This window comes from Streptomyces sp. bgisy100 (assembly GCF_057709105.1).
On record NZ_JBYITE010000016.1, the window covers coordinates 1 to 111,165 of the forward strand.

At 71.4% G+C, this 111,165-nt stretch carries 110 protein-coding genes and 2 pseudogenes (1 of these 112 only partly in view); 25 read left to right on the forward strand and 87 right to left on the reverse strand.

The features are described 5' to 3' along the window. Positions 1-155: 155 nt before the first annotated feature. The 7 genes from AC3EQ1_RS13660 to AC3EQ1_RS13690 form a co-directional block, all read right to left on the reverse strand. Entirely contained in the window at positions 156-1,352 is a 1,197-nt protein-coding gene (locus tag AC3EQ1_RS13660) for an acyl-CoA dehydrogenase family protein (protein ID WP_432094592.1), read from the reverse strand. Next, positions 1,349-2,560 carry an acyl-CoA dehydrogenase family protein gene (locus AC3EQ1_RS13665; protein WP_432094593.1) on the reverse strand — a complete coding sequence of 404 codons (1,212 nt, stop codon included), beginning with the start codon at positions 2,558-2,560 and terminating at the stop codon, positions 1,349-1,351. The genes AC3EQ1_RS13660 and AC3EQ1_RS13665 overlap by 4 nt, the downstream gene beginning before the upstream one ends. A gap of 31 nt (positions 2,561-2,591) precedes the next feature. Further along, positions 2,592-3,575 carry an NADPH:quinone oxidoreductase family protein gene (locus tag AC3EQ1_RS13670; protein WP_432094594.1) on the reverse strand — a complete coding sequence of 328 codons (984 nt, stop codon included), beginning with the start codon at positions 3,573-3,575 and terminating at the stop codon, positions 2,592-2,594. 365 nt (positions 3,576-3,940) lie between these two features. Further along, the gene (locus tag AC3EQ1_RS13675) at positions 3,941-4,528 is read right to left on the reverse strand and encodes a helix-turn-helix domain-containing protein (protein ID WP_432094595.1); all 588 of its coding nucleotides are present in this window, start codon (positions 4,526-4,528) and stop codon (positions 3,941-3,943) included. Positions 4,529-4,693: 165 nt separating this feature from the next. Further along, positions 4,694-6,025, reverse strand: coding sequence for a M64 family metallopeptidase (locus tag AC3EQ1_RS13680; RefSeq protein ID WP_432094596.1), 1,332 nt, complete (start codon positions 6,023-6,025; stop codon positions 4,694-4,696). A gap of 340 nt (positions 6,026-6,365) precedes the next feature. Beyond that, positions 6,366-6,620 carry a hypothetical protein gene (locus tag AC3EQ1_RS13685; RefSeq protein WP_432094597.1) on the reverse strand — a complete coding sequence of 85 codons (255 nt, stop codon included), beginning with the start codon at positions 6,618-6,620 and terminating at the stop codon, positions 6,366-6,368. Next, positions 6,572-6,814 carry a hypothetical protein gene (locus AC3EQ1_RS13690; protein ID WP_432094598.1) on the reverse strand — a complete coding sequence of 81 codons (243 nt, stop codon included), beginning with the start codon at positions 6,812-6,814 and terminating at the stop codon, positions 6,572-6,574. The genes AC3EQ1_RS13685 and AC3EQ1_RS13690 overlap by 49 nt, the downstream gene beginning before the upstream one ends. Before the next feature lie 156 nt (positions 6,815-6,970). On the opposite strand from AC3EQ1_RS13690, the gene AC3EQ1_RS13695 reads away from it, so the two are divergent. After that, entirely contained in the window at positions 6,971-8,140 is a 1,170-nt protein-coding gene (locus tag AC3EQ1_RS13695) for a helix-turn-helix domain-containing protein (RefSeq protein ID WP_432094599.1), read from the forward strand. A 105-nt stretch (positions 8,141-8,245) separates the two neighbouring features. Here AC3EQ1_RS13695 and AC3EQ1_RS13700 read toward each other — a convergent pair whose 3' ends face one another. After that, positions 8,246-9,544 (reverse strand): alpha/beta fold hydrolase, encoded by a 1,299-nt coding sequence (locus tag AC3EQ1_RS13700; RefSeq protein WP_432094600.1) that lies wholly within the window; start codon positions 9,542-9,544, stop codon positions 8,246-8,248. Between the two features lie 129 nt (positions 9,545-9,673). Here AC3EQ1_RS13700 and AC3EQ1_RS13705 point away from each other — a divergent pair, with 129 nt between their 5' ends. The 3 genes from AC3EQ1_RS13705 (at position 9,674) to AC3EQ1_RS13715 (ending at position 14,570) form a co-directional block, all read left to right on the forward strand. Further along, positions 9,674-11,050, forward strand: coding sequence for a helix-turn-helix domain-containing protein (locus AC3EQ1_RS13705; protein ID WP_432094601.1), 1,377 nt, complete (start codon positions 9,674-9,676; stop codon positions 11,048-11,050). 478 nt (positions 11,051-11,528) lie between these two features. Continuing rightward, on the forward strand, positions 11,529-12,941 hold the full coding sequence (locus AC3EQ1_RS13710) for a family 2B encapsulin nanocompartment shell protein (protein ID WP_432094602.1): 1,413 nt from the start codon (positions 11,529-11,531) through the stop codon (positions 12,939-12,941). Positions 12,942-13,151: 210 nt separating this feature from the next. After that, on the forward strand, positions 13,152-14,570 hold the full coding sequence (locus AC3EQ1_RS13715) for a family 2B encapsulin nanocompartment shell protein (RefSeq protein WP_432094603.1): 1,419 nt from the start codon (positions 13,152-13,154) through the stop codon (positions 14,568-14,570). A gap of 121 nt (positions 14,571-14,691) precedes the next feature. On the opposite strand, the gene AC3EQ1_RS13720 is transcribed toward AC3EQ1_RS13715, so the two are convergent. From AC3EQ1_RS13720 to AC3EQ1_RS13730, 3 genes are all read right to left on the reverse strand, one after another. After that, positions 14,692-15,603 (reverse strand): ABC transporter substrate-binding protein, encoded by a 912-nt coding sequence (locus AC3EQ1_RS13720; RefSeq protein WP_432094681.1) that lies wholly within the window; start codon positions 15,601-15,603, stop codon positions 14,692-14,694. Positions 15,604-15,686: 83 nt separating this feature from the next. Next, on the reverse strand, positions 15,687-16,361 hold the full coding sequence (locus AC3EQ1_RS13725) for an ABC transporter permease (RefSeq protein WP_432094604.1): 675 nt from the start codon (positions 16,359-16,361) through the stop codon (positions 15,687-15,689). Continuing rightward, entirely contained in the window at positions 16,358-17,041 is a 684-nt protein-coding gene (locus AC3EQ1_RS13730; RefSeq protein ID WP_432094605.1) for an ABC transporter permease, read from the reverse strand. Before AC3EQ1_RS13730 ends, AC3EQ1_RS13725 begins: the two co-directional genes overlap by 4 nt. A gap of 258 nt (positions 17,042-17,299) precedes the next feature. Between AC3EQ1_RS13730 and AC3EQ1_RS13735 the strand changes: the two genes are divergently transcribed. After that, positions 17,300-18,415, forward strand: a complete 1,116-nt coding sequence (locus AC3EQ1_RS13735) for an ABC transporter substrate-binding protein (RefSeq protein WP_432094606.1) — start codon at positions 17,300-17,302, stop codon at positions 18,413-18,415. 367 nt (positions 18,416-18,782) lie between these two features. Here AC3EQ1_RS13735 and AC3EQ1_RS13740 read toward each other — a convergent pair whose 3' ends face one another. After that, the gene (locus AC3EQ1_RS13740; protein WP_432094607.1) at positions 18,783-19,694 is read right to left on the reverse strand and encodes an SDR family oxidoreductase; all 912 of its coding nucleotides are present in this window, start codon (positions 19,692-19,694) and stop codon (positions 18,783-18,785) included. Between the two features lie 189 nt (positions 19,695-19,883). Then, the gene (locus AC3EQ1_RS13745) at positions 19,884-20,696 is read right to left on the reverse strand and encodes an SDR family oxidoreductase (RefSeq protein WP_432094608.1); all 813 of its coding nucleotides are present in this window, start codon (positions 20,694-20,696) and stop codon (positions 19,884-19,886) included. 79 nt (positions 20,697-20,775) lie between these two features. Between AC3EQ1_RS13745 and AC3EQ1_RS13750 the strand changes: the two genes are divergently transcribed. The 4 genes from AC3EQ1_RS13750 to AC3EQ1_RS13765 are packed head-to-tail and all read left to right on the forward strand — an operon-like array spanning position 20,776 to position 24,633. Beyond that, on the forward strand, positions 20,776-21,609 hold the full coding sequence (locus AC3EQ1_RS13750; RefSeq protein WP_432094609.1) for an enoyl-CoA hydratase family protein: 834 nt from the start codon (positions 20,776-20,778) through the stop codon (positions 21,607-21,609). Positions 21,610-21,623: 14 nt separating this feature from the next. After that, positions 21,624-22,472 carry a CoA transferase subunit A gene (locus AC3EQ1_RS13755; RefSeq protein WP_432094682.1) on the forward strand — a complete coding sequence of 283 codons (849 nt, stop codon included), beginning with the start codon at positions 21,624-21,626 and terminating at the stop codon, positions 22,470-22,472. Further along, positions 22,469-23,491 carry a CoA-transferase subunit beta gene (locus tag AC3EQ1_RS13760; RefSeq protein WP_432094610.1) on the forward strand — a complete coding sequence of 341 codons (1,023 nt, stop codon included), beginning with the start codon at positions 22,469-22,471 and terminating at the stop codon, positions 23,489-23,491. The genes AC3EQ1_RS13755 and AC3EQ1_RS13760 overlap by 4 nt, the downstream gene beginning before the upstream one ends. Further along, positions 23,488-24,633 carry an NAD(P)H-dependent flavin oxidoreductase gene (locus AC3EQ1_RS13765; RefSeq protein WP_432094611.1) on the forward strand — a complete coding sequence of 382 codons (1,146 nt, stop codon included), beginning with the start codon at positions 23,488-23,490 and terminating at the stop codon, positions 24,631-24,633. Before AC3EQ1_RS13760 ends, AC3EQ1_RS13765 begins: the two co-directional genes overlap by 4 nt. A gap of 20 nt (positions 24,634-24,653) precedes the next feature. On the opposite strand, the gene AC3EQ1_RS13770 is transcribed toward AC3EQ1_RS13765, so the two are convergent. Then, positions 24,654-25,244, reverse strand: coding sequence for a hypothetical protein (locus AC3EQ1_RS13770; RefSeq protein ID WP_432094612.1), 591 nt, complete (start codon positions 25,242-25,244; stop codon positions 24,654-24,656). A 483-nt stretch (positions 25,245-25,727) separates the two neighbouring features. Between AC3EQ1_RS13770 and AC3EQ1_RS13775 the strand changes: the two genes are divergently transcribed. Beyond that, complete coding sequence (locus AC3EQ1_RS13775; RefSeq protein ID WP_432094683.1) at positions 25,728-26,648, forward strand: aminoglycoside phosphotransferase family protein; 921 nt, start codon at positions 25,728-25,730, stop codon at positions 26,646-26,648. 7 nt (positions 26,649-26,655) lie between these two features. Here the strand turns inward: AC3EQ1_RS13775 and AC3EQ1_RS13780 are convergent, their stop codons facing one another. Further along, positions 26,656-28,029, reverse strand: a complete 1,374-nt coding sequence (locus AC3EQ1_RS13780) for an NsdA family TPR-like regulatory protein (protein WP_432094613.1) — start codon at positions 28,027-28,029, stop codon at positions 26,656-26,658. A 526-nt stretch (positions 28,030-28,555) separates the two neighbouring features. Here AC3EQ1_RS13780 and AC3EQ1_RS13785 point away from each other — a divergent pair. After that, positions 28,556-28,855 carry a hypothetical protein gene (locus AC3EQ1_RS13785; RefSeq protein WP_432094614.1) on the forward strand — a complete coding sequence of 100 codons (300 nt, stop codon included), beginning with the start codon at positions 28,556-28,558 and terminating at the stop codon, positions 28,853-28,855. Positions 28,856-29,085: 230 nt separating this feature from the next. Here the strand turns inward: AC3EQ1_RS13785 and cutA are convergent, their stop codons facing one another. The 4 genes from cutA to AC3EQ1_RS13805 all read right to left on the reverse strand — a co-directional run bounded on the left by cutA (position 29,086) and on the right by AC3EQ1_RS13805 (position 32,367). After that, on the reverse strand, positions 29,086-29,424 hold the full coding sequence (gene cutA / locus AC3EQ1_RS13790; RefSeq protein ID WP_432094615.1) for a divalent-cation tolerance protein CutA: 339 nt from the start codon (positions 29,422-29,424) through the stop codon (positions 29,086-29,088). A gap of 172 nt (positions 29,425-29,596) precedes the next feature. Beyond that, on the reverse strand, positions 29,597-30,754 hold the full coding sequence (locus AC3EQ1_RS13795) for an acetyl-CoA C-acetyltransferase (protein WP_432094616.1): 1,158 nt from the start codon (positions 30,752-30,754) through the stop codon (positions 29,597-29,599). A gap of 50 nt (positions 30,755-30,804) precedes the next feature. Continuing rightward, complete coding sequence (locus AC3EQ1_RS13800; protein ID WP_432094684.1) at positions 30,805-31,404, reverse strand: TetR/AcrR family transcriptional regulator; 600 nt, start codon at positions 31,402-31,404, stop codon at positions 30,805-30,807. Positions 31,405-31,575: 171 nt separating this feature from the next. After that, the gene (locus AC3EQ1_RS13805) at positions 31,576-32,367 is read right to left on the reverse strand and encodes an SDR family oxidoreductase (protein ID WP_432094617.1); all 792 of its coding nucleotides are present in this window, start codon (positions 32,365-32,367) and stop codon (positions 31,576-31,578) included. A gap of 46 nt (positions 32,368-32,413) precedes the next feature. On the opposite strand from AC3EQ1_RS13805, the gene AC3EQ1_RS13810 reads away from it, so the two are divergent. The 3 genes and pseudogenes from AC3EQ1_RS13810 (at position 32,414) to AC3EQ1_RS13820 (ending at position 36,479) form a co-directional block, all read left to right on the forward strand. Beyond that, on the forward strand, positions 32,414-33,583 hold the full coding sequence (locus tag AC3EQ1_RS13810; RefSeq protein ID WP_432094618.1) for an acyl-CoA dehydrogenase family protein: 1,170 nt from the start codon (positions 32,414-32,416) through the stop codon (positions 33,581-33,583). Further along, positions 33,580-34,668: pseudogene (locus AC3EQ1_RS13815) on the forward strand (acyl-CoA dehydrogenase family protein); the annotation flags it as partial. The gene AC3EQ1_RS13810 and the pseudogene AC3EQ1_RS13815, both read left to right, overlap by 4 nt. 776 nt (positions 34,669-35,444) lie before the next feature. Continuing rightward, complete coding sequence (locus AC3EQ1_RS13820) at positions 35,445-36,479, forward strand: isopenicillin N synthase family dioxygenase (protein WP_432094619.1); 1,035 nt, start codon at positions 35,445-35,447, stop codon at positions 36,477-36,479. Positions 36,480-36,777: 298 nt separating this feature from the next. On the opposite strand, the gene AC3EQ1_RS13825 is transcribed toward AC3EQ1_RS13820, so the two are convergent. Next, positions 36,778-37,125 carry a beta/gamma crystallin domain-containing protein gene (locus AC3EQ1_RS13825; RefSeq protein ID WP_432094620.1) on the reverse strand — a complete coding sequence of 116 codons (348 nt, stop codon included), beginning with the start codon at positions 37,123-37,125 and terminating at the stop codon, positions 36,778-36,780. Positions 37,126-37,399: 274 nt separating this feature from the next. Here AC3EQ1_RS13825 and AC3EQ1_RS13830 point away from each other — a divergent pair, with 274 nt between their 5' ends. The 3 genes from AC3EQ1_RS13830 to AC3EQ1_RS13840 all read left to right on the forward strand — a co-directional run bounded on the left by AC3EQ1_RS13830 (position 37,400) and on the right by AC3EQ1_RS13840 (position 41,239). Next, positions 37,400-38,431 carry a helix-turn-helix domain-containing protein gene (locus AC3EQ1_RS13830; RefSeq protein ID WP_432094621.1) on the forward strand — a complete coding sequence of 344 codons (1,032 nt, stop codon included), beginning with the start codon at positions 37,400-37,402 and terminating at the stop codon, positions 38,429-38,431. 73 nt (positions 38,432-38,504) lie between these two features. Further along, positions 38,505-39,959 carry an amidase gene (locus AC3EQ1_RS13835; protein ID WP_432094622.1) on the forward strand — a complete coding sequence of 485 codons (1,455 nt, stop codon included), beginning with the start codon at positions 38,505-38,507 and terminating at the stop codon, positions 39,957-39,959. Positions 39,960-40,540: 581 nt separating this feature from the next. Beyond that, the gene (locus AC3EQ1_RS13840; protein ID WP_432094623.1) at positions 40,541-41,239 is read left to right on the forward strand and encodes an ester cyclase; all 699 of its coding nucleotides are present in this window, start codon (positions 40,541-40,543) and stop codon (positions 41,237-41,239) included. Between the two features lie 72 nt (positions 41,240-41,311). Here the strand turns inward: AC3EQ1_RS13840 and groL are convergent, their stop codons facing one another. The 3 genes from groL to AC3EQ1_RS13855 form a co-directional block, all read right to left on the reverse strand. Next, positions 41,312-42,934 carry a chaperonin GroEL gene (gene groL / locus AC3EQ1_RS13845; protein ID WP_432094624.1) on the reverse strand — a complete coding sequence of 541 codons (1,623 nt, stop codon included), beginning with the start codon at positions 42,932-42,934 and terminating at the stop codon, positions 41,312-41,314. A 91-nt stretch (positions 42,935-43,025) separates the two neighbouring features. Next, entirely contained in the window at positions 43,026-43,334 is a 309-nt protein-coding gene (gene groES / locus AC3EQ1_RS13850; protein ID WP_329175511.1) for a co-chaperone GroES, read from the reverse strand. A gap of 359 nt (positions 43,335-43,693) precedes the next feature. Beyond that, positions 43,694-44,776, reverse strand: coding sequence for a polysaccharide deacetylase family protein (locus AC3EQ1_RS13855; RefSeq protein ID WP_432094625.1), 1,083 nt, complete (start codon positions 44,774-44,776; stop codon positions 43,694-43,696). A gap of 89 nt (positions 44,777-44,865) precedes the next feature. Between AC3EQ1_RS13855 and AC3EQ1_RS13860 the strand changes: the two genes are divergently transcribed. Further along, a complete protein-coding gene (locus tag AC3EQ1_RS13860; protein ID WP_432094626.1) occupies positions 44,866-46,041 on the forward strand; it encodes a THUMP-like domain-containing protein in 1,176 nt (391 codons plus the stop codon). Between the two features lie 68 nt (positions 46,042-46,109). Here the strand turns inward: AC3EQ1_RS13860 and AC3EQ1_RS13865 are convergent, their stop codons facing one another. The 4 genes from AC3EQ1_RS13865 to tsaB are packed head-to-tail and all read right to left on the reverse strand — an operon-like array spanning position 46,110 to position 48,873. Beyond that, positions 46,110-46,388 (reverse strand): hypothetical protein, encoded by a 279-nt coding sequence (locus tag AC3EQ1_RS13865; RefSeq protein ID WP_432094627.1) that lies wholly within the window; start codon positions 46,386-46,388, stop codon positions 46,110-46,112. Between the two features lie 10 nt (positions 46,389-46,398). Beyond that, the gene (gene tsaD / locus AC3EQ1_RS13870; RefSeq protein ID WP_432094628.1) at positions 46,399-47,550 is read right to left on the reverse strand and encodes a tRNA (adenosine(37)-N6)-threonylcarbamoyltransferase complex transferase subunit TsaD; all 1,152 of its coding nucleotides are present in this window, start codon (positions 47,548-47,550) and stop codon (positions 46,399-46,401) included. Then, positions 47,543-48,151, reverse strand: coding sequence for a ribosomal protein S18-alanine N-acetyltransferase (rimI, locus tag AC3EQ1_RS13875; RefSeq protein WP_432094685.1), 609 nt, complete (start codon positions 48,149-48,151; stop codon positions 47,543-47,545). Before rimI ends, tsaD begins: the two co-directional genes overlap by 8 nt. 53 nt (positions 48,152-48,204) lie before the next feature. Beyond that, positions 48,205-48,873 (reverse strand): tRNA (adenosine(37)-N6)-threonylcarbamoyltransferase complex dimerization subunit type 1 TsaB, encoded by a 669-nt coding sequence (gene tsaB / locus AC3EQ1_RS13880; protein ID WP_432094629.1) that lies wholly within the window; start codon positions 48,871-48,873, stop codon positions 48,205-48,207. Between the two features lie 384 nt (positions 48,874-49,257). On the opposite strand from tsaB, the gene AC3EQ1_RS13885 reads away from it, so the two are divergent. Continuing rightward, entirely contained in the window at positions 49,258-49,824 is a 567-nt protein-coding gene (locus AC3EQ1_RS13885) for a hypothetical protein (protein WP_432094630.1), read from the forward strand. Between the two features lie 369 nt (positions 49,825-50,193). Here AC3EQ1_RS13885 and AC3EQ1_RS13890 read toward each other — a convergent pair whose 3' ends face one another. From AC3EQ1_RS13890 to AC3EQ1_RS13940, 11 genes are all read right to left on the reverse strand, one after another. Continuing rightward, complete coding sequence (locus AC3EQ1_RS13890) at positions 50,194-50,424, reverse strand: hypothetical protein (RefSeq protein ID WP_432094631.1); 231 nt, start codon at positions 50,422-50,424, stop codon at positions 50,194-50,196. A gap of 426 nt (positions 50,425-50,850) precedes the next feature. Next, positions 50,851-51,390 (reverse strand): tRNA (adenosine(37)-N6)-threonylcarbamoyltransferase complex ATPase subunit type 1 TsaE, encoded by a 540-nt coding sequence (gene tsaE, locus AC3EQ1_RS13895; protein ID WP_432094632.1) that lies wholly within the window; start codon positions 51,388-51,390, stop codon positions 50,851-50,853. Between the two features lie 314 nt (positions 51,391-51,704). Then, complete coding sequence (locus AC3EQ1_RS13900; protein ID WP_432094633.1) at positions 51,705-52,904, reverse strand: alpha/beta fold hydrolase; 1,200 nt, start codon at positions 52,902-52,904, stop codon at positions 51,705-51,707. Between the two features lie 122 nt (positions 52,905-53,026). After that, a complete protein-coding gene (gene alr / locus AC3EQ1_RS13905; RefSeq protein ID WP_432094634.1) occupies positions 53,027-54,205 on the reverse strand; it encodes an alanine racemase in 1,179 nt (392 codons plus the stop codon). A 199-nt stretch (positions 54,206-54,404) separates the two neighbouring features. After that, complete coding sequence (locus AC3EQ1_RS13910; protein ID WP_432094635.1) at positions 54,405-55,529, reverse strand: L,D-transpeptidase; 1,125 nt, start codon at positions 55,527-55,529, stop codon at positions 54,405-54,407. A gap of 376 nt (positions 55,530-55,905) precedes the next feature. Then, positions 55,906-57,360 (reverse strand): NAD(P)H-hydrate dehydratase, encoded by a 1,455-nt coding sequence (locus AC3EQ1_RS13915; protein WP_432094636.1) that lies wholly within the window; start codon positions 57,358-57,360, stop codon positions 55,906-55,908. Positions 57,361-57,521: 161 nt separating this feature from the next. Then, complete coding sequence (locus AC3EQ1_RS13920; protein ID WP_388849845.1) at positions 57,522-57,890, reverse strand: holo-ACP synthase; 369 nt, start codon at positions 57,888-57,890, stop codon at positions 57,522-57,524. Positions 57,891-58,002: 112 nt separating this feature from the next. Then, on the reverse strand, positions 58,003-59,850 hold the full coding sequence (gene glmS, locus AC3EQ1_RS13925; protein ID WP_432094637.1) for a glutamine--fructose-6-phosphate transaminase (isomerizing): 1,848 nt from the start codon (positions 59,848-59,850) through the stop codon (positions 58,003-58,005). A gap of 253 nt (positions 59,851-60,103) precedes the next feature. Next, positions 60,104-60,406: a hypothetical protein gene (locus AC3EQ1_RS13930; RefSeq protein ID WP_432094638.1), complete on the reverse strand. Its 303-nt coding sequence runs from the start codon at positions 60,404-60,406 to the stop codon at positions 60,104-60,106. Between the two features lie 125 nt (positions 60,407-60,531). Next, complete coding sequence (locus tag AC3EQ1_RS13935) at positions 60,532-61,341, reverse strand: ABC transporter permease (protein ID WP_432094639.1); 810 nt, start codon at positions 61,339-61,341, stop codon at positions 60,532-60,534. Continuing rightward, positions 61,338-62,330: an ATP-binding cassette domain-containing protein gene (locus AC3EQ1_RS13940; RefSeq protein WP_432094640.1), complete on the reverse strand. Its 993-nt coding sequence runs from the start codon at positions 62,328-62,330 to the stop codon at positions 61,338-61,340. Before AC3EQ1_RS13940 ends, AC3EQ1_RS13935 begins: the two co-directional genes overlap by 4 nt. A 162-nt stretch (positions 62,331-62,492) precedes the next feature. Here AC3EQ1_RS13940 and coaA point away from each other — a divergent pair, with 162 nt between their 5' ends. The 3 genes from coaA (at position 62,493) to AC3EQ1_RS13955 (ending at position 67,034) form a co-directional block, all read left to right on the forward strand. Next, a complete protein-coding gene (coaA, locus tag AC3EQ1_RS13945; protein ID WP_351511214.1) occupies positions 62,493-63,491 on the forward strand; it encodes a type I pantothenate kinase in 999 nt (332 codons plus the stop codon). 153 nt (positions 63,492-63,644) lie between these two features. Further along, positions 63,645-64,589, forward strand: coding sequence for a DUF389 domain-containing protein (locus tag AC3EQ1_RS13950; protein ID WP_432094641.1), 945 nt, complete (start codon positions 63,645-63,647; stop codon positions 64,587-64,589). A 225-nt stretch (positions 64,590-64,814) separates the two neighbouring features. Then, positions 64,815-67,034, forward strand: a complete 2,220-nt coding sequence (locus AC3EQ1_RS13955; RefSeq protein ID WP_432094642.1) for an NADP-dependent isocitrate dehydrogenase — start codon at positions 64,815-64,817, stop codon at positions 67,032-67,034. Positions 67,035-67,335: 301 nt separating this feature from the next. Here AC3EQ1_RS13955 and glmM read toward each other — a convergent pair whose 3' ends face one another. The 4 genes from glmM to AC3EQ1_RS13975 form a co-directional block, all read right to left on the reverse strand. After that, the gene (gene glmM, locus AC3EQ1_RS13960) at positions 67,336-68,694 is read right to left on the reverse strand and encodes a phosphoglucosamine mutase (protein WP_432094643.1); all 1,359 of its coding nucleotides are present in this window, start codon (positions 68,692-68,694) and stop codon (positions 67,336-67,338) included. A gap of 153 nt (positions 68,695-68,847) precedes the next feature. Further along, on the reverse strand, positions 68,848-69,342 hold the full coding sequence (gene rpsI, locus AC3EQ1_RS13965; RefSeq protein WP_351511208.1) for a 30S ribosomal protein S9: 495 nt from the start codon (positions 69,340-69,342) through the stop codon (positions 68,848-68,850). A gap of 43 nt (positions 69,343-69,385) precedes the next feature. Next, on the reverse strand, positions 69,386-69,829 hold the full coding sequence (gene rplM, locus AC3EQ1_RS13970) for a 50S ribosomal protein L13 (protein ID WP_432094644.1): 444 nt from the start codon (positions 69,827-69,829) through the stop codon (positions 69,386-69,388). A gap of 442 nt (positions 69,830-70,271) precedes the next feature. Beyond that, on the reverse strand, positions 70,272-71,891 hold the full coding sequence (locus tag AC3EQ1_RS13975; protein ID WP_432094645.1) for an ABC-F family ATP-binding cassette domain-containing protein: 1,620 nt from the start codon (positions 71,889-71,891) through the stop codon (positions 70,272-70,274). Between the two features lie 81 nt (positions 71,892-71,972). Between AC3EQ1_RS13975 and AC3EQ1_RS13980 the strand changes: the two genes are divergently transcribed. Both AC3EQ1_RS13980 and AC3EQ1_RS13985 read left to right on the forward strand, forming a co-directional pair. Then, positions 71,973-72,785 (forward strand): hypothetical protein, encoded by an 813-nt coding sequence (locus AC3EQ1_RS13980; protein WP_432094646.1) that lies wholly within the window; start codon positions 71,973-71,975, stop codon positions 72,783-72,785. Between the two features lie 33 nt (positions 72,786-72,818). Then, positions 72,819-72,950, forward strand: a pseudogene (locus AC3EQ1_RS13985) (site-specific integrase); the annotation flags it as partial. Here the strand turns inward: AC3EQ1_RS13985 and AC3EQ1_RS13990 are convergent. The 3 genes from AC3EQ1_RS13990 to AC3EQ1_RS14000 all read right to left on the reverse strand — a co-directional run bounded on the left by AC3EQ1_RS13990 (position 72,949) and on the right by AC3EQ1_RS14000 (position 75,880). After that, positions 72,949-73,050 (reverse strand): hypothetical protein, encoded by a 102-nt coding sequence (locus AC3EQ1_RS13990; RefSeq protein WP_432094647.1) that lies wholly within the window; start codon positions 73,048-73,050, stop codon positions 72,949-72,951. The pseudogene AC3EQ1_RS13985 and the gene AC3EQ1_RS13990 overlap by 2 nt on opposite strands. A gap of 509 nt (positions 73,051-73,559) precedes the next feature. Continuing rightward, positions 73,560-74,021 carry a hypothetical protein gene (locus AC3EQ1_RS13995; protein ID WP_432094648.1) on the reverse strand — a complete coding sequence of 154 codons (462 nt, stop codon included), beginning with the start codon at positions 74,019-74,021 and terminating at the stop codon, positions 73,560-73,562. Further along, the gene (locus tag AC3EQ1_RS14000; protein WP_432094649.1) at positions 74,018-75,880 is read right to left on the reverse strand and encodes an RHS repeat-associated core domain-containing protein; all 1,863 of its coding nucleotides are present in this window, start codon (positions 75,878-75,880) and stop codon (positions 74,018-74,020) included. Before AC3EQ1_RS14000 ends, AC3EQ1_RS13995 begins: the two co-directional genes overlap by 4 nt. A 500-nt stretch (positions 75,881-76,380) precedes the next feature. On the opposite strand from AC3EQ1_RS14000, the gene AC3EQ1_RS14005 reads away from it, so the two are divergent. After that, on the forward strand, positions 76,381-78,546 hold the full coding sequence (locus tag AC3EQ1_RS14005) for a glycosyltransferase family 2 protein (RefSeq protein ID WP_432094650.1): 2,166 nt from the start codon (positions 76,381-76,383) through the stop codon (positions 78,544-78,546). Positions 78,547-78,861: 315 nt separating this feature from the next. On the opposite strand, the gene truA is transcribed toward AC3EQ1_RS14005, so the two are convergent. From truA to AC3EQ1_RS14215, 42 genes are all read right to left on the reverse strand, one after another. After that, the gene (gene truA / locus AC3EQ1_RS14010; protein ID WP_432094651.1) at positions 78,862-79,761 is read right to left on the reverse strand and encodes a tRNA pseudouridine(38-40) synthase TruA; all 900 of its coding nucleotides are present in this window, start codon (positions 79,759-79,761) and stop codon (positions 78,862-78,864) included. 88 nt (positions 79,762-79,849) lie between these two features. Further along, entirely contained in the window at positions 79,850-80,359 is a 510-nt protein-coding gene (gene rplQ, locus AC3EQ1_RS14015; RefSeq protein ID WP_432094652.1) for a 50S ribosomal protein L17, read from the reverse strand. Positions 80,360-80,532: 173 nt separating this feature from the next. Further along, entirely contained in the window at positions 80,533-81,555 is a 1,023-nt protein-coding gene (locus AC3EQ1_RS14020) for a DNA-directed RNA polymerase subunit alpha (RefSeq protein WP_010473911.1), read from the reverse strand. Positions 81,556-81,685: 130 nt separating this feature from the next. Beyond that, complete coding sequence (gene rpsD / locus AC3EQ1_RS14025) at positions 81,686-82,312, reverse strand: 30S ribosomal protein S4 (RefSeq protein WP_432094653.1); 627 nt, start codon at positions 82,310-82,312, stop codon at positions 81,686-81,688. A gap of 17 nt (positions 82,313-82,329) precedes the next feature. Beyond that, entirely contained in the window at positions 82,330-82,734 is a 405-nt protein-coding gene (rpsK, locus tag AC3EQ1_RS14030; protein WP_009715860.1) for a 30S ribosomal protein S11, read from the reverse strand. Between the two features lie 66 nt (positions 82,735-82,800). Then, positions 82,801-83,181, reverse strand: a complete 381-nt coding sequence (rpsM, locus tag AC3EQ1_RS14035; RefSeq protein ID WP_388849783.1) for a 30S ribosomal protein S13 — start codon at positions 83,179-83,181, stop codon at positions 82,801-82,803. Positions 83,182-83,377: 196 nt separating this feature from the next. Continuing rightward, positions 83,378-83,491, reverse strand: coding sequence for a 50S ribosomal protein L36 (gene rpmJ, locus AC3EQ1_RS14040; RefSeq protein ID WP_003956441.1), 114 nt, complete (start codon positions 83,489-83,491; stop codon positions 83,378-83,380). Positions 83,492-83,550: 59 nt separating this feature from the next. Further along, positions 83,551-83,772 carry a translation initiation factor IF-1 gene (gene infA / locus AC3EQ1_RS14045; RefSeq protein WP_003956442.1) on the reverse strand — a complete coding sequence of 74 codons (222 nt, stop codon included), beginning with the start codon at positions 83,770-83,772 and terminating at the stop codon, positions 83,551-83,553. 140 nt (positions 83,773-83,912) lie between these two features. Continuing rightward, complete coding sequence (map, locus tag AC3EQ1_RS14050) at positions 83,913-84,749, reverse strand: type I methionyl aminopeptidase (protein WP_432094654.1); 837 nt, start codon at positions 84,747-84,749, stop codon at positions 83,913-83,915. A gap of 174 nt (positions 84,750-84,923) precedes the next feature. Further along, entirely contained in the window at positions 84,924-85,580 is a 657-nt protein-coding gene (locus AC3EQ1_RS14055) for an adenylate kinase (RefSeq protein WP_388849777.1), read from the reverse strand. After that, a complete protein-coding gene (gene secY, locus AC3EQ1_RS14060) occupies positions 85,580-86,893 on the reverse strand; it encodes a preprotein translocase subunit SecY (RefSeq protein WP_432094655.1) in 1,314 nt (437 codons plus the stop codon). Before secY ends, AC3EQ1_RS14055 begins: the two co-directional genes overlap by 1 nt. A 226-nt stretch (positions 86,894-87,119) precedes the next feature. After that, on the reverse strand, positions 87,120-87,575 hold the full coding sequence (gene rplO, locus AC3EQ1_RS14065; protein WP_351511181.1) for a 50S ribosomal protein L15: 456 nt from the start codon (positions 87,573-87,575) through the stop codon (positions 87,120-87,122). Between the two features lies 1 nt (position 87,576). Next, entirely contained in the window at positions 87,577-87,759 is a 183-nt protein-coding gene (rpmD, locus tag AC3EQ1_RS14070; protein ID WP_351511179.1) for a 50S ribosomal protein L30, read from the reverse strand. 2 nt (positions 87,760-87,761) lie between these two features. After that, a complete protein-coding gene (gene rpsE / locus AC3EQ1_RS14075; protein WP_351511177.1) occupies positions 87,762-88,367 on the reverse strand; it encodes a 30S ribosomal protein S5 in 606 nt (201 codons plus the stop codon). Between the two features lie 69 nt (positions 88,368-88,436). Then, positions 88,437-88,820 (reverse strand): 50S ribosomal protein L18, encoded by a 384-nt coding sequence (gene rplR, locus AC3EQ1_RS14080; RefSeq protein WP_351511175.1) that lies wholly within the window; start codon positions 88,818-88,820, stop codon positions 88,437-88,439. Between the two features lie 3 nt (positions 88,821-88,823). Next, complete coding sequence (rplF, locus tag AC3EQ1_RS14085; RefSeq protein WP_351511173.1) at positions 88,824-89,363, reverse strand: 50S ribosomal protein L6; 540 nt, start codon at positions 89,361-89,363, stop codon at positions 88,824-88,826. Between the two features lie 21 nt (positions 89,364-89,384). Then, positions 89,385-89,783 (reverse strand): 30S ribosomal protein S8, encoded by a 399-nt coding sequence (rpsH, locus tag AC3EQ1_RS14090; protein ID WP_432094656.1) that lies wholly within the window; start codon positions 89,781-89,783, stop codon positions 89,385-89,387. A 220-nt stretch (positions 89,784-90,003) separates the two neighbouring features. After that, entirely contained in the window at positions 90,004-90,189 is a 186-nt protein-coding gene (locus AC3EQ1_RS14095; protein ID WP_003956452.1) for a type Z 30S ribosomal protein S14, read from the reverse strand. A 2-nt stretch (positions 90,190-90,191) separates the two neighbouring features. Further along, a complete protein-coding gene (gene rplE, locus AC3EQ1_RS14100) occupies positions 90,192-90,752 on the reverse strand; it encodes a 50S ribosomal protein L5 (protein WP_351511170.1) in 561 nt (186 codons plus the stop codon). Next, on the reverse strand, positions 90,752-91,075 hold the full coding sequence (rplX, locus tag AC3EQ1_RS14105; RefSeq protein WP_351511168.1) for a 50S ribosomal protein L24: 324 nt from the start codon (positions 91,073-91,075) through the stop codon (positions 90,752-90,754). The genes rplE and rplX overlap by 1 nt, the downstream gene beginning before the upstream one ends. A 3-nt stretch (positions 91,076-91,078) precedes the next feature. After that, a complete protein-coding gene (rplN, locus tag AC3EQ1_RS14110; protein ID WP_003998823.1) occupies positions 91,079-91,447 on the reverse strand; it encodes a 50S ribosomal protein L14 in 369 nt (122 codons plus the stop codon). A 129-nt stretch (positions 91,448-91,576) separates the two neighbouring features. Continuing rightward, positions 91,577-91,858, reverse strand: a complete 282-nt coding sequence (gene rpsQ / locus AC3EQ1_RS14115) for a 30S ribosomal protein S17 (protein WP_351511166.1) — start codon at positions 91,856-91,858, stop codon at positions 91,577-91,579. Then, positions 91,858-92,082, reverse strand: coding sequence for a 50S ribosomal protein L29 (rpmC, locus tag AC3EQ1_RS14120; protein WP_043264893.1), 225 nt, complete (start codon positions 92,080-92,082; stop codon positions 91,858-91,860). Before rpmC ends, rpsQ begins: the two co-directional genes overlap by 1 nt. Further along, a complete protein-coding gene (rplP, locus tag AC3EQ1_RS14125; protein WP_351511164.1) occupies positions 92,082-92,501 on the reverse strand; it encodes a 50S ribosomal protein L16 in 420 nt (139 codons plus the stop codon). The genes rpmC and rplP overlap by 1 nt, the downstream gene beginning before the upstream one ends. Positions 92,502-92,506: 5 nt before the next feature. Then, entirely contained in the window at positions 92,507-93,343 is an 837-nt protein-coding gene (rpsC, locus tag AC3EQ1_RS14130; protein ID WP_351511162.1) for a 30S ribosomal protein S3, read from the reverse strand. After that, positions 93,343-93,690, reverse strand: a complete 348-nt coding sequence (gene rplV, locus AC3EQ1_RS14135; protein WP_003974262.1) for a 50S ribosomal protein L22 — start codon at positions 93,688-93,690, stop codon at positions 93,343-93,345. The genes rpsC and rplV overlap by 1 nt, the downstream gene beginning before the upstream one ends. A 44-nt stretch (positions 93,691-93,734) precedes the next feature. Further along, positions 93,735-94,016 carry a 30S ribosomal protein S19 gene (gene rpsS / locus AC3EQ1_RS14140; protein WP_351511160.1) on the reverse strand — a complete coding sequence of 94 codons (282 nt, stop codon included), beginning with the start codon at positions 94,014-94,016 and terminating at the stop codon, positions 93,735-93,737. A 12-nt stretch (positions 94,017-94,028) separates the two neighbouring features. Beyond that, entirely contained in the window at positions 94,029-94,865 is an 837-nt protein-coding gene (gene rplB / locus AC3EQ1_RS14145) for a 50S ribosomal protein L2 (protein ID WP_351511158.1), read from the reverse strand. Positions 94,866-94,912: 47 nt separating this feature from the next. Next, the gene (rplW, locus tag AC3EQ1_RS14150) at positions 94,913-95,245 is read right to left on the reverse strand and encodes a 50S ribosomal protein L23 (RefSeq protein WP_432094657.1); all 333 of its coding nucleotides are present in this window, start codon (positions 95,243-95,245) and stop codon (positions 94,913-94,915) included. Further along, positions 95,245-95,919: a 50S ribosomal protein L4 gene (gene rplD, locus AC3EQ1_RS14155; protein WP_432094658.1), complete on the reverse strand. Its 675-nt coding sequence runs from the start codon at positions 95,917-95,919 to the stop codon at positions 95,245-95,247. The genes rplW and rplD overlap by 1 nt, the downstream gene beginning before the upstream one ends. A gap of 8 nt (positions 95,920-95,927) precedes the next feature. Then, on the reverse strand, positions 95,928-96,572 hold the full coding sequence (gene rplC, locus AC3EQ1_RS14160) for a 50S ribosomal protein L3 (protein WP_432094659.1): 645 nt from the start codon (positions 96,570-96,572) through the stop codon (positions 95,928-95,930). A 13-nt stretch (positions 96,573-96,585) separates the two neighbouring features. Then, positions 96,586-96,894: a 30S ribosomal protein S10 gene (gene rpsJ / locus AC3EQ1_RS14165; protein ID WP_003948644.1), complete on the reverse strand. Its 309-nt coding sequence runs from the start codon at positions 96,892-96,894 to the stop codon at positions 96,586-96,588. Between the two features lie 452 nt (positions 96,895-97,346). Beyond that, positions 97,347-98,540, reverse strand: coding sequence for an elongation factor Tu (tuf, locus tag AC3EQ1_RS14170; protein WP_432094660.1), 1,194 nt, complete (start codon positions 98,538-98,540; stop codon positions 97,347-97,349). A gap of 211 nt (positions 98,541-98,751) precedes the next feature. After that, a complete protein-coding gene (fusA, locus tag AC3EQ1_RS14175; RefSeq protein ID WP_432094661.1) occupies positions 98,752-100,872 on the reverse strand; it encodes an elongation factor G in 2,121 nt (706 codons plus the stop codon). Positions 100,873-100,910: 38 nt separating this feature from the next. Further along, on the reverse strand, positions 100,911-101,381 hold the full coding sequence (gene rpsG / locus AC3EQ1_RS14180) for a 30S ribosomal protein S7 (RefSeq protein WP_432094662.1): 471 nt from the start codon (positions 101,379-101,381) through the stop codon (positions 100,911-100,913). Positions 101,382-101,384: 3 nt separating this feature from the next. Beyond that, a complete protein-coding gene (gene rpsL / locus AC3EQ1_RS14185) occupies positions 101,385-101,756 on the reverse strand; it encodes a 30S ribosomal protein S12 (RefSeq protein WP_003948652.1) in 372 nt (123 codons plus the stop codon). A gap of 311 nt (positions 101,757-102,067) precedes the next feature. Further along, positions 102,068-102,727: a LysE family translocator gene (locus AC3EQ1_RS14190; RefSeq protein WP_432094663.1), complete on the reverse strand. Its 660-nt coding sequence runs from the start codon at positions 102,725-102,727 to the stop codon at positions 102,068-102,070. Between the two features lie 186 nt (positions 102,728-102,913). Then, a complete protein-coding gene (locus AC3EQ1_RS14195) occupies positions 102,914-103,471 on the reverse strand; it encodes an NADPH-dependent FMN reductase (RefSeq protein WP_432094664.1) in 558 nt (185 codons plus the stop codon). Further along, a complete protein-coding gene (locus AC3EQ1_RS14200) occupies positions 103,468-104,526 on the reverse strand; it encodes a MupA/Atu3671 family FMN-dependent luciferase-like monooxygenase (RefSeq protein ID WP_432094665.1) in 1,059 nt (352 codons plus the stop codon). Before AC3EQ1_RS14200 ends, AC3EQ1_RS14195 begins: the two co-directional genes overlap by 4 nt. Positions 104,527-104,578: 52 nt before the next feature. Further along, complete coding sequence (locus AC3EQ1_RS14205) at positions 104,579-106,030, reverse strand: MFS transporter (RefSeq protein WP_432094666.1); 1,452 nt, start codon at positions 106,028-106,030, stop codon at positions 104,579-104,581. A gap of 8 nt (positions 106,031-106,038) precedes the next feature. Further along, on the reverse strand, positions 106,039-106,251 hold the full coding sequence (locus tag AC3EQ1_RS14210) for an MbtH family protein (RefSeq protein ID WP_432094667.1): 213 nt from the start codon (positions 106,249-106,251) through the stop codon (positions 106,039-106,041). Positions 106,252-106,275: 24 nt separating this feature from the next. Further along, a protein-coding gene (locus AC3EQ1_RS14215; protein ID WP_432094668.1) for an amino acid adenylation domain-containing protein crosses the window boundary here: on the reverse strand, positions 106,276-111,165 show its 3' portion. The gene runs 4,113 nt beyond the window's last position; the window shows 4,890 of its 9,003 coding nt (coding positions 4,114-9,003); the start codon falls outside the window, past its right edge — the gene reads right to left on this strand; its stop codon occupies positions 106,276-106,278.

The following is a 111,165-nucleotide window of genomic DNA, read 5'->3' on the forward strand; positions in this document are numbered from 1 at the left end:
CCCCCCCCCCCCCCCCCCCCCCCCCCCCCCCCCCCCCTTCCCCCCCCCCCTCCCCCCCCCCCCCCCCCCCCCCCCCCCCCCCCCCCCCGCGTCCCTCGTCCCGCCGCGTCCCTCGCCCCGCCGCGTCCCTCATCCCGTCGCGTCCCTCGTCCGCCTCAGTCCGTACCGGCCGGCGGGGCCAGATCGACCAGCCGGGCCAGGGCGTCCCGGTGGTGCCCCGGCGTGCCGAAGGCGATCTCGTCCGCCTTGGCGCGCTTCAGATAGAGGTGGGCCGGGTGCTCCCAGGTCATGCCGATGCCGCCGTGCAGCTGTACGCACTCCTCGGCGGCCCGGACGGCGACCCGGGAGCAGGAGGCCTGCGCGACGGCCACCGCGACCTGCCGGTCGGGGCTCCGGGTCGCCAGGGCGTCGGCGGCGTTCCGTGCGGCGGCGCGGGCCGAGACGATCTCCAGCCAGAGCCGCGCCAACCGGTGCTTGAGGGCCTGGAAGGAGCCGACCGGCCGGTTGAACTGGTGCCGTTCACCGGTGTAGCGGACGGTCTCCGCCAAGCACCACTCGGCCAGCCCCAGTTGTTCGGAGGCGAGCAGTCCGGCACCCGCCGTCAGAGCCCGCGCCACGGCCTCCTCGGCGCGGCCGGGTCCGGCCAGGCGGCGGGCCGGTGCGTCGGCGAGGGTGATCCCGGCGAGCGGGCGGGTCAGGTCGAGCGGGACCCTCGGGTCGACGGTGACGCCCGGGGCGGCCGCCTCCACGGCGTACAGTCCTGCTCCTTCCGGCCCGTGGGCCGGGACGAGCAGGAGGTCGGCGCCCGCGGCATCGGCGACGCTGCCGATCCGTCCGTCGAGCCGTCCGTCCGCGGTGGCCCGCACGGCGGTGGGCAGGGCGACGGTGGGCAGGTCTGCAGTGGGCTGGGCGGTGCCGGAGGGGAACGGTCCGGTGGACAGCGGGAGGGCGAGGACGGCGAGGGTCCGGCCGGCGGCGACCGCGCCGAGCAGGCCGGCCACGTCCCGGTCGTCGGTGTCGCAGCCGAGCAGCGCCTCCACGGGGAGCACCGCGCCCGTCAGGTAGGGCACCGGGGCCGTGCTCCGGCCGAGCTCCTCCGCCACGACCGCCGCCTCCCGCGCGGAGGCGCCCTGGCCGCCCAGCTTCTCGGGCACGAGCAGCCCGGCGATGCCCATGCCGGTGGCGAGGGTCTGCCACACCTCCCGGTCGTAACGCCGGCCGGAGTCGACGAACCGCAGGACCGCGGACGGGTCGCAGCGGTCGGCGAGCAGGGAACGGACCGCCGCCCGCAGGTCGTTCTCGGTCTCGGAGTACAGCAGGTCCGGTCCGGATGTGGGCTCGGTGCCGCTCATCGGGCGAGCTCCTTCCAGGGGATGTCCTTGTCGGTACGGGGCTCGGCCGGCAGGCCCAGGACGCGCTCGGCGACGATGTTGAGCAGCACCTCGGTGGTGCCGCCCTCGATGGAGTTGCCCTTGGCCCGGAGGTAGCGGTAGCCGGCGTCCCGTCCGGTGAAGTCGACCAGTTCGGGGCGGCGCATCGTCCAGTCCTCGTAGAGCAGGCCGTCCTCGCCGAGGAGTTCGACCTCCAGTCCGCTGATCTCCTGGTTGAGCCGGGCGAAGGCCAGCTTCATCGCCGACCCCTCGGGCCCGGGGGCCCCGGCGGCCAGCTGCTGACGCAGCCGTTCCCCCGCGAGCCGTGCCGTCTCCGCGTCCACCCACAGCTCCAGCAGCCGCTGGTGCAGGGCGTGGGTGCGCAGTTCGGGCCGTTCCCGCCAGAGGCCGGCGACCAGTCCGATCATGCCTCCCTCACGGGGCACCCGGCCGCCGCCGATGGCGACCCGCTCGTTCATCAGCGTCGTCTGAGCGACCTTCCACCCGTCTCCGACCTCGCCGAGCCGGTGACGGTCGGGGATGCGGACGCCGCTCAGGAAGACCTCGTTGAACTCGGCCTCGCCGGTGATCTGGCGCAGCGGCCGGACCTCGACGCCCGGGGCGGTCATGTCGCAGACGAAGTAGGTGATGCCGCGGTGCTTGGGCACGTCCGGGTCGGTTCGGGCGATGAGGATGGCCCAGCGTGCGGTGTGGGCGCTGGACGTCCACACCTTCTGGCCGTCGACGATCCAGTCGTCCCCGTCCCGTACGGCCCGCGTGGCGAGCGCCGCGAGGTCGGAGCCGGCTCCGGGCTCGCTGAACAGCTGGCACCACACCTCCTCGCCCAGCCACAGCGGCCGCAGGAAGCGGCGCCGCTGCTCCTGGGTGCCGTAGGTGAGGATCGTGGGGGCGGCCATGCCGAGGCCGATGCCGATCCGGCGGGGATCGTTGTCGGGGGCGCCGGCTGCCTCCAGTTCGGCGTCGACGACGGCCTGGAGGGAACGGGGCAGGTCCAGGCCGCCGAGGCCGACGGGGTAGTGCACCCAGGCGAGCCCGGCGTCGAACCGGGCGCGGAGGAAAGCGGCCCGGTCGGTGGTGGCGGGGTCGTGCGCGTCGAGCAGGGCGGCCACCCGGCGGCGCAGTTCACCGGTGTCGGCGTCGGGGGCTCCCGCGGCCTCGGTGCGTGCCATGGCGCGGCTCCTTCCGGTCAGTGGCGTGGGGTCAGTTGGGGGTGACGACGATGCGGCCGGTGGTGGTGCCGTCGGCCACGCGCTGCACGGCGTCCGCCGCGTCGGCGAGGGCCACCCGTTCGCTGACCAGGGGCTTGATCGCGCCCCGCGCGGCGAGCTCGGTGAGCTCGCGGTGACAGGCGTCGATCGCGGCCGGGTCGTGGGCGTTGTAGAGGCCCCAGTGCAGGCCGACGATCGCGTAGTTCTTCACCAGGGCGTGGTTGAGGCCGGGGCTGGGGACGGCCCCGCTCGCGAAGCCGACGACCAGCAGCCGGCCCTCGAACGCGATGCACTTGACGGACTTGGCGTAGGCATCGCCGCCGACCGGGTCGTAGACGACATCGGCGCCCCGGCCGCCGGTCGCCTCCTTCACCGCGGCCACGATGTCCTCGGTGCGCCGGTCGATGACGAGGTCGCAGCCGAGTTCGCGGGCGGTGCGGGCCTTGTCGGGGCCGCCGACGACGCCGATGACGGTGGCGCCCGCGGCCTTCCCGAGCTGCACGGCCGCGCTGCCGACCCCGCCCGCGGCGGCGTGCACCAGCAGGGTCTCCCCCGGCTGCAGGTGCGCCCGCCGGTGCAGGCCGAACCAGCCGGTCTGGTAGCCGATGTGCAGTGCGGCGGCCTCGGCGTCGTCGAGGGAGTCGGGCGCGGGCCGTACGGTGGCGGCGTCGGCGACCGCGAGTTCGGCGAAGCCACCCCGGGGCAGTGGCGGCTGGGCGAGCACCCGGTCCCCGACCCGCCCCTCGGCGCCCTCCCCCACGGCGACGATCTCTCCGCAGATCTCGACGCCCGGCGTGAAGGGGAGCGGTGGCCGCACCTGGTACTGGCCGCGGCAGAGCAGTGCGTCCGGGAAGTTGATGTTGACGGCCCGGACCCGCAGCAGGAGCTGTCCCGGCCCGGCGGCCGGGTCCGGCACCTCGTCGAGGCGCATCACCTCGCGGGGCTCGCCGTTCTCGTGCACTCGCCATGCCTTCATCGGGTGGCCTCCAACGAACGTCGACAGGGCGCGGCGTGCCCCGCACCGGTCGCATACTAAGCGGTCGCTCGGTTCGAGGAACAGGCCATCGCGGACGTTTTTCGGGGCGTGGCGTGGCGGCGGTGCCCGGTGTGCGACGGGGCCCTGCCGGGGCGGCGGCGGGGCGCATCGACGGGCTCGGGGCAGACGAGCCGGGGCGGGGAGCCGGGGCCGGGCATCAAGGGAGCTGGGGTCGGGGGGCCGGGTGCCGCGGGGGCCGGGCCGGGGACTGGGCCGGTCGGGGCTGGGCCGGTCGGGGCTGGGCCGGGAGCGACCACCGGAGAACGCCCGCTCCGTGCGGACCGGCTACCGTTGCCGGGCTCCGGTCAGCCCCTGCGGCGCGGCTGCGCCCGTACGTGCATGCGCTCGCCCTGCGGGCCGAAGAGGCTCAGGAATTCGACCGGCTCCTCGCCCGCCGACCCGAACCAGTGCGGCAGCCGGGTGTCGAACTCCGCCGCCTCCCCCGGCCCCAGCACCAGGTCGTGTTCGGCCAGTACGAGGCGCAGGCGTCCGGAGAGCACGTACAGCCACTCGTAGCCCTCATGGGTGCGCGGGTCGGGTTCCTCGCTCCGGGCCGGAACGACCACCTTGTACGCCTGGAGGCCACCGGGCCGCCGGGTCAGCGGCAGCATCGTTCTGCCACCCCGCTCGACGGGCTCGGAGCGGACCCGGGGGTCGCCGACCGGGGGTGCGCCGACCAGCCGGTCGAGCGGGACCTGGTGGGCCCGGGCGATGGGCAGCAGCAGTTCCAGGCTCGGCCGACGGCCGCCCGATTCGAGCCGGGAGAGCGTGCTCACCGAGATGCCCGTGACGGCTGAGAGGGCGGTGAGCGTGGCGCCGCGCTCCTTCCGGATGCGGCGGAGCCGCGGCCCCACGTTCGCCAGTACCTCGTCCAGGTTCTCCGGGTCGGTCATGAGGACATCGCAGAACCGGCAACCCCCTTTGTCAATACCGCCTGGGTTCGGAGCAGCCGGGAAGCGGCGGGGGTGCGGGGTTCCGCGAGGGCCGCCCCGTACGGCCCCCGACGCGTCCGGGCGCGTCGGTGCCGCGGGGGCGGCCGGTCCCGCGACCGCCCCGGATCAGCGCCCGGCGCGCCAGGTGAGGACGTCGGTGAGCTCGGCGCGGAGCGCCGGGTCGCGGACCGCGCGCGTGGGGTCGTGAGCGACGGCCGTGAGCCGGTGCAGGCGCCGGTCCCAGGGCGGGATGACGCGCCGCACGGCCACGGTCCGCTCCCCGCGCAGCCGCCTGACCTCCTTGCCGTCCAGGTACCAGCGCACGGCCGGCTGACGGTGCGTCCCGGCGAGCCGGGGCACCCGGAGGCGGACCGTGTCCCGGCGCGTGAGCCGACGGTCGGTGGCGGGGCTGCCGGCGAGGACGGTGGCGTGCCGGTAGAACCCCGCGATCATCGCTTCACGGCCGACGCTGTTGAACTCCCGCCCCAGGGTGCGCATGATCGAGTTCTCGCTGGGCCGGTACAGGCCGCGCGGGTAGTAGCCACCCCCTTCGAAAGTCCCGGTGACCCCGCCGTCGGGGGTCGGCTCGCCGAGCCAACGGAACCACTTCACGCGCAGCTCCGCGAGTTCGTCCGCCGTGTGCGTGGAGGTGTTCACCTCGCCCGGCTCGGGCCCGGTGTACTCCCCGTACTCGTCGTAGACGTACTCGTCGGCGAGCTTCCCCAGGGAGTGTCCGGTCTCGTGCACGGCCACCTGGCCCGACTTCTCGTTACCCCCGGCGACGGTCGCGATGCCCTCGTATCCCAGCGGGGAGACGACGTCGTTGTACCCGGCACCGCCGTACTTGGCACTGTTGGCCACCACGACGACGAGGTCGGCCTCGGGCGCGTGGGCGGCGTAGCGCTCGACGGCGTCCGTGTCGACACAGAGGAGCCGCTCCAGGCCGTCGCACCAGAAGTAGCTGTGCAGCGCGGTGTCCCTGACCGTCTCCTGATCCGGGTCGCCGGAGACGCCGGAGTCACGCGAGACCGCGTCGACCGCCCACACGTTGAAGAGGTTCCGGTAGGTGCTGTACGGCTGAACGCCCGTGATCTCGTCCCACTTCTCCCGGGCGTCGGTGCGGAACCGGTCCAACTCGCCGGCGGTATAGCCGTCACCGATGACGACGACGTCGAGCTTCTCCTCGGTCGGGCCGTTCTCGACGACGGGCGTCACCTCACCGTCGCCCGCCACCGGGCCCGCTCCGCGGCCGATGCGCCCGGGAGCGCGGACCGGGACCTCGACGGAACGGGGATGGCCGGTCGGTGACGAGAAGTACTCGACCCGGTGCGTGGCACGGTCCCGGCCGGACGCCACAGCGGCCGCCCCGGAATCCGAAGCGGCCGCGAACGGGGCGGTGGCGGCGAGCACCAGTCCGGTGACAAGCCCGACGGCCGCGCGAAATCTGCCTATGTGCACTGCGTTCCTCCCGGGTGGGGGCGGGGACGGAGCATGCCGATAAGCGCCGACGTAAGCGCTGTTAATCAGCGAGTCAACCTAGAGGGAACGGTAATGAGCGGCAATGGGCTGTCATATAACAGTTGGTGAAAGTAAGTCAGTTTGCTTAATCGGCGCCTGACACTGTCTCCGAGGACACCGGCAGGCTCGCTCCACCGGACCGCACCACGCCGTGCTCCGGAGGCACTGCCGGCCTCCCGCCTCTTCCTGCCGGAGCCACGGACGTGGCTCGCATACCGGACCACCCCGGGGACCTGACCGGCGCCGGGGCGGTCCCAGGTCCAGGAAGGTTCCGGAAGCGTTACGCGACTGGGGGTTCCGGGGTCCCCAACAGCAGCTCGTCCCCCGCCGGGAAGCGGGCAGCACCGCCTTCCTGCCAGACGACGACCACCGCCAGCCCGCCCATCGGCCCCCGGTCGGTACCGACCGCCCCGACCGTGCGCCACTGCCCCTCGTACCCGATCACATCCCCCGGAGCGATGAGGGCAGCGCGCTTGGTCGGCAGCCTCACTCGTTCTCGTCGACGGGCCGGATGTGGGTCAAAGGAGCCTCCCATTCACGGCCACCTCCTCTGGGTCGCATGTAGGCGGTCCGGCTGACGAGCCTGTTGCCCTCCTTGGTGCGCTCCTCGACCACACCCTGCAGTTCGCCCGTGCGCCCGGTCTCCACGTTCCCGACGAGCGTGCCTCGCGGATACGGCAACTCGCCGTGGCTGAGCACTGTCGGTGGCTTGTCCTGTGTCGCTGCCATGACTCCTCGTCCTGTCGGCACTTCTGTCTCACCCAAGAGAACTTCCGTGGCACGGAGCGAACTTGCACAGCCCTTGCACAACGAGCGAGCACCCGCGTGCTGTGAGTGAGACGATGGAATCGAACCAGCGGCAGTCGAGCGGGGAAGACGCACACCATGAGCGCTACGCAGATTCCCGGACCCGGTGCGAACGTGGCCGTCCGCCGAAAGGCACGCGGCTTCAGTCAAGTGGCCCTTGCCCGGCGTGCGGGCGTTTCGGTCTCGTTGCTCAGCAAGATCGAGGTGGGCGACCGTGCACTGACCCAGGGCATTGCCGCCGCTCTCGCCCGGGCCATGAGCCTGACGCTGGATGAACTGCTGGGCACTGCACCCGTCGAGCGCGCCGACGAGAACAGCTTGACGGCGCTCAACCACGCCATCCGCCGATTCGACATCCCGGACGGCCCTCCGGCGCATCCCGAGGACCTCCCACGCAAGCTGGCCGAGCTGAACGAACACCGCTACCGGACGGAGCTGTCGGCCGTCCTCCGAAAGCTCCCCGAGGTGCTGGCCGACGCCACCCACCACGCCCACGCGACCCAGTCACCCACCGCCTGGACCCGGGTGGCCGACACGTACAGCGTGGTCTACTGGCTGGCGGCCCGGCACCGATGGATGCACCTCGCCGAACTGGCCGTCATAAAGCAACGGTCGGCCGCCGAGCGCGCCCACCCGGTGGCCACCACCGTGGCCGCCCGTGACGAGGCCGGAGCCTTCCTCAACTCCGGTGATTTCGCAGGCGGAATGGCCGTCGTGGACCGCGCGGTCGTGGCGGCCGAATCCACTCTGGAGGGGCGCGACCGGGCATTCGGCCTGGGCATCCTGCACCTTCGCGGGCTGACACTGGCCGGTCGTCTGAAGGACAAGGGTGCCGCTGAGGGGCACATCCGGGCGGCCTGGCGGACGGCCGAGGACTACGGCGGGGACGCCGACGAACACGGCATCCACTTCGGGCCGGAACAGACGGCCACCCATGTCATCTCGATGTACTCCGACCTGGAGCAGCACCGCACGGCGCTGGACACCGCCGCCGACCTGGTCCGGGGCGGCACCTCACTGCCCGCGACGCGCATCGGCCCCCTGCACATGAATCTCGGCCGGTCACACCTCGCCCTGGGGGACCGTGACTCCGCCATGGCGTCGCTCGAAGAGGCTTGGGAGATCGCACCGGAGATGGCCCGCGTCCATCCGACGAGCCAAGAGCTGATGCGTGTGCTGACCTCGCTGCACCGCCGCAGCAACCCGCGTCTGACCAAGCTGGCCAAGCGCGCGGGGGTGCACTTCTGAGGCGCCGACCCTGCCCGCACGTGAACGGCCGCCGAGAGCGTCCGGCCCCGTCATAGCGGAGCACCTTCAGTCTCCACTCCCGCTACCGTCCCCGCCCCGAGCTGCTCACACCTCGTCCCGCACCAGGGCGAGCAGCCGGTCCAGGACGCGGGGACCGCTGCTGCGGACGCCGTCGTGCTCGAATTCGTCGGTGACCCAGCTGCGCAGGCCGCCGATGGCGCGCGCGGTGCGCAGGGCGTGGGCGGCATCCACGTACATGTCGTCGTGGTACACCGCCGCGGCGACCGGAACCTCGTTGGCGGCGAGCCGCTCCGGGTCGTACAGCGGTGTCCAGCCGGTGCGTTCGGCCAGCAGCCGGCCGGTGTCGCGGAGCGGGCGCAGGGCCGGGTCGGTGTCGAGCATCCAGGGGTAGATCATCTCCCCGGTGAAGAGCACCGGCTCCCCGCCGTCCAGGGCCCGTCCGGCGTCGAACTCCGGGAACTCGGACCGCACCCGCTGCGCCGCCCAGCCCGTGGCGGTCCCGTCCTGTGCGTAGATCGACTCGTGGAGCAGGGCGTAGAGCGGGCTCGCCGCGCCGGAGACCACCCCGCGGACGGCTTCGAGGAACGCGTCGGAGAGCTGCGGGCCGGACGCGGTGCGGACGAAGGCGCCCTCGAGCAGGTAGTGCAGCCGGTGGGATCCGCCGGTGCCGCCGAGCAGGGTGCCCAGGGACTGGAAGGCCTCGACGGTGAGGCGGTGGCCGCCGGGCAGTTCGGCGGGGTGTTCGCGCAGCCGGGCGGCGATCCGCCGGGCTGCCTCGACGTCCTGCGGATAGCGGGCGTAGTGGGCGCGGTTGCGGCGGGCGACCCGGGGATAGGCGGCGCGGTAGACGTCGTCGGGCCCCGCGTCGAGCGAGGGCAGACCGCCGGTGATCAGGGCGCCGCGCAGGCCCTCGGGGGCGGCGCTGAGGTAGTGGACGGCGCAGAAGCCGCCGAAGCTCTGGCCGAGCACGGTCCAGGGCGCGCCGCCGGTCAGCCGGGGGCGGATCCACTCGCAGTCCGCCACGATCGCGTCGGCGCGGAAGCGGGCCAGGTAGTCGGCCTGCTCCCGCGGGCCGCCGCGCAGCGGCAGGGTCTGCCGGCAGGCGGGCGTGGAGCGGCCGGTTCCGCGCTGGTCGAGCAGCAGGACGCGGTAATCCTGCACGGCCCGCTGCACCCAGTCGGTGGCCCCGACGGGCCGCCGGGCGCCGCATCCGGGGCCGCCCTCCAGGTAGACCAGCCAGGGCAGTTCCTCGCCCTGCCGGCCCGGGGCCGTCACCTCGCGGGCGTAGAGCTCGAGCTGCTCGCCGTCCGGTGCGGCGTGATCGAGGGGCACCTGGAAGTGATGGTCCGTGAGCACGAGTCCGGGCTGCCGGTAGCTGGTCAATTGTCCTCCTGGTCCGTCGCACCCATGGCCATTAAGCCCATAGTTAACTAGCCTTAACGGCGGATCAAACCAGTGGGGCCGCTCCCGGCCAGGGGGCCCGACGGGCGGCCGCTGAGGGGGACGGGACGGATGGCGAGCAGCACCAGTGCCGGCGGCGGCCGGGCCGGGGACACCGGGATCGGCCGACGGGTGCAGCGACTGCGCACCGAGCTCGGGCTGACACAGCGGCAACTGGCCGAACCGGAGTACACCGCCGCCTACATCTCCACCCTGGAGTCGGGGCGGGTCCGTCCCTCCGAGACCGCGCTGCGCCACCTCGCGGAGCGGCTGGGCACCAGCGTGGACGAGCTGGCCACCGGGCGGCCCGCGCACCTCGCCACCGAACTGCGGCTGGGGCTCACCGACGCCCGGCAGCTGCTCGGCGCGGGGGATGCCGGGGAGGCCGCGGAGCTGGTGCGCAAGCTGCTGGTCACCGCCGAGCGGCACGGCTTCACGGCGGAGCGGGCGGAGGCGCTGATCGCCCTCGGCGACTGTGCGCTGGACCTGGGCGAGCTCACCGAGGCCCGGGAGAGCTTCGAGGCGGCCGAGCTGCTGCTGGCCGGGGAGCCCCTGCCGCGCCGGGCCGCCGCCGTACGGGGCCGCGCCGTCGCCCATCTGCTCGCCGGGGAACTCCGCTACTCCTGCTACCTGCTGGAGTCGGCGATCGACGAGCTGAACCGCAGCGGCCTGCACGACCCGGACGCGCTGGCGCTGCTGCACAGCGCGGCCATCGCCCCGTACATGGACATGGGCGCGTACGCGCGGGCCGCACAGAGCGCCGAATTCGCGCTGGCGCTCGCCCCGAGCATCAGTGATCCGGCGCTGGTGGCCCGGATGCACCGCGGCGTGGCCCGCGCCATGATCGCCGAGGGCCGGGTGGCGGAGGCCGATGCCTCGCTCACCAAGGCACAGGAGCTCTACCGGCAGTTGCACATCCGCACCGAGCTGGCGCACTGCCACTGGATGCGCGGCTATGTGCACGCGCAGGACGGGGACCTGGAGACAGCCGAATCCGAGCTGCGCACCGCCCGGGAGATGCTGGCGTCCAAGCGGGCCCAGCTGTTCACGGCGCAGGTGGAGGTGGAGCTGGCGGACGTGCTGCGGCGGCGCGGCCGGTGCGAGGAGGCGGCGGCGCTGCTGGGGCGCATGCTCGACGGGATCGGCGCCGCCCTCGGCCCGGAGCGCGGGGCGGTGCACGCTGCGGGCGCCCACCGGCTGCTGGGGATGATCGCCGACGACGGCGGGGCGGCCGACGAAGCGGAACGGCACTACTGCGAGGCCCTGTCCCTGCTGGAGCACTCGGGCGCGGCCGGGGACCTCGCCGACATCTGCCGGCTCCTCGGCGATCTGCTGCGCCGCGAGGGGCGGACCGAGGCGGCGCTCGACGCATACCGCACGGGGCTCGGCCATCGGCCTGCGCCGGGCACCACCACGCTCGGGACGGGTCCGGCCGAACCGTCGCTGTGAGGTGTCACCTGCCGTCGCCGCGAGGTCACCTCTCACCGTGAGGCCTCACCTGCCGTCGCTGAGAGGCGACACCGTTCGCGGTGAGGTGCCGCCGGCTGTAGCGAGGTGGCCCGGAGGGTGAGCTCACTCCCCCCGTTCCGAGCCGCCTGCGCTCCGAGCCACCACCGGGTCTCCGTGGACCGGGACCACGGCTGCGGCCACCGCCGTCGTCACCGTGCCCAGCGGTCATTGCCGCTGCGACCCGCCGCCGCCACTGTCCCTGTCCGGGTGCGCCGCCGCTCCGGCGCACGCCGCCCAAGCACCCATGTCTGCTCGCTAATTCGAAGATCAACCCACTCGTTCGAGCGATTCCGGAGTTCCGGTGGACGCTGATAGCTTCGCTGGCGGTGACAAACGGTTCCCGCCGCGGAGTTATCAGCTGCGGTTACTGATTTCTCACCGAGAAAGTCTTCTGCACAAAGATGGGTGGGCGTCCATTATGACCACGTCGGTGGATTCGAATTCTTCCGCTGAGGACGGTCAGTCGCAGCTGAGCCTGGGGACGGCAGCTGCCCGCAATTTGGCGACAACGACAAAGTCCGTTCCACAGATGCAGGGAATCACCTCACGCTGGCTGCTCCGGCTGCTGCCGTGGGTCCAGGTGCCGGGGGGCGCCTATCGGGTCAACCGCCGGCTGAGCCACACCCTCGGGGACGGCCGGATCGAGTTCGTCACGACCGGGGCCGAAGTGCGGGTCATCCCGGCGGAGCTGGGCGAGTTGCCGCTGCTGCGCGATTTCGGCGACAGCGGGGTGCTCGACGCGCTGGCGGACCGTTTCGTGCAGCGCGAGTACGCGGCCGGTGAGCTGATCGCCGAGGCCGGCCGCCCCGCCGACCACCTCTTCCTCATCGCGCACGGCAAGGCGACGAAGCTCGCCCCGGGACCGTACGACGAGCAGTCCGTGGTGGAGGTGCTGGCCGATGGCGCACACTTCGGTGACCAGGCGATCGCCGCCCCCGAGGCGGACTGGTCGTACAGCCTGAAGGCCGTCACCGCCTGCACCGTTCTGGCCCTGCCGCGGCAGGACTTCGACGAGGTGGCGCAGGGGTCGGAGGAGCTGCGCGGCCATCTGCGCCGCCGGGCCGAACTCCCCCGTCAGCGGCGGCGGAACGCCGAGGGGGAGGCGGCGATCGAGGTGGCCTCGGGCCACACCGGGGAGCCGGCGGTGGCGGGCACGTTCGTGGACTACGAGCTCGCGCCGCGCGAGTACGAGCTGAGCGTCGCGCAGACCGTCCTCCGGGTCCACAGCCGCGTCGCCGACCTCTACAACGAACCCATGAACCAGGTCGAGCAACAGCTCCGCCTCACCGTCGAAGCCCTCCGCGAACGCCAGGAACACGAACTCATCAACAACCGCGAGTTCGGCCTCCTCCACAACGCCGACCTCAAGCAGCGCATCCACACCCGCAGCGGCCCGCCCACCCCCGACGACCTCGACGAACTGCTGGCCACGGTGTGGAAGGACCCGGGACTGATCCTGGCGCATCCGAAGGCCATCGCCGCCTTCGGCCGGGAGTGCAACCGGCGTGGAGTGCACCCGGACGCGGTCGATGTCCAGGGGCACTCGGTCCCCGCCTGGCGCGGCGTGCCGATCTTCCCGTGCAACAAGATCCCCGTCACCGGCGCACGCACCAGCTCCATGATGGTGCTGCGCACCGGCGAGGCCGCCCAGGGCGTCATCGGGCTGCACCGCACCGGGATCGAGGACGAGTACGAGCCGGGCCTCTCGGTGCGCTTCATGGGGATCGACGAAAAGGCCATCATCTCCTATCTGGTGAGCGCCTATTATTCCGCCGCGGTTCTTGTCCCGGACGCCATGGGAATTCTGGAGAACGTGGAAGTCGGGCATTAGGTCCGCGCCCTTTCCCGCAACTCCCACAACTCCCGCACAAGGCTCCTCGCACAAGATTCCTCGTACAACGACAGCACAGCGGACCGGATTTCGCATGCTGTCCGCCGCACCGGCACGGTCCGGTGCACAGCCGAGCTCTTCCCGTGAACAGCCGGTGCCGAACCGGCTGTTCCACGACACGTACCGCACAGAAATGGGTGACATTCCCCGATGACCACGTCTGTGGAAATGAGTTCCGCCTCCGAGGACGGGCGGCAGCCCCAGCTCAGTCTGGCGACCGCCGCGGCGCGGAACCTGGCCACCACGACCAAGTCGGTCCCCCAGATGCAGGGGATCTCCTCGCGGTGGCTGCTGCGCGCGCTGCCCTGGGCCGAGGTCACCGCCGGCACGTACCGGGTCAACCGGCGTCTCACCCACACACTGGGGGACGGGCGCGTCGAGTTCGTCACCACCGGAGCCGAGGTCCGGGTGATCCCCGCCGAGCTGCGGGAACTCCCCCAGTTGCGCTCCTTCGACAACGCTTCGGTGCTGGAGGCGCTGGCCGACCGGTTCGTGCAGCGGGAGATCGCCGCGGGGCAGACGATCGTGGAAGCCGGACAGCCGGTGGACCGCGTCCTTCTCATCGCGCACGGCAAGGCCGACAAGCTGGGCACCGGGAAGTACGGCGACCGCACGGTGCTGGGCGTCGTCGCCGACGGCGACCACATCGGCGAGGACCTGCTGACCGGGCAGGGCGGCGACTGGCCCTTCACCCTCCGGGCCGCGACCACCTGCACCGTACTGGCCCTCCCCCGGCACGCGCTGGACGAGGTCACCGCGCGGTCCGAAGCACTCCAGGCGCATCTGGAGGAGTTCCGCGCGGCGCCCCATCTCCCGCAGAACAAGCACGGTGAGGCGGCCATCGAGCTGGCCTCGGGGCACAGCGGCGAGTTCGCGCTGCCGGGCACGTTCGTGGACTACGAGCTCGCGCCGCGCGAGTACGAGCTGAGCGTCGCGCAGACCGTCCTCCGGGTCCACAGCCGCGTCGCCGACCTCTACAACGAACCCATGAACCAGGTCGAGCAACAGCTCCGCCTCACCGTCGAAGCCCTCCGCGAACGCCAGGAACACGAACTCATCAACAACCGCGAGTTCGGCCTCCTCCACAACGCCGACCTCAAGCAGCGCATCCACACCCGCAGCGGCCCGCCCACCCCCGACGACCTCGACGAACTGATCTCGCGGCGCCGGAAGACGCAGCTGCTGCTGGCGCACCCGACGACCATCGCGGCGTTCGGCCGGGAGTGCAACCGCCGGGGGCTCTACCCGCAGGGAGTGGAGTACATGGGGCAGCAGGTGCGGGCCTGGCGGGGCATTCCGCTGCTGCCGTGCAACAAGATCCCGGTCACCGAGGCGCGGACGAGTTCGATCCTCGCGCTGCGGACCGGGGAGGCCGACCAGGGTGTGGTCGGCCTGCGCCAGACGGGGATTCCGGACGAGGTGCAGCCGGGGCTCAATGTGCGGTTCATGGGGATCGACGAGAAGGCCGTCATCTCCTACCTGGTGAGCGCCTACTTCTCGGCCGCCGTCCTGGTGCCGGACGCCCTGGGCATCCTGGAGGACGTGGAGGTCGGCCACCAGGACGGGTGACGCGCCCGGGGCGGTGCATGGCGGCGTGGCGGGTCTCCCTCCCCCCGCCACGCCGCGTGCACCCCTCGCGGCTGCTGCGGCACCGCGGGTGTCAGAGCGGCTTCTGCGGGCACCCCGTGGGTCAGATGAGCCGCTTCTCCCGGAGGTACGAGCGGGCCACATCGGCGGGCAGCCGGCGCCAGCTGTCCACCTGCTCGTTGAGCCGCGTCAGGTCCTCGGTGGTCAGCACCTGGTTGAGCGCGTTCAGCGCGTTCACGGCCCGGGTGTCGCGGGCCCGGCCGGCGTGGAGCACGGGCACGATGTGGTCGGCGTTCTGCAGCTGCCGGTCGTCCGCGAGGAGGACCAGGCCGAAGCTGTCGAGTGTGCCGTCGGTACCGGTGGTCAGCACCAGCTGGTCCCGGCCCGACGCGACCGCCTGTTTCGCCTGGGTGGTGCCCACGCCCTTGGGGTCGACTCCGGTGACCCGGATGCCGTACCGGCGGCGCAGGCCGGGCAGACAGTACGGCCGGCGGACGCATTCGTCACCGGCCGCCAGGCGCACCCGCAGTCCGGAGGCGCCCAGTTGGGAGAGGGTGGTCAGCCGGTGGCGGGCGGCGAAGGAGCGGCTGACGGCGAAGGCGTTGCGGTCGACGGCCCGGCCCGGTTCCAGGACCGTGAGACCGCGGGCGGCGGCGAGGGGCCGCAGGGCCCGCAGGGTGGCGTCGAGGTCGGGCGAAGCGACGGGCTTGGCGTCGGGGCCGTGCTGCTTGGCCCGCAGCCAGTCGGCGAGGGTGGCGGCGTACTCGGGGACGACGTCGATCCGGCCGCTCTCCAGGGCGGGTTCGTACAGCTCTCGGTTGCCGACGGTCAGGATGTCGGTCCGGTACCCGGCCCTGCCGAGCAGCAGGGCGTACATCTGCGCCAGCAGCTCGCTCTCGGTGAAGCCCGCCGACGCCACGGTGAGGTGCCGGCCGCCGTGCGGGGCTCCGGTGACTTCGCCCCGGCGTTCCAAGGCGGGCCCGGTCGCGCAGCCGGTCAGCAGCAGGACGGCCATCAGGACCGTGCCGGCGCGGGCCGCCGGCCTCCTGCGGACGGCCGAACCTCCTCGGACCGCCGGTCTGCTGCGCACCGTCGGCTTCACCCCGTCCGCCCGCGCAGCCAGGCGGGCGCCAGCCGTTTCGCGCCGACGAACGTCCCTTCCACGCACAGGGCGAGCAGGGCCACGAGCAGCGCGCCCGCGATGACCTGCGGGGTGCTGGCGAGGCTGAAGCCGGCGGTGATGATCCGCCCCAGCCCGCCGCCCCCGGCGAGGGCGGCGATGGTGGCGGTGGCGACGAGCTGGACGGCCGCGATGCGCACACCGGTGAGCACCAGCGGCATGGCCAGCGGCAGTTCGACGTTCCACAGCAGCTGACGGCCGGTCATGCCCATGCCCCGGGCGGCCTCCACGACGTCCGGGTCGGCTCCCCGCACACCGACGTAGGCGTTGGTGAGCAGCGGCGGCACGGCGAACAGCACCAGGGCGATCATCGTGGGCCCTTCCCCGTACCGGCCGACCGGGCTCAGCAGGAGCAGCACCAGCACGGCGAACGTGGGAACGGCGCGGCCCACGTTGGAGACGTTGACGGCGAGCACGCCGCCGCGGCCGAGGTGTCCCAGGACGACGGCGACCGGCAGCGCGATGAGGCAGCTGACGATCAGACAGACCGCGGTGAGCCAGGCGTGTTCGGCGAGCCGGTTCCCGATGCCGTCCGCTCCGGCCCAGTGCGCCGGGTCGGAGAGCCAACGCGCCGCCTGTGCCGTGGTGTTCACCGGGCCGCCCGGTGCCGCTGCCAGGGGGTGAGCAGCCGCTGCACGCCGAGGAGCAGCAGGTCGGCGCCGACGGCGAGGGCGACGCAGAGCGCGGAGGCGGTGAGCACCTGGGCCTTGAAGTAGCTGTTCATGCCGGTGTTGATGAGGTTGCCGAGTCCGCCGTGGCCGACGACGGCCCCGAGGGTCGCGAGCGATACGGCGGACACGGTCGCGATCCGCACCCCGGCCATGACGACCGGTACGGCGAGGGGCAGTTCGACGGCGAGCAGCAGGCGCAGCGGTCCGTAGCCGAGTCCGCGGGCCGCTTCCCGGACGTCCGCGGGGACGCCGTCGAGTCCCGCGAGGATGTTGCGGACGAGCAGAGTGAGCGAGTACAGCACCAGCCCGGCGACGACGACGGACTCCGAGAGCCCGTACAGCGGCAGGAGCAGCGAGAACATGGCCAGCGAGGGAATCGTGTAGAGCACCGTGGTGACGCCGAGGACGGGCGGCGCGGCCCAGCGGCGGCGCCGGGCGAGGAGCGCCAGCGGGACGGCGAGGAGGAGCGCGAGTCCGACCGCTGCCGAGGTGATGCGGAGGTGTTCCAGGAACGCGTCGAGGAGGACCTCGCGGCGGGTGCTGAGATACGCGCCGCAGATCCAGTCGTTGTGAGCGAGACAGTCGTCCGGGGCCGCGGTCACCTCACCATTGCAGCCCGGGGGCCGCGCCGGCCGCGCGTCCTGTTCGTCCGTTCGGGGCACCCCGGTCCGCACGCGCCCCATTGGCCCGGACCGCGCCACGGCGACCCGCTTCCCGCGCCTCACCCCTTTACACACGCTGTCGCCCTGTGTTCACTGGCCCGTTATTGACACAGCGTGTAGTTGTGCAGTTGTCTTTTGCAGCCTTGTTCGGAGTCCCGGGAGCCCCTTGTGATCGCCCATCGTGCCCAAGCTGTCGCTTTGAGCGGCTGCCTCGCCCTTGCGGCCCTGCCCCTGAGCGCCTGTGGCGCCCTGACGAAGGATGCCGTCGAGAGCAAGAACGCCTCGGTCGCCACCTCAGCCGAGGACGCGGGTGGGATGGAAGCCCTGGTCGCCACGGCGAAGAAGGAGGGGCGGCTGAACGCGGTCGCCATCCCGCGCGACTGGGCGAACTACGGCGACCTGATCGACGGCTTCGAGAAGAAGTACGGCATCACGGTGCACGTGGCCAACCCTGATGGGTCCAGCGAGGACGAAATCAAGGCGGTCAAGGCCAAGAAGGGCAAGAACCACACACCGGACATCCTCGATGTCGGCGGTTCGTTCGCCCGGGACGCGGCCCGGGAGGGCCTGCTGGCCACCTACAAGGTCGAGCCGTTCAACAAGATCCCGAAGACCCAGAAGGACCCGCGGGCCCGCTGGTACAACGACTACGGCGGTTACATCTCGATCGGCTGCGACGCCAACCGGGTCGAAACCTGCCCGGAGTCGTTCGCCCAGCTGCTGCGGCCCGAGTACGCGGGGAAGGTCGCCATCAACGGCAACCCCAACAAGTCGGGCTCGGCCTTCGGGGTGGTGTACGCGGCGGCGCTGGCCAACAACGGGTCCTTCAACGACATCGGGCCGGGCCTGGACTACTTCCGGAAGCTCAAGAGCCGGGGCAACTTCAACCCCGTCGAGTCGACCCCGGCCACCGTCTCGAACGGCAAGACGCCCATCAGCGTCGACTGGGACTACCTGAACGCCGGATACGCCGACCAGTTCCGCGACAAGGGCATGGACTGGCAGGTCACCGTCCCCACCGACGGCGTCTTCGCCCAGTACTACACCCAGGCGATCAACAAGGAGGCCCCGCACCCGGCGGCCGCCCGGCTGTGGCAGGAGTACCTGTTCAGCGCCGAGGGCCAGAACCACCGGCTCGACGGCTATGCGCGCCCGGTCCTCATGGACGCCATGAAGGCGGACGGGACGCTGCACGAGATCGCCGCCGCCTGGCTGCCGGAGGTGGAAGGCGTGCCGCGGTTCCCGAGCGAGGCGCAGACCGTCAAGGCCAAGAAGGCCGTGGCCCGCGGCTGGTCGCGCGCCATGTCCCGCTGAGGCATCGCGGCGGGAGCTGTTCGCGGCGGACGGACGTCCGGACGGCGGCGGCGCGAGCGGTGTCGGCGGCGTCCGGTCGGCGTGGTCGGCCACCGGCACGCCGGTGTGCCGGCGCGTGAGGGTGTGACCCTCGCGCTGGCGTGACGGCGTGCGTGGACCTCCTCGTCGGTGGGCGCACGCCGCACGCGTTCGCCGGTGGGGCCCGGGGCGGATACGTCCCGGGCCCCGGCGCTCCGCCTCTGCCCCTGCCCCTGCCCCTGCCTCCGCCTCCGCCTCCGCCTCCGCCTCCGCCTCCGCCTCCAACGGCATACGCGGCTCCCGCGACCGCCGGGTGTCCGGCGGACGCCGGCGGGCCACCGCCCTGCGGTCAGCCCGCGCCGTACACCGGCTCCGGGGGCCGGGCGTCGGCCAGCAGTCCCAGCGCCACGTCACCGGCCTCGGCGGGCGTCCAGCGCGCCCCCTTGTCCACGGTGGGACCGGCCCTCCAGCCCTCCATCACAGTGATCCGGCCCGCTTCGGCCTCGAAGACCCGGCCCGTCACCCCGGCGGAGCCTTGCGAGCCCAGCCAGACGACGAGCGGGGAGACGTTCTCCGGGGCCATCGCGTCGAACGCGCCGTCACCCGGCGCCGCCATGGCCTCCTCGAAGGTCCGTTCGGTCATCCGGGTGCGGGCTGCGGGGGCCACGGCGTTCACCTGGATGCCGTAGCGGCCCATCTCGGCGGCGGCGACGAGGGTGAGGGCGACGATCCCGGCCTTGGCGGCGGAGTAGTTGCCCTGCCCGACGCTGCCGAGCAGTCCGGCGCCGGAGCTGGTGTTGATCACGCGGGCCGCGGGGGTGCGCCCCGCCTTCGCCTCGGCCCGCCAGTGCGCCGCCGCGTGCCGCAGGGGCAGGAAATGGCCTGTGAGATGGACGCGGACGACGGCGTCCCAGTCGTCCTCGTCCAGGTTGACGAGCATCCGGTCCCGCAGGAATCCGGCGTTGTTGACCAGGGTGTCGAGGCGGCCGAAGGTGTCGAGCGCGGTGGTGACGAGCGAGGCGGCGCCCGTGACGGTCGCGATGTCGCCCGTGTGGGCGACCGCCTCACCGCCGGCGGCCCTGATCTCGTCCACGACGTGCTGGGCCGGGCCCGACGAGCCTCCCGCACCGTCCGGGCCGACGCCGAGGTCGTTCACGACGACGCGGGCACCCTCGGCGGCGAAGGCCAGGGCGTGCGCCCGCCCGAGCCCACGCCCCGCCCCGGTCAGCACGACGACGCGCCCGCTGCAGATTCCGGTCATTCCGCACTCCTCCGTCGGCACTTCGGCTTCTCCGTCGGCAGTTCGGCTTCGATGGACAGTGCTGTGCCGGCCGGCCCCCTGCCGGCCGACGGTTCCCGCGACGCCATGGCCCGGGGCCCTTCATGCCCCCTCACCACGGCACCTTCGGCCGGCGGATCGTGCGGGACGCCAGCGCGAGGCCGGCCCGGCTCACCGCGGGCGGGTCCGGTCGACGCCGTCCGCGGGTGGACCGGTCGTGTTCGCCGCGTCCAGGAACGCGGGGCGCTCCCCGCCCCCGTGGACGAGCAGGCTGGCCCCGGTGATGTACGCGGCGCGGTCGGAGGCGAGGAAGACGGCGGCGTCGCCGGCCTCGTCGGGCTCGGCCAGCCGGCCCAGCGGGACCGTCCGGCCGACGGCGGCCACCCCGGCGGCGTCCCCGTAGTGCAGCCGGGAGAGCTCGGTGCGCACCATGCCGAGGACGAGGGTGTTGACGCGGACGTCCGGCGCCCACTCCACCGCCATCGAGCGGGCGAGGCTCTCCAGCCCCGCCTTGGCCGCGCCGTAGGCCGCCGTCCCCGGCGAGGGGCGGTCGCCGCTCACACTGCCGATCATGATCACCGACCCCGGTGTCCGGTGCTCCGTCATCACCGCGTGGGCGGCGAGGGAGGCGGCGAGGGCGCCGGTGAGGTTCAGTTCGACGACCCGGGCGTGGCGTTCGGGTCCGGCGTCCGCGAGCAGCCGGTGGGGCGTGCCCCCGGCGTTGTTGACGAGGCAGTCCAGCCGGCCGTACAGGTCGGCGATCCCGGTGAAGAAGGCCCCGACGGCCGGGGCGTCCCGCAGGTCCAGGGGGTGGAAGTCCGCGGTCCGCCCCGCTGCCGTGACCGGTTCGCCGGGCGGTCGCCGCGCGGCGGCCACCACCCGGGCACCGGCCCGCAGAAACGCCCGCGCGATGCCCGCTCCGACCCCGCGGGTGCCGCCGGTGACCACGACCACGCGTCCCGCCAGGTCCAGTTCGATGCCCACCTCGCACCTCCCGCGGCGCGCCGACCGCTGCTACCGTCCCACCTAACAAACGTTTGGTGGAAAGGTAGCGGATTCGCTCATGGGTGTCTCCACCTCCGTCCCCGACGCGGGACTGGCCGTTGTCACCGTCGACTACCCGCCCGTCAACGCCCTGCCGGTGCGGGGCTGGTACGAGCTGGCCGACGCGGTACGCGCCGCCGGACGCGACCCGGCCGTGCGCTGTGTCGTGCTGACCGCCGCCGGACGCGGCTTCAACGCGGGCGTCGACCTCAAGGAGATGCAGCGGGAGGAGGGCCACGGCGCGCTGCTGGGCGCCAACCGGGGCTGCTACGAGGCCTTCGCCGCGGTCTACGAGTGCGAGGTTCCGGTGGTGGCCGCCGTGGCGGGCTTCTGCCTGGGCGGCGGCATCGGCCTGGTCGGCAACGCGGACGCCGTCGTGGCGAGTGACGACGCGACGTTCGGGCTGCCCGAGCTGGACCGGGGCGCGCTCGGCGCGGCCACGCACCTCGCCCGGCTGGTGCCGCAGCATCTGATGCGCGCGCTGTACTTCACCTCCCGCACCGCCACCGCCGAGGAGCTGCACCGGCACGGCTCGGTCTGGGAGGTCGTCCCCCGGGAGCGGCTGCTGGACGCGGCGTTGGCGCTGGCCCGGGAGATCGCGGCGAAGGACGGCTACCTGCTGCGCCTGGCGAAGGCCGCGATCAACGGCATCGACCCTGTCGACGTGCGGCGCAGCTACCGCTACGAGCAGGGGTTCACATTCGAGGCGAATCTCAGCGGGGTGGCCGGCCGGCACCGTGAGGCGTTCGTCACCCGCAAACCGGACCGTTCGCCTCCTTCCACGCCTACGGCGGCATCGGGAACTTCGGAAGGTGCGGCGCATTCCCCCCGTTCCGCAGAGGAGGCGCGGTGAGCACCGACAAGACGATGACCGCCGAGGAGGCCGTCGGCCGGCTGGAGAGCGGGATGACGGTCGGCATCGGCGGCTGGGGTTCCCGGCGCAAGCCGATGGCCCTGGTGCGGGCGCTGCTGCGGTCCGGTGTCACCGACCTGACCGTGATCGCGTACGGCGGCCCGGACGTGGGACTGCTGGCCGCCGCGGGCCGGATCCGGAAGCTGGTCACCGCGTTCGTGACGCTCGATTCGATCCCGCTGGAACCGCACTACCGGGCGGCGCGGGAGCGGGGGGCGTTCGAGCTGGTGGAGCTGGACGAGGCGATGTTCCAGTGGGGTCTGACCGCGGCCGCCCACCGGCTGCCCTTCATGCCGGTCCGGGCCGGGCTCGGTTCGGACGTGTTGCGGATCAACCCGGGGCTGCGGACGGTGAGATCGCCGTACGAGGACGCGGAGGAGCTCGTCGCCGTCCCCGCCCTCCGCCCGGATGTCTCCCTGGTCCACCTCAACCGGGCGGACTCGCACGGCAACGGTCAGTATCTGGGCCCCGATCCGTACTTCGACGACCTCTTCTGTGCGGCGGCCTCGACCGCCTATGTCTCGTGCGAGCGGATCGTGGACAGCGCGAAGCTCCTCGACGCGGGTGGTCCGCAGACGCTGCTCATTCCCCGGAGCCATGTCACCGGGGTCATCGAAGCGCCGAACGGCGCGCACTTCACTTCATGCGCCCCCGACTACGACCGTGACGAGCCGTTCCAGAGGGCATACGCGACCGCCGCCGCGGACCCTGCGGCCTGGCGGACCTTCACCGACCGCTTTCTCTCCGGCGGTGAACACGCCTACCGGGCCGCGGTGGCGGCATGGCAGGAGGAGCAGCGATGACGTCCGGACCGGCGAACTCCATGACGGCGGGCTCCATTCCGGCGGACTCCGAACCGGCGGTTTCCGGAAGGGCGGTTTCCGGAAGGGCGGCGGCGACCCGCGCCGAGTACTGCGTGGTGGCGTGCGCCGAGGCCTGGCGCGGTGCCGGGGAGATCCTGGCGAGTCCGATGGGCACGGTGCCGACGATCGCGGCCCGGCTGGCCCGGCTGACGTTCGCGCCCGATCTGCTGCTCACCGACGGGGAGGCGCTGCTCATCGGGGACGTACCGGAACTGGGCGGCACGGCACGGGTGGTGGAGGGCTGGCTGCCGTTCCACCGGCACCTGGCCATGGCCGCCGGGGGCAGGCGCCACGTGATGATGGGCGCCTCACAGCTCGACCGGCACGGCAACCAGAACATCGCCTGTATCGGTGACTGGGAACGCCCCGACCGGCAGTTGCTGGGGGTTCGCGGAGCACCCGTCAACACTCTCAACCACGCGACGAGTTACTGGGTGCCCCGGCACTCCCGGCGGGTGTTCGTCGAGCGGGTCGACATGGTCTGCGGCGTGGGCTACGACCGGGCGGCGGCAGCGGGCCCGTCGGCCACCCGCTTCCACCGCCTCCCACGGGTCGTCAGCGATCTGGGGGTCTTCGACTTCGAGACCCCGGACCGGTCGATGCGGCTGGTCTCCGTGCACCCGGGGGTGACGGTCGACGATGTCGTGGCGGCGACGGGGTTCCCGCTGGCGGTCGCGTCCGGGGCGGCGGATCCGTCCCGGGCGGAGAACTCGTCCGGGGCGGCGCACTCGTCCGAGGCGGCCGATCCGTCCGGGCAGGGGGATCCGGCGGAGCCCGGCGCGCCGTCCGGGCAGGCGGATGTCCAAGAGTCGGCGAGTGTCCAGGAGTCGGCGGCTGCCCAGGGGTCGACCGCTCCGACCGGGGTGCCGTTCACGCGGGAGCCGACGGCCGAGGAGCTCCGGCTGATCCGCGAGGTGCTCGATCCGCGTGGGCTGCGCGACCGGGAGGTCCGCTCATGACGGCGCCCGGACAGCCGGTGGACCTGACCCAACTGGCTGCTCACGGAAAGGAGTCGAGGACGGCAGTGGCCACCCGCCACATCGACACCCCGCTCACCCGGCTGGCCGGAGTCCGGCATCCGGTCGTCCAGACCGGGATGGGCTGGGTCGCCGGCCCCCGGCTCGTCTCGGCCACCGCGGCGGCCGGAGCACTGGGCATCCTCGGGTCGGCGACCATGACACCCGACCAGCTGCGGTCCGCGATACGCGAGGTGCAAGGCCGCACGGACGCGCCGTTCGGGGTCAACCTCCGCGCCGACGCGGGGGACGCGGAGGAGCGGGTGCGGATCATCATCGACGAGGGCGTGCGGGTCGCCTCGTTCGCCCTCGCGCCGTCCCGGGAGCTGATCGCGCGGCTGAAGGACGCGGGCGTGGTCGTCATTCCGTCCGTCGGCGCCCGCCGGCACGCGGAGAAGGTCGCCGCCTGGGGCGCCGACGCGGTGGTGGTCCAGGGCGGCGAGGGCGGTGGCCACACCGGCGAGGTGGCGACCACCGTCCTGCTGCCCCAGGTCGTCGACGCCGTCGACATCCCGGTGATCGCGGCGGGCGGCTTCTTCGACGGACGCGGCCTGGTCGCGACCCTGGCGTACGGGGCCGCAGGTATCGCCATGGGCACCCGCTTCCTGCTCACCTCGGACAGCACGGTGCCCGACGCGGTGAAGGCCCGCTACCTGGCGGCGACGGTCCGGGACGTCACCGTCACCACGGCGGTCGACGGCCTGCCGCACCGGATGCTGCGCAGCGAACTCGTCGGCTCCCTGGAACGCTCCGGCCGCCTCACCGCTCTGCTCCGCGCCGTCCGGCACGCCGCGTCGTTCCGCGCCGTGTCCGGCCTGAGCTGGCCGCAGATGGTCCGGGACGGACTGGCCCTGAAGCACGGCAAGGACTTGACATGGAGTCAGGTGCTGCTCGCGGCCAACACCCCGATGCTGCTCAAGTCCTCGATGGTGGAGGGCCGCACGGACACGGGTGTCATGGCCTCGGGGCAGGTCACCGGACTCATCGAGGACCTGCCCTCGTGCGCGGAACTGGTGGACCGGGTCGTGCGGGAGGCGTGTGCGGTGCTGGATGGGCTGCCCGGCGGGGCCGAGCCTCGGCAGTGACGGCACTGGACTGTGGCCAGTCAGGCACGCTGGGCGGTAGTCAGTCGGTCGACCTGTTTGTTGAGTCGGTCGATCTGCTTATTGACGAGCCCGAGGGGGAACTGAGCCTTCTCGCCTATGTTCAGCTCTTCGAAACTCGCCGTGACGTTGCCTGTCCGTACGAAAACGTGGTGTTCATCCCTAAGTCCACGTCCGTCCGGCAGCGGAATGATCAGGTGGAAACTGAGGACCTCATCCCCGATATCGGGGGCCTTCTCCAGGGTGATCTTCGCGTTGAACTTCCCGTCCGGGCCGACTCCTGTGAAGGACTTGCAGTTCATGAGCGAGTAATGAAGCTGCTGAAAGGCTCCTTCTGCCATCGCCTCGTCGTACGAAGCCAGCGTGGACCCGCCCCCCATGATGTTCTTCTTCCAATTGAAGATCTGGAGCACGACCGCGGACGCATTCTCGGCGTTAAGCACCTCAAAAATTCTCTCGCAATAAGCATCCGAGACGGGCGGGCCATTGCGGCGCTCACCTTCTGGAACAGGATCTTGCACAGGCACGCTCTCGGCTTGTGGCACGTCGCTGTCCCTGAGGGCGAGTGTCTTCAGCTGCTCCGCGGTTAACACGGGTCTCGAGGGTCTCGAGGGTGCTTCCGTCGTCGGAGTCGCCGTTGGGCGGCTCGCCGCTTCTTCGGTTGAGCAGCCGGAGACGACAAGCAGTCCGGCAACCACCGTATGACTTGCTGACATCCGTCGTATGAGTGCAGCCACATGTGCCTCCCCTGAGCTGTCTGTACGCGTCGGATAGACGCTAGCCGCAACCACCGGTGGCGGGAGCGCGATCTGGCCCACTTGTGGTGGACAGCAAACGACAGCGAACGTGAAGCGCGGGCTCCGGACCTCGCCAGTCCGGCCAGTCGCGCCGTCGCCCCGGGCTCAGCCCGTCACGAAGGGGACACCCGCCCGGACAGGACTCGTCCACCGCGAGACGGCTGATCCGGGCAGCAGGAAGAACGTCCGATGGGTACCTTCGCCTTGATGTTCCGTGCCGCCTGCGGTCAAGCCGGCCGACGGCACACGGTGGGCAGTGCTGAGGAAGTGGGTACGGGCATGCGGTCTGACGCCGATCGGAGAACGGGAGAGGGGTTCAGCTCGGCTCGCGCGGCCGAAGTGCTGGCCGCGGCATGTCGACAGGCGCGGCTCGACAGCGAGGGAGCACGACTGATCCGCTTCGGAGAGAACGCGCTGTTCCGGCTGGCGGCCCATCCCGTGGTGGTGCGTATCGCACGCTCGACGGAGTACCTGGCCTCGGCATATGGCGAGGTTCAGGTGTCACGCTGGCTCTCAGGTGAGGGCTTCGCCGTCACGCGCGTGATCGATGACCTGGAGCAACCCATGCTCTTCGAGGGTCATCCAGTGACGTTCTGGCACGTGATTGACGGGGCTGATCGGCGAGCGACGTACGGGGAACTCGGAGCCGTTCTCCGGGACCTGCACTCGCTCACTCCGCCGGAGTATCTGTCCCTCCCGCCGTACTCGCCGTTGGACCGGACCGAGCACCGGATCGACACGGCAGTCGGCATACCGGAGGACGACCGCGCGTTCCTGCGCAAACGTGCCTGTGAGCTTCGGGCTCGGTTGGAAGATCTGCGGTTCGAATCCGACAAGGGGCCCGTGCACGGGGACGCTCACGTACAGAACCTCATGGTGGACCGGAACGGCCGGGTGATCCTCATCGATCTGGAGCGATTCAGCTTCGACTTCCCCGAGTGGGACCTGATGGTCACCGCAACAGAGCATCACAGCCTCGGGTGGCAGACCGAGGAAGAGTACGGCGCCTTCCTCGGCGCGTATGGGCGGGATCTCGGCACCTGGTCGGGCTTCCCCGTCCTGCGGGCCGTGCAGGAGTTCAACATGACGACGTGGCTCATGCAGAACGTGTCCGAGAGCGCTGAAACGGCGGCAGAGTACACCCGCCGCATCTCCTCACTCCGGAATGAGGACGCCCTGCGGAACTGGAGCCCGGGGTGACCCTCGGCTACTCATCACTCAACTGGCTCATGGCGTCCCGTACACGTTCAGAGAACTCGCGAACGACAGGGTGCGTCGCGTGGGTGGACACCTCGCGGCGGAAGTCACGTACGTACCGCCGGAACCGAGCCGACTGGAGGGTGTCTCCCGCTTCGACAGCGAGCCCGGCGGTCGCCACAGCAGCTTCGAGGTCGCCATTCAACAGGTGGCTCCGTGCAAGCACCATCCGGCAGAACCCGAGCGTGCGAGCGTACTTGGGATCGGTGAGGCCAACAGCGCGTTCGGCGAAGCGGACAGCTTCGGCGCCCTGTCCGAGGTCGAGGAAGCAGTGACAGAACTCGCCCGCCAGCTCTGCTTCCCCCATGTAGGAGAGCCAGTCGGGATCGTCGGCACCATCGGCCTGCTCGAAGTGCCCCTCGGCCTCGTTCATCGCACGCGAAGCCCCTGGGCGGTCCCGGACAGCCGACAGCGCGCGGGCCTCGTGCGCGGTGAACAACGCCAACGCACGAGGCGTTGAGGCCGTCTTGCCGCCTTCCACGGATGCACGGGCCAGCAACAGGGCACGAGTCGCTTGGCCGAGATAGTTGGCCTGATGGCTCATATTGGTCAGAATGCGCGCTCCCATCATGCGGTTGCCCACCACCTGAGTAAGTCGCAGTGTCGACGCCAGATAGCGGTCAGCGAGGGCGTGGTTTCCGCTGTCGTAGGCACTCCAGGCCAGAAGCTGGGCCATCTCCGAAGCAGCTGTGAAGAGTGCCCTGCCCACCTCAGCGCTGTAGTCGGCTCCGAGGAGTGGGAGCACATCTTCGCGGAAATAGTGGCGAAACGCCTTGTGTGCGTGTCCGCCACCGAATTGGAAGTCCAGTTGCATGAAGTACCCGGCGGCGGTCCGGACTGCGACAACGTCTCGCATGCCGACCCGACGAGTGGCGGGGGCTCCGGGAGGCACACCGTCGGGACGGGAGACGAGCCACGAGAGTGCCACGGCGTACGCATCCGCATCGGGGGCCTGAGGTTCCTGCGACAGCCTGTCCTCCGGACGCTGATGGGTGAGACCTTCCAGCGTGCTCAGCGTCTCGGTCAGCGAACCGGCGCAGCTCAAGCCAAAGGCGGGAGCGGGAATCGACACGGATACGGAGAATCCCAAATCCTGCGGCGTGAGCCTCCGCCGTAACTTGGTGCTCAGCACCTCGGCAACGTATACGGCCGTCTGCGGCTGGATACCCCGTCCGTCCAACCATCGCTGAACGGCGACATGCGTCGTCCCCAGACGTTCGCCATGCGTCGCCGCGAGATCACGGACTCGCTTGGCCAATCCCTTGTTCGAGACTCCCGCCTCCGCCATGACGGTCGCCAAGAGGCGGTTCAGCTTCCTGTTCACGTGGTGTTGACACCCCCGACGTCACGTCAAGTGTTCATCGTGACACACCGGGTGGCCGCCGGAGGGGGTTCGTCACGAACCCCCTCGGGTGGGCACGCGAACCCCCCGGTGTTCATGTGAACCCCTCTATGAACCCTGCCGCACCGCCGAAGACGGTCGTTGACTGACGAGGCAAGACACCTGCGGGCGCCGGGCGCCAGGGCAGGCCCACCCGATGGAAGAAGGTCAATGTGCGATGCCACCTCGGCGGGATTCTCGAATCACCGCCTCGTCCCCTGCTCCCCGCTCCACCACACCATGGCGCGGTGAGCTCAGGCCCGGCCTTGGGCCAGCCGTACGGGCGAGGCGGCGATGGTCCCGGGGGTGCCGATGACCATTGCCCCTGCGGTTGGCGGTCGATCCGGGGCACAGTCATCTGTCACGGGGGCCCCCGTCACTCCGTCTTCGAGCAGCGGCTGGAACGCGATTCGCAGCATGACCAGTGCGCGGTTTCGATGTGCGTCCCGCAGCGGATGGCGGTGACTCGGTGAGTGACAACGCTCGGCTTCTCCCCTGGCTGGGTTCGTCGGGACAGCGCTCCTATCTGGTGACGGATGACGGGGCGAGTCACCTCTCCCGACTCGCCGACGAAATGGAGGAAGCACAGCTGCAAGCCGGTGCTGTCCTGCTCGGCCACGCTGCCGGGATCCTCGAAGCCGAAAGGACCAACCCCTGGGAACTCCGCTACCTGAGTGCTCGGCTGACCGAAGCCCTGCGGGATGCTCTGAGGGTTGCCGAGAGCCGGGGTGAACGGCTGCCCAGGAGTCAGGACATGCCACCCGGATAGAGGCGGGACGCCTCGTTCGGCACAGCAATGTCGTCACCCCTCTGACGACGCCCACAAGGGCCCCGACCGGTGCTCGGGGCCCTGCGTGTCTGCTGGTCAGCGTCACCTCCGCCGGCCGCGGTCACGGCGTCACCGCCTCAGCACTCGCGTCCCTCAGCAGGCGGTCGAGGACAAATTCTGGGAAGGGGCGGCCCACGACGTCCTCGTCCCCTCCGGTTCCCCTCGGAGTACTACGACGCCGTCCCCGCCGCATCCCCCACCGTCCGAGCCACCCAGCCGAGGTACCCCGAGGCGCCCGCGGCCATGGGTACCGCGACGATTTCCGGGTTCTCCCATGGGTGGTTGGCCAGAAGGTGCCCTTCGAGGGCGGGGTAACGGTCGGCCGTGGATCTGAACAGGAGCTGCCATTCCTCTCCCTCACCGAACTCTCCCAGGTGCCAGAAGAGCGACGTAACCGGGCCGACCACCTGGGCCCCCGCTGCCAGTCGGGCCTCTGTCACGCCCTTGCCCAGCGCCACGGCCGCCTCGCGGCTCTCCGTTGCTGTGTAGACCATCACGCAGTCAGCCATGCTTCGAGCGTATCGATACCGGGGTGGCGTCTGCCGCAGACGAGCCGGCACCACCCCGCACCGTTCGCGGCGCCCGCACACCGACGAGCGGCGCCCGCACACCGACGATCCGCGGGCGGCCCCTCAGAGGCGTTCAACGACGTCAGGTCAAAGACGTTCGACGACCGTCGCGTCAGAGACGTTCGATGATCGTCACGTTCGCCTGGCCCCCGCCCTCGCACATCGTCTGGAGGCCGAACCGCCCGCCGGTGCGCTCCAGTTCGTTCAGGAGGGTGGTCATCAGCTTGGTGCCGGTGGCGCCCAGGGGGTGGCCCAGGGCGATGGCGCCGCCGTTGACGTTGGTCCGTTCCGGGTCGGCGCCGGTCTCCTTCAGCCAGGCCAGGACCACGGGGGCGAAGGCCTCGTTGATCTCGACCAGGTCGATGTCGTCCAGGGTGAGTCCGGTCTTCTTGAGGGCGAAGGCCGTCGCGGGGATCGGGGCGGTGAGCATCCGGAGCGGGTCCTCGCCGCGGACGGACAGGTGGTGGACGCGGGCGCGCGGGGTGAGGCCGTGGTCCCGTACCGCCTGGTCGCTCGCGATGAGGATCGCCGAGGCGCCGTCGGAGACCTGGGAGGAGACCGCGGCGGTCAGCCGGCCGCCCTCGACCAGGGGTTTCAGGGCCGCCATCTTCTCCAGTGAGGTGTCGCGCCGGGGGCCCTCGTCGGTCGTCACACCGCGGCAGGGCACCAGTTCGCGGTCGAAGCGTCCCTCGTCGATGGCGCGGACGGCCCGCTGGTGGGAACGGAGGGCGAACTCCTCCATGTCCTGCCGGGAGATGTTCCACTTGGCAGCGATCGTCTCGGCGCCGAAGAACTGGCTGACCGGACGGTCGCCGTAGCGGGCCCGCCAGCCCTCGGATCCGGCGAACGGGCCCTCGGTGAGCCCGAGCGGTTCGGTGGCCTGCCGACTGGCGTAGGCGATGGGCACCTGGGACATGTTCTGCACGCCGCCCGCGACCACCAGGTCCTGGGTGCCCGACAGCACGCCCTGCGCCGCGAAGTGCAGTGCCTGCTGGGACGAGCCGCACTGCCGGTCCACCGTCACGCCCGGCACCTCCTCGGGCAGGCCCGCGGCCAGCCAGGCGGTGCGCGCGATGTCGCCGGCCTGCGGTCCGACCGTGTCGAGGCAGCCGAAGACCACGTCCTCGACGGCGGCCGGGTCGATCCCGGTGCGCTCCATCAGCGCCGTCAGCACATGGGCGCCCAGGTCGGCGGGGTGCACGGCGGAGAGTCCGCCTCCGCGCCGGCCGACCGGGGTCCGTACGGCGTCGACGATGTAGGCCTCGGCCATGGCTGCTGCTCCTTCGTCGTCAGGGCTGCTGTCCGGGCCCGGGGCCCGGGTCAGGGCTGCTGGTCGCTCCCCAGGGCGATGCCGTCCAGCACCATCGAGAGGTACTGCCGGGCGATCTCCTCGGGGCTGTGCAGGCCGCCCGGCCGGTACCAGGACGCGGCGACCCAGACGGTGTCGCGCACGAAGCGGTAGGTGAGCCGGACGTCGAGATCGGCGCGGAAGGCCCGGGCCGCGACACCGCGTTCCAGCGTCCCGAGCCAGGCCTTCTCGAACTTCCGCTGCGAGTCGGCGAGATAGCCGAACCGCGGCTGGTCGGCGAGGTGCCGGGCCTCCTTCTGGTAGATCGCGACGGCGGCGCGGTGCCGGTCGATCTCCCGGAAGGACTCGGTGACGAGGGCCTCGATGGTCTCCCGGGGGCCGAGCCCGGCTTCGAGCACGGCGTCGTACCCGGCCCACAGCTCGTTCAGGAAGGTGGAGAGGATCTCGTCGAGCATCGACTCCTTGGAGTCGAAGTGGTAGTAGAGGCTGCCCGCGAGCATTCCCGCCTCGTCGGCGATCCGGCGGACGGTGGTGGCGTTGTAGCCCTGGGCGGCGAACACCTCGGCCGCGGTGTCCAGGAGCTCCTGGCGCCGCTCCGGTGAGGCGTTCACCGCGGCAGCCCGTCCGGCGCCGCGCGCCCCGGCGCTCCCGCCGCCGCGCGCGCTCGTCCCCGCGCCGCCGGTCCGTCCACCGCTGCGTGCGGTGGTCCGCCCGCCGCCGCGGGTGCTGGTCTTCTCGCCGCTGTGCGGCCCACTGCTCTTCGGCACACCTTCATTGTCGTCTCACGCCCGCTGGCTGCTGACCGGCACGGTCTCGCCGGTCATGTACGAGGAGTAGTCGCTCGCCAGGAAGACGATCACGTTGGCGACCTCCCAGGGCTCGGCCCAGCGGCCGAACGCTTCGCGCTCGGTGAGCTCGGCGAGCAGCTCGGGCGTGGTGACCTTCACCAGGTGCGGGTGCATGGCGAGGCTCGGGGAGACGGCGTTGACCCGCACGCCGTAGTCGGCCGCCTCCACGGCCGCGCAGCGGGTCAGGGCCATGACACCGGCCTTGGCGGCGGCGTAGTGGGCCTGGCCGCGCTGGGCGCGCCAGCCGACGACGGAGGCGTTGTTGACGACGACACCGCCGCGGCCGGCCGCCCGCATCCGGCGCAGGGCGGCGCGGGTGCAGCGGAAGGTGCCGTTCAGGGTGACGTCGAGGACCCGGCCCCACTGGTCGTCGGTCATCTCGGTGAGTTCGGCGGTGCCGCCGAGCCCGGCGTTGTTGACCACGGTGTCGAGGTGCCCGTGCCGCTCCTCGGCGAGGTCGAGCAGGGCGGCGACCCGGGCCTCGTCGGTGACGTCGCAGGCGAGCCCGGCGACCCGGTCCGTGCCGAATTCCGCGCCGAGGGCGTCGGCGGTCGCGGCGAGCCGGCGGGCGTGGGCGTCTCCGATGACGATCCGGGCGCCCTCCTCCAGGAACCTGCGCGCGGTGGCCCCGCCGATCCCGGCGCCCGCGGCGGCGGTGATCACGGCCGTGCGCCCCTCCAGCAGCCGGTGGCCCGGGACGTAGGCGGGCGGGGTCGCGGGGGTCATGACCGTTACGCTAACCTACCAAACACTTGTTAGGGAAGGAGTGTTGGTGGACATCGCCTTCTCCTCCGCGGAGAACGCCTTCCGCGCCGAGGCCCGCGCCTGGCTCGCCGCCCATGTGCCCGCCGCTCCGCTGCCCTCCCTGGAGACGGAGAAGGGCTTCGCCGCCCACCGGGAGTGGGAGCGCACCCTGTTCGCGGACCGCTGGTCGGTCGTCACCTGGCCCGAGGAGTACGGCGGCCGGGGCGCCTCGGTGATCGAGTGGCTGATCTTCGAGGAGGAGTACTACGCGGCCGGGGCCCCGGGACGGGTCGGGCAGAACGGCATCGGCCTGCTCGCCCCCACGCTCTTCGAGTACGGCACCGGGGAGCAGCGGGCACGGATCCTGCCGGCGATGGCGAGCGGCGAGGTGATCTGGGCCCAGGCCTGGTCGGAGCCGGAGGCCGGATCGGACCTGGCGTCGCTGCGGGCCACGGCGGCGCGGGTCGCGGGCGGCCGGCGGCTCGACGGGCAGAAGACCTGGTCGTCGCGGGCGGCGTTCGCGGACCGCGCCTTCGGGCTGTTCCGCAGCGACCCGGCGGCGGGCCGGCCGCACCGGGGGCTGACGTATCTGATGTTCCCGCTGGACGCGCCCGGGGTGACCGTCCGGCCCATCGGCCGGCTGGACGGCAAGCCCGCCTTCGCCGAACTCTTCCTCGACGGCGTCCTCGTGCCGGACGAGGACGTGATCGGCACCCCCGGCCAGGGCTGGCAGATCGCGATGAGCACCGCGGGGAACGAGCGCGGGCTGACGCTGCGCAGCCCGGGCCGGTTCACGGCCGCCGCGGCCCGGCTGGTGGAGCTGTGGCGGGAGCGGGCGGACCCGGCGGACACCGCGCTGCGCGACCGGGTCGCCGACGCGGTGATCGGCGCCCGCGCCTACCAGCTCTTCACCTACGCCGCCGCCTCGCGGCTGGCCGCGGGCGAGACGATCGGCAGCGAGTCGAGCCTCAACAAGGTGTTCTGGTCGGGGCTGGATCTGGCGCTGCACGAGACGGCGCTCGACCTGCTCGGGCCGGAGGGCGAGCTGTCGGACGAGGCCGGGGACGCCCCGGCGCACGGCGGGTGGGCCGAGGGCTACGTCTTCTCGCTCGCGGGGCCGCTGTACGCGGGCACCAACGAGATCCAGCGCGACATCATCGCCGAGCGGCTGCTCGGCCTGCCGAAGGGACGACGGTGAGGTTCCTCCTCGACGACGCCCGGAACGACTTCGACCGCACCCTGGACCGGATGCTGCGCGGCAGCGGGACCCCGGCGGCGGTGCGCTCCTGGGCGGCGGGCGACCACCGGGCGGGCGGCGCGCTGTGGTCGCGGCTCGGCGAGGCGGGGGTCTTCGGGCTGGCCGTTCCCGCGGAGTACGGCGGCTCGGGCCGGCTGCCGGTGGAACTGGCCGTGGCGTTCGTGCAGTTGGGACGGCACGCGGTGCCGGGCCCGGTGGTCGAAACGGTGGCGGCCGCGGTGCTCCTCGGGCTGCTCGCCGAGGACGGCGGGCCCGGACCGGCCGCGAGCCGGCGGCCGGGCTCCGTCTCGACGAAGCCGCCGGGCACCATCTCGGCGAAGCTCCCGGGCACCGTCTCGGCGCGGCTGCCCGACACCGTCTCGGCGCGGCTGTCGGGGATCGCTTCCGGGGAGACCCGGGTGACGCTCTGCGCGCCCGGCGGCGGGCCGTACGCCCTGGACGCCGACAGCTCCGACGCCACGTTCGTCGTCGACGGCGACGTACTGAGCGTGGCGACGGGGCACGGGCCGGTGCAGCCGTCGCTCGATCCCGCCCGGCGGCTGGCCCGGCCGGCTGCGGGCGAGCCGCTGGCGAGCGGCCCGGCGGTGCGGGAAGCGGCCGCGCGGGCCGCGCAGTGGGCCTCGTTCGCCACCGCCGCCCAGGCGCTGGGCACCGGTCTCGCGCTGGTGGAGCGCACCGTGGCCTATGTGAAGCAGCGGCATCAGTTCGGCAGCGCGGTCGGTTCCTTCCAGGCGGTGAAGCACCGGCTGGCCGACGCGCTGATCGCCCTGGAGTTCGCCCGCCCGCTGCTGCACGGCGCGGCGGTGGCGCTGGCCGCGGAGGCGCCGGGCAGTGCCGCGGAGGTCGCGGCGGCGAAGGTGAGCGCGGGCGAGGCCGCGTACGCCGCCGCGCGGACGGCGCTTCAACTGCACGGGGCGATCGGCTACACCGACGAGTTCGAGCTGTCGCTGTGGATCCGCAAGGCCCGCGCGCTGCGCACCGCGTGGGGCACGCCCGCGGACTGCCGGGCGGCGGTCGTGCGCGGGGCTGCGGCGGGCGGCTTCGCCGTTCCCGCTCGGGGGCCCGACGCGGCGGAAGATCATGAGTCCGGCGCGGCGGGTGCCCGGGAGCCCGGCTCCGCGGAAGATCATGAGCCCGGCGCGGCGGGTGCCCGGAGGCCCGGCTCGACGGAAGCTCAGGAGTCCGGCGCGGCAGGTGCCGCGGCGGCCTCACCGATGGCCCGGTAGCCCGCTCGTCGCCACTCCGGGTGCGGGCGCCTTCGCCGTTCCCACTTCGGAGCCCGGCACGCCGGGACTCGGAAGCCCGGCTCGGCGGGCACTCCGGCGACCTCACCGGTGGCCCGTAGCCCGCTCGTCGCCGCCATGAGTGCGAGCGGCGGCAGTGCGGCGGGCCCTGCCGCCGCCGTCGTCCCTGCGGTGCGGGCGGCTGCAGGGCAGTCCGTGGGCAGCGGCCGGGCCCAGGGTTGCCGTCCGCCCGGCGGCCCCCTGCCTCTCGTCGCCTTTTCCCGGCGGGCGCAGTACGCTCCATGGCATGCCTCTGCTCGTACGACGCCGCCACGTGGATCTGCTGCGCGTCACGAGCATGTCCTGTCGCCGCACCGGCTGATCTCCTCCGGCCCCTGCCCCGCGCCGTTCGACCCGCCCGCGCCGCACCGCGGCGCGCTGCCCGTCCCGCGCGGGGTGGCCGTGCTCCACCCTTCCCGACCACCGCCCCGGTCCCGTGCTGCGCCGGCAACCCCGGTCTGTCGCGGTCCGCCCCGGCCACCGCCGGTGCCACCGGGCTCACACCCCGCGGATCACCCATGTCGCTTCAGCTTCCCGTCATCGACCTGTCGGCCGCCGACCGCGGCCCCGCCTCCCGGGCACGGCTGCACGCCGACCTGCACGCGGCCGCCCACGACGTCGGCTTCTTCCAACTGACCGGCCACGGCGTCACCCCGGCCGAGACGGCCGCCCTGACCGGCGCCGTCCGGTCCTTCTTCGCTCTCCCCGAGGCCGACCGGCTGGCGGTCTCCAACCTCGGCTCGCCCCATTTCCGGGGCTACACCCGGACCGGCGACGAGCACACCGGCGGCTCCCGGGACTGGCGCGACCAGCTCGACATCGGCGCCGAGCGCCCTGCCCACGTCCCCGCCCCCGACGAGCCCGGCTACTGGTGGCTGGAGGGCCCCAACCAGTGGCCGGACGCCCTGCCCGAGCTGCGGACCGCGGCCCTCGGCTGGATCGACCGGCTCAGCGGGGTCGCGGACCGTCTGCTGCACGAACTTCTGGCCGCCATCGGCGCGCCGCCCGGCTTCTACGACGACGCCTTCGGGGACCGGCCGCATCTGCACCTGAAGATGGTGCGGTACCCGGGCCGGGCGCCCGACGGCGCGGACCAGGGGGTCGGCGCCCACAAGGACTACGGCTTCCTCACCCTGCTGCTCCAGGACGACATCGGCGGGCTGCAGGTGGAGCGGGCGGACGGCCGGTTCCACGATGTGCCGCCGCTGCCGGGCGCGTTCGTGGTCAACCTGGGCGAGCTGCTGGAGGTGGCGACGAACGGCTATCTCAAGGCCACCAACCACCGGGTGGTGAGCCCGCCCGGGAACCGGGAGCGCTTCTCCGTGCCGTTCTTCTACAACCCGCGGCTGGACGCGCGGATCGACCCGCTGCCGTTCCCGCACGCCCGGAGCGCGCCGGGCGTCACCCGGGACCCGGCGAACCCGCTGTTCGCGGAGTTCGGCCGGAACGAGCTGAAGGGCTGGCTCCGGGCCCACCCCCGGGTCGCCCGCCGCCATCACGCCGGCCTGCTGGCGGAACTGTCCTCGGCGGGGCCGCAGAAGATCGGCGCCTGAGACCGGATACTCCGCAGTGCGGCGGACGAGCCGCGATCGGCTCGTCCGCCGCACCTGGCCGCTCTGTGCGGCCTCGCCGCCGCTCCCCCCCCCTGCCGGTGACGACCGCCGGCGATGGCGGGCACACGGGCCGGCGGCGTCCTCCTGCGCGGGAGAGCCGGCGTGACCGGCCTTCCCGCGCAGGAGCGCTGACAGCACGAAGGCGGGCCGCGACGGTGCCCGTCAACTCTCCTGGGCACGCAATCGCTCGAGGGGTGTCCCGCTGTCGTACTGTCACGCCCTCAGGTGACGCGGGTTGCTAGTTGATCCTGAACTTCCAGATGTGGAGCGGCCTGTTCGGGTACGAGATGTCATTCCACCGGCTCACATCCACCACGGCGCCGTTGAAGTCGTACATCGTGATGTCGTTGTTTCCCGTGGAAACCCGGTCGACCCATCCGTCGATCTTGTAGACGCCGGCGTTGGCCCAGCAGCTCTCTCCGTTGTGGCGGCTACCGTGCGACCAGATCTTCAGAAAGTTCTCACCGTCGCGGCAGGTGACCTGATCTGCCGCAGCACTGCCGGACGGCCCGATCAGGGTGAACATGCCGGCTGCGGCCAGTCCCGTGGCCAGAATGCGGGCCGCTTTCATCTTTCCGGAAACCATCACTTCTCCTGTCCGAATCAGCACCCCGCGCAACAGTCATGACGCAGCACGGAGTGGTGTTGCTGTTCTGGTGTGAGCGCCGCGGCTTCAGGACCACCGGGCGCCCGCCGAAGGGGATTTCAGCACTCTCCCCTCGTTCCGCCGCACGTCACGCCGCTGTTCGGAACCGTGCCGCGGTCGGCTCCGTCAACCGTAGAAAGAGCGCCGCCGCCAACGCTTGGACGCCGGCGCCAGCTCGATGGAACATCAGCGCCACGAAGGAGAGCGGGGAATCATGACTGCGGTCTACAAGCCTGAAAAGGCGCTGGAGTTCGCGATGCACATCAGCGCACCGACGACCCCGGAGGAAGGCTTCGACAGCTTTCGGCGCGGCTGGGAGGCGCAGACGGGTGCGGAATATCCGGCTCCATCCTTCACTCCGGGACGCGCCGGGGAATTCGAGATCAGCGCTCGCGCCGTCACGGTGCTCGATTCGGTCATAGCCGATGTGCCCAGCACGTCGCTGCTGGGGACCTTACGCGGCGTGCCCTTATACGAGGACAACCGCGTCATGGTGCATGTGGTGCGGCGCAACACCTGGCGGTTCGACCGGCGCGGCGTCGACCGACTGACCGTCCCGGCCGGGCGGTTCCTGGTGCACCGCAGCGGCCCGCCCGTGCACGAGACGGCACGCGACACCGCGGCAAAGGTGCTCATCCTGCCGGCCTCCGCCGTGGGGCCGCTCAGGGGCGACCGGCTGATCACCGGAGCGGCCGACGCCCCGGAGATGCGGATGCTCCTCGCCCACGTCCGGATGATCGACGAGACGCTCGCGGAGCTAACTCCGGCCGGGTTGCACGCCGCTCGCAACACACTGATCGAACTGGTCGGCGGCGTGGCGGCCGGGCGGTCCGACGGTTCCGAGCCCCGGCTGGCCGCCGCCCTGGTGCGCGCGGTGAAGGACCTCGTAGACCACCGGCTGACCGACCCCGACCTCTCCCCGGCGATGCTGGCCCGCGCCCTCAACATCTCCGTGCGCACCCTGCACCGGGCGTTCGCGACTGCCGCCGCGGACCACGCGAACATCAGAGGCGGGGCCGGCGTCGGCAGGGCGGACACGGTCGCCGGATACATCCGCGACCGCCGGCTCGAACAGGCACGGTCGGCCCTGCGCACTCCGGCCGGCCGGCCGAGCGTCGCGGAGGTCGCGGCTCGCTGGCAGTTCGCCGACAGCAGCCACTTCATCCGGGCCTTCAAGAGCCGGTACGGCCGGACGCCGGCCGCGTACGCCCGCGACTGCGACCACGCGGAGCCTCCCGAGGAGTGATGCCTCACGGTGCGGGGCATCGCGCGGTACTGTTCGTTCGAACGGTTCAGCGACGGAGACGAGGTGTGGCCCGGTGTCCCGATCCCTGCCCCAAGGACTTGCCGAGCATGCCCGCGCCCTCGCCCGGGGCGAGGTGTCGTCCCGGGAGCTGGTCGAGCGGTCCCTCGCCCGGATCGAGGCCGCACAGCCCACGCTGAACGCCTTCCGCCGGATCCGTGCGGAGGCCGCCCTCGCCGAGGCCGACGCCGCCGACCGCAGGCTGGCCGCCGGCGAACGCGCCCCGCTGTTGGGCGTGCCGGTCGCCGTGAAGGACGACATGGATGTCGCGGGCGAGCCGACGGCATTCGGCTGCCCCGGCGAGTTCCCGGTGAAGACCGAGGACGGGGAGGCCGCACGGCGGCTGCGGGCGGCCGGTGCCGTGATCGTCGGCAAGACCAACACCCCCGAGCTCGGGCAGTGGCCGTTCACCGAGGGACCGGCGTTCGGGGACACCCGCAATCCGTGGAACACCGGGCACACGCCCGGCGGTTCGTCCGGCGGTACGGCCGCCGCCGTCGCGGCCGGACTGGTCCCGGCGGCGCTGGGGTCGGACGGCGCGGGCTCGGTCCGGATCCCCGCGGCCTGGACGCATCTGGTCGGGATCAAGCCGCAGCGCGGACGCATCTCCACCTGGCCGGACGCCGAGGCGTTCAACGGGATCACCGGCATCGGCCCGCTGGCCCGTACGGTGGCGGACGCCGCGCTCTTGCTGGACGTGACGAGCGGCAGCCACCCCGGCGACCGCCATCAGCCGCCCGCGGTCTCCGTGCTGCCCGCGGCGGAGCGGGAGCCGCGGCGGCTGCGCATCGCACTGTCGTACCGGACCGCGTTCACCGGCACACCCAAGTCACTGCACCCCGAGGTGCGGTCCGCGGTCGCGGGCATCTCGGAGCGGCTGGCCGCTCTGGGCCATGAGGTCCTCGAGGAGGACCCCCGCTACGGACCGGTCGGGCTGACGTTCGTGCCCCGGGCGACGGCCGGGGTGCGGGAGTGGGCGGCGCGCGTCCCGGACCCGGCGCTGCTGGACCCCCGGACGCGCGGCGCGGCGCGGCTCGGACGGCTGCTGGGCGGCGGCCCGCTGCGGCTGGCCCGGTCCGCCGAGGCCCGGCTGCACGCCCGGGTGGGGGAGATCTTCCACCGCTTCGACGTCGTGCTCACCCCCACCACGGCGACCCCGCCCCCGGCGATCGGCGCGATGGCCTCGCTGTCGGGCTGGCACACCGACCGGACGATGATCGGGCACTGCCCGTACGCGTGGCCGTGGAATGTGCTCGGGTGGCCTGGGATCAGCGTCCCCGCCGGGTTCACCGGGGGCGGACTGCCGGTCGGCGCGCAGCTGTTGGGCCCGGCGAACAGCGAGCCGCTGCTGGTCTCCCTGGCGGCCCAACTGGAGGCGGACCAGCGGTGGTACGAGCGGTGGCCGAGCCTCGCCGGCTCGGCGGGGGAGGCTCTGCCGGAGCGATGGTCGGAGGCGGGGCCGGTGGCGTAGTGGGGGTGTGGTGGTGGCGGGGCCGGGGCCGTAGTGCCGGGGCCGTAGTGCCGGGGCCGTAGTGGCGGGGCCGTAGTGGCGGATCGCGGCCGGGGGGTGCGTCGTCAGTGACGGGGGCGGGGCCTCCGGGGTGGGGGGTTCCGGAACGTATATTTACGGCCCTGGGGGCCACAAATACACGGAAGCTTCCGGAACCCCCCACCCCTGCGGCCCCGTCCCCCTCATGTCTCGTCGGCGGCTGACCGGCATCCCGTGCTGGAGCATCTGCCTGGTCATTGCCGTCCAGAGGGTGGGCCGGCCCCGTCCCCCTCATGTCTCGTCGGCGGCTGACCGGCATCCGTGCCGGAGCGTCTACCTCGGTCATCGCCGTCCAGGGGGTGGGCAGGACCCGTCACCCTCACGTCTCGTCCGCGGCTGGCCGGCATCCGTGCTCCACCTCAGCCATCGCCGTCCCCGGGTGGGTGAGTAGTCGACGGTGCCGCACTGCGCCGGTGGGTGCGGGGCTCTCAGGTTTTCGACGTCCGGGGTTGTGGGCATTTCGTCACTAAAATGGAGTAATCGCCCAAGCTCTGGGAGGCGTCATGACTTTCGTGCAGATCATCGACTGCAAGACGGACAAGATCGACGACATGAACCGGCTCATGGACACCTGGGCCGAGCGGACGAGGGGGAAGCGGACCGCTACGCATGCGGTTGTCGGACGGGACCGGGCCGATGGGGATCACGTCGTCGAGATCATCGAGTTCCCGTCGTACGAAGAGGCTATGCGGAACTCGGGTCTGCCGGAGACGGAGCAGATCTTCCAGCAGATGGTGGCGCTCTGCGACGGCGCCCCGACCTTCACCGACCTCGATGTCGTGCGGGACGAGGCGCTCAACAAGGACACGGCCCGGAGGTTCTTCGAGGAGGTGGCCGTGGGGGGCCGGCTCGATCTCGTGGACGAGCTGTTCGCGCCGGACCTGATCGACCACGACATCTCGAAGGACGTGGAGTCCACGACCGGGGCCGATGTCATCCGGCAGGACGTCACGGGCTGGCGGAGCGCGTTCGCCTTCGACTTCACGCTCGAGAGCATGCTGGCCGAGGGCGACGAGGTGGCGACCCGGTGGACCTGGCAGGGCACGCACCGGGGTGACTTCATGGGCATCGCCGCCACCGGCAAGGACGTCACGATGACCGGCACCACCGTGTTCCGGTTCCGCGACGGCCGGATCCAGGAGGCCTGGTGGCACTACGACCTGCTGCGGCTGCTCCGGCAGCTGGACGGCGTGCCGATGTGACCCGGACGCGAAGAGCCCCCGCCTCCACCGCCGAGCGGTGGGGACAGGGGCCCTTCGTGGTGTCTCGCGAGGTCAGTGCGCGTGGCCGTGGCCGTGGCCGGCGTCGCCCTCTTCCTCTTCCTTCTTCTCGACCACGAGCGTCTCGGTGGTGAGGAGCAGGGAGGCGATGGAAGCGGCGTTCTCCAGCGCGGAGCGGGTGACCTTGACCGGGTCGATGACGCCGGCCTTCACCAGGTCGCCGTACTCGCCGGTCGCGGCGTTGAAGCCGTGGCCCTTCTCGAGCTCGGCCACCTTGGAGGTGATGACGTAGCCCTCGAGGCCGGCGTTCTCCGCGATCCAGCGCAGCGGCTCGACGGCGGCGCGGCGGACGACGGCGACACCGGTGGCCTCGTCGCCCTCCTTGCCCAGGCTGCCCTCGAGCACCTTGGCGGCGTGGACCAGAGCGGAGCCACCACCGGAGACGATGCCCTCCTCGACCGCGGCGCGGGTCGCGGAGATGGCGTCCTCCAGACGGTGCTTCTTCTCCTTGAGCTCGACCTCGGTCGCGGCGCCGACCTTGATGACGCAGACGCCACCGGCGAGCTTCGCGAGGCGCTCCTGGAGCTTCTCGCGGTCCCAGTCGGAGTCGGTGGCCTCGATCTCGGCCTTGATCTGGGAGACGCGGCCCTGCACGTCCTCCGCCTTGCCGGCACCGTCGACGATCGTGGTGTCGTCCTTGGTGATGGTCACGCGGCGGGCGGAGCCGAGCACGTCCAGGCCGACCTGGTCGAGCTTGAGGCCGACCTCCTCGGCGACGACGGTGCCGCCGGTGAGGGTGGCGATGTCGCCGAGCATGGCCTTGCGGCGGTCGCCGAAGCCCGGGGCCTTCACCGCGACGGCGTTGAAGGTGCCGCGGATCTTGTTGACCACGAGGGTGGAGAGCGCCTCGCCGTCGACGTCCTCGGCGATGATCAGCATCGGCTTGGAGCCGCCGGCCTGGATGACCTTCTCCAGCAGCGGCAGCAGGTCCTGGATCGAGGAGATCTTGCCCTGGTGGATCAGGATGTACGGGTCGTCGAGGACGGCCTCCATACGCTCCTGGTCGGTGACGAAGTACGGGGACAGGTAGCCCTTGTCGAAGGCCATGCCCTCGGTGAAGTCGAGCTCCAGGCCGAAGGTGTTGGACTCCTCGACGGTGATGACACCGTCCTTGCCGACCTTGTCCATCGCCTCGGCGATGAGCTCGCCGACCTGCTTGTCCTGGGCGGACAGACCGGCGACGGCGGCGATGTCGGACTTCTCGTCGATCGGGCGCGCGATGGCGAGCAGGTCGTCCGAGACGGCCTTGACCGCGGCGTCGATGCCCTTCTTCAGGGCGGCCGGGGAGGCGCCGGCGGCGACGTTGCGCAGACCCTCACGGACCAGCGCCTGGGCCAGCACGGTCGCGGTGGTGGTGCCGTCACCCGCGATGTCGTTGGTCTTGGTCGCCACCTCCTTGACGAGCTGGGCGCCGAGGTTCTCGTACGGGTCCTCGACCTCGACCTCGCGGGCGATGGTCACACCGTCGTTGGTGATGGTCGGCGCGCCGAACTTCTTGTCGATGACGACGTTGCGACCCTTGGGGCCGATCGTCACCTTCACGGTGTCGGCAAGCTTGTTGACGCCACGCTCGAGGGCGCGACGGGCGTCCTCGTCGAACTTCAGGATCTTCGCCATGGTTGCGTATGTCCTCTCAACGAACTGCGCCCCGGACGCCCGGTTGTTCAGACACGGGTTCCGGGGCGCAGATCAAAAAACAGTGGGTGAATTACTTCTCGACGATCGCGAGAACGTCGCGAGCCGAGAGGACGAGGTACTCCTCGCCGCTGTACTTCACCTCGGTGCCGCCGTACTTGCTGTACAGCACGACGTCGCCTACGGACACGTCGAGCGGAAGGCGCTTGCCGTCCTCGAAGCGGCCCGGGCCGACGGCCAGGACGACGCCCTCCTGGGGCTTCTCCTTGGCAGTGTCCGGAATGACCAGGCCGGAAGCCGTGGTCTGCTCGGCGTCCAGCGGCTGGACCACAATGCGGTCCTCGAGCGGCTTGATGGCAACCTTGGTGCTGGCGGTCGTCACGATCCGACCTCCCCCTTCGGAGAGCTCACGGGGTTAACTGTCTGAGGTGGCGACCTGGTAGATCCGTCGTCGCGGGTGCCGGACCTGCCCGTCGCTGTGTAGCTGGCACTCCGTAGTGGAGAGTGCCAAAGCTGAGACTATGACGGCGTTAGCACTCAGTCAACTAGAGTGCCAACGAACCTCCGGGCGCCCCACCGGCACAGCCGGGCCGAGCAGGGCCCTCCGCCATCGGCCCGGCCTTCTGTGGACCTGCTTGTCGCTGGTCAGAGCAGTGGGGGCGGCTCTCGGCCGCTGGGCCCGGCGCGTTCCCGAACGCCCTGTTTCCCGGCACGGATCCGGAGTGTCAGAAGGGGAGGCCCTCAGATGTAGTCCTCCAGCCTGGCCACCGCGAAGCCCTGTGCGGTGGCGGTGCGCAGCACTTCGCGGACCATGTCGGCCATGGTCCCGCCCCATTCCCCGCGGCCGCGGAAGTGCGTGAGGATGATGTCGCCCGGGTGCAGCCGGCCCCGGGTGTCGGCGAAGTCGATGCGGTCGGCGAACGCCTCCTGCGTCCAGAGCGGGACGCCGCGGACGCCGCAGGACTTGGCGGCGAGCAGCGTCTCCCGGTCGTAGTTGCCGTACGGCGGGCGGAACAGCCGTGGCCGTACGCCGAACTCCCGTTCCAGGTTCCGCTGCTGGCGGCAGATCTCCTTGTACTGGTCCTCGAAGGACAGCTCCGTCAGGTCGGGGTGGGTGAGCGTGTGATTGTGCAGGGAGACGCCGAGCCGCTGGAGCTTCCGGAAGTAGCCGTAGTCGTCGCGCACGACGTAGTCGCTGAGAAAGGCGCTCACCGGCACGTCCAGTTCGCGCAGCATCCGGATCAGCTCCTGGTCCTTGTGGCCGCCGTCGTCGATGGTGAGGAAGACGACGCGGTCCGAGGTGGGCACGCGGGTGAACACCGGTGGCAGGCCCGATCCCATCGAGAGGGAACGCGGCGTGGCCGGCCGCGCCTTGCGGACGGGCGGGGCGGGCGGAGCGACCGGCGGGCGGAGCAGGCCCCAGTGCCGGGCGGCGCGCAGCCGGACGGACCGGGCGTTCAGCCTGCTCTCGGCGTAGATCGCCAGGTCACGGGGGAGGTCCGGGGCCGCCGCGGGGGCCGGGCGCCCGGCTGCGGCCGGGACGGGAGTGCGGTCGGTGGCGGGTGCCGGGCCGGGGCGCCCCGTGCCGCGCGAGGCGGCTTCGGGGCCATGTGCGGCGGCTTCGGGGCCGTGTGCGGCGGCGGGTCCGGCGCCCGGCGCCGACCGTCCCGGTCCGGGGTCGGGTCCGGGCAGCGGTGCGGTGCGATCGGGAGGCTGTGCGCAGGCTCCGCCGACCACACCGATCAGGAGCAGGACCGCGGCACAGGTGGTGGACCGAAATCGACGCCCATGAGTATTTTTTTCATTTTGTCGTACTAGTTGCATGGCGCCGCATCCTGCCAGGGAGCCGGCCCCGCGGCGGCGCGACAGACCGTGGTGCCCGGACGGTCCCCCGCTTGGCCCACAATTGACCAGTGAACGCCCTCGACTCCTTCGCCGCCCTGCTCACCGACGAGGGCCGGGCGCTCCTCGCGGACCTGCGCGACTACGACCCCGCCCGGGAACTGGCGACCGCGACCCGGCTGCGCCGCGACCACCCCGCCGACCTGGTGTCCGCGGCGCTGGGACAGGCCCGGCTGCGGCAGCGGGCGGCGGCGAAGTTCGGCGCCGGGGACGCGGCCGTCATGTTCTTCACCCCGAACGGTGTGGAGCAGGCCACCCGCACCTCCGTCGCCCGGTACCGGGCCGAGCGGTTCGCGGCGCTCGGCGTCCGGCGGCTGGCCGACCTCTGCTGCGGCATCGGGGGCGACGCCATCGCCCTCGCGCGGGCGGGCGTGGCGGTCCTCGCCGTCGACCGGGACCCGCTGACCTGCGCGGTGGCCCGGGCCAACGCCGAGGCGCTGGGCCTCGCGGACCGGATCGAGGTGCGCTGCGCGGACGTCACGGAGGTGGACACCTCCGGGTACGACGCGGTGTTCGCCGACCCGGCCCGGCGGGGAGGCCGCGGACGGATCTTCGACCCGGAGGCCTACTCCCCGCCGCTGTCCTGGGCGATCGGTGCCGCCCGGAGCGCCCCGTACGCCGCCCTGAAGATCGCCCCGGGCGTCCCGCACGAGGCGGTGCCCGACGACGCGGAGGCCGAGTGGATCTCGGACGGCGGCGAGGTGAAGGAGGCGGTGTTCTGGTTCGGCACCGCGCCGGGCGCCCGCCGCGCCACGCTGCTCCCCGGCCCGCGCACCCTCACCGGAGCCGGGCTGCCGGACCCGGCGCCGGGTCCGGTCGGGCGCTGGCTGTACGAACCGGACGGGGCGGTGATCCGCGCCCATCTGGTGGCGGACGCGGCGGCCGGGGTGGACGGGCGGCTGATCGACCCGACCATCGCCTATGTGACGGCGGACGAACTCCGCCCGACCCCGTGGGCCACCGCGTACGAGATCACCGACGCGCTGCCCTTCAACCTCAAGAAGCTGAAGGCGCTGCTGCGGGAGCGCGAGGTGGGGAAGCTGACGGTGAAGAAGCGCGGCTCGGCCGTCGAGCCGGAGGAACTGCGCCGGAAGGTGAAACCGCAGGGGCCGAACGCGGCCACGGTGTTCCTCACCCGCGCGGCCGGAGCGCCGACGATGCTGATCGGGCGGCCGGCGGGGGGCTGAGGAGGCTTCGCGCTCACCGTGCAAGGGCCCCCTGGGCGCCGGGGGTGGTTCCCGGCGCAGCGGGCGGCTTATTCGGGGGCCTGCGCCGACCGTTCGTGGTCGAGGGCCTCGAACCGCCAGCGGTGGACCGGCCGGTGCAGCAGGTCCTCCGCGGGGGAGCCGAGTTCGGGGAGGTCGGCCTCGTACGGGGCGTCCCACCAGGTGATGACCAGGACCCGGTCGCCGGGGGCGCCGAAGGTCTCGCGCCGCAGCGGCGGGCCGGCGAGCTCCTGGGCGCGGGCCCAGGCGAGCAGTTCCGGGCCGCGGCCCTCGGCGGCCCGGGCCTCCCACATCAGCGCGACCGTCATGAGTGCACCGTCATGAGTACAGGTTGTCCTTGCTCAGCTCGTGGAAGTGGTCGTGGTCGTGGGCATGTCCGTGGCTGCTGCCGTCGTGGCCGTCGTGCGGGTGGTCGTGGTCGTGGTTCTCGCCGGGCACATGAGGCTCCGTCACCGGGAGCGAGGAGTCCGCGGACAGGTCCCAGGCCGACGCCGCCCGCCCCCGCGCCACCATCTCCGCGCCGAGCGCCGCGACCATCGCCCCGTTGTCCGTGCACAGCTTCGGCCGCGGCACCCGGAGCACGATCCCGGCGTCCTCGCAGCGGCGTTCGGCCATGGCGCGCAGCCGTGAGTTGGCCGCCACTCCGCCGCCGATCATCAGGTGGTCGACGCCGTTGTCCTTGCAGGCCCGTACCGCCTTGCGGGTCAGCACGTCGACCACGGCCTCCTGGAAGGACGCCGAGACGTCCGCCACCGGCACCTCCTCGCCCGCGGTGCGCTTCGCCTCGATCCAGCGGGCGACGGCGGTCTTGAGGCCGGAGAAGGAGAAGTCGTAGGCCGCGTCCCGGGGGCCGGTGAGCCCGCGGGGGAAGTGGATCGCCGCCGGGTCGCCCTCGCGCGCGTACCGGTCGATGACCGGGCCGCCGGGGAAACCGAGGTTGAGCACCCGGGCCACCTTGTCGAACGCCTCGCCCGCCGCGTCGTCGATGGTCGAGCCGAGCGGGCGGACGTCACCGGTGATGTCCGGGGCGAGCAGCAGCGAGGAGTGGCCGCCGGACACCAGGAGCGCCATCGTCGGCTCCGGCAGCGGCCCGTGTTCCAGCTGGTCGACGCAGATGTGCGAGGCGAGGTGGTTGACGCCGTAGAGCGGCTTGCCGAGGGCGTAGGCGTACGCCTTGGCCGCCGAGACGCCCACCAGCAGCGCGCCCGCGAGGCCGGGACCGGCGGTGACCGCGATGCCGTCGAGGTCGCTCGCGGCCACCCCGGCGTCCTTCAGCGCGCGCCGGATGGTCGGAACCATGGCCTCCAGATGGGCCCGGCTGGCGACCTCGGGCACGACACCGCCGAAGCGGGCGTGCTCGTCGACGCTGGACGCGACGGCGTCGGCGAGCAGGGTGTGCCCGCGGACGATGCCGACGCCGGTCTCGTCGCAGGAGGTCTCGATTCCGAGGACAAGCGGCTCGTCAGCCATCGTGGGTCGTTCCTTGTTCGTCTGCGGCGGGGATGTCTGCGGCGGGGTCGTCTGCGGCGGGGCCGGTGTCGTGGGCCGCGGGCGCGGCCACCGCCGCGGCCGCGTCGTGCGCGTGCCGGGCGTCGTGCGCGGCGAGGTCGGGGACGGCGGCGGCGCCGTCGGCCGTCTGGGAGCGCCGCATGACCACGGCGTCCACATTGCCCGGCTGGTAGTAGCCGCGGCGCAGGCCGATGGGCTCGAAGCCGAAGCGCTCGTAGAGCCGCTGGGCCCGGGCGTTGTCGACCCGCACCTCCAGCAGCACCTCGTGGCACTCGAAGGCGGTGGCGCCGGAGAGCAGGTCGGCGAGGAGGCGGGCGCCCAGGCCCGTGCCCCAGTGCTCGCGCGCGGCGGCGATGGTCTGGATGTCCCCGGTGCCGTCGACGGCGGACAGCCCGCCGTAACCGACGATCCGGCCGTTCTCCTCGGCGACCACATAGCGGCGGGTGGCGGACGGCCCGCGGGCGTGCGCGAGTTCGGACCAGAACAGCCCCCGCGACCAGGCGTCGTCGGGGAAGAGCTCGCGTTCGAGCTCCAGCACCGGCTCGACGTCCCACCAGCGCATCTCGCGCAGGGTCACGGCGCCGGGGGCTTCCGCGGTCGGGTCGGTCGCTTCGGTCACTTCGGGGTGACCACCTTGTAGTTGGCGGGCACCTGGGCGTCCGGGCGGCGCAGGTAGAGGGGCCTGTCCGGGAGGAAGTCCGCGCCGGAGGCGAGCCGTTCGACGGCGAGCGCGGCCAGCGCGGCCGCGGACTGGTACTCGGGCATCCCGTCGGGCACCCGGGTGAAGACCTCGGGGTAGAGCAGCGCTCCCGCGCCGACGGCCGGGTCCCCGGCGACCTGCTCGGCGATGTCGGCGGGCCGGTCGACGGCGGGTTCGGTGACCCGGGTGCGGGGACCGTCGTACCGGGCCCAGTAGACCTCCTTGCGCCGGGCGTCCGTGGCCACGGTGAAGGGGCCGTCGAGGCCGGCCTGCCCGGCGGCGTACGCGAGGCCGTCGAGCGTGCACAGCCCGTGGACGGGCGCGCCGGTCGCGGCGCCGAAGGCGGCGGCGGTCGCCAGGCCGACCCGCAGCCCGGTGTAGGGGCCCGGACCGACCCCCACGACGATGCCGGTCACCGCGTCGATCTTCGTCCCGGCGGCGCGCAGCACCCGGTCGACGGACGGCAGCAGCAGCTCCCCGTGCCTTCGGGCGTCGACCTGGTGGGACTCGGCGAGGACGCGGTCCCCGTCGTGCAGGGCGACCGTGACGGCGGGGGTGGCGGTGTCAAGAGCGAGCAGCAGCACGGGTACAGCCTACGGCGCGTTCCGCGGCTCCCGGTGCGGTCCGGCCACGGGTCCGGCCACCGGGGGCCGGCGATGAGGGGCGTGCTCGGGCGGGGGTGCGTGCCGCGGGGGCTTGGGGGTGGGGGTGCGTGCCGCGGGGGCTTGCGGGTGGGGGTGCTTCCGGGCGGGGTGCTTGCGGGTGGAGTGCCTCCGGGTGGAGTGCTGCCGGGTGGGTGGGGCGGCGGATCCTCGGGACGGCGGATCCCCAGGGACGTGGCGAGCGGCGGCCGGTGCTCGTGGCGGCGGTGCGGTTGCACGCCCGGGCGCGCAGGTGTACGGGCGCGCGGTGCTACGGTCGGGCCGGTAACGCGGGCAGACGGACGGACCGGACGAGAGGCGGCAGGCGTGGCACGGAGCAACTCGGGGGCGATCGTGACCGCTCTCACGGCCGCGGCCCTCGGCGCGGTCGGCTTCCTCGCCTACCAGGCGTCCGCCAGCGCCCCCGCCATCGCGGCCAAGCCGCGCCCCTCGGCCTCCGCCGGTGAGCACCACCGCCAGGAGAAGCCCGGCGGTGCGGGGAGGACGTCGCGGCACGCGATCCCGGAGAACTCCGGCACCGGCCTCCGCGTGGTCTACGCGCTGGGCGAGAAGCGGGTCTGGCTGGTGGGAGCGGACGGCCGGGCCGCCCGCAGCTACCGGGTCACCCCGAGCAAGGTCAGCCCCGCGCCCGGCCAGTACACGGTCACCGGCCGCTCCGCGCTGATCCCTGGCTCCGATGGGGTCCCCGTCGAGAACGTCGTCCGGTTCGCCTCGGTGGACGGAGTCGTGGTCGGGTTCAGCGCGGCCGTCGACGGCTCGAAGCCCGACCCGGTCTCGCAGAAGAAGACCGGCGGCATCCGCGAGGAGCGGGCGGACGGCAAGGCGATGTGGGCGTTCGCGGCCATCGGCACCAAGGTCGTCGTGGTCGCCTGAGGGCGTGTGCGGGCGCCTGAGGACGTGTGGGGGCGGCCCGAGGGCCTCTTGACCGCTTGAGGCCGTGTGCGAGACCTCGCGTTCGGGCCGCCGATCCACTCGAAAGGGGTACCCGGCAACCGTCGGGGGTTCCGTCGGGGGGTCCGTCGGAGGTTCCGCCAGGGGTCCGTCGCGGCTTGCCGCGGCGAACGGTGAGTGGGTGCCGGCCCGGCACCGGAAGAGGCCCAGGCGAAGCGCCGGTCGCCGTCCGCAGAACGCGCGCCGGACGGACCGCTGCGCGACTACGACGTCCGGTACGCGACTACGACGTCCCGGCGGGCTCGCTGCCCCGACGCGGGCTCGGACATCCGCCTGACGTCCGGCTCCGGGCTACGCGGCGTCCCGGCGGCCCGCTCCCCCCGGAGCGGGAATGCCCGCGTCCGGCTCGCCCTCGGCCTCGGGCGGAGTGGAGACCGCGCTGGCCGCCGCGCAGGCCGCCAGCAGCTGGCTCATCGAGGGCGACGCGGCGGGCGGGGCGGCCGGCGAGGGCGACCGCGGAGGCGACTGCTCGTCGCGCCGGGCTGGGCTCGGCGCGTCGGCAGCGGGCTCATGGCGCGGCATGGATGCCTCCCGGGGCTCCTGGTGCAGGCTAAGTTAGGCAGACCTAACCACGTCTCTGCCTCCATGTGACCATGCCCGGTACCGCGCGCGCAACATCTTCCCGACGCCTTGTCGGAACGTACATCAGGGGAACAGCCCGCTCCGGGTCCGGGCCGGACACCGGCAGGCCGGGCAGCCGGTACCGGCCGACGGCAGCGCTCAGTACGGAGCGGTGAGCGGCAGGCGGTGGTGGGGGGAAAGCCGGCGGGAACGGCCGCGGTGAGGGGGCTCCCGGAAGCAGCGGCACCTGTCCGGGCCCGGGGTGTGTTCAGGGCAGCGCCCCCGTCCGGGCCCAGGGTGTGTTCAGGGCGGACGCCGGAGCCGGGGCCGCACGAGAAGAAGGCCGCGCCGACCGACGTCGGCGCAGTCGTGCGGGCGGGGTCCGGGTCAGCCGGCCAGCGGGGAGAGGTCGGCGGCGGCCCAGCGCGGACCCACGCCCGTGATGACGACCTCCCGCTCGTCGTTCTCGACCGTCTCGTCGCCCTCGGTCCGGCCGATGACCACGTGCAGACGGTCCTCCGAGAGGTCCTCGACCTTTCCGTCGCCCCACTCCACGACGACCACGGAGTCGGGCAGCGAGACGTCGAGGTCCAGGTCCTCCATCTCGTCGAGACCGCCGCCCAGTCGGTACGCGTCGACGTGGACCAGCGCGGGGCCGCCGCTCAGCGACGGGTGCACCCGGGCGATGACGAACGTCGGCGACGTGACCGCGCCGCGCACCCCCATGCCCTCGCCGAGCCCGCGGGTCAGCGTCGTCTTGCCCGCGCCCAGCTGTCCGGTCAGCAGCACCAGGTCACCGGGGCGCAGCAGTTTCGCCAGCCGGCGCCCCAGCTCCTGCATCTGCTCTGGGCTGTGGACGGTGAGCTGCGCGGTGGCGGTGGGGGCACCGGCCGGTGCCACGGCGTGCGGGTCGTACGGGGCGTTCATACCGGCCGATGGTACGGGGCGGGAGGGCCTTCCCGGGCCGCTGCGCCGCGGGGAACGGGCCCCGGACATCCCGGCGGCGCAGCGGACCGGCACCGCGGGGGGCGGGGCGGACCGGCACCGCGGGGGCGGGGCGGCACGGCGGAGGCGGACCGGCACCGCGGAGGCAGGACCGGCACCGCGAAGGGCAGACCGGCGCCGCGGGGGCGCACCGGCCGGAACGTTCACCCGGCCCCGACTGGGAGCCCCGGCCCCAGCCGGGAGCCGGGTCCACCGAGGCCGGCGGAACGGGGCGCCAGACCGGTCCGGGGCTCCCGCTACCCCCGCGCCGAGCGCGGCGCGCGGTCCGCCGGGGCCGTCGCGCCCGTCCGGGCCAGCAGTTCGGCCAGCCGTTCCGTCACGGTCTCCGGGTGCTCCAGCATCACCAGATGGCCCGCGTCGGGGACGAGCACCAGCTCGGCCGCCGGCAGCCGTTCGGCGATCGCCTCGCTGTGCGAGCTGGGCGTCACCAGGTCGCCCCGGCCCGCCAGTACCAGGACCGGCAGGTCCCGGAAGGCCACCAGCGCCTCGGCCTTGTCGTGCTCGTCGAAGGCCGGGTAGAACTCCGCGACCACGTCGATCGGCGTGGACTCGATCATCCGCTCGGCGAACCGCGCCACCGCCGGGTCGACGTCCCGGGAGCTGAACGAGTACCGCTTGATCAGCCCGGCGAAGAGGTCGGCGGTCGCCCGCCGGCCCCGCTCGACCAGTTCGACCTGGGAGCCCAGGGCCCGCAGCATGCCGGGCAGGATGCGGCGCACCGCGTTCACCCCGGCGACCGGCAGCCCGTAGTTGACCTCGCCGAGCTTCCCGGACGAGGTGCCGACGAGCGCCACCCCCACCACCCGGTCGCGTATGTACTCCGGGAAGTGGTGGGCCAGGGCCATCACCGTCATGCCGCCCATCGAGTGCCCCACCAGCACCACGGGCCCCTCGGGCGCCGCCGCGTCGAGCACCGCCCGCAGATCGCGGCCGAGCTGGTCGATGCTGACGGGGACGCCGTCGGCCTGCGCCAGCCCGCGGGCGGAGCGGCCGTGGCTGCGCTGGTCCCAGTGGACCGTGCGCACCATCCCGCGCAGCGCGGCCCGCTGGAAGTGCCAGGCGTCCTGGTTCAGGCAGTAGCCGTGGCAGAAGACGACGGTCACCGGGGCCGGCCTGCGGCGCCCGAACCGGCGGCGCCTGCGCGGCGCTTCCTGCTCCGGCTCGACCTCGTCGACCTCGTAGTAGAGCTCGGTGCCGTCGTCGGCGACGGTGCGCCCCGGGGTGCCCCGGAGGCTGCCGTACGGGCCGGTGGCGTCCAGCGCGAGGCGCGCCTTCCGGCGTATGCCCCGGCCGACGGTGAGCCGCTCGACGGCGACACCGGCGGCCGCCCCGGCCGCGATCACCCCGATCGCCGCGCCCGCCAGGCCGGCCCGGCGCCAGCCACCGGCCGCGGACGTGACCGCACGTCCCATGTCCCCCGCCCCGCTTTCGCCCATGGTGGTGCCGCTCCTCGTCGCTGTCCGTCCCCGTTGGTGCGTGGTGCGCCGAGCCGTCCGGCCCGGGGTCGTCGTTCGACCCGGGCCGGGCTCGCGGCGCCGGCCCGTCCGGACGACAGACCCTAGTGCTCGTCCTCGTGGACGTGGACGCGCGGTACCCGCGCTCCGATCCGGGTGACGATCTCGTACCCGATGGTGCCCGCCGCACGCGCCCAGTCCTCCACGGTGGGCTCTCCCCGGTCCCCGGGGCCGAACAGCACCGCCTCGTCGCCCACCTGGGCCGAGTCGCCGCCGAGGTCGACGACGAACTGGTCCATGGCGACCCGGCCGGCGACCGTCCGCCACTTGCCGCCGACCAGCACGGGACCGGTGCCCGAGGCGTGCCGCGGGATGCCGTCCGCGTAGCCGACCGGCACCAGGGCCAGCGTCGTCTCGCCGGGTGTGACGTAGTGGTGCCCGTAACTGACGCCGTGCCCCGAGGGCACCTGCTTGACCAGGGCGACATCCGCGGAGAGCGTCATCACCTGGCGCAGGCCGAAGTCCGACGGCAGGCCGATCTCCGGGCTGGGCGAGACGCCGTAGACGGCGATCCCGGCGCGCACCAGGTCGAAGTGGGACTCGGGGAGGGTCAGGGTGGCGGGCGAGTTGGCCATGTGCCGGACCTCGGGCCGCAGCCCGGCCCGCCCGGCCTCGGCCAACGCCTCGTGGAACACGTTCAGTTGGGCCGCGATCGACGGGTGTCCCGGCTCGTCGGCGCACGCGAAGTGCGACCAGACGCCGGCCACCACGACGGTGCCCTCGGCCTCGGCGGCGCGGGCGGCGGCGGTCAGTTCCGGCCAGGCGGCGGGCGGGCAGCCGTTGCGGCCCAGCCCGGTGTCGATCTTGAGATGCACCCGGGCGGTGCGGCCGCACGCCCGCGCGGCGTCGGTCACCTCGCGCAGCGCCCACATCCCGCTCACCGACACGTCGACATCGGCCTCGATCGCGGCGCGCCACGGCCCTCCGGGCGTCCACAGCCAGCACAGCAGCCGGCCGGTGTCCCCCGCCGCGCGCAGCGCCAGCGCCTCTTCGGGCGTCGCCGTCCCCAGCCAGGCCGCTCCGGCCCGGCGGGCGGCGCGGGCGCAGGGCACCGCGCCGTGGCCGTAGGCATCCGACTTGACCACGGCCATGAGGTCGGCGCGGGGCGCGCAGGCGCGCAGGGCCCGCACGTTGGCGCGCAGCGCGGCCAGGTCGACCACCGCCCGGGCGCGCATCGGAGTGGGGGGAAGTCCGGTCGGCTCCCCGCCTGCTGGTGCAGTCATCGGGGACAGTCTCTCACCGGGCGCCCGGCCGGCGCCGGTCTCGTCCGACTCTGTCCGGAAAGTCAGGTGCCGGGGTGGGGTGCGGTCAGGTCCGGCACGGCGGTCGGCCGGATACCGGGGCGGTGTCCGGCCGGGTCCGGCACGGCGGTCGGGCGGACATCGGGCCGGACATCGGGCCGGACATCGGGCCGGAGTCCGGTCAGGTACCCGGGCGGCGGCCCCAGGAGAAGACGCGGTCGTCCAGCCGGAGCGCGTCCCACATCCGTTCGGCGTCCCCGTACCGGAGGTTGACGCAGCCGAACGAGCCCTCGTCCGGGTCGTAGATGTTCCCGTAGACCCCGTGGAAGGCCTGCCCGCCGTTGAAGAACTGCGCGAAGGGCATCGGGGAGTGGTAGATCGAGGAGACGTGGTCCCTGTTCCGCCAGTAGATGCGGTTCCAGCCGACGCGGGTGGGGTAGCCGGGCTTGCCGCTGCGGATCGCCACCGGCCCGAACACGACCTTCGCGCCCTCCTGCACCCACATCAGCTGGCGGGGTAGATCGACACAGGCGACCCGCTCGGCGACCTCGGGGCAGTCGCCCGCGGCGTTCGGGTCGGGCACGGCCCGCAGCAGCCGGATGTGGCCGTAGCTGCTGGGACCGGCGAACCCGATGGCGGGGGTGATGTTCTCCTTCGTCTGCCAGTCGCGGATGGCCTCGCAGTCCTCCTTGGACTGCCGTCCGTCGACGGGCAGCTGAAGGAAGTCCTCGACCTCGCGCTGGTACGGGCCGACGGCGTGGGTGCAGCGCAGGGGCCCGGCGGCTTCGTCGCCGGGCTGGACCTCGTCCGGCGGCACGAACTCCACGACGGGCTCGTCGGCGGGGGGTGGTGCGTACGGCCCGGGGGCGCGGGGGTCCGGGTGGCTCCGCGGGGCCGTTCCGGAACCGGGATCCTTCCTGGCGCCTGGGTCCTTCCCAGGGCCTGGGTCCTTACGGAGGCCTGGGCCCTTACGGGCATCGGGGGCGCTGTGGGTGTCCGGGGTGTCGTGGCTGGCCGGGGCGTCCGGGGCGGGGGAGGTCTCCGCGGCGCCCGGTGCGCTCTGCGGGATCTGCGGTGGCAGCGCCTGGTCGGGGGTGTCCACGTGCCGCTCGTGGGGGCCGGGCGGAATACCGGGTACGAGCTGGTCCAGCGGCACGGCGACGGCCCCCTTGCCGTCCGGCGGCCGCGGGTTCCCGGCGTCCGCCACCGCTGCCGTGGCGGCCGTCAGCGGCAGCAGGACCGCGATGGCGACCGCTGCCGCGGCGGGACGTCTTCTCCTCTGCACCGTCTTGACCGGTGGACGCATTCCGTTCCTCTCCACGGCGGCGGGACTCGCGGCCCACGCGGGGCGGGGAGGCTCGCCACAGAACGATCCGGACGGAATTACCGGTCCCGCCGGGCACGCCCCGACCCACCGCCCCGGCCCGGACACCACCCCGATGCCACGCGGTTTCCGCCCATGAGGCGCAGTGGACCCGTGAGGCGAGTTGAGTCCGTGAGGCGCAGTGGGTCCGTAAGGCGCAGTGGAGGAAAGAGCCGGGTGACCGGCCCTGAGGGGACGGGAGGACGAGGAGGGGACGGGGCGACGCCGGGGGTGACCTGGCTGCGCCGAGGGGACGGGAGGACGCCGGGGGGACGGAACGACGCCGGGGGGGGACGGGACAGCGCCGCGCCGGTCCCGCTCAGCGCGTCCGGACGTCGCGCCAGGCCGAGGCGAGGGACTCGGCCACATCGGAGGCGCCCACCGGGCTCCCCTCCCGGCCAGCCGCGTGCCGCCCGGCCAGACCGTGCAGATACGCGGCCGCCGAGGCCGCCTCGCGGGCCTCCAGCCCGGCCGCGAGCAGCGCTCCGCCCAGCCCGGACAGCACATCGCCGCTGCCCGCCGTGGCCAGCCAGCCGGTACCGGTCGGGTTGACCCGCACCGGGCCGCCCGAGGCGTCGGCGACCAGCGTCGTCGATCCCTTGAGCAGCGCGGTGGCCCCGTACTCCGCGGCCAGCCGGCGCACCGCGGCCAGCCGCGCCGCCTCCACCTCCTCGCGCGCCGTGCCCAGCAGCGCGGCCGCCTCGCCCGCGTGCGGGGTCAGCACGGTCGCCGCCGCGCGGGAGCGGAGCCGGTCCCGGTCCAGCAGCCGCAGTCCGTCGGCGTCCACGAGCACCGGGACGTCGGAGGCGAGCACGTCGTCCAGCGCCTGCCGGGCGTCGGGGGCGTCACCCAGGCCCGGCCCGACGACCCACGCCTGCACCCGCCCGGCCTTCGCGGGCGGGCCGGCGTGCACCAGCGCCTCGGGGAAACGGGCGATGACGGCGTCCGCGGCCGGGCCGACGTACCGTACGGCGCCCGCCCCGCCCCGCAGCGCGCCCGCCACCGCGAGGACCGCCGCTCCCGGATAGCGCGCCGAACCGGCCACCACCCCGACCACGCCGCGCCGGTACTTGTCGCTCTCGGGCGCGGGGACCGGCAGCCGTTCGGCGACGTCCGCGTGCTGGAGCGCCTCCACGTCGGGCGTCGCGGGCAGATACGGGGCGAGGCCGATGTCGATCAGCCGCAGCGCGCCGGTCCGCTCCGCGGCGGGGTCGACGAGCAGGCCGGGCTTGTACGTGCCGAAGGTGACGGTGGCGTCGGCGTGCACCGCCTCGCCCGCGACCTCGCCGGTGTCCGCGTCCACCCCGCTGGGCAGGTCGACGGCGACGACGCCCGCGCGGGCGTCCCGGGCCGCCGCCACCAGCCGGGCGGCCTCCGGGCGCAGCCCGCCGCGCCCGCCGATGCCGACGATGCCGTCGACGACCAGGGCGGCCCGTGCGACGGCGTCCTCCCCCGCCCCTGCTCCGACGGTGCGCCCGCCGGCCCGGCGCAGCGCGGCGAGCCCGCCGGGGTGCGTGCGGTCCGGGGCGAGCAGCACGGCCGTGACGCCCGCGCCGCGCGCCGCCAGCCGGGCGCCGGCGTAGAGGGCGTCGCCGCCGTTGTCCCCGCTGCCGACGAGCAGCACGACGCGCGCCCCCGAGACCCGGCCGAGCAAGTCTGCACAGGAGGCGGCGAGTCCGGCGGCGGCGCGCTGCATCAACGCCCCCTCCGGCAGCCGTGCCATCAGCTCGCGCTCGGCGGTCCGTACGGTTTCCACGCTGTACGCAGTCCTCATGGGCCCCAGTCTTCCCAAGACGGGCGCCGGAGTCTTCCCAAGACGGGGCCGGCCGCGCGCGGTCGGGGACGCCGGTCACCGACGCCCGCACCGCCGTCGTTTCACGCCCGGCCGCGCGCGCTCGGAGACACCCGCCCCCGACGCCCCGCGCCGCCGTACGGTCACCCCTCGGCGATCACCACGGCCGACGCGACGCCCGCGTCGTGGCTCAGGGAGACGTGCCAGCCCCGGACACCCAGGTGCTCCGCCCGGGCGGCGACCGTGCCCGTCACCCGCAGCCGCGGGCGGCCGCTGTCCTCGGTGATGACCTCCGCGTCCGTCCAGAGCAGCCCGGCCGGCGCCCCGAGCGCCTTCGCCAGGGCCTCCTTCGCGGCGAACCGTGCGGCCAGCGAGGCCGTGCCCCGGCGTTCACCGCTCGGCAGCCACAGCTCCCGGTCGATGAACAGCCGGCCGGCCAGAGCCGGGGTGCGCTCCAGCGCGGCGCCGAACCGGTCGATCTCCGCGACGTCGATCCCCACCCCGATGATCACGACAGCGCTCCGGCCACGGGCACGGGCCCCCGGCGCCCCGCCGCGGGCCGCACGGCGGAAAGCGCCGTGGGAGGCGCCGGAGCGAGCGCCGGAGCTGTGGTGGCGGCCGCGGTCACTCGACCGTCACCGACTTGGCGAGGTTCCGCGGCTGGTCGACCTCGTTGCCCCGGGCCGTCGCCAGCTCGCAGGCGAACACCTGCAGCGGCACCGTCGCCACCAGCGGCTGGAGCAGCGTCGGCGTGGCCGGGATGCGGATCAGGTGGTCGGCGTACGGGACGACGGTCTCGTCGCCCTCCTCCGCGATCACAATGGTCCGTGCGCCACGGGCGCGGATCTCCTGGATGTTGGAGACGATCTTGTCGTGCAGCACCGAGCGTCCGCGCGGCGACGGCACGACCACCACCACCGGCACGTCCTCCTCGATCAGCGCGATCGGGCCGTGCTTGAGCTCGCCCGCGGCGAAGCCCTCGGCGTGCATGTACGCCAGTTCCTTGAGCTTGAGCGCGCCCTCCAGGGCGACCGGGTAGCCCACGTGACGGCCGAGGAAGAGCACCGTGTCCTTGCCGGAGAGCGTGCGCGCCAGCTCCCGGACCGGCTCCATGGTTCCCAGCACCTCGTCGACCTGGGTGCCGATCGCGGACAGCTCGCGGATGACGGACCGGATCTCGTCGCCCCACTTGGTGCCCCGCACCTGCCCGAGGTAGAGCGCCACCAGGTAGCAGGCGACCAGCTGCGTCAGGAACGCCTTGGTCGACGCGACGGCCACCTCCGGGCCGGCGTGGGTGTAGAGGACGGCGTCCGACTCCCGGGGGATGGTCGAGCCGTTGGTGTTGCAGATGGCGAGGACCTTGGCCCCCTGCTCGCGCGCGTGCCGCAGCGCCATGAGGGTGTCCATGGTCTCGCCGGACTGGGAGATGGCGATGACCAGGGTGCGGGGGTCCAGGATCGGGTCCCGGTAGCGGAATTCGCTGGCCAGCTCCGTCTCGCAGGGGACCCGGGTCCAGTGCTCGATCGCGTACTTCGCGATCATGCCCGCGTGGAAAGCGGTGCCGCACGCCACGATGACGATCTTGTCGATCTCCCGGAGCACCGAGGCCGGGATGCGGACCTCGTCCAGGTGCAGGCTGCCCGCGGCGTCGATCCGGCCCAGCAGCGTGTCGGCGACGGCCTTCGGCTGCTCGGCGATCTCCTTGAGCATGAAGTAGTCGTAGCCGCCCTTCTCGGCGGCGGAGGCGTCCCAGTCCACGTGGTACGCCCGGACGTCGGCCGGCGCACCGTCGAAGTCGGTGACCGTCACCCCGTCCCGGCGCAGTTCGACGACCTGGTCCTGGCCGAGTTCGACGGCCTCCCGGGTGTGCGCGATGAACGCGGCGACATCGGAGGCGAGGAACGCCTCGCCGTCCCCGACGCCGACCACCAGCGGGGAGTTGCGGCGCGCGCCGACCACCACGTCCGGAGCGTCCGCGTGCACGGCGACCAGGGTGAACGCGCCGTCGAGCCGGCGGCACACCAGACGCATGGCCTCCGCCAGGTCGTTGCACGAGGAGAACGATTCGGCCAGCAGGTGCGCCACCACCTCGGTGTCCGTCTCGGACTCCAGGTTGTGTCCCCGCTCTGCCAGTTCGGCGCGCAGTGAGGCGAAGTTCTCGATGATGCCGTTGTGGACGACCGAGACCCGGCCGGAGTTGTCCAGGTGCGGGTGGGCGTTGACGTCGTTGGGCGCGCCGTGGGTGGCCCAGCGGGTGTGCCCGATGCCGGTGCCGCCGCTCGGCAGCGGCCGGGCCGCCAACTCCTTCTCCAGGTTGGCGAGCTTGCCCGCCTTCTTGGCCGCCGCGAGTCCGCCGTCGGCGAGGACGGCGACCCCGGCCGAGTCGTACCCCCGGTACTCCAGGCGCTTCAGTCCGGCGATGACGACGTCGAGGGCGGACTGCCCTCCCACATACCCAACGATTCCGCACATGCGGGCAGCCTACGTGCACGGCCCGGACGCACCGATCCGCGCCCCGCCCGGGGTGCGGGACGGCGCCCGGCCCGGACGGCGGGCGAAATCCCGGGGCGCGGGCCCGGTTCCCGGCGGCCCCTGCTCCCGGCTCCCGGCTCCCCCGGAGACCCACAGCTCTGGAGACCAGCAGCTCCGTATCCCGGCGACTTCGGAGACCAGCAGCTCCGGAGGCCGGCGGCTGCGGAGTCCGCCGGGCCCACCGGACCCGACGTCAGCAGCCCCGGTCGATCCGGTCGATGGCCTCCTGCACGAGGTCCAGGTACTCGACCTCCTCGCAGCGCGGCTTGCTGCCCATCTCGTACATGTCGAGACAGTCGGTCAGCTCCTCGCCGAGGTCCTCGTCCGGCAGGTCGGCGGCCAGTTCGCTGCGCACCCGGCCGGCGAAGTCCTCCCCCGAGTCCCTCGGCCCCGGCACCACCGCCGAACGGGCCCGGCCGCCCCGGCCGCGGCCGTCCCGCGCGGTCCGGCGGCCGTCGCCCCCTCGGCCGATGAGATCACGAAGGCGTGCGGACATAACGGTCCTCTCGTGGCACATGGCGATCTACGACTCGTCCCCCTGACATCCCGGAAGCTAACCCCGAATGCCCGGTACCGGTAGACCTCGTACGAGGGACGGCCGGTTGTTCCGATGTGCCCCGATCAGACGCGTGCTCGATAGGCGCGGAGGGCGAGCGGTATGAACACCGCCGCGATCGCCGCCGCCCACAGCAGCGACCAGAGGACCGGTCCGGCCACCTCGCCGCCGGTCAGCAGACCGCGGAAGGCGTCGGACAGATGGGTCACCGGATTGACGTCGACCCAGGCCTGGAGCCAGCCGGGCATGGTGTCGACCTGCACGAACGCGCTGCTGGTGAAGGTGATCGGGAAGATGATGGTGAAGGCGAAGACCTGCACCTTCTCCGGGTCGCCCGCCAGCATGCCGATGAGCACCGCCGCCCACGACACGGCCGCGGCGAACGTCACCAGCAGCAGCGCGGCGGCGAGGAACCCGTCGAGCCCGGTGGTGATCCGGAAGCCCAGCAGCATGCCCAGGCCGATCATCAGCAGCATCGCCCAGAGCTGCTTGGCGAGATCGGCGGCGATCCGGCCGAACAGCGGGGCCGACCGGGCTATCGGCAGACTGCGCAGCCGGTCGAACACCCCCTTGGTGAGGTCGGAGTTCAGCGCCATGGCGGTGTACATGGTCATGAACAGGGTGTTCTGCACGATGATGCCCGCCAGGGCGTACTGCAGGTAGTCCTCGGGCGACCCCGCCATCTGGCCGCCGAAGACGAAGGTGAACAGGAAGACGAACATGATCGGCGTGATGCTGAAGTCGACCAGTTCCAGCGGGTTGTGCTTCACGGACACCAGGCTGCGCCACGCCATGGTGACGATCTGCGCAAGCGCCGCACCGGGGCGCACCCGGCCGCTCTTGGTCAGCGGTGCGGCGACCGTCCCGGCGGTCATGCCGAGCTCGCCACCTTCGCGTAGTCGTCCTCCTCGGAGGGCCCCTCGTCCGTCGTCGGCTCGGCCTTGTGGCCGGTGAGCGCCAGGAACACCTCGTCGAGGCTGGAGCGCCGCAGGGTGAGCTCGCCCACCGCGATCCCGGCCTGGTCCAGCCGCCGCACGACGGCGGGCATCAGCGCGGGGTCCTTGACCGGGGCAGTGATCACCTCGCCCTCGATCTGCGTCTGCGGCCCCGCGGCCTCCACCACGAGGGCGTGGGCCGGCGCGAGGTGCTCCGCGGCCACCGGCCGCAGCTGGAGCACCTGACCGCCGACCGCGGACTTCAGCTGGTCCGGGGTGCCCTCGGCGATCACCTTGCCCTTGTCGATCACCACGATGTCGTCGGCGAGCTGGTCCGCCTCGTTCAGGTACTGGGTGGTGAGCAGCGCCGTGACGCCGTCCGCGACCAGGCCGCGCACCAGCTCCCACAGCTCGATGCGGCTGTGCGGGTCGAGCCCGGTCGTCGGCTCGTCGAGGAACAGGATCTGCGGCCGGCCGACCAGACTGGCCGCCAGGTCCAGCCGCCGCCGCATCCCGCCGGAGAACGTCTTCGCCGCGCGGCCCGCGGCGTCACTCAGCTGAAAACGGTCCAGCAGCTCCCCGGCGCGGGCCCGCGCCTCGCTCCGCGGCAGGCCCAGGAGGCGGCCGATCAGCAGCAGGTTCTCGGTGCCGGTCAGATTCTCGTCGACCGCGGCGTACTGCCCGGTCAGCCCCACGACGGAGCGGACCAGGCCGGGCTCGCGCAGGACGTCGTGCCCGGCGACCGTCGCGCGGCCGGCGTCCGGGCGGATCAGCGTCGCGAAGATCCGGACCGCGGTCGTCTTGCCCGCCCCGTTGGGGCCCAGCATGCCGAGCACGGTGCCGGAGCGCGCGGCCAGATCCACACCGGCCAGCGCCTGGGTCTCCTTGAAGCGTTTGGCCAGGCCCTCCGCCTGGATCGCGTACGTCATGGGCTTCCCCTCGGCTCCGGTACGGGTGCATCGGCTTCCACACCTCCCACAACTGTGACGCACACCACTGACATTCCACTCGGTGAGGACCAGCAGGTGACCGGCCGGGCACAGCGGGGCGTGAGCGACGCCACGCCCCGCGCCGTCCGCCGAGCGAACACAATGAAACGTGTGATCACCTCTCCAGCGCGCAGCACCCAGCGTCGGGCCGAGACGAGCCCGTATGTGGACCTCACCCGCGCCGAGTGGAGTGCCCTCCGGGAGCGGACGCCACTGCCCCTCAGCGCGGAGGAGGTGGAACGGCTGCGCGGGCTCGGCGACGTCATCGACCTCGACGAGGTGCGCGACGTCTATCTGCCGCTGTCCCGGCTGCTCAACCTCTACGTGGGCGCCACCAGCAATCTGCGCGGCGCGCTGAACACCTTCCTCGGCGACGCGGGCAACGGCCACGGCTCACAGCCCGGCACCCCGTTCGTGATCGGCGTCGCGGGCAGTGTCGCGGTCGGCAAGTCGACGACGGCCCGGCTCCTCCAGGCGCTGCTCGCGCGCTGGCCCGAGCACCCGCGGGTGGAGCTGGTCACCACCGACGGCTTCCTGCTGCCCAACGCCGAGCTGCACCGGCGCGGGCTGATGTCCCGCAAGGGCTTCCCGGAGTCCTACGACCGCCGCGCCCTGACCCGCTTCGTCGCCGATGTGAAGTCCGGCAAGGACGAGGTGACCGCGCCGGTCTACTCGCACCTGGTCTACGACATCGTGCCCGGTGAGCGGCTCACCGTGCGCCGCCCGGACATCCTCATCGTCGAGGGGCTGAACGTCCTCCAGCCCGCCCTGCCCGGAAAGGACGGCCGCACCCGGCTGGGGCTCGCGGACTTCTTCGACTTCAGCGTCTACGTGGACGCCCGCGCGGAGGACATCGAGCGCTGGTACCTGGGCCGCTTCCGCCAGCTGCGGGAGACGGCGTTCCAGAACCCGTTCTCGTACTTCCGCAAGTACACCCAGGTCTCCGAGGACGAGGCGCTGGACTACGCCCGGCTGATGTGGCGCACCATCAACCGGCCGAACCTGGAGCAGAACGTCGCGCCCACCCGCAGCCGCGCCACGCTCGTGCTGCGCAAGGGGCCGGACCACAAGGTGCAGCGGCTCAGCCTGCGGAAGCTGTAGGGGCGGGCGGGTAGCGGGCGTTCCCAGGGCCCGTTCCCGGAGCCGGGAGCCCGGGCTCCGGGACGGCGCGGGTGCGGTCCTCCCCCGCTCCACGGCCGACGCGTCCCCCGCCCGTGGCCGACGCGGCGCGGGTGCGGCACGTAGCGTGCCCCCATGCTGCACCTGCGCCTGATCGTCCCCGCCGACCGCACCGACGACGTCGTCGCCCTGCTGGAGCGGACGGTCGGCACCGCCCACCTCGCCGTGCTGACCGGCGCCGCCCGCGACCCCGCCGGGGACATGGTGCTCTGCGATGTCGCCCGGGAGGCCGCGGACGAGCTGCTGGGCGCCCTGCGCGGGCTGGACATCCACGCGACCGGCTCCATCTCGCTGGAGAACATCGACCTCTCGCTGTCCGAGCGGGCCGACCGGGCGGAGGAGGAGGCGCCCGGCGAGGGTGCGGACGCCGTGCTGTGGGAGCACCTGGAGGACGCCACGCACGAGGAGTCCACGCTGTCGGCGACCTACCTGGCCTTCCTCACGGTGGCGACCATGATCGCGGCGTGCGGTGTGGTCCTCGACAACGCCGTCCTCATCGTCGGCGCGATGGCCGTCGGCCCGGAGTTCGGGCCGCTCGCCGGGGTCTGCACGGCGGTGGTGCAGCGGGCGCCGCGGCTCGCCTGGCGCTCACTGGTGGCGCTGCTCCTCGGCTTCGCCGTCGCCATGGTGCTGACCACCGGCTTCAGCCTGCTCATGGACGGGCTCGGACTGTTCCACTCCTCCGATGTGACCGGCGAGCGCCCGAACACCGACTTCATCTGGCAGCCGGACGCGTTCTCCTTCGTGGTGGCGGTCCTCGCCGGGATCGCCGGGACGCTCTCACTGACCTCCTCGAAGTCCGGGGCGCTGGTCGGCGTGGCGATCTCCGTGACGACCGTCCCGGCGGCCGCCAACGCCGCCGTGGCGCTGAGCTACGGGCAGTACGCCCAGGCCCGCGGCTCCAGCGAGCAGCTGCTGCTGAACCTCGCGGGCATCGTCGTCGCCGGGACGCTCACCCTGATCGTGCAGAAGGCGCTCTGGGCCCGGCAGCGCAGGCTCACGCCGCGCATGCGGGGATGAGCGGCGACGGTTTCCGGCCATGGTCCGTACCCTGCGTACCGGGCGCCCGGACCGTGCCCCGCGCGGCTGAGGAGGCCGGCGGTCCCGGGTGGTCCGCCGCGCAGGCAGGCCGGGACCGGCCGTGCGGGCGGCCCCGTGACCCCGGCGCGAGGGGGCGGTGTCGGGAGGGGGCGCCTACGAGATATCTTGACATCGAGACGATTAGAGACGTGAAGCGGAGTATCGATGACTGACTCGACCATCATCTACACGCACACCGACGAGGCCCCCGCCCTGGCGACGTACTCGTTCCTGCCGGTGATCCAGGCATACGCCTCGACGGCCGGGGTCAGTGTCGAGAGCCGCGACATCTCCCTGGCCGGGCGGATCATCGCGAGCTTCCCCGAGTACCTGGAGGAGGGCCAGCGCATCGACGACGCCCTCGCCCAGCTCGGTGAGCTCGCCAAGACGCCCGGCGCCAACATCATCAAGCTCCCGAACATCTCGGCCTCGATCCCGCAGCTGAAGGCCGCGGTCGCCGAGCTCCAGGAGCAGGGCTACGCGCTGCCGGCCTACCCGGACGACCCGAAGACCGACGAGGAGCGCGACATCCGCGCCCGCTACGACAAGGTCAAGGGCAGCGCCGTCAACCCGGTCCTGCGCGAGGGCAACTCCGACCGCCGCGCCCCCGCCTCGGTCAAGAACTACGCCAAGGCGCACCCGCACCGGATGGGCGCCTGGACCCCCGAGTCGAAGACGAACGTCGCCCACATGACGGCCGACGACTTCCGCTCCACCGAGAAGTCCGTGGTCGTGCCGGAGAAGGGCACGCTCCGCATCGAGCTGGCGGGCGACGACGGCAGCACCACCGTGCTGCGCGAGTCGGTACCGGTCCTGGCCGGCGAGGTCGTGGACGCGTCGGTCATGCGCGTCGCGGTGCTGCGCGAGTTCCTCACCGAGCAGGTCGCCCGCGCCAAGGCCGAGGGCGTGCTGTTCTCGGTGCACCTCAAGGCCACGATGATGAAGGTCTCCGACCCGATCATCTTCGGCCACGTCGTCCGGGCCTTCTTCCCGAAGACCTTCGCCGAGCACGGTGAGACCCTCGCCGCCGCCGGCCTGACCCCGAACGACGGTCTCGGCGGCATCCTCAAGGGCCTGGAGTCGCTGCCGCAGGGCGCGAAGATCAAGGAGTCCTTCGAGGCCGAGCTCGCCGAGGGCCCGGAGCTCGCCATGGTCGACTCCGACCGCGGCATCACCAACCTGCACGTGCCGAGCGACGTCATCGTCGACGCCTCGATGCCGGCCATGATCCGCACCTCCGGCCACATGTGGGGCCCGGACGGCAACGAGGCCGACACCCTCGCCGTCATCCCCGACAGCAGCTACGCCGGCATCTACCAGGTCGTCATCGACGACTGCCGGGCCAACGGCGCCTTCGACCCGTCCACCATGGGCTCGGTGCCGAACGTGGGTCTGATGGCGCAGAAGGCCGAGGAGTACGGCAGCCACGACAAGACCTTCGAGGTCCAGACCACGGGCACCGTGCGGGTCCTCGACGGCAACGGCGACGCCGTGATCGAGCAGACCGTCAGCGCCGGCGACATCTTCCGGATGTGCCAGACCAAGGACGACCCGATCAAGGACTGGGTCAAGCTGGCCGTCACCCGCGCCCGCGCCACCGGCGACCCGGCCGTGTTCTGGCTGGACGAGGGCCGCGCGCACGACGCCAACCTCATCGCCAAGGTCGAGCAGTACCTCCCGGAGCACGACACCGAGGGGCTGCGCATCGAGGTCATGGCGCCGTCCGCCGCGACCGCGTTCTCGCTGGAGCGGATCCGCCGCGGCGAGAACACCATCTCGGTGACCGGCAACGTGCTGCGTGACTACCTGACCGACCTGTTCCCGATCCTCGAGCTCGGCACCAGCGCCAAGATGCTGTCCGTCGTGCCGCTGATGAACGGCGGCGGCCTGTTCGAGACCGGGGCCGGCGGCTCGGCGCCGAAGCACGTCCAGCAGCTCGTCAAGGAGAACTACCTGCGCTGGGACAGCCTGGGCGAGTTCCTCGCGCTGGCGGTCAGCTTCGAGCACCTCGCGCAGACCACCGGCAACGCGCGGGCCCAGGTCCTGGCGGACACCCTGGACCGCGCCACCGCCACCTTCCTCAACGAGGACAAGTCGCCCAGCCGTCGCCTCGGCGGCATCGACAACCGCGGCAGCCACTTCTACCTGGCCCTGTACTGGGCCCAGGAGCTGGCCAAGCAGACCGACGACACGCAGCTCGCCGCGTCGTTCGCGGAGCTCGCCAAGACCCTCTCCGGGCAGGAGCAGGCGATCGTCGACGAGCTGGTCGCGGTCCAGGGCTCGCCGGCCGACATCGGCGGCTACTACCAGCCCGCGACCGCCAAGGCCGCGGCCGTGATGCGCCCGTCGAAGATCCTGAACGAGGCGCTGGCGATCCTCGGCTGACCGCCTCGGCCGCATCACCGCACCACACCGGGGAGGCCCCCGGGCCCGCTCTTGCCGCGGGTCCGGGGGCCTCTTCGTCGGTGGGGGTGCCGTCGCCGGCTGGGCTTCATCGTCGGCTGGGCCTCGTCGGCCGGTGGGGGCTCCTCACCGATGAGGGCTTCTCGCCGGTGGCGCGGCCGTCGGGCCCGCACCGGAGCCCAGTCGCCACGCCCCCGGGACCGGCAGCCCCGGAAACGGCACGGGCCCGGCACCCCGTCCTGGGGGTGCCGGGCCCGTGGCCGTAAATCGATGCCTGCCGGGACTACCCCAGCGCGGACTTCACCACGTCGGCCAGCCGCCCCGCGACCGACCGCGCCTGGTCGATGTCCGCGGCCTCGACCATGACCCGCACCAGCGGCTCCGTACCGGACGGCCGCAGCAGCACCCGCCCCGTCGAGCCCAGCTCCCGCTCCGCGTCCGCGACGGCCGCCGTGAGCTCCGTTGACGTCGCCACCCGGGTCTTGTCCACGTCCGGGACGTTGATCAGCACCTGGGGCAGCCGCTCCATGACGCCCGCGAGCTCCGCCAGGCCGCGGCCGGTGGCCGCCACCCGCGCCGCGAGCATCAGACCGGTCAGCGTGCCGTCGCCGGTCGTCGCGTGGTCGAGGATGATCACGTGGCCGGACTGCTCGCCGCCCAGCGCGTAGCCGTGCTCCTTCATCGACTCCAGGACGTACCGGTCGCCGACGGCGGTCTGCACCAGCTCGACGCCCTCGCGCTCCATGGCCAGCTTGAAGCCCAGGTTCGACATCACCGTGCCGACCACGGTGTTCTTCCGCAGCCCGTCGGTCTCGCGCATGGCGAGGGCCAGGACGGCCAGGATCTGATCGCCGTCGACCTCGTTGCCCGCCGCGTCCACCGCGAGGCAGCGGTCCGCGTCGCCGTCGTGCGCGATGCCCAGGTCCGCACCGTGCTCGACGACCGCGGCCTTGAGCAGGCCGAGGTGGGTGGAGCCGCAGCCGTCGTTGATGTTGAGGCCGTCCGGGTCGGCACCGATGGTGACGACATCGGCACCGGCCCGCGCGAACGCCTCCGGGGAGACCCGGGACGCGGCACCGTGCGCCTCGTCGAGGACGACCTTCAGCCCGTCGAGCCGGTTCGGCAGCACGCCGATGAGGTGCGCGACGTAGTTGTCGAACCCCTCGTCGTAGCTGCGCACCCGGCCCACGCCGGCACCCGTGGGGCGCTTCCAGGGCTCACCGGAGGAGTGCGCCCCGTACACCGACTCGATCCGGTTCTCCAGCTCGTCGGCGAGCTTGTGCCCACCGCGGGCGAAGAACTTGATCCCGTTGTCCGGCATCGGATTGTGGCTGGCCGAGAGCATCACGCCGAGGTCGGCGCCCAGCGCACCGGTGAGATACGCCACCGCGGGGGTGGGCAGCACACCGACGCGCAGGACGTCCACGCCCGCGCTGGCGAGACCGGCCACCACGGCGGCCTCCAGGAACTCCCCGGACGCACGCGGATCACGCCCCACCACCGCCGTCGGACGATGGCCCTCGAACGTGCCGGCCTCGGCGAGCACATGCGCCGCGGCGACCGACAGCCCGAGCGCCAGCTCAGCCGTCAGATCCGCGTTGGCGACACCGCGCACACCGTCCGTGCCGAAGAGTCGTACCACTGGTGTCCTCCGAGTTGCTTGGAAACTGTCGGGAATTGAGCGCCTTCTGTCTGTATACGCTCCTGGACGGCCATAAACGAACGCCCCGGCAGCACGTGGTGTGCCGCCGGGGCGGTCCATCGAACGCCGGCGCGAAACGCGCCGGCCGATCGATTAGCGCTTGCTGTACTGCGGCGCCTTGCGGGCCTTCTTCAGACCGGCCTTCTTGCGCTCGACCGCACGGTCGTCGCGGCTCAGGAAGCCGGCCTTCTTCAGCGGGCCGCGGTTGTTGTCGACGTCCGCCTCGTTCAGCGCACGCGCGACACCCAGACGCAGGGCACCGGCCTGGCCGGAGACGCCGCCACCGGAGATGCGGGCGATGACGTCGTAGCGGTCGTCGAGCTCGAGCACCTTGAAGGGCTCGTTGACTTCCTGCTGGTGCACCTTGTTCGGGAAGTAGCCCTCAAGGGTGCGACCGTTGATCTTCCACTGACCGGTGCCCGGCACGATGCGGACACGGGCGATGGCGTTCTTGCGACGCCCGAGGCCGGCAGCCGGCTGCGGGTCGCCGAAGCGGGACGCGAGCGACTCGGAGGTGTACTCCGACTCGACGGTCTCGGTGGTGTATTCCTCGACCTCGATGGGGGTCTCGGCGGTGGTCTCGGCCACGGTTCTCCTCAGATTCTCTTCGTCTTAGGGGGTGTGGCCGGGACTACTGCGCGACCTGGGTGATCTCGAACGGGACCGGCTGCTGAGCAGCGTGCGGGTGCTCGGAGCCCGCGTAGACCTTCAGCTTCGAGAGCATCTGACGGCCCAGGGTGTTCTTGGGGAGCATGCCCTTGATGGCCTTCTCGACGGCCTTCTCGGGGTTCTTCTCGAGCAGCTCGTCGTAGCGGACGGACCGGAGACCACCCGGGTAGCCGGAGTGGCGGTAGGCCATCTTCTGCACACGCTTGTTGCCGGAGAGGTGCACCTTGTCGGCGTTGATGATGACGACGAAGTCACCGGCGTCGACATGCGGCGCGTAAATCGGCTTGTGCTTGCCCCGGAGAAGGGTCGCTGCCTGGGTCGCAAGACGGCCCAGGACAACGTCCTGCGCGTCAATGATGTGCCACTGGCGCTGAATATCGCCGGGCTTGGGGCTGAACGTACGCACGGTCGTAGCCTTCGCTTCTTCAGTGATGGGGTCTCCCCGAGCCCGCAAGGGCACAGGGGACGGGTCCTTTACAAGGCCACCCGGACGATCACGACAGCCTTGGCGGCACCCGGGGACGCAACCCGTCTGCCTGCCGCTGGTCATCGGCCCGATGGACCGGCGTAACGGCCTCTCACGTGAGAACGAGCAAGCCAGTACGCACAACGAACAGGCAGAATACCGGCCGCGCCCCGCACGGGTCAAAACACCCCGATCGGAGTACGCGGAGCAGTCCCACCGGGCGGCGCCCCGTGCGGGCCGGGCCCCGGCCCCGCGGAATCGGGGTCCGCGGACGTGGCGGCCCCGGGAACCGGCGGACGGTATGCCCGCCCGTCACCGTACGTCACCGCCCCGACCAGGGGTCCGCCCCAGGGAACCGCCCCGGCCAGGGGCCGCGGCGCCGTCAGCGCGCCCGGGCCACCCGGCCCTCGTCCCACACCGGCTCCGGGGTCTCCCGGACCACCCCGTCCGCCCCGAACACCAGGAAGCGGTCGAAGGAGCGGGCGAACCAGCGGTCGTGCGTCACGGCCAGCACCGTCCCCTCGTACCCCTCCATCCCCTCCTGGAGGGCCTCCGCGCTCTCCAGGTCCAGGTTGTCGGTCGGCTCGTCCAGCAGCAGCGCCGTGGTCCCCTCCAGCTCCAGCAGCAGGATCTGGAAGCGGGCCTGCTGCCCGCCGGAGAGCTTCTGGAACGGCTGGTCGGCCTGCGGCTCCAGCTCGTAGCGGCGCAGCACGCTCATCGCCCGGCCGCGGTCCCGGGCGTGCTCGGTCCACAGGATGTCGACCAGGGTGCGCCCCTCCAGCTCGGGGTGGGCGTGGGTCTGGGCGAAGTGGCCCGGGACCACCCGGGCGCCCAGCTTCCACTCCCCCGTGTGCGCCACGTCGTCCCCCGCCAGCAGCCGCAGGAAGTGCGACTTCCCGGAGCCGTTCGAACCGAGGACCGCGACCCGCTCGCCGTAGAAGATCTCCAGGTCGAACGGCTTCATCAGCCCGGTCAGCTCGAGGTTCTTGCAGGTCACCGCGCGTACCCCGGTCCGTCCGCCGCGCAGCCGCATCCGGATGTCCTGCTCCCGCGGCGGCTCGGGCGGCGGCCCGGCCTCCTCGAACTTCCGCAGCCGGGTCTGCGCGGCGCGGTAGCGGGAGGCCATCTCGTCGCTCCGGGACGCGTACTGCTGCATGTCCAGCACCAGCCGCTTCAGCTGGGCGCGCTTCTCGTCCCAGCGCCGGCGCAGCTCCTCGAAGCGGGCGAAGCGCTCCTTGCGCGCCTCGTGGTACGTCCCGAAGCCGCCGCCGTGCACCCAGACGTCCGACCCGGCCGGGCCGGGCTCCACGCTGACGATCTTCTCCGCCGACCGGGCCAGCAGCTCGCGGTCGTGCGAGACGAACAGCACGGTCTTCCGGGTCTGCCCCAGCTGCTCCTCCAGCCAGCGCTTGCCGGGGACGTCCAGATAGTTGTCCGGCTCGTCGAGCAGCAGGACCTCCTCGGGCCCGCGGAGCAGCGCCTCCAGCACCAGCCGCTTCTGCTCGCCGCCGGAGAGCGTCCGCACCTGGCGCCACTGCGCCCGCTCGTACGGGACCCCCAGCGCGGCCATGGTGCACATGTCCCAGGTGGTCTCGGCCTCGTAGCCGCGGGCCTCCGCCCAGTCGCTGAGCGCCTGCGCGTACGCGAGCTGGGCCGCCTCGTCGTCCTTCGTCATGATCGCCAGCTCGGCCTCGTCGACGGCCTTCGCGGCCTGCCGGATCCGCGGCTGCGCCACCCCCACGAGCAGGTCCCGGACCGTTCTCTCGTCCCGCACGCTGCCGACGAACTGCGGCATCACCCCGAGCCCGCCGCTGGAGGTCACCGAACCGCCGTGCGGCTGGAGTTCCCCGGAGAGCAGCCGCAGCAGGGTGGTCTTGCCCGCCCCGTTGGCTCCCACCAGGGCGACCGCCGCGCCCTCGCCCACCCGGAACGAGGCGTCGGCGAGCAACACCCGGCCGTCGGGGAGGTAGTACTCGACATGTGCTGCTTCGAGATGGCCCATGGTGATCGATTGTCACCACTGAACGCCCGCTCTTCCAAGCGGTTTAGGATTCGCGCCATGAGCTTTGGGCAAGGAGGGCCAGTGGACTCCGGCGGATCGAACCGGTCGACGCCCGACTGGGGCGCCATGGCGGACCGCACGGCAGCCCGCAACCGTCGCCGCAAGGGCGTGCTGATCGGCGGCGGCGCGCTGGCGACGGCCGCCGTGGCGGTCGTGGTCGCGGCCGTGGTGGTGAACTCGGGCGGCACGGACGACAGCGCCCAGGACCTCCCGTCGCCACAGACCCTGCCCAGCGAACCGCAGCAGCCCGAGCCCTCCTTCTCGGACGTCTCGCCGCCGCCCCCGCCGGACCCGCGGGACTTCATATCCACCAAGGAGAAGGACCGGGCCCCGCTCAGCGCCGGCACGCTCTTCCCCGCGGAGACGATGTCGACGGGCGCCGGCTCGTACAAGAAGGGCGCCTCCGGCGCCACCAAGAGCTGCGCCTCCGCCGCCTCCAGCCGTCTGGGGGCCGTCCTCAGCCGCAACGACTGCGACCAGGTCATCCGGGCGACGTACGAGAAGAGCGGCGTGGCCGTCACGGTCGGCGTCGCCGTCTTCGACACCCAGACCCAGGCCTCCCGGGCCAAGAACCAGGCCGCGGGCAACATCCAGTCCCTCGCGGGCAAGGGCGTACCGTCCTTCTGCCGCGCGACGGCCTGCCGGCTGACCTACAACTCGGTCGGCCGCTACGCGTACTTCACGGTCTCCGGCTACACCTCGGGCAAGCCGGTCAAGCCCTCCGACACCCGCGCCCGCCAGGCGGGCAAGGACGTCGCGGACTACGCCTTCTCCCGGATCGTGGAGCGGGGGAACCGGCAGGCTTCGGCGGCGGCTGCGGCGCAGACGGGGTGAGGGACTGACGGCGCGGGGTACAGGCGGGCAGGCCTGGGCCACGCCGACATCGGCGTCACTGCCGGCATCTACTACCACGGACGGCTCCGTCTCCAACGTCAAGCCGTCCACACTCTGGGCGCCGCAGTCGGCCTGACCGACGACGACCCCAAGACCCCACCCGCTAACCCACTCGCCGCAGCCGCGGCCGCTGATGTTGCCGCCGAACGGCACAGAAGCCCCACCGAGTCACCCTCGGCAGGGTTTCTGATACGTGTAAGACCATTCCCGATCGAAGCCGCAGAAAAGGCGGATCAGGGCAGATACCTATCGATCAGCCTACTCCAGTTCGGCACGGATTCTTGCTGCTTCAGCACGAGCAGCGGCCGCTTCGACGGTAGCCCTCTGACGATCTTCCTGATAGATCAGAACGCCAGCCAGCGAATCCAACGCGTCCGCAATCCTTTCCCTCCACGCGGCAAAGGATTGGGTTTCACGCTCACCTCGAGGCCTTTCGCGCCGAACTGCTCGCAGTCCTTGAAGTGCTGCACGCAACTCTGGAGAGACAGGCACAAGACTCACCCACGTCCACCGATCAGAGGCAAGAACCAATGCAGGCGCCTCGGCAACCTCGCCGACCAGAGGGCGGAACAGGCTGCGCCCAGCCCTTCACGCAGAGCCCATCCGCTCACATTGCCGTCAACTCCTGAGCCGAGCGGCCCCGCTGGATGTCCAGCAGGGCCTGCGAGAACGCCCCGCCGATTCCTCAGCGGGGCGTTCTCGCGGGTTCTGTACTCAGCCTGACGGAATCGTCACGACCGTCACCTGTCCATCCATGAGGCATTCGATGAGCACCGAACCGCCAAGCGGGTGGATCCAGAAGTGCGGCCCGGCGTCCAGGATGTCCCGCGCGTGTCGCACCGCGACATCCGCAGGCATGGTCACGGCAGGCATCAGGTAGTTGCCCCAGATGACGGCGATCCGCTCACCCCGCTGTACATACGAGGAGAGCAGCTCCGCCGCCATCCTCGTCCAGTGCTCCTCATCGTCCCACCAGAGGCGGTCTTCGAACGGAGTGGACTCGAAGTCGATCACGTCGCCGGTGGCAGCCGGAAATCTGCTCAGCGTCGCTGCCGCCAGTGCGCGGTTCTCGGCGAGACCCAGCTTCACCACCTGCAGGCCGTCATCGTCACGAGGGTCGTTCATGAAATCCGGAAGGTATTCCGGATGACTCCCATAAGAGCTACCGCCGGTCATACGTTCCGCCTCAACCACGTCGAAATACCCCCACCAGGGAACCTTATCGCCCATTTTCGAACCGCCGCGCCCTTGCCCGTCATCACATTGATGTGCGGGCCGATTCTGTCGTCGGTATCCAGGCGGAACGACCTGTATTCCCCACCGCTGGTCGCGGTGAACCCGGTATCCCTGCCGAAGGTGTCGACCGCGGACTCCATCGTCCCCTGTCGACGCTTCCAGGAACCGGTGTCGATGGGCCCCACGGTGTTCAGGGCCTGGTTTCTGGCCTGTTCGAACGAGTCCGTGTCCAGGACAACCTCGCTGCGGGGATTCTCCGGGTCGCATCTGCAAAGATCGGAGTGCCCGGGTTGTGATCCACCACAGTTGTGGGCGAGAACCGGCGCAGCCCCCGCCAGCACATGGTACGTATGAATCCCACTGATCGTGAGGTCGTGCGTCCGGCGCCGTTCCTCGAAGTGGCGGACGCCCTCGACCGTGACGCGGTCGCCCTTCGGGGTGCGGAGGGTCATGCCGGGCTCGAGGTCGCCCGCCTTGATCCAGCGCTTCTCGGATGTCACCCAGAACGGGTGGGTGGTCGTGGATATCAGCGCCGCGGTCTTCTTGGCGGCCTCGACCGGTTCACCGGCCTTGCCGTCGTCACCGGCCTTACCACCCTTGCCATCCTCGGCCGTGCCGTCCGCCGGAGCCTTCTCCGTCGAGATCGTCAGGTCGACGAAGTGCTTGTCGTCCTTGGTGACGATGGTGCCGACGACCTCGCGGGTCGTGGTCTCGCCCGTTTCGGGGTCGGTGACGGTGACCTTGTCGCCGAGTCCGACGTCCTCGATCGCCTTGGTGCTGCCGTCCGACAGCAGCACCTTGGTGCCTGGCAGGAAGCTATGGCACTTGGCCGGCTCCTTGCCCTTCGAGACCATGGATTTCGCCTTGGCCCGGGCGGCGGCCAGTGAGTCCTTCGCCTTGTCGAGTGACTTGGACGCCTTCCACATGTCCTTGGCGCCGCCGACGAGGTCGCCCAGCAGGCCCCAGACGCGTTTGGTGAGTCTGGCTCCCTTCGCCCAGTTCCAGGGCATGCCGTACTTCGAAAGGATCTTGCCTGCCAGGCCGCCGGCGAAGCTGCCCGCGACGTTCAGCAGCGTTTCGCCGCAAGAGCCAAGGTCCCCGGTGGAGACGCAGTCCATCGCGGCGTCGACGCCGAGGATGTCTCTGGCGATCTTGACGAGGGATTTGGCGGCCTGGACGACGCGGTGCTTCGCCGTTCCGAGGTTGCGCTGTGCCGAGTAGACCTGGTGCTGCGCCTGGTGGACGACCCAGTCCTGATGGCCGCCACCCCCGCCGCCTCCGCCACCGCCGTGACCACCGCCACCACCGCCCCCGCAGGAGGAGAAGATCGGGTTGCACGGGCCGCAGCTGAGCTGGATGCCCGTCGCGCACGGCAGCAGGCCGCTGGGGTCGGACAGCGTGACGGGAGAGTTGTTGGCGTACCCGTAGCCGTTCATCTGCTGCGGGCTGAAGAAGTCGATCACCGGGTCGACCGAGATGAACTTGCCCAGACCCGGGTCGTATTCGCGCGCCCCCATATGGGTCAGGCCGGTCTGCGCGTCGATCGTGGCGCCGACGAAGCCCTTCTCACCGGGCCATTCACCGGCCGCCTTGCCGCGCTCCACCCCGTAGGGGTCGAAGCGGCGCTGGGAGACCGCGCCGGTTTCGGCGTCGACGGCCAGTTCGCCGGTGCCGTGGTGGTCTGAGGCGAGGAAGGAGAGGTCTCCCTTGTCGGTGCGGATCGCCACCGTCCGACCGGCGAACGTGTAGTAGCGGGTGGCCTGGATCTTCTCCCCGCCCTTGGGCAGGGAGAGTTCCATGCCCGGCAGGTAGACCGTGGTGGCGGTCGCGTCCCGCCGGATGACCCGGTTCCCCTCGGCGTCTCACGGGTCCCGTCGCCGTTGAAGTCCGCCGGTGTGCCGGCCGTGCACCCCGCGGCCGCCGCCGGCGGCGCGAGCGCGCCGGCCGGTGCGGACACCAGCAGGAGTGCCGTCACCGCCACGGCGGTCGGCCACCTCCCGCACGATTCCCCCATCACTGCTTATGCCCCCTCATGGCCCTAAGTCAGGTGAATATTCACCTGCTTACGCAGCAGTAACAAGAGGAGATGTCCGACAAAGACGGACAGCAGTCGTCACAGATCCATCACAAGATGCCCGTGATGTAAAGGAATTGGACGCCAACTGAGCTGCCCGCAGCGGGAGATACGTACGATCGTTCGGAAGGCTCCGCCGCCCGGTGGCCCGCTGCCGAACCGAGACAGCACCTGCTGCGGGCCCGTCCCCGCGGAGCTCCCGCTGCCTGAACGGAGTGCGCTCCCTTGCCCGTCCCCGACGTCAGCATCATCATCGGCGCCTACAACGCCATGCCCTATCTCACCCAGTGCGTGACGTCGGTGGTCGAGCAGTCCATCGGGCACGACCGCATGGAGATCATCGCGGTGGACGACGGCTCGACCGACGGCACCGGCGCGGAACTCGACCGGCTCGCCGCGGAACACCCCGGCCTCATCAGGGTCGTTCACCAGGAGAACTCCGGTGGCCCGTCGGCCCCCCGCAACCTGGCACTCGATCAGTACGCCCGCGGCCGCTACGTCTTCTTCCTCGACGCCGACGACTACCTCGGCACCGAGGCCCTGGAACGGCTCGTCGAGGCCGCCGAGACCAACGGCACCGACGTGGTCCTCGGCCGCATGGTGGGGGTCGGGGGCCGCCGCGCGCCCAGCACGATGTTCCACCGGAACCAGCCGCGCACCGACGTCTTCGACTCGCGCGTGTACTGGACGCTGAACCCGATGAAGCTCTTCCGGCGCGACCTGCTGGAACGTCACGGGCTCCGCTTCCCCACCGAGTACAAGGTCGGCGAGGACGTCTACTTCACGGCGCTCGCCTATCTGCACGCCTCCGGCATCTCGGTGGTCGCCGACTACGACTGCCTGTACTGGGTTGCCCGGGCCGACGGCGGCAACATCACCGTCACCCACCACGACACCGACATGCGGATCCGCTCCCTGGACACCATGGTCGACCTGCTCGACGAGCACGTCCCCCCGGGCCCCGGCCGCGACCACCTGCTGCACCGTCACCTCACCGTGGAACTGCGCGACGCCGTGCTGCACATCCACCACGAACCCCGGCGCGACGACCAGGAGAAGGCGCTCACCCGGCTCCGGGACGTCCTCGGCCGCTGCTACCACCCGGACCTCGCGGCCCGGCTGCCCGCCCTCGCCCGGCTCCGCTGCCACCTCGTGGAACACGGAATGCTCGACGAGCTGCTGGAGCTGGTGGAGTTCGAGATGACCCAGGGCAGCACCAGCTACGGCATCACCGTCCGGGAGCGCACGGCGGGCACCAGCGCCCCCGGGGTCCTGGTCGAGCAGGGCCGCGTCCTCGCCCGCTACCCGTTCTTCCGGGACCCCGAACGCGCCGTGCCCGACGCCTGCTTCGACATCACCGACGAGGCCAAGGCGCGCCACCGGGTCGACGCCGCCGTACTCACCGGGAGCGAGCTCCGCCTCACCGGTCACGCCCGGCTCCGGCGCGTCCCGACCACCACCGAGGGCCTGCGCACCGAACTGGTCCTCCGCGAGCGCGGCACCGGGGCCGAGCACCGGCTCCCGGCGGAGCGCACCCCGACCCCCGGGCTCGGGGCCGACGAGGACGCCGGAGCGTACGACTACTCCCGGGCCGGCTTCGCCGCGACCGTCGACCTCGCGACCGCCGCGGACGGCGCCGCGCTGCCCGACGGCTTGTGGGACCTCCACCTCGCGATATCCGTGGACGGCTTCACCAAGGAGATACGCCTCGGCAGCCGACGCACCGAGGCCGTCCCCCACCAGTCGGCCACCCACCTCGTGGCCACCGCCGACGGGGCCACGCCCGTCACGCTCTACTCCACCAAGCCCCACGGGAACCTCACCCTGGACATCGGAGAGCAGAAGCACCAGGTCGCCCCGCTGTTCGGGGTCGGGGGCGCCACCTGGTCGACGGAGGACGGAACCCTCACCGTCTCCGGGACCTGCGAGCTGGCCGGCCTGCCGGAGGGCACGCTCCGGGTACGTCTGACCGAGACCACCGGCGAGGGCATCACGGGAACCACGGGCACCACGAGCGCCACGGACACCACCGGCACCACCGGCACCACCGGCACCACCGGCACCACCGGCACCACCGAGGAGATCGTCGTCCCGGTACCGGACCCCGGAGGCGAGCCGGCCGCGCCGCTGTTCCCCGAGGGCCGGTTCGCGGTTCCCGTACCGCTGACGCGGCTGCCCGCCGGGGACTGGAGCGTGTCGCTGCACCTCGGCGCGGGCCCCGGGCGCTCCTGGGAACTGCCGGTACCGGCCGAGCCGAAGCTGCCCGCGGTCCGATGGCGGCGCGGCATCCTGCCGCGGTACGCCAAGCCCGTCCCGAGGACGGAATCGCTCACCCTCCGTATCGACCGGGTCAAGCCGCTCAAGGCCCTGCTGGCCCGGCTGGGCCGGTAGCGCACCGGCTCAGTCCGCCGCGCCGCTCGCCGGCGGGCACCGGCTCAGCCGGCCGCGCCGCTCTCCGCCGGGCACCGGACTCGGCCGGTGCCGCCCGCCCTGCCCGCGGGGACGCCACCGGCCGGCAGAGACCGCCTTCCCGCAGGGACGACACCGGCCAACAGAGACCACGTTGCGCAGGGACGACACCGGCCGGCGGAGACCGCTGGGCCGGTGGCCCGCCCGGAGCCACGGCCGGTGAGCCCCGCAGCGGCGGCACCCTCCTCCGGCCCGTTGGCGCCCACCGCCCAGCCGGATCGGCCCCCGCCACTCGCCTCAGCAGCAGCCCGCGCCGCCCGCACCCGCCACAGCGCCGGCCCCGCCCCCGGCGGGCACGGTGCCCGGCAGGGAGCGCCTGTTCCGCGCCGCGAGGTTGCGGGCCGCCAGCTGGTCGTCCGGCGGGTAGCCGACCTCCTCCAGGGTCAGCCCGTGCGGCCGGACGACGTTCACCGCCGAGTGCCGCACCCGCCCCGCCAGCACCTCGCCCGGGAAGCCCACCGGCCGGTGCCCGTCGCCGACCAGCAGCAGCGAGCCCACCAGGGCCCGCACCATGTTGTGGCAGAAGGCGTCCGCCCGGACGGTCGCCACCGCGAGCCCGTCCTCGGTCCGCTCCCAGCGCAGGTCGAGCAGGGTGCGGATGGTGGTGGCGCCCTCGCGCTTCTTGCAGTACGCGGCGAAGTCGTGCTCGCCGAGCAGCCGCTCCGCGGCCTCGTTCATCAGGCCGATGTCCAGCGGCCAGTCGTGCCACAGCACGTACCCCCGCCGCAGCGGGTCGACGCCGCCCCGCTGGTCGCCGACCCGGTAGGCGTACCGCCGCCAGATCGCCGAGAACCGGGCATTGAAACCCGCGGGGGCCTCCTCGACCTTCCAGACCCGGACGTCGTGCGGCAGTCGCCCCGCGAGCCGCCGCAGCAGCTTCTCGCGGTGCTCGTCCCACACCTCCTGCCCCAGATCCACATGGGCGACCTGACCGCGGGCGTGCACCCCCGCGTCGGTACGGCCCGCCACGGTCAGCTCGACCGGCTCGGGCAGCCGCATCACGGTCTGCAGCGCGCTCTCCAGCTCGCCCTGGACGGTGCGCCGCTCCCGCTGGCGGGCCCAGCCGGAGAAGTCCTTCCCGTCGTAGGACAGGTCCAGCCGGACCCGGACGAAGCCGGGCTCCACGTCGTCGCTCACACCCACACGTTCCTCTCCACGCCGGACGCCGAACGGGCCCGCCCCCAGAAACTGGGAGCGGGCCCGTCCGTGCAAGCCGTCGGACGGCTCAGGCGTCCTTGGACTCCTCGGCCGGGGCCTCGGTGGACTCGGCCGCAGCCTCGTCCTTCTTGAGGTCCGCGGCGGCCTGGTCACCGGCAGCGTCCTTGGCGGAACGCTTGGTGGCGGCCTCGGCCTCACCGACAGCGGCCTGCTGCACGGTCAGGGCCTCGACCAGCTCGATGACCGCCATCGGGGCGTTGTCGCCACGACGGTTGCCGATCTTGGTGATCCGGGTGTAGCCACCCGGCCGGTTCTCGTAGCGCGGGCCGATCTCCGTGAAGAGGGTGTGGACGACACCCTTGTCGCGGACGGTCTGCAGCACCAGACGGCGGTTGTGAAGGTCACCCTTCTTCGCCTTGGTGATCAGACGCTCGGCCACCGGGCGCAGCCGGCGGGCCTTGGCCTCGGTGGTGGTGATGCGGCCGTGCTCGAACAGCGCGGTGGCGAGGTTCGCCAGCATGAGCCGCTCGTGCGCAGCGCTGCCGCCCAGACGGGCGCCCTTGGCGGGCTTCGGCATGGTGTTTCTCCTCGTTGTCTGCACCGGCCGTATCAGGTACCGGTGTCAGGGTCCGCACGGGCTGCTGCCCGCCGGAAGATCTTGCATCGGGCCCGGCGACGGGCCCGACCCACGCCCCGGCGGGGCCCTGACCTGCGGCTTTCACCGCGGGCCCGGTCCCCGCCGGAGAGGGATCAGTACTGCTCGGTCTCCACGAAACCGGCGTCCGCGTCGTCGTCGGCGCCGAAGGCGTCCGCGGCGGCGGTCGGGTCGAATCCGGGCGGGCTGTCCTTGAGGGCCAGGCCCATGCCGGCCAGCTTCGCCTTGACCTCGTCGATCGACTTCGCACCGAAGTTGCGGATGTCGAGCAGGTCGGCCTCGGAGCGGGCGACGAGCTCACCCACGGAGTGGATGCCCTCACGCTTGAGGCAGTTGTACGAGCGGACCGTGAGCTCGAGCTCCTCGATCGGCAGCGCCAGGTCGGCGGCGAGGGCGGCGTCCGTCGGGGACGGGCCCATGTCGATGCCCTCGGCGTCGATGTTGAGCTCGCGGGCCAGACCGAACAGCTCGACCAGGGTCTTACCGGCCGACGCCATGGCGTCACGCGGACGCATGGCCTGCTTGGTCTCGACGTCGACGATCAGCTTGTCGAAGTCGGTGCGCTGCTCGACACGGGTCGCCTCGACCTTGTAGGTGACCTTGAGCACCGGGCTGTAGATGGAGTCGACCGGGATGCGGCCGATCTCCTGGCCCAGCTGCTTGTTCTGCACGGCGGAGACGTAGCCGCGACCGCGCTCGACGGTCAGCTCCATCTCCAGCTTGCCCTTGCCGTTCAGGGTGGCGAGCACCAGGTCGGGGTTGTGCACCTCGACGCCGGCCGGCGGGGCGATGTCCGCAGCGGTGACCAGGCCGGGGCCCTGCTTGCGCAGGTACATCACGACCGGCTCGTCGTGCTCCGAGGAGACGACCAGCTGCTTGATGTTGAGGATGAGGTCGGTGACGTCCTCCTTGACGCCCGGCACGGTGGTGAACTCGTGCAGGACACCGTCGATCCGGATGCTGGTGACAGCAGCGCCGGGGATCGAGGAGAGGAGCGTGCGACGCAGGGAGTTGCCGAGGGTGTAGCCGAAGCCCGGCTCCAGCGGCTCGATCACGAACCGGGAGCGGTACTCGTCGACGACCTCTTCGGTCAGAGAGGGACGCTGAGCGATCAGCATGAAAGTTGCCTCCAGTCTTCGGCACCCGCTATTTGATGCCGATGCCCCGGGCGGCAGCCCGGAGTCGATACTGCAAGGGTACGGGCGGTACGGCCCGAATGGGTCGTACCGCCCGAACCGCCCGGCCCTACTACTTGGAGTAGAGCTCGACGATCAGCTGCTCCTGCACCTGGGTGTCGATCACCTGGCGCTCGGGCAGCGCATGCACGAGGATGCGCATCCTCGCCGGCATGACCTCGAGCCACGCCGGGACGGTGCGCTCGCCGGCCTCCGCACGGGCGACCACGAACGGGGCCATGTCGTGCGAGGACCGGCGGACCTCGATGATGTCGTTCACGGCCACGCGGGCCGACGGAATGTCGGTCTTGCGGCCGTTCACCGTGATGTGTCCGTGGCGGACCAGCTGACGGGCGTGGTCGCGGGACTTGGCAAAGCCGGCCCGGTAGACCACGTTGTCGAGGCGGATCTCGAGGATGCGCAGCAGGTTCTCGCCGGTCTTGCCCTGCCTGCGGTTCGCTTCCTCGAAGTAACCACGGAACTGCTTCTCGAGGACACCGTAGATACGAGCGGCCTTCTGCTTCTCACGCTTCTGCAGCAGGTACTCGCTGTCCTTGGTGCGCCCGCGTCCGTGCTCACCCGGGGGGTAAGGACGGATCTCGATCGGGCACTTCGCGCTCTCGCACTTGCTCCCCTTGAGGAAGAGCTTCTGCTTCTCCCGACGGCAACGCTTGCAGTCGGCCCCGGTGTATCGCGCCATTCAGTTGTCTCCTCGGGTCAGACGCGGCGGCGCTTCGGCGGGCGGCATCCGTTGTGCGGAGTGGGGGTGACGTCCTGGATCGAACCCACCTCGAGGCCGGTGGCCTGGAGGGAGCGGATCGCGGTCTCACGGCCGGAGCCGGGACCCTTCACGAAGACGTCGACCTTGCGCATGCCGTGCTCCTGCGCGCGGCGGGCGGCCGACTCGGCGGCCATCTGCGCGGCGAAGGGGGTGGACTTGCGCGAGCCCTTGAAGCCGACGTGGCCGGCAGAGGCCCAAGAGATCACGTTCCCGGTCGGGTCGGTGATCGAAACGATCGTGTTGTTGAACGTGCTCTTGATGTGAGCGTGCCCGTGGGCGACGTTCTTCTTCTCCTTGCGGCGCACCTTCTTGGCGCCGGCCGTACGGCTCTTCGGAGGCATACTTGGTAACTCCCGTGGAGGTGGTCGGTCCTACAGCTCGGACCGCTGGGCAGCGTCCGGTGAGGACTACTTCTTGCCCGGCTTCTTCTTGCCGGCGATCGCGCGACGCGGGCCCTTGCGGGTGCGGGCGTTGGTGCTCGTGCGCTGACCGTGGACCGGCAGGCCACGGCGGTGACGAAGACCCTGGTAGCAGCCGATCTCGACCTTGCGGCGGATGTCGGCCTGAATCTCGCGACGGAGGTCACCCTCGGTCTTGAAGTTCTGGTCCACGTACTCGCGGATCTTGACCAGGTCCTCTTCGGCCAGGTCGCGAACGCGGGTGTCGGGGTTCACACCAGTGTTCTTCAGGGTCTCCTGAGCACGGGTGCGACCAATGCCGAAGACGTAGGTAAGGGCGACCTCCACGCGCTTTTCGCGCGGAAGATCAACGCCTTCGATGCGTGCCATTGATGTGGCTCCTGATGGCTATGCGGAGGTCTTCCGCAGCACCGCTCCCGGCCGTCGGAGCGCCCTCGGGCGCCGGACGAAATTCCCCGGGTCCCCGGCCTCCGACCGGGGGTGTCCTCCCCACTGCTGAGGAAGGGGTGACTGCGTATGTACGGATGTGCGTCGCGCGAAGAAACTGCGAGGTGCAGGTCGTGCGTCAGCCCTGGCGCTGCTTGTGGCGCAGGTTGTCGCAGATGACCATGACCCGGCCGTGGCGGCGGATCACCTTGCACTTGTCGCAGATCTTCTTGACGCTCGGCTTGACCTTCATGGGATGTGAGGTTCTCCGGGTCAGTGCCGGTCCCCCGCGGACGAGGGCCTCGGCAAGATCTACTTGTAGCGGTAGACGATCCGACCGCGCGTCAGGTCGTAGGGAGAGAGCTCCACGACGACCCGGTCATCCGGGAGGATGCGGATGTAGTGCATCCGCATCTTGCCGCTGATGTGCGCGAGGACCTTGTGACCGTTCTGGAGCTCCACCTTGAACATGGCGTTCGGCAGGGACTCGATCACGGTGCCCTCGATCTCGATGGCACCTTGCTTCTTGGCCACGCTTCGCCCTTCGAATCGGCTACCTTGATCGGCCCTCGTCTACGCATGCGGACACACGGATACACGAGAGCCGACGCGTCAGTCTACGCCAGGGCACTCGGAAAGACGAATCGAGGAAGGATGCCCCGTAGCGTAGATCATTAAGCCAGCGGGTCCGGCGCGGTGGTGACGCCGTACTCGGCGAGCTTCGCCTTTCCGCCGTCGACTGCGGTCAGGACCAGCGGGCCCTCCTCGGTCAGCGCGACCGAGTGCTCCCAGTGGCTGCTCCAGCTGCCGTCGTCCGTCTTGACGGTCCAGTCGTCCTCCAGGACGTGGGTCCGCGGCGTGCCGAGGCCGACCATCGGCTCGATCGCGATGCAGAAGCCCGGCACCAGCTTGGGGCCGCGGCCGCGGCGCCGCTCGACGTAGTTCAGCAGGTGCGGGTCCATGTGCATCTCGGAGCCGATGCCGTGGCCCCCGTAGTCCTCGATGATCCCGTACTTCCCGGTGGCCGGGCGGGGCTGCCGGCGGATGTAGGTCTCGATGGCCCGGGAGATGTCGACCAGCCGGTTGCCGTTCTTCACCGCGGCGATGCCGGCCCACATGGACTCCTCGGTCACCCGGGAGAGCTCGTGCAGCTCCGGGGCGTGTCCGGTGCCCACGAAGACGGTGAGGGCCGCGTCGCCGTGCCAGCCCTCGACGATGGCGCCGGCGTCGATCGAGAGCAGGTCACCGTCCTTCAGGACCGTGTCGGTGTCCGGGATGCCGTGCACCACGATGTCGTTCACCGAGGTGCAGATGGTGGCCGGGAAGCCGCCGTAGCCGAGGAAGTTCGACTTGGCGCCGTTCTCGGCGAGCACCTTGCGCGCGACGTCGTCCAGGTCCTTGGTGGTGGCGCCCGGCACGGCGGCCGCACGGCACGCGTCGTGGATCTTCGCCACGACCAGCCCCGCCGCCCGCATCTTGGCGATCTGCTCCGGGGTCTTGATCTCCACCATGGGTCTCCTGCTGCCTCTCCGCGGTCACGCCGCCACTGTCGCGGAGGGGAATCGTCTCCGCTGGGTTCCTCGATGAATCGGTTGTCGTCCTTACGGTAACCGGCCAACCGAAAACGGCCGCGGTGTCCGGGGACACCACGGCCGTTCCGTGCTCTGTTCCGATCCGTGCAGGCCTCAGGCAGCGTTCTGCCGGAGCGCCTCCATGGCCCGCTGGGTCACCTCGGTCACCTTGCCGAGCGCAGAGATCGTCACCACCAGGCCCTGGGCCTTGTAGTAGTCGATGATCGGCTCGGTCTCGCGGTGGTAGACCTCGAGGCGCTTGCGGACCGTTTCCTCGGTGTCGTCGTCCCGCTGGTACAGCTCGCCGCCGCAGTGGTCGCAGACCCCTTCGGCCTTCGGCGCGCTGTAGGTGACGTGGAAGACGTGGCTGCTGTCGTTGCGGCAGATGCGGCGGCCCGCGATCCGCTTGACGACCTCGTCCTCCGGGACCTCGAGGTCGAGCACCGCGTCGAGGCGGATGCTCTTCTCGTCGAGGATCTCGTCCAGGACCTTGGCCTGGTTGAGGTTGCGGGGGAAGCCGTCCAGCAGGAAGCCGTCCGCGGCGTCCGGCTCCTCCAGGCGTGCCTTGGCCATCCCGATGGTGACCTCGTCCGGCACCAGCTGGCCGGCCTTCATGTACTCCTGCGCCTTCTTGCCGAGGGGCGTGCCCTGGCTGATGTTGGCGCGGAAGAGGTCTCCCGTGGAGATGTGCGGGATCGACAGATTCTTGGCGAGGTACGCGGCCTGCGTGCCCTTGCCCGCACCGGGCGGCCCGACGAGGACGATTCGCATCAGCGGAGGAACCCTTCGTAGTTACGCTGCTGAAGCTGGCTCTCGATCTGCTTCACGGTTTCCAGACCCACACCCACGATGATCAGGATGCTCGTCCCGCCGAACGGGAAGTTCTGGTTGGCACCGAAACCTGCCAACGCCGTCGTCGGCACAAGTGCGATCAAGCCCAGGTACAGCGACCCCGGCCAGGTGATCCGATTGAGCACGTAGCTCAGGTACTCAGCAGTAGGTCGACCAGCCCGGATGCCCGGGATGAAGCCACCATACTTCTTCATGTTGTCCGCGACTTCCTCGGGGTTGAACGAGATCGCCACGTAGAAGAACGCGAAGAAAACGATCAGGAGGAAGTACGTGACCATGTAATACGGGTGGTCGCCCTTGACCAGATGGGTGTTGATCCACGTCGCCCAGCCCGCCTTCGAGCCACTGAACTGCACCAGCAGGGCCGGAATGTAGAGCAGCGAGGAGGCGAAGATGACAGGAATCACACCTGCCTGGTTCACCTTGAGCGGGATGTACGTGGACGTGCCGCCGTAGGACCTGCGGCCGATCATGCGCTTCGCGTACTGCACCGGGATCCGGCGCTGGGCCTGCTCCACGAAGACGACCAGGCCCACCATCGCCAGACCGACCAGGATCACCACACCGAACTCGACCCAGCCGTCAGCGATCTTGCCCTGCTGCTTGATCGACCAGAGCGCGGACGGGAAGCCGGCCGCGATCGAGATGAACATCAGGATCGACATGCCGTTGCCGATGCCGCGGTCGGTGACGAGCTCACCGAGCCACATGATCAGGCAGGTGCCGGCGGTCATGGTGATGACCATCGTGATGGTCATGAAGATCGAACGGTCCGGGATGATCTGCGCGGCCCGGTCGCACTGCGGGAAGAGCGAGCCGCCCTGAGCCGTGGCCACCAGGCCGGTCCCCTGGAGCACCGCCAGCGCCACCGTCAGGTACCGGGTGTACTGCGTGATCTTGGCCTGGCCGGACGACCCCTCCTTCTTGAGGGCCTCCAGCCGTGGAATGACCACGGTCAGCAGCTGCAGGATGATGCTCGCCGTGATGTACGGCATGATCCCGAGCGCGAAGATCGTCAGCTGCAGCAGTGCGCCGCCGCTGAACATGTTGACCAGGCCGAAGAGGCCCTGGGTGCCCTCTGCCTGCTTCACACACGCATTGACGTCCGGGAAGCTGACTCCCGGCAGCGGGATGTGCGCCCCGAGCCGGAACAGCACGATGATGGCGAGTGTGAACAGCAGTTTTTTGCGCAGGTCGGGCGTCTTGAACGCTCGGGCGAACGCGGTGAGCACGGTGCCTCCTGCGACCCCCGCGTATCGGCGCGAGAGGTGACGGTCGTGAGAATCGACGAATACTGGTCAGTCAAAAGCCGCACGGGCACAGTCCGCGCGGCCCGGGGCGAGCCCCGGTGTTTACAGCAATACTGCACGCCACCATACCGGCGCACGTGCCCCCCTTGGAACGACCAACCGGGGATGCCCCATTTGAGGGCATCCCCGGCTGGATGAGTCATCGGGCTCAGACGAGCTCGGTGACGGTGCCGCCAGCGGCGGTGATCTTCTCCTTGGCGGAGCCGGAGACGGCGTCGACCGTCACCTGCAGCGCCACGGTGATCTCGCCGGTGCCGAGCACCTTGACGAGCTGGTTCTTGCGAACCGCACCCTTGGCGACCAGGTCGGCCACCGTGACCTCGCCACCCTGCGGGTAGAGCGCAGCCAGCTTGTCCAGGTTCACGACCTGGAACTCGGTGCGGAACGGGTTCTTGAAGCCCTTGAGCTTCGGGAGCCGCATGTGGAGGGGCATCTGCCCACCCTCGAAGCGCTCCGGAACCTGGTAGCGGGCCTTGGTGCCCTTGGTGCCACGACCAGCGGTCTTACCCTTGGACGCCTCACCACGACCCACACGGGTCTTGGCGGTCTTGGCGCCCGGGGCGGGCCGGAGGTTGTGGACCTTCAGCGGGTTCTGCTCCGCCATGTCAGTCGACCTCCTCGACCGTCACGAGGTGCCGCACGGTGTTCGCCATGCCGCGGATCTCGGGGCGGTCCTCCTTGACAACCACGTCGTTCAGGCGCTTGAGCCCGAGCGAACGCAGGGTGTCGCGGTGGTTCTGCTTGCTGCCGATGTAGGACTTCGTCTGCGTGATCTTGAGGCGGGCCATGCTCACGCACCCGCCCCGGCACGCGCACGCAGCAGGGCTGCGGGAGCGACGTCCTCGAGGGGCAGGCCACGACGGGCGGCGATCTCCTCGGGGCGCTGCAGCCCACGGAGAGCCTCCACCGTGGCGTGCACGATGTTGATCGGGTTCGACGAGCCGAGCGACTTGCTGAGCACGTCGTGGATGCCCGCGCACTCCAGCACGGCGCGCACCGGGCCACCGGCGATCACACCGGTACCGGGGGAAGCCGGCTTGAGCAGGACGACGCCCGCAGCCTTCTCGCCCTGGATGGGGTGGGGGATGGTGCCCTGGATCCGGGGGACCTTGAAGAAGTGCTTCTTGGCCTCCTCCACACCCTTGGCGATGGCGGCCGGCACCTCCTTGGCCTTGCCGTATCCGACACCCACGGTGCCGTCACCGTCGCCCACCACGACCAGCGCGGTGAAGCTGAAGCGACGACCACCCTTCACAACCTTGGCGACGCGGTTGATCGCGACGACACGCTCGACGTAGGCGGTCTTCTCGGCGGCAGCGCCGCCGTCCCGCCGGTCCTTCCGGTCCCGCCGCTCGCCGCCACCGGCACCGCTCCCGCGGCGCTGGGGTCCAGCCATTGGAATTACCTCTCTCGTTTACGTCCGCTAGCTACGCAGCGACACTCGATCGCTGGCGCGACGGTCGGCTCAGAACTTGAGTCCGGCCTCGCGGGCGGCGTCAGCCAGAGCGGCAATCCGCCCTGCGTACTTGTTACCACCGCGGTCGAACACGACGGCCTCGATGCCGGCGGCCTTGGCACGCTCGGCGACCAGGGCGCCGACCTGCTGGGCCTGCGCGCTCTTGTCGGCCTCGCCACCGCGGATGGACGTGTCCAGAGTCGACGCCGAAGCGAGCGTGTGGCCCGCGATGTCGTCGATGACCTGGGCGACCATGTGGCGGTTGGACCGCGTCACGACCAGGCGGGGACGCTCCGACGTTCCGGAGATCCGCTTACGGACGCGGATGTGGCGACGCTTGAGAGCAGCACCCTTGTAGGCCTTGCCCTTGGCGATCTTCACACCGTATGCCATGGCTTACTTACCAGCCTTTCCGACCTTGCGGCGGATGACCTCGCCCGCGTACTTGACGCCCTTGGCCTTGTACGGGTCGGGCTTCCGCAGCTTGCGGATGTTGGCGGCGACCTCGCCGACCTTCTGCTTGTCGATGCCCTCGACGCTGAGCTTGGTCGGGGACTCGACCTTGAAGGTGATGCCTTCCGGCGCCTCGACGAGGATCGGGTGGCTGTAGCCCAGGGAGAACTCCAGGTTGGAGCCCTTGGCCTGGACGCGGTAACCGACACCGCTGATCTCGAGCGCCTTGCTGTACCCCGTGGTCACACCGGTGATCATGTTCGCCACCAGCGTGCGGGACAGGCCGTGGAGGGCCTTGTTCAGACGCTCGTCGTTCGGGCGGGTGACGTTGATCACGCCGTCCTCACCCTTGGCGACCTCGATGGGCGCGGCAACGGTGTGCGAGAGAGAACCCTTGGGGCCCTTCACTGCGACCGTACGGCCATCGATGGTGACGTCCACGCCGGCGGGAACCTGGATGGGCAGCTTGCCAATACGCGACATGAGCTTTTCCTCCGTTCCCGACTACCAGACGTAGGCGAGGACTTCCCCACCCACGCCCTTCTTGCTGGCCTGCTGACCGGTCAGGAGACCGTGGGACGTGGAGATGATCGCCACGCCCAGGCCGCCGAGGACCTTCGGCAGATTGGTGGACTTTGCGTAGACCCGCAGGCCCGGCTTCGAAATCCGCTTGATGCCGGCGATCGAGCGCTCGCGGTTCGGGCCGAACTTCAGCTCGAGGACGAGGTTCTTGCCGACCTCGGCGTCCTCGACCTTCCAGCCGACGATGAAGCCCTCCTGCTGGAGGATCTCCGCGATGTGCGACTTGATCTTGCTGTGCGGCATCACGACGGAGTCGTGGTAAGCCGAGTTAGCGTTTCGCAGACGGGTCAACATGTCTGCGATCGGATCGGTCATGGTCATGATGGCCTTCGGCCTCTCTCGCCGGGGTTTCCTATGTGCGCCATCCCTCTCCCCGAACGATGTCGGGACGGGTGCGGCGCGGGGACCTACGGCGTAGTAAGACGGTCATGGGCGGCGGGCGCCCAACCCCTCTACTCTACGGGAGCGCAGAGGGGCTTTTTGTACGGGAGCCCGCCAACCATTTGCTTACCGAGAGCCCGGTATCACCCCAGAGGGGTGATTACCAGGAGCTCTTGGTCACGCCCGGCAGCTCGCCACGGTGAGCCATCTCACGAAGGCACACGCGGCAGAGGCCGAACTTGCGGTAGACGGAGTGCGGCCGGCCGCAGCGCTGGCAGCGGGTGTACGCGCGCACACCGAACTTCGGCTTGCGGGCGGCCTTAGCGATCAGAGCCTTCTTCGCCACGGTCAGTTCTCCTTGAACGGGAAGCCGAGGTGACGCAGCAGGGCACGGCCCTCGTCGTCGTTGGTCGCCGTGGTGACCACGGTGATGTCCATACCCCGGACCCGGTCGATCTTGTCCTGGTCGATCTCGTGGAACATGACCTGCTCCGTGAGACCGAAGGTGTAGTTGCCCCGGCCGTCGAACTGCTTCGGCGACAGACCGCGGAAGTCGCGGATGCGCGGCAGCGCGAGCGACAGCAGGCGGTCCAGGAACTCCCACATGCGGTCACCGCGGAGGGTGACGTGGGCACCGATCGGCTGGCCCTCACGCAGCTTGAACTGCGCGATGGACTTACGGGCCTTGGTGACGGACGGCTTCTGGCCGGTGATCGTGGTGAGGTCGCGGATGGCGCCCTCGATCAGCTTGGAGTCGCGGGCGGCGTCGCCCACACCCATGTTGACCACGATCTTGGTCAGACCAGGGATCTGCATGACGTTCTCGTAGGAGAACTCGTCCTTCAGCTTGCCCTGGATGTCGTCGCGGTAGCGCTGCTTGAGGCGCGGTGCGTTGGTGGTGGCAGTCATCAGATGTCCTCACCGGTCCGCTTGGCAACGCGGATCTTGTTGCCTTCGTCGTCGAAGCGGTATCCGACGCGGGTGACAACCTTGTTGCCGTCCTTCTCCACCACGAGCTGAACATTGCTCACGTGGATCGGGGCCTCGGTCGTCACGATGCCGCCGGTCTTGGAACCGCGAGCGGTCTGACCGGCCTTGGTGTGCTTCTTGACCCGGTTGACACCCTCGACCAGAACACGGTCGTCAGCGGGGAAGGCCTGAATGACCTTGCCCTGCTTGCCCTTGTCCTTACCGGTGATGACCTGGACCAGGTCGCCCTTCTTGATCTTCATCGGTTACAGCACCTCCGGCGCGAGCGAGATGATCTTCATGAACTTCTTCTCGCGCAGCTCACGGCCCACGGGGCCGAAGATACGGGTGCCGCGGGGGTCGCCATCGTTCTTGAGGATGACGGCCGCGTTCTCGTCGAAGCGGATGTACGAGCCGTCCGGACGGCGGCGCTCCTTGACGGTGCGAACGATGACCGCCTTGACGACGTCACCCTTCTTCACGTTGCCACCGGGGATCGCGTCCTTCACGGTGGCGACGATGACGTCACCGATGCCCGCGTAGCGGCGACCGGAACCACCGAGAACACGGATGCAAAGGATCTCCTTCGCACCAGTGTTGTCGGCGACGCGCAGTCGCGACTCCTGCTGGATCACGTCTATCTCCTGATCGTCTGCCGGTTCCCGGCAGGGACTGGATCTCTCCAGTCCCTGCCGAGCCTGGCGGAACTGTCCAGAAGGCGAATGCCTTCAGGATGAATCGTGGAATTCCCTTGCGGGAATTGCCTACTTGGCCTTCTCGAGGATCTCGACGACGCGCCAGCGCTTCGTCGCGGACAGCGGCCGGGTCTCCATGAGGAGGACACGGTCGCCGACACCCGCGGCGTTCTGCTCGTCGTGCGCCTTGAGCTTGTTGGTACGGCGGATGACCTTGCCGTACAGCGCGTGCTTGACGCGGTCCTCGACGGCGACGACGACGGTCTTGTCCATCTTGTCGCTGACGACGAGACCCTCACGGGTCTTGCGGAAGCCGCGGTCGTTCGTCTCAGTCACATTCTTCTCGCTCATCAGGCGCTCTCCACCGTCTCGATGCCCAGCTCGCGCTCACGCATCAGGGTGTAGATCCGGGCGATGTCCTTGCGGACGGCCTTCAGCCGGCCGTGGTTCTCGAGCTGTCCGGTCGCCGCCTGGAAGCGGAGGTTGAACAGCTCCTCCTTGGCCTCGCGCAGCTTGGCAACGAGTTCCTCGTTGTTCAGCTCGCGCAGCTCGGTCGCCTTGGTACCGGCCGCCATCACGACTCACCTGCCTCGCGCCGGACGATCCGGCACTTCATCGGAAGCTTGTGGGCGGCGCGGGTCAGCGCCTCCTTAGCAACCTTCTCGTTCGGGTAGGACAGCTCGAACATCACCCGACCGGGCTTGACGTTCGCGATCCACCACTCCGGCGAACCCTTACCGGAACCCATGCGGGTCTCGGCAGGCTTCTTCGTGAGCGGCCGGTCCGGGTAGATGTTGATCCAGACCTTGCCGCCACGCTTGATGTGGCGGGTCATGGCGATACGGGCCGACTCGATCTGACGGTTCGTCACGTAGGCCGGGGTCACCGCCTGGATGCCGTACTCGCCGAACGCAAGCTCGGTGCCACCCTTGGCCATGCCGTTGCGCTTCGGGTGGTGCTGCTTGCGGTGCTTGACCCTACGGGGGATCAGCATGACGGTCAGGCCTCCGTTCCGGTGGACTCGGCCGGAGCGGCAGCGGCGGGAGCCTCGGCCTTGGGGGCCTCGGCAGCCGGAGCCGACTGCTGCTGCGGCTTACGGCCGCGACCGCCACGCTCGCCACCGCGGCCGCCACGGGCCGGGCGGTCGTTGCCACCACGGGCCGGGCGGTTGCCGGCGCGGGCAGCGGCGTTCTCGGCGCGGACCTCGGCGATGTTCTTGACGTCGCCCTTGTAGATCCAGACCTTCACACCGATGCGGCCGAAGGTCGTCTTGGCCTCGAAGAAGCCGTAGTCGACGTTCGCACGGAGCGTGTGCAGGGGCACGCGGCCCTCGCGGTAGAACTCCGAGCGGGACATCTCGGCGCCGCCGAGACGGCCACCGCACTGGATCTTGATGCCCTTGGCGCCGGCCTTCATCGTCGACTGCATGCTCTTGCGCATGGCGCGACGGAAGGAGACGCGGGAGGACAGCTGCTCGGCCACGGCCTGGGCAACCAGCTGAGCGTCGGTCTCGGGGTTCTTGACCTCGAGGATGTTCAGCTGGACCTGCTTGCCGGTGAGCTTCTCCAGCTCGCCGCGGATGCGGTCGGCCTCCGCGCCGCGACGGCCGATGACGATGCCCGGCCGGGCGGTGTGGATGTCGACGCGGACGCGGTCGCGGGTGCGCTCGATCTCAACCTTCGAGATGCCGGCCCGCTCCATGCCCTTCGTCATCATCCGGCGGATGGCGACGTCTTCCTTGACGTAGTCCTTGTACAGCTTGTCGGCGTACCAACGGGACTTGAAGTCCGTGGTGATGCCGAGCCGGAACCCGTGCGGGTTAACCTTCTGGCCCATTACCGGGTTCCTTCCTTGCTGCTGACGACCACAGTGATGTGGCTGGTCCGCTTGCGGATCCGGTAGGCGCGGCCCTGGGCGCGCGGACGGAACCGCTTCAGGGTCGGGCCCTCGTCGACGTAGGCCTCGGAGATGAAGAGGCTGTCGGCGTCGGTGTGGTCGTAGTTGTGCGCGGCGTTGGCAATGGCGCTGTCCAGCACCTTGCCCACCGGCACGCTCGCGGCCTGCGGGGCGAAACGCAGGACCGCCTGGGCCTCCGTGGCGTCCATGCCACGGATGAGGTCCACCACTCGGCGGGCCTTCATGGGCGTGACGCGGATGTACCGCGCCTGGGCCCTGGCTTCCATGGTTGTCCCTTCGGTGTCAGTCATAGTCTTCGCACCCCGCCTTGTCAGCGACGCTTCGACTTGCGGTCGTCCTTGACGTGGCCGCGGAAGGTGCGGGTCGGCGCAAACTCGCCGAGCTTGTGGCCGACCATGGACTCGGTGACGAACACCGGAACATGGGTCTTGCCGTTGTGCACCGCGATCGTGTGGCCCAGCATCGCCGGGACGATCATCGAGCGACGGGACCAGGTCTTGATGACGTTCTTGGAACCGGCTTCGTTCTGGACATCCACCTTCTTGATCAGGTGGTCGTCGACGAAGGGCCCCTTCTTGAGACTGCGCGGCATCTGAACCCGCTCCTAGCGCTTCTTGTTCGTCTTGCGGCGGCGGACGATGTACTTGTTGCTGGCCTTCTTCGGCGAGCGAGTACGACCCTCCTTCTGACCCCAGGGCGAGACCGGGTGGCGACCACCGGAGGTCTTGCCCTCACCACCACCGTGCGGGTGGTCGACGGGGTTCATGGCGACACCGCGGACGGTCGGGCGAACGCCCTTCCAGCGCATACGGCCGGCCTTGCCCCAGTTGATGTTCGACTGCTCGGCGTTGCCGACCTCGCCAACAGTGGCGCGGCAGCGGATGTCGACCAGACGGACCTCGCCGGAGGGCATCCGCAGGTGGGCGTAGGTGCCCTCCTTCGCCAGCAGCTGGACGGAAGAGCCCGCGGAACGGGCGATCTTCGCGCCGCCGCCGGGGCGGAGCTCGATGGCGTGGATGACCGTACCCACCGGGATGTTGCGCAGCGGGAGGTTGTTGCCCGGCTTGATGTCGGCGCCCGCGCCGTTCTCAATCCGGTCGCCCTGGCCCAGCTTGGCCGGGGCGAGGATGTAGCGCTTCTCGCCGTCTGCGTAGTGCAGGAGCGCGATGCGCGCAGTGCGGTTCGGGTCGTACTCGATGTGCGCGACCTTGGCCGGCACGCCGTCCTTGTCGTGACGACGGAAGTCGATCACACGGTAGGCGCGCTTGTGGCCACCGCCCTGGTGGCGAACGGTCACACGACCGGCGTTGTTACGGCCGCCCTTGCTGTGCAGCGGGCGGACCAGCGACTTCTCCGGCGTGGACCGCGTGATCTCGACGAAGTCGGCGACGCTGGAGCCACGACGGCCCGGGGTCGTCGGCTTGTACTTGCGGATTCCCATTTCTCAGTCCTCGGAAGATTCCGGACTTCTGGACGCTCCGGCCTCCGTTAGGAGACCGGGCCGCCGAAGATGTCGATGCGGTCGCCCTCGGCAAGGGTCACGATGGCGCGCTTGGTGTCCTTGCGCTTGCCGAAACCGGTGCGGGTGCGCTTGCGCTTGCCCTGCCGGTTGATCGTGTTCACCCCGGTGACCTTGACCGAGAAGACCGTCTCGACGGCCTGCTTGATCTGGGTCTTGTTGGCACGCGGGTCGACGATGAACGTGTACTTGTTCTCGTCCAGCAGCGCGTAGCTCTTCTCGGACACCACCGGCTTGACCAGAATGTCACGGGGGTCCGTGAAGGTCTTGCTGGTGACGACCGCTGCAGTTGCCTCGCTCATCAGGCGTCGCTCCCTTCGAGCTCAGCCTCGGAAGCGGTGGCCTTGGCGGCCGCGGCGGGACCCGCCACGAAGCGCTCGAAGGCAGCCTGCGTGAAGACCACGTCGTCGGAGACGAGCACGTCGTACGTGTTCAGCTGGCCCGGCTCCAGGATGTGCACCTGGGGCAGGTTGCGGGCGGACAGCCACGCGGCCTCGTCGGACCGGTCGGCGACCAGGAGCAGGTTCTTGCGCTCGCTGATCTTGCCGAACAGGGTCTTGGCGGCCTTGGTGGAGACCTCGCCCTCGACCACGCCGGCGACGACGTGGATGCGGTTGTGGCGCGCCCGGTCGGAGAGGGCACCGCGCAGGGCGGCGGCCTTCATCTTCTTCGGGGTCCGCTGCGAGTAGTCACGCGGCACGGGACCGTGCACGACGCCACCACCGGCGAACTGCGGGGCGCGGGTCGAGCCCTGACGGGCGCGGCCGGTGCCCTTCTGGCGGTACGGCTTCTTGCCGCCGCCGCGGACCTCGCCACGGGTCTTGGTCTTGTGCGTGCCCTGACGGGCCGCGGCCAGCTGTGCGACGACGACCTGGTGGATCAGCGGAACGCTGACCTGCACGTCGAAGATCTCCGTGGGGAGCTCGACGGTCCCGGCCTTGTCGCCAGCCGGCGAAAGGATGTCAATGGTGCTCATCGGTTACCTCAGGCCCCCTTGGCCGCGGTACGGACCAGGACGAGGCCGCCGTTCGGACCAGGAACCGCTCCCTTGATCAGGAGCAGGCCCTTCTCCGCGTCAACGGCGTGGACGGTCAGGTTCTGGGTGGTGACCCGCTCGTTGCCCATGCGGCCGGCCATGCGCAGGCCCTTGAACACGCGGCCCGGGGTGGCGCAGCCACCGATGGAGCCCGGCGAGCGGTGCTTGCGCTGGGTGCCGTGGCCGGCGCCGAGGCCGCCGAAGCCGTGGCGCTTCATGACACCGGCGGTGCCCTTGCCCTTGCTGGTGCCGGTCACGTCGACCTTCACACCGGACTCGAACACCTCGGCGGTGACCTCCTGGCCGAGCGTGTACTCGCTGGCGTCAGCGGTACGCAGCTCCACCAGGTGGCGGCGCGGGGTGACATCCGCCTTGGCGAAGTGGCCCTTGAGGGGCTTGTTCACCTTGCGGGGGTCGATCTCGCCGAAGGCGATCTGGACGGCTTCGTAGCCGTCCGCGTCATTGGTGCGGACCTGGGTCACGACGCAGGGACCGGCCTTGACGACGGTGACCGGGACGACGCGGTTCTTCTCGTCCCACACCTGCGTCATGCCGAGCTTCTCGCCCAGGACGCCCTTGATCTGCTTAGCCATCTCGCGCGTCACCTCAGAGCTTGATCTCGATGTCGACGCCCGCCGGCAGGTCGAGACGCATGAGCGAGTCGACCGTCTTCGGCGTGGGGTCGAGGATGTCGATGAGGCGCTTGTGCGTGCGCATCTCGAAGTGCTCGCGCGAGTCCTTGTACTTGTGCGGCGACTTGATGACGCAGTACACGTTCTTCTCTGTGGGCAGCGGCACCGGGCCCGCGACCGACGCACCAGTGCGGGTCACCGTCTCGACGATCTTCTTCGCCGAGGAGTCGATGACCTCGTGGTCGTAGGCCTTGAGCCGGATGCGGATCTTCTGTCCCGCCATGGCTACTTCGTAGTCCTGTCTCTCGTAACGCTCTGGGACCCGGTCGGCCGCGCCTCCAGGGAGGCACTGCCCTCCTCCGACCCACGCGGTCGGGCGTGTCGCGTTCCTTCTCAAGAAAATTCCGTACGGAATTCCCTGCGAAAGGGGACGCGGCGCCGAAACCGCGGCCGGGGGAGAACACCCACCGGGTGCCTGGCTGGGGCCCCGCTGGCACTTCCCGGAAGATTCCCGTACTTCCACCTCTGACAAGAGATGACGAGTACTGCGGGACTCGCTTCCAGTCCTCCCGGCGGGAGGCGTGCAGCATCGGCACTCAACCGAGCAACCTGGACAGTGTGCCACACCTGGGACGCCTAAGGCCAATCGAGGCCCAACTGTCAAGGAGCCCCGCCCACCTGACGGTGGGCGGGGCTCCTCGGGTGCTCTGTCGAGCTACCGGGTCAACCCGATGATCACTTGCTGATCTTGGTGACCTGGCCGGCGCCGACGGTCCGGCCACCCTCACGGATGGCGAACTTGAGGCCCTCCTCCATGGCGACCGGCTGGATCAGCTGGACGGACATGGTGGTGTTGTCGCCCGGCATGACCATCTCGGTGCCCTCGGGGAGGGTCACGACGCCGGTCACGTCCGTGGTACGGAAGTAGAACTGCGGGCGGTAGTTGTTGAAGAACGGGGTGTGACGGCCACCCTCGTCCTTCGACAGGATGTAGGCCTGGGCCTCGAACTCGGTGTGCGGCGTGACCGAACCCGGCTTGATGATGACCTGGCCGCGCTCGACGTCCTCGCGCTTGATGCCACGGAGGAGCAGACCGACGTTCTCACCGGCCTGGCCCTCGTCGAGCAGCTTGCGGAACATCTCGATGCCGGTGACCGTGGTGGTGGTCTTCTCGGTCTTGATGCCGATGATGTCGACGGTCTCGTTGACCTTCAGGACACCACGCTCGATACGGCCGGTGACGACCGTACCGCGACCGGTGATGGTGAAGACGTCCTCGATCGGCATGAGGAACGGCTTGTCGACGTCACGCTCCGGAGTCGGAATGCTGTCGTCGACGGCCTTCATCAGGTTGAGGACGGACTCGCCCCACTCCTTGTCGCCCTCGAGCGCCTTGAGCGCCGAGACCTTGACGACCGGAACCTCGTCACCCGGGAACTCGTACTCCGAGAGGAGCTCACGGACCTCGAGCTCGACGAGCTCCAGGATCTCCTCGTCGTCCACCATGTCGGCCTTGTTCAGGGCGACGACGATGTACGGAACACCGACCTGGCGGGCCAGGAGCACGTGCTCCTTGGTCTGCGGCATCGGGCCGTCGGTGGCGGCGACCACGAGGATGGCGCCGTCCATCTGCGCCGCACCGGTGATCATGTTCTTGATGTAGTCCGCGTGACCCGGGCAGTCAACGTGGGCGTAGTGACGCGAGTCGGTCTGGTACTCGACGTGCGCGATGGAGATCGTGATACCACGCTGGCGCTCTTCCGGCGCCTTGTCGATCATGTCGAAGGCCGAGGCCTCGTTCAGGTCCGGGAACGCGTCGTGCAGCACCTTGGTGATCGCCGCGGTAAGAGTGGTCTTACCGTGGTCGATGTGACCGATGGTGCCGATGTTGACGTGCGGCTTAGTCCGCTCGAACTTCGCCTTCGCCACTGGGGTCCTCCTGTGGACTGGTGCTGTACTCCACCCGCTCTTTTCGCGGATGGGTTCAGGTGGTCTTACCGAACCGACCAGGACCCCTAGGGGACGCCCTTGGCCGTATTCGCTTGGGGGCCGGCGCCCGGGTCCCGCCGCAGACCGCTGTGCGGCCTGCGACGGAATGTCCGGGTGCCTTTGCTCCAGCCTAAACGCTGAGCAGCAGGTGCTACTCGCCCTTGACCTTCGCGATGATCTCCTCGGCGACGTTCCGCGGAACCTCGGCGTAGGAGTCGAACTGCATGGAGTAGCTTGCGCGACCAGAGGTCTTGCTGCGCAGGTCTCCCACGTAACCGAACATCTCCGACAGCGGCACCAGACCGGTGACCAGCTTGGCGCCGGACCGCTCCTCCATGGACTGAATCTGTCCACGGCGGGAGTTGATGTCGCCGATCACGTCGCCCATGTAGTCCTCGGGCGTGGTGACCTCGACCTTCATCATCGGCTCGAGCAGGGCCGGGCTGGCCTTGCGGGCAGCCTCCTTGAAGGCCATCGAGCCGGCGATCTTGAACGCGAGCTCGGAGGAGTCGACGTCGTGGTAGGCACCGTCGATCAGCGTCACCTTCACGCCGGTCAGCGGGTAGCCGGCCAGAACACCGAACTCCATGGCCTCCTGGCAGCCGGCGTCCACGGACGGGATGTACTCCCGCGGGATGCGGCCACCGGTGACCTTGTTCTCGAACTCGTAGCCTTCGCCCTCGAGCGGCGCGATGGCGATCTGCACCTTCGCGAACTGGCCGGAACCACCAGTCTGCTTCTTGTGCGTGTAGTCGACCCGCTCGACCGCCTTGCGCAGCGTCTCGCGGTACGCGACCTGCGGCTTACCGACGTTGGCCTCGACCCGGAACTCACGCTTCATACGGTCGACCAGCACGTCGAGGTGCAGCTCGCCCATACCCGCGATGATGGTCTGGCCGGTCTCCTCGTCGGTGTTGACCTGGAAGGACGGGTCCTCCTCGGCCAGCCGCTGGATCGCGACGCCCAGCTTCTCCTGGTCGCCCTTCGACTTGGGCTCGATGGCGACCTGGATGACGGGGGCCGGGAAGTCCATCGACTCCAGGATCACCGGGTTCGACGAGTCGCAGAGGGTCTCACCGGTGGTGGTCTGCTTCAGACCCATGACGGCGATGATGTCGCCGGCACCCACCGAGTCGATCTCCTCACGCTTGTTCGCGTGCATCCGGTAGATCTTGCCGATGCGCTCCTTCTTGCCCTTGACGGAGTTCTGCACCTGCGTGCCGGACTCCAGGCGGCCCGAGTACACCCGGACGAAGGTGAGCTTGCCCAGGTGGGGGTCGCTCGAGATCTTGAAGGCCAGCGCCGACAGCGGCTCGTCCTCGGACGGCTTGCGGGTGATGACCTCGTCGGGGTTGTTGACCGCGTGGCCCTCGATGGCCTCGACGTCGAGCGGCGAGGGGAGGTAGCGGACAACGGCGTCGAGCAGGGGCTGAACGCCCTTGTTCTTGAAGGCGGTGCCACAGAACACGGGGGTGACGGTGGTGCCGCCGCCCTTGCCGGAGCTGATGGTGATGCGACGGATCGCCTCGTACAGCTGCTCCTCGGTGGGCTCCTGGCCCTCGAGGTACAGCTCCATCATCTCTTCGTCGTTCTCGGCGACGGCCTCGAGCAGCTTGCCGCGCCACTCGTCGGCCGCCTCGGCGTGGGTCTCCGGGATGTCGATCGTGTCGTACATCTCGCCCTTGGTCGCCTCGGCGGACCAGACGTAGGCCTTCATCGTCACCAGGTCGATGACGCCCTTGAAGTCCGCCTCCGCGCCGATCGGCAGCTGCATGACCAGCGGAACCGCGCCCAGGCGGTCCACGATCATGTCCACGCAGCGGTGGAACTCGGCACCGGTACGGTCCAGCTTGTTGACGAAGCAGATACGCGGAACGCCGTAGCGGTCCGCCTGACGCCACACGGTCTCGGACTGCGGCTCAACACCGGCAACACCGTCGAACACCGTCACGGCACCGTCGAGCACACGCAGACAGCGCTCCACCTCAACGGTGAAGTCGACGTGCCCGGGGGTGTCGATGATGTTGATCGTGTGGTCGACGTTCGCCAGCGGCCAGTGGCAGGTGGTGGCAGCGGACGTGATCGTGATGCCACGCTCCTGCTCCTGCTCCATCCAGTCCATCGTGGCAGCGCCGTCGTGGACCTCACCGATCTTGTAGCTCACACCGGTGTAGAACAGGATCCGCTCGGTGGTGGTCGTCTTGCCCGCGTCGATGTGGGCCATGATCCCGATGTTGCGGACCTTGGCCAGGTCAAGCGAAGTGGTGGCCATATGGCTCAGTCTTCTCTCGGTCTCGATGGGGGTAGCGACTACCAGCGGTAGTGCGCGAAGGCCTTGTTGGACTCGGCCATCTTGTGGGTGTCCTCGCGACGCTTGACGGAGGCGCCGAGACCGTTGCTGGCGTCCAGCAGCTCGTTCATCAGGCGCTCGGTCATGGTCTTCTCGCGACGGGCGCGCGAGTAGCCCACGAGCCAGCGGAGGGCGAGGGTGGAGGCGCGGCCGGGCTTGACCTCGATCGGCACCTGGTAGGTGGCGCCACCGACACGGCGGGACTTGACCTCGAGCGTCGGCTTGATGTTCTCGAGCGCGCGCTTGAGCGTGATGACCGGGTCGTTGCCGGTCTTCTCGCGGAGGCCTTCCATGGCGCCGTACACGATGCGCTCGGCGGTGGAACGCTTGCCGTTGAGCAGCACCTTGTTGATCAGCGAGGTGACAAGAGGAGAACCGTAGACCGGGTCGATGATGACCGGGCGCTTCGGGGCGGGGCCCTTACGAGGCATTTTTTACTTCTCCTTCTTGGCGCCGTAGCGGCTGCGGGCCTGCTTGCGGTTCTTGACACCCTGGGTGTCGAGCGAACCACGGATGATCTTGTAACGAACACCCGGCAGGTCCTTCACACGACCGCCACGCACGAGCACGATGGAGTGCTCCTGCAGGTTGTGTCCCTCACCCGGGATGTAAGCGGTGACCTCGATCCCGCTGGTCAGACGCACACGCGCGACCTTACGCAGGGCCGAGTTCGGCTTCTTCGGGGTGGTGGTGAACACGCGCGTGCAGACGCCGCGGCGCTGAGGGGATCCCTCGAGTGCGGGCGTCTTGTTCTTCTCGACCTTGTCCTGCCGGCCCTTCCGGACCAGCTGCTGGATCGTAGGCACCGTTTCTCCGGTTTCTGTGTGCCGTCTAGTGAAGCTAACCTGGGGCCTCCCCCGACCCACGCGGTCGGGTGTGTCGCCGACCTCATACGTTTCCCGTGAACGGGAAGTGCATATGTGGTCGGTGCATCGGCCTCGGCATCCTGTGCGGCGGAGACCCCGGCCGAAGACCGGGTGGGTGCACGCACAAGAACCCGGGCACACCCCAGGCACAAGGTCTGAGCGTACCTATCGCATCGACTCCGGTCAAAACAAATGCCCACGCCGGGCGGCCCGAGGGGCCTGCCCGGCGTGAGCTCCGCGACCGGCGCGGGTCAGGCCCGGCTCGCGGGGCGCCCCGCGAACAGCGCCGCCCCCGCGAGCGCCAGGTACGTCCCGCCGGTGACGTACTTCTGGCTCCGCCGGAACCGCTCGTGCCGGGCCAGCCAGCGGGCGACGCCCGAGGAGGCCAGCGCGTAGCACAGGTCGAGCCCCAGGGCGACGAGGAAGAAGACCAGCCCCAGGACGAGGGACTGGGTCAGCACCGAGCCGCGCTCCGGCGCCACGTACTGCGGCAGCAGCGCCAGGAAGAAGAGGGCGACCTTGGGGTTGAGGATGTTGACCAGGGCTCCGCGCCGCAGCAGCCGCAGCGCGGTGCCGCCGGCCGCGGCGTCGCCGGGAGGCAGGCCCTCGTCCGCGGGGGCGCGCAGCGCCCGCACCGCCAGGTAGAGCAGATAGGCCACCCCGGCGTACTTCAGCAGGTCGAAGGCGAGCGCCGAGGCGGCGATCAGGGCGGACAGCCCCACCACCGTGCCCAGGACGTGCACCAGCGTGCCGAGCTCCACGCCCAGCGCCGCGGCGAAGGCGGCGCGCCGGCCCTGGACGACGCCCTGGCTCAGGATGAACAGCATGTTGGGCCCCGGTACGGCGATCAGCGCCAGGGCGGTGACGAAGAACAGCGCCAGCGTGGACGCCTCGGGCAGGGTCGGTTCCACCGGGTTCCCCCTTCGGTGCGGGTGCGGATCACCGGGGCGGCCGACGGTGCGGGCGGCACCGGGGCCGCCCCGCGGGACGGCGGGGCGTGCCGGGGCGGCGGGGCCCGCCGGTGCCGCGGTGGCGGCTCATACGGGTGCCACCGCCGCAGTGGCGTCTCATACCGGTGCCACCGCCGCAGTGGCGTGTCATACCGGTGCCACCGCCGCGGCGCGGAACGCCCGGACCAGCTCCGCGAGCTCCGCTAGCCCGGCGTCGACCCGCTCCAGCAGGGCCCCGGGGGCCTCGGCCCGGCCCAGTTCCGGCCGTTCGGCGACGATCTGGGTGGGTGCGGCCCAGCCGCCGAGCGAGCGCACCACCGAGCGGAGGTGGTCGCAGGCGGTGGCGCCGTTGTGCAGGCTGACCGCCGTGGCGGCGAGCAGCACCGGCTTGCCGGTCAGCGCGCCGGGCGGCAGGTGGTCCAGGGTGTTCTTCAGGGCCCCGGAGAGGGAGCCGTGCTGCACGGGGGTGGTGAGGACGACGGCGTCGGCCTCCGTCACCTCGCTCAGCAGCAGGCCGACCCGCGGGTCCTCGTACAGCTCGCCGGAGGCGTAGCGCTCGGGGGCGAGGACGGCGAGGGTGAGCAGGGAACGGTCCAGCTCCCGGGCGTCGAAGCCGGCCTGCCCCGCCCTCTCCCGCACGAGGGCGGTCAGGCGGTGGCAGCCGGAGGTCACGGCGGCGGTGCCGGAGACCAGGCACAGTCTCATCGGGTGCTCCGTGCGGTCCAGGCCTCGCGGAGGCGGCCGAGGTGGGTCAGCGAGTCGAGCACCGCGTCGTCGTCGACGCCGAAGTCGATCAGGCAGGCGACCTCGTCCACGCCCGCCGCCTCGATCCGCTCCAGCAGCGGTATCAGGTCCTCGACGGTGCCGAAGAGGCCACCGGTGTCGAAGTACTTGCCGAAGGAGTGCTCGACGAGGAAGTCCAGGTCCTCCGGGTCGAGGTCGTCCGGTTCGACGCCGGGCAGGATGTCGCCGGCGGCCTTCATGATCAGCCCGAGGGAGCTGCGGATGTAGGCGCTGAACGGTTCGCGCACCCGCTCCCGGACGGCTTCGCGGTCGGTGCCGACGAAGGTGTGGAGCATCAGGGCGACCTTGCCGGCCGCCGGGTTCTCCGGAGCGGTGGCGGGGAGCGCCGCCCGGTATTCGGCGATCTTCTTCTCCAGCTCGGCGAGCTCCTGGCCGAGCAGATGCGTCAGGACGCCGTAGCCCTGGGCTCCGGCGTGCCGGAAGGTGTCGGCGCTGCCCGCGCTGGTGAGCCAGACCGGCAGGTGGGGCCGGACCGGGGCGGGGAAGGAGCGGACGGTCGCCTCCTTGTCCTCTCCGTCGGTCAGCCGGACGCTCTCCCCGCGCCAGAGGGCGCGCACGGTCTCGATGGTCTCGGTGAGGACCTGCTTGCGGCCGGCGTAGTTCTCCGGGCGGAGCGCGAAGTCCTCGGCGTGCCAGCCGGAGGCGAAGGCGAGGCCGGCCCGGCCTCGGGAGAGGTTGTCGACGACCGCCCACTCCTCGGCGATGCGCACCGGGTGGTGCAGCGGTCCGACGACGCTGCCGGCACGGACGTCGACCCGTTCGGTGACGGCGGCGACGGCGGCGCCGGTCACCGCGGGGTTGGGGTACGGGCCGCCGAACTCGTGGAAGTGGCGCTCCGGTGTCCAGACGGCGCTGAATCCGTGCCGGTCGGCGAAGCGTGCGCCGTCGAGCAGCAGTCGGTAGCCGTCGTCACCGGAGCGCTGTCCGGCGGCGAAGTAGAAGAGGCTGAACTCCACGGGAAGCCCTCTCTGAATGGCGGGTGTCGCGTGCGGGTGGTGGGTGCGCCGGTCAGCTCCTGCCGCTCCGGGCCGGCGCGGCACCGGCCGCGGACTCGGCCGGACCGGGGGCGTCCGGCTTCGCCCCGCGGACGGCGAGCGTGACCGCGGCCCCGAGGAGCATGAGGGCGACGGGCAGCAGGTAGGTGAGGCGGATGGCGGTGGTGGTGTCCTGCCGGGCGAGCTGGACCTGGAGGAGCGCGCCGACGGCGGCGGAGCCGAGCAGACTGCCGCACAGCCGGGTGGTGTTGAACAGTCCGGAGGCGGCGCCGGCCATGGCGGGGTCGATGTCCCGGAAGGCGACGACCGCCGCCGGGGCGAAGGCCACCCCCATGCCGACGCCGACGCAGAGCAGCCCGGGGAGCAGCGCGGCCTGTCCGGAGTCGGCGCGGATCAGGGCGGCCAGCAGGGCGATGCCGCCGGCGAAGAAGAGCAGCCCGGTGACCATGACGTACTTGCCGCCGAAGCGGTCGGTGAGCCGGCCCGAGTAGGGGGCGATGAAGACCGAGACCAGGGGGGCGACGGCGACCAGCAGTCCGGCGCGGAAGGCCGAGAGGTGCTGGACCTCCTGGAGGTACATCGGGGTCAGCAGCATCATGCCGCCCAGGCCGCACGGCAGGACGCCGACCACGGTGGCCATCACGGTGAAGTTCCGGTTGCGCAGCACGGCGAAGGGGACGAGCGGTTCGCGGTCCTGGCGCCGTCGCTCGACGAACGCGAACACGGCGAGCACCAGCAGTCCGGCGGCGATCAGCACGGGCACGGTGACCGGGCCCCAGACCGTGCCCCAGTTCCTGGACTCGCCCTCCAGCAGTGCGTAGACCAGGAGGAACATCGCGACGGTGAGCAGCGCGGCGCCGGCCATGTCGAGCCGGGGCCGCTTGTCCCCCGTCACCCGGGTCACGCAGAGCAGCATCAGCACGGCGCCGACGGCCCCGATGGGGAGGTTGATCCAGAAGATCCAGCGCCAGCCGAGCGAGGCCACCAGGAAGCCGCCGAAGGTGGGGCCGGCCGCGGCGACGATGCCGGCGAACGAGCCCCAGACGCCGAGCGCGGCGCCGCGGCGCTCCACGGGGAACATCTGATTGATGATCACCATGGCCTGCGGGGTGAGCAGGGCTCCGCCGATGCCCTGGAGGACCCGGGCGGCGATGGCCTGGCCGGGGGTGTCCGCGAGGCCGCAGGCGGCGGAGGCCAGGGTGAAGATCAGCAGCCCGGTGAGGAAGACCCGGCGGGCCCCGTAGAGATCGCCGAGGCGTCCGCCGGTGACGAGCAGTACGGCGAAGGAGAGCAGATAGGCGTTGATCACCCACAGCACCTGGGTGAGGTTCGCGTCCAGGCCACTGGTGATCTCCGGGACCGCGACGTTCACGGCGGTGGTGTCGAGCAGGACGACGGACTGCGCCCAGCAGATCGCGAACAGCGCCCACCACGGCGACCGCATCCGGGTGCGGAGGGTACTCATGGGGTCTCCTAGGAGTTCACGGCGCCGATGAGGCTGAGCGGACGCATGTCCGTCCAGGCCTCCTCGATGTGGTCCAGGACCGTCTGCCGGGCCTCGGGCCCGAAGCGGGTGTGCCAGCCGGCCGGCACCTCGAGGTGGCCGGGCCACAGGGCGTACTGGCCCTCGTCGTTGACCACCGCGAGGTAGCGGGCCTCGGTGTCCTCGAACGGGTTGGTCGGCATGGTGCTCTCTCCTCGGTTCAGGGGTCAGGAACGGTCGGACAGCGCGGCGGCCAGCACCGGGCCGATCACCGCGAGCGCCTCGGGCCCCGCCATGGCGCCATGGACGCACCGAACGGGATGCTCCTCGATCCGGCCGGTGATGTGCGGGACCCACGCCCGGGCGGCGGTGTCGCCGGTGTCCCCGGCGCTGTCCCCGGTGCTCTCGGCGGTGCCCCCGGTGCTCCGGGTGGCGCTCTCCGTGGCGGTGAAGAAGAGGACGTCGCCGTCGTAGCGGCGCGGGGTGAAGGCGGTGGCGAGCCGGACGTTGTCGGCGAAGGCGGCCACCATCGCCGACAGGCGGGTCTCGCCGAGGGCGGCGAGCGGGCTGTGACCGTCCGCCAGCAGCTCCAGCACGGCGGCGGGTTCGAGCCCGGCGGGGTCCTCGGGGACGGGGTGGCCCAGGGACTCGAGCAGCTGGGCCATCACCTCCTCCTGGCCGGACGGGCCCGCGGCCGCGGTGCCGGGGCGACTGTCCAGCAGGGCCAGCAGGGCCACCTCCTCGCCCTGCTCCCGCAGGAGGACCGCGATCTCGTGGGCCAGCGTGCCGCCGAAGGACCAGCCGAGCAGGTGGTACGGGCCGTGCGGCTGGATCTCCCGGATCCTGGCCAGGTATCCGGCGGCCAGTTCCGCGGCGTCCGCGGGCGCGGCGTCCGGGGACAGCAGCCGCGGCGACTGCAGCCCGTACACCGGCCGTTCCGGCTCCAGGTGGCGCAGCAGGCCGGAGTAGACCCAGGCGATCCCGGCGGCCGGGTGGACGCAGAAGAGGGGCGGCAGCTCGCCCTGCGGGCGCAGCGGCAGGACGGTGTCGAAGTCGTCGCCCCGGGCGTCCGGGCCGTCCCCGAGCCGGGCCGCGAGGGCGGCGACGGTGGGTGCCTCGAACAGGGTGCGGATGCCGGGCGTGACGCCGAGCACCGCGCCGATCCGGCCGGTGAGCCGGGTGGCGAGCAGGGAGTGTCCGCCGAGGTCGAAGAAGTTGTCGTCGATGCCGACCCGGGGCAGTCCGAGGATCTCGGCGAAGAGTCCGGCCAGCACCTCCTCGTGGACGCTGCGCGGGCCGCGTCCGGAGACGGCCGCCTCCGGCTGCGGTTCCGGGAGGGCCTTGCGGTCGAGCTTGCCGCTGGGGGTGAGCGGCAGCGCGTCCAGAACGACGACGGCCGCGGGCACCATGTACGCGGGGAGTTCGGCGGCGAGGGCGGCGCGCACCTCGGCCGGGTCGGCGGCTGAGCCCGGGGCGGGCACCACATAGCCGATGAGCTGCTTCGGCCCGTCGTCACCCGTGCGGGCGACGGCCACCGCGGTGTCCACGGCGGGGTGCCGGGTGAGGGCCTGTTCGATCTCGCCGAGCTCGATCCGGAAGCCGCGGATCTTGACCTGGTGGTCCACCCGGCCCAGGAACTCCAGCTCCCCCGCGTCGTTCCAGCGCACCAGATCCCCGGTGCGGTACATCCGCGAACCGGCCGGACCGTAGGGGCACGGCACGAACCGCTCCGCCGTCAGCCCCGCACGCCGCCAGTAACCGCGCGCCACCCCGTCACCCGCGATGTACAGCTCCCCCGCCACGCCCACCGGGACCGGCGACAGGCCGGCGTCCAGCACGTACACCCGGGCGTTGCGGATGGGCCGGCCGATCGGCGGGGTGCCGCCGCCGGGGGCGAGGGGGTCGCTCATGGTGGTGACGACGGTGGCCTCGGTGGGCCCGTAGACCTGCATGACGCGGCGTCCGGGGGCCCAGCGTTCGACGAGTTCGGCGGAGAGCGCCTCGCCGCCGACGACGAAGCCGCGCAGGTCGGGCAGGTCGCCCTCGGGGAGCGAGGCGAGCATCGGGGCCACCAGGTCGGTGTGGGTGACCCGGTGGTCGCGCAGCAGGTCCCGCAGGTCCTCGCCGAACACCTGCCGTTCGGGCGCGGGCACGACCAGGGCCGCTCCGGAGGTGAGGGTGAGGGCGATGTCGGCCAGCGAGACGTCGAAGCTGATGGAGACCAGCAGCAGGAAGCGGCTCGTCGTGTCCAGCCCCAGCCGGTCGATGTGCTCCCCCGCCACGCCCGCGATGCCGCGGTGGGTGACGACGACGCCCTTGGGACGGCCGGTGGAGCCGGAGGTGTAGATGACGTACGCCGGGTGGGCCCGGGTGAGCGGGGCGCGCCGGTCGGCGTCGGTGGGGTCGTGGTCGGGCAGGGCGTGCAGCAGGGCGGCGGTGGCGGGGTCGTCGAGGACGACCGCGGGGACGCCGGCGGGCACGGCGCCCGCCGCCCGCGCGGTGGTCAGCGCGAGCACCGGGGAGCCGTCGTCGAACATCTGCCGCACCCGGTCGGCCGGGTAGTCCGGGTCGACGGGCAGATAGGCGGCGCCCGCCTTCACGGTGGCGAGAAGCGCGACGATCACGTCCACGGAGCGGTGCGCGGTGAGCGCGACGAAGTCCTCGGGGCCCACGCCGAGCCCGATGAGGTGGTGGGCGAGCCGGTTGGCCCGCTCGTTGAGCTCGCGGTAGGAGACGGCCGTGTCCCGGAAGAGCACGGCGTCGCCGTCGGGGGTGCGCCGCACCCGGTCCTCGAACAGCTGCGGCAGGGTGTCCCCGGCGACCGGGTGCGCGGTGGCGTTCCAGGTCTCCAGCAGCCGGGTCCGCTCCGCCTCCGGCAGGACGGCGATGGCGCCCAGCCGCTGTCCGGGGTCGTCGGCGACGCTCTCCAGCACGCGCAGCAGACAGCCGGCGATCCGGTGGGCGGTGGCCTCGTCGAAGAGGTCCGCGCTGTACTCGACGACTCCGGTGATGCCGTCGGGGGTGCCGTCCGGGGTGCGCCGCTCGGTGAGGTCGACGGCGAGGTCGAAGCGGGCGGTGCCCAGGTGCGGCACGGTGACCTCGGACTCCAGCCCGGGCAGGTCGAGTTCGGGCCGCAGGCTGTCCTGGAAGGCGAGGAGCACCTGGAAGAGCGGGTGCCGGGCGAGCGAGCGGGCCGGGTTGAGCGCCTCGACGAGCCGTTCGAACGGCAGGTCGGGGTGGGCGTAGGCGGCGAGTCCGCGGTCCCGCACCCGGGTCAGCAGGTCGGCGAAGGTCGGGTCGCCGGAGGTGTCGGTGCGCAGCACCAGGGTGTTGGCGAAGAAGCCGACCAGCCCGTCCAGGGCCTCGTCGGTGCGGGCGCCGACGGGGCTGCCGAGGGGGATGTCCTCCCCGGCGCCGAGCCGGGTGAGCAGGGTGGCCAGGGCCGCCCGGAGCGCCATGAAGACGGTGGCGCCGCGGGTCCGGGCCATGGCGTGCAGTCTGCGGTGCAGCTCCGGCGGCACGGTCAGCGGCACGGTGCCGCCCCGGTAGCCGGCCAGCGCCGGGCGCGGCCGGTCGGTGGGCAGGTCCAGCTGGTCGGGGAGGCCGGCCAGTTCGGTGCGCCAGAAGGCGAGCTGTTCGCTCATCCTGCTGTCCGGGTCCGTTTCGTCGCCCAGGTGCCGCCGCTGCCAGAGGGCGTAGTCGGCGTACGGGACGGGCAGCGGCTGCCAGTCGGGGGCGCGGCCGGCCAGCCGTGCCGCGTAGGCGCGGGAGAGGTCGCGGGTGAGCGGGGTGGTGGAGGGGCCGTCGCCGGCGATGTGGTGCAGGACGAGCAGCAGGACGTGCTCCTGCTCCCCGGTGGCGAGCAGGTGGACCCGCAGCGGGGTCTCCCGGGTCAGGTCGAAGCCCTGGTGGGCCAGTTCGCGGACGGTGGCGTCCAGCTCCCCGGGCGCGACGCGCCGGGTCAGCACCCGCGGCCGGCCCGCGTCGGGGTCGAGGACGTGCTGCCGGGGCTCGCCGTCCGTCTCGGGGAAGACGGTGCGCAGGGCCTCCTGCCGGCGGACCACATCGGCCAGGGCCTCGCTCAGGGCCGCCGTGTCCAGGGCGCCGCGCAGCCGGATGACCAGCGGAATGTTGTAGAGCGAGCCGTCGTCCTCGAAGCGGTTCAGGAACCACAGCCGCTGCTGCTGGAAGGAGAGCGGCAGCCGCTCGGGGCGCGGGCCGGCGGGCCGCAGTCCGGCGCCGGCCGCGGCGGCGCCGCCGAGCCGCCGGGCGAGCGCGGCGACGGTGGGCGACTCGAAGAGGTGACGGATCTTCAGCTCGCCGCCGTGCAGCGACCGGATGCGGCTGATCAGCCGGATGGCGAGCAGCGAGTGGCCGCCGAGCGCGAAGAAGTCGTCGTCGGTGCCGACCGCGGGCACGCCGAGCACCTCGGCGAACAGCTCGCAGAGCAGCTCCTCCTGCGGAGTGCGCGCGGCCTTCCGCTCGCCGGACTCCGTGGCCGCGGGGGCCGGGAGGGCCTTGCGGTCGAGCTTTCCGTTGGGGGTGAGCGGGAACGCGTCCAGCACCATCACGGCGCCGGGCACCATGAACCGCGGCAGCCGCTCGCCGACCGCGGTGCGCAGCGCCTCGGGTTCCGGCGCTTTCCCGGGGCCGGGGACGACATAGCCGGTCAGCCGCTGGTCGCCGGGGGTGTCCTCGCGGACGACGACCACGGCGCGGGCGACCCCGGGGAGGTCGGTGAGGGCCTGTTCGATCTCGCCGAGCTCGATCCGGAAGCCGCGGATCTTGACCTGGTGGTCCACCCGGCCCAGGAACTCCAGCTCACCGGCCTCACTCCAGCGCACCAGATCCCCGGTGCGGTACATCCGCGAACCGGCCGGACCGAACGGGCACGGCACGAACCGCTCCGCCGTCAGCCCCGCACGCCGCCAGTAACCGCGCGCCACCCCGTCACCCGCGATGTACAGCTCCCCCGCCACCCCCACCGGAACCGGCGAGAGAGCGGCGTCCAGCACGTACACCCGGGTGTTGCGGATGGGCCGGCCGATGGTCGGTGCCGCCTCCCCCACCGGGGAGGAGGTGGACCAGATCGCGGTCTCGGTGGGCCCGTACATATT

Excerpts from the sequence above, each read along its gene's own strand:
- AC3EQ1_RS13660 (WP_432094592.1), bottom strand. The coding sequence starts at position 1,352 with ATGAGCGGCACCGAGCCCACATCCGGACCGGACCTGCTGTACTCCGAG.
- AC3EQ1_RS13665 (WP_432094593.1), bottom strand. The coding sequence starts at position 2,560 with ATGGCACGCACCGAGGCCGCGGGAGCCCCCGACGCCGACACCGGTGAA.
- AC3EQ1_RS13670 (WP_432094594.1), bottom strand. The coding sequence starts at position 3,575 with ATGAAGGCATGGCGAGTGCACGAGAACGGCGAGCCCCGCGAGGTGATG.
- AC3EQ1_RS13675 (WP_432094595.1), bottom strand. The coding sequence starts at position 4,528 with ATGACCGACCCGGAGAACCTGGACGAGGTACTGGCGAACGTGGGGCCG.
- AC3EQ1_RS13685 (WP_432094597.1), bottom strand. The coding sequence starts at position 6,620 with ATGGGAGGCTCCTTTGACCCACATCCGGCCCGTCGACGAGAACGAGTG.
- AC3EQ1_RS13690 (WP_432094598.1), bottom strand. The coding sequence starts at position 6,814 with ATGGCAGCGACACAGGACAAGCCACCGACAGTGCTCAGCCACGGCGAG.
- AC3EQ1_RS13695 (WP_432094599.1), top strand. The coding sequence starts at position 6,971 with ATGAGCGCTACGCAGATTCCCGGACCCGGTGCGAACGTGGCCGTCCGC.
- AC3EQ1_RS13705 (WP_432094601.1), top strand. The coding sequence starts at position 9,674 with ATGGCGAGCAGCACCAGTGCCGGCGGCGGCCGGGCCGGGGACACCGGG.
- AC3EQ1_RS13710 (WP_432094602.1), top strand. The coding sequence starts at position 11,529 with ATGACCACGTCGGTGGATTCGAATTCTTCCGCTGAGGACGGTCAGTCG.
- AC3EQ1_RS13715 (WP_432094603.1), top strand. The coding sequence starts at position 13,152 with ATGACCACGTCTGTGGAAATGAGTTCCGCCTCCGAGGACGGGCGGCAG.
- AC3EQ1_RS13720 (WP_432094681.1), bottom strand. The coding sequence starts at position 15,603 with ATGGCCGTCCTGCTGCTGACCGGCTGCGCGACCGGGCCCGCCTTGGAA.
- AC3EQ1_RS13740 (WP_432094607.1), bottom strand. The coding sequence starts at position 19,694 with ATGACCGGAATCTGCAGCGGGCGCGTCGTCGTGCTGACCGGGGCGGGG.
- AC3EQ1_RS13750 (WP_432094609.1), top strand. The coding sequence starts at position 20,776 with ATGGGTGTCTCCACCTCCGTCCCCGACGCGGGACTGGCCGTTGTCACC.
- AC3EQ1_RS13755 (WP_432094682.1), top strand. The coding sequence starts at position 21,624 with ATGACCGCCGAGGAGGCCGTCGGCCGGCTGGAGAGCGGGATGACGGTC.
- AC3EQ1_RS13760 (WP_432094610.1), top strand. The coding sequence starts at position 22,469 with ATGACGTCCGGACCGGCGAACTCCATGACGGCGGGCTCCATTCCGGCG.
- AC3EQ1_RS13765 (WP_432094611.1), top strand. The coding sequence starts at position 23,488 with ATGACGGCGCCCGGACAGCCGGTGGACCTGACCCAACTGGCTGCTCAC.
- AC3EQ1_RS13775 (WP_432094683.1), top strand. The coding sequence starts at position 25,728 with ATGCGGTCTGACGCCGATCGGAGAACGGGAGAGGGGTTCAGCTCGGCT.
- cutA (WP_432094615.1), bottom strand. The coding sequence starts at position 29,424 with ATGGCTGACTGCGTGATGGTCTACACAGCAACGGAGAGCCGCGAGGCG.
- AC3EQ1_RS13795 (WP_432094616.1), bottom strand. The coding sequence starts at position 30,754 with ATGGCCGAGGCCTACATCGTCGACGCCGTACGGACCCCGGTCGGCCGG.
- AC3EQ1_RS13805 (WP_432094617.1), bottom strand. The coding sequence starts at position 32,367 with ATGACCCCCGCGACCCCGCCCGCCTACGTCCCGGGCCACCGGCTGCTG.
- AC3EQ1_RS13820 (WP_432094619.1), top strand. The coding sequence starts at position 35,445 with ATGTCGCTTCAGCTTCCCGTCATCGACCTGTCGGCCGCCGACCGCGGC.
- AC3EQ1_RS13825 (WP_432094620.1), bottom strand. The coding sequence starts at position 37,125 with ATGGTTTCCGGAAAGATGAAAGCGGCCCGCATTCTGGCCACGGGACTG.
- AC3EQ1_RS13830 (WP_432094621.1), top strand. The coding sequence starts at position 37,400 with ATGACTGCGGTCTACAAGCCTGAAAAGGCGCTGGAGTTCGCGATGCAC.
- AC3EQ1_RS13840 (WP_432094623.1), top strand. The coding sequence starts at position 40,541 with ATGACTTTCGTGCAGATCATCGACTGCAAGACGGACAAGATCGACGAC.
- groL (WP_432094624.1), bottom strand. The coding sequence starts at position 42,934 with ATGGCGAAGATCCTGAAGTTCGACGAGGACGCCCGTCGCGCCCTCGAG.
- AC3EQ1_RS13855 (WP_432094625.1), bottom strand. The coding sequence starts at position 44,776 with ATGCAACTAGTACGACAAAATGAAAAAAATACTCATGGGCGTCGATTT.
- AC3EQ1_RS13865 (WP_432094627.1), bottom strand. The coding sequence starts at position 46,388 with ATGACGGTCGCGCTGATGTGGGAGGCCCGGGCCGCCGAGGGCCGCGGC.
- tsaD (WP_432094628.1), bottom strand. The coding sequence starts at position 47,550 with ATGGCTGACGAGCCGCTTGTCCTCGGAATCGAGACCTCCTGCGACGAG.
- rimI (WP_432094685.1), bottom strand. The coding sequence starts at position 48,151 with ATGCGCTGGTGGGACGTCGAGCCGGTGCTGGAGCTCGAACGCGAGCTC.
- AC3EQ1_RS13890 (WP_432094631.1), bottom strand. The coding sequence starts at position 50,424 with ATGCCGCGCCATGAGCCCGCTGCCGACGCGCCGAGCCCAGCCCGGCGC.
- tsaE (WP_432094632.1), bottom strand. The coding sequence starts at position 51,390 with ATGAACGCCCCGTACGACCCGCACGCCGTGGCACCGGCCGGTGCCCCC.
- AC3EQ1_RS13900 (WP_432094633.1), bottom strand. The coding sequence starts at position 52,904 with ATGGGCGAAAGCGGGGCGGGGGACATGGGACGTGCGGTCACGTCCGCG.
- alr (WP_432094634.1), bottom strand. The coding sequence starts at position 54,205 with ATGACTGCACCAGCAGGCGGGGAGCCGACCGGACTTCCCCCCACTCCG.
- AC3EQ1_RS13910 (WP_432094635.1), bottom strand. The coding sequence starts at position 55,529 with ATGCGTCCACCGGTCAAGACGGTGCAGAGGAGAAGACGTCCCGCCGCG.
- AC3EQ1_RS13915 (WP_432094636.1), bottom strand. The coding sequence starts at position 57,360 with ATGAGGACTGCGTACAGCGTGGAAACCGTACGGACCGCCGAGCGCGAG.
- glmS (WP_432094637.1), bottom strand. The coding sequence starts at position 59,850 with ATGTGCGGAATCGTTGGGTATGTGGGAGGGCAGTCCGCCCTCGACGTC.
- AC3EQ1_RS13930 (WP_432094638.1), bottom strand. The coding sequence starts at position 60,406 with ATGTCCGCACGCCTTCGTGATCTCATCGGCCGAGGGGGCGACGGCCGC.
- AC3EQ1_RS13935 (WP_432094639.1), bottom strand. The coding sequence starts at position 61,341 with ATGACCGCCGGGACGGTCGCCGCACCGCTGACCAAGAGCGGCCGGGTG.
- AC3EQ1_RS13940 (WP_432094640.1), bottom strand. The coding sequence starts at position 62,330 with ATGACGTACGCGATCCAGGCGGAGGGCCTGGCCAAACGCTTCAAGGAG.
- coaA (WP_351511214.1), top strand. The coding sequence starts at position 62,493 with ATGAAACGTGTGATCACCTCTCCAGCGCGCAGCACCCAGCGTCGGGCC.
- AC3EQ1_RS13950 (WP_432094641.1), top strand. The coding sequence starts at position 63,645 with ATGCTGCACCTGCGCCTGATCGTCCCCGCCGACCGCACCGACGACGTC.
- AC3EQ1_RS13955 (WP_432094642.1), top strand. The coding sequence starts at position 64,815 with ATGACTGACTCGACCATCATCTACACGCACACCGACGAGGCCCCCGCC.
- AC3EQ1_RS13975 (WP_432094645.1), bottom strand. The coding sequence starts at position 71,891 with ATGGGCCATCTCGAAGCAGCACATGTCGAGTACTACCTCCCCGACGGC.
- AC3EQ1_RS13990 (WP_432094647.1), bottom strand. The coding sequence starts at position 73,050 with ATGGTCTTACACGTATCAGAAACCCTGCCGAGGGTGACTCGGTGGGGC.
- AC3EQ1_RS13995 (WP_432094648.1), bottom strand. The coding sequence starts at position 74,021 with ATGACCGGCGGTAGCTCTTATGGGAGTCATCCGGAATACCTTCCGGAT.
- AC3EQ1_RS14000 (WP_432094649.1), bottom strand. The coding sequence starts at position 75,880 with ATGGAACTCTCCCTGCCCAAGGGCGGGGAGAAGATCCAGGCCACCCGC.
- rplQ (WP_432094652.1), bottom strand. The coding sequence starts at position 80,359 with ATGCCGAAGCCCGCCAAGGGCGCCCGTCTGGGCGGCAGCGCTGCGCAC.
- AC3EQ1_RS14020 (WP_010473911.1), bottom strand. The coding sequence starts at position 81,555 with ATGCTGATCGCTCAGCGTCCCTCTCTGACCGAAGAGGTCGTCGACGAG.
- rpsD (WP_432094653.1), bottom strand. The coding sequence starts at position 82,312 with ATGGCGCGATACACCGGGGCCGACTGCAAGCGTTGCCGTCGGGAGAAG.
- rpsK (WP_009715860.1), bottom strand. The coding sequence starts at position 82,734 with ATGCCTCCGAAGAGCCGTACGGCCGGCGCCAAGAAGGTGCGCCGCAAG.
- rpsM (WP_388849783.1), bottom strand. The coding sequence starts at position 83,181 with ATGGCACGCATCGAAGGCGTTGATCTTCCGCGCGAAAAGCGCGTGGAG.
- rpmJ (WP_003956441.1), bottom strand. The coding sequence starts at position 83,491 with ATGAAGGTCAAGCCGAGCGTCAAGAAGATCTGCGACAAGTGCAAGGTG.
- map (WP_432094654.1), bottom strand. The coding sequence starts at position 84,749 with ATGGTGGAGATCAAGACCCCGGAGCAGATCGCCAAGATGCGGGCGGCG.
- AC3EQ1_RS14055 (WP_388849777.1), bottom strand. The coding sequence starts at position 85,580 with ATGCGAATCGTCCTCGTCGGGCCGCCCGGTGCGGGCAAGGGCACGCAG.
- rplO (WP_351511181.1), bottom strand. The coding sequence starts at position 87,575 with ATGGCGGAGCAGAACCCGCTGAAGGTCCACAACCTCCGGCCCGCCCCG.
- rpmD (WP_351511179.1), bottom strand. The coding sequence starts at position 87,759 with ATGGCCCGCCTCAAGATCACGCAGACGAAGTCCTACATCGGCAGCAAG.
- rpsE (WP_351511177.1), bottom strand. The coding sequence starts at position 88,367 with ATGGCTGGACCCCAGCGCCGCGGGAGCGGTGCCGGTGGCGGCGAGCGG.
- rplR (WP_351511175.1), bottom strand. The coding sequence starts at position 88,820 with ATGGCATACGGTGTGAAGATCGCCAAGGGCAAGGCCTACAAGGGTGCT.
- rplF (WP_351511173.1), bottom strand. The coding sequence starts at position 89,363 with ATGTCGCGTATTGGCAAGCTGCCCATCCAGGTTCCCGCCGGCGTGGAC.
- rpsH (WP_432094656.1), bottom strand. The coding sequence starts at position 89,783 with ATGACCATGACCGATCCGATCGCAGACATGTTGACCCGTCTGCGAAAC.
- rplE (WP_351511170.1), bottom strand. The coding sequence starts at position 90,752 with ATGACTGCCACCACCAACGCACCGCGCCTCAAGCAGCGCTACCGCGAC.
- rplX (WP_351511168.1), bottom strand. The coding sequence starts at position 91,075 with ATGAAGATCAAGAAGGGCGACCTGGTCCAGGTCATCACCGGTAAGGAC.
- rpsQ (WP_351511166.1), bottom strand. The coding sequence starts at position 91,858 with ATGAGCGAGAAGAATGTGACTGAGACGAACGACCGCGGCTTCCGCAAG.
- rpmC (WP_043264893.1), bottom strand. The coding sequence starts at position 92,082 with ATGGCGGCCGGTACCAAGGCGACCGAGCTGCGCGAGCTGAACAACGAG.
- rplP (WP_351511164.1), bottom strand. The coding sequence starts at position 92,501 with ATGCTGATCCCCCGTAGGGTCAAGCACCGCAAGCAGCACCACCCGAAG.
- rpsC (WP_351511162.1), bottom strand. The coding sequence starts at position 93,343 with ATGGGCCAGAAGGTTAACCCGCACGGGTTCCGGCTCGGCATCACCACG.
- rplV (WP_003974262.1), bottom strand. The coding sequence starts at position 93,690 with ATGGAAGCCAGGGCCCAGGCGCGGTACATCCGCGTCACGCCCATGAAG.
- rpsS (WP_351511160.1), bottom strand. The coding sequence starts at position 94,016 with ATGCCGCGCAGTCTCAAGAAGGGGCCCTTCGTCGACGACCACCTGATC.
- rplB (WP_351511158.1), bottom strand. The coding sequence starts at position 94,865 with ATGGGAATCCGCAAGTACAAGCCGACGACCCCGGGCCGTCGTGGCTCC.
- rplW (WP_432094657.1), bottom strand. The coding sequence starts at position 95,245 with ATGAGCGAGGCAACTGCAGCGGTCGTCACCAGCAAGACCTTCACGGAC.
- rplD (WP_432094658.1), bottom strand. The coding sequence starts at position 95,919 with ATGAGCACCATTGACATCCTTTCGCCGGCTGGCGACAAGGCCGGGACC.
- rplC (WP_432094659.1), bottom strand. The coding sequence starts at position 96,572 with ATGGCTAAGCAGATCAAGGGCGTCCTGGGCGAGAAGCTCGGCATGACG.
- rpsJ (WP_003948644.1), bottom strand. The coding sequence starts at position 96,894 with ATGGCGGGACAGAAGATCCGCATCCGGCTCAAGGCCTACGACCACGAG.
- fusA (WP_432094661.1), bottom strand. The coding sequence starts at position 100,872 with ATGGCCACCACTTCGCTTGACCTGGCCAAGGTCCGCAACATCGGGATC.
- rpsG (WP_432094662.1), bottom strand. The coding sequence starts at position 101,381 with ATGCCTCGTAAGGGCCCCGCCCCGAAGCGCCCGGTCATCATCGACCCG.
- AC3EQ1_RS14195 (WP_432094664.1), bottom strand. The coding sequence starts at position 103,471 with ATGAGACTGTGCCTGGTCTCCGGCACCGCCGCCGTGACCTCCGGCTGC.
- AC3EQ1_RS14205 (WP_432094666.1), bottom strand. The coding sequence starts at position 106,030 with ATGAGTACCCTCCGCACCCGGATGCGGTCGCCGTGGTGGGCGCTGTTC.
- AC3EQ1_RS14210 (WP_432094667.1), bottom strand. The coding sequence starts at position 106,251 with ATGCCGACCAACCCGTTCGAGGACACCGAGGCCCGCTACCTCGCGGTG.